This window comes from Ilumatobacter coccineus YM16-304 (genome assembly GCF_000348785.1).
Lineage (GTDB): Bacteria > Actinomycetota > Acidimicrobiia > Acidimicrobiales > Ilumatobacteraceae > Ilumatobacter_A > Ilumatobacter_A coccineus.
This window is the reverse complement of sequence record NC_020520.1, coordinates 3,508,863-3,620,992: the sequence shown is the minus strand read 5'-3', so window position 1 is coordinate 3,620,992 and position 112,130 is coordinate 3,508,863. Positions and strand designations below refer to the sequence as shown.

Genomic DNA, 112,130 nt, shown 5'->3' with positions numbered 1-112,130 from the left:
GCGGTGCAACGCTCGAATGGATGAACAGCGTGTACCCGATCGACGGGTGGCCGACGTTCGGTGCGTCGATGCAGAAGTACATCTCGGGCAACATCGACCGCGACGGCCTCGCCGGCGAGTTCCAGGACTACTGGACAACGGTCGAATGATCACGACGTTCACCTGACCTCGTCGGGTGAACGATCATGGGGCTCTCGGGCCGACCTCTCGCAGGTCGGCCCGAGCGCCCGAATGACAACTCGAGGACACGGAAGGGGAGTGTTGTGGCAGATCCGATCATCGCCGATGCGGTGGACGACGTCGCCGACGCGGGCGCTGCGAGCAAGAAGAGCAGCCGCAGTAAGTCGCCGACAGCGCACATCTACAGCAAGGAAGCCGGAGCGAGACCGCTCTCCGGGTTCCTCAAGTTCGCGGCGATCCCGACCTTCGCCTTCCTTGTCGTGGTCGTGCTGCCGTTTCTCGTCGGCGTGGTCCTGTCGTTCACGAACTGGAACGGCATCGACTCGGTGACGTCGGGGGACTACGAGTACACCGGTATCGAGAATTACAGCGATGCGCTCGGTGACGAAGCGTTCCGAGCCACGATGACTCGAACGTTCGTCTACGTCCTCGGCGTCGTCGTCTTCTCCAACCTGATCGCCTTCGGCCTCGCGCTGCTCGTCACGTCGAAGCTGAGAGCCCAGAACTTCTTCCGAGCGGTGTTCTTCACGCCGAATCTCATCGGCGGCGTCATCCTCGGGTTCATCTGGGTCTTCGTGTTCCGCCAGATGTTCACCTGGGTCGGTGAGTCGACCGGCATCGGCTTCCTCGAACAATCGTGGCTGGTCGACGAGAAGAAGGGGCTCGCCGCCCTCGTCATCGTGACGGTCTGGCAACTCTCCGGCTACCTCATGCTCATCTACATCGCCGGACTGGTGTCGATATCGAGCGACGTCATCGAAGCCTCGACGGTCGATGGTGCCAAGCCGTGGCAGCAACTCTTCTACGTGAAGCTGCCCCTCATCGTCCCCTCGATCACGGTCGGCGTGTTCCTGGCGTTGAGAAACGCCTTCCTCGCATTCGATGTCAACCTGACGCTGACCAACGGCGGACCGTTCCGGTCGACCGAGTTGCTGCCGCTCAACATCTTCCTCGAGGCGTTCCGCTTCCAGAACTTCGAGACCGGTCAAGCCAAGGCGGTCATCCTCTTCCTGATCATCGCCGTCATCGCGGTGATCCAAGTTGCCGTCTCTCGTAGATTCGAGCACAGCGAATGAAGCAGCGTTTCCTCTCCGTCCGATTCCTCCTCACCGCGGTGGTCGCACTCTTCTGGGTCTTCCCGTTCGTGCTGCTCGTCCTCAACTCGTTCAAGACGAAGTCCGAGATCGTCGGAAGTCCGTTGTCGCTCCCGGAGAGCTTCGGTACCGAGAACTTCGAGACGGCGTTCGACCGGATGAGTTTCGTGTCCGCGGTGACGAACTCGCTCGTCATCACCGTGGGCGCTGGCGTGTTGCTGGTGATCTTCCCGGCGATGTTCGGGTACTACCTCGCCCGGTTCGACTACCGCAGCAATCGCTTGCTGCTGGCGTTGATCATCGCGTCGATGATCATCCCGTTCCAGGCGCTGATGATCCCGTTCGTGAGCATCTACGGCCAGTTGGAACTGCTGAACAGCCGCGGATATCTCATCTTGTTCTACCTCGGCTTCGGTACGTCGCTGTCGACCTTCTTGTACCACGGCTACATCAAGAGTGTGCCGATCGCGATCGAAGAAGCAGCGATCATCGACGGCGCCACGAGGTTCCAGGTGTTCTGGAAGGTGGTGTTCCCGATGCTGAAGCCGATCACGGCCACGGTGATCGTGTTGAACGGCCTGTGGATCTGGAACGACTATCTGCTCCCGTCGCTCGTGCTGCAATCGGGATCGCGTACGCTGCCCTTGGAAACGGTGACGTTCTTCGGGCAGTTCACGACCGAGCTCGGACTGGCCATGGCCGGGGTCCTGCTGGCCACCCTTCCGATCCTGCTCTTCTATCTCGTCATGCAACGACACATCGTTTCGGGTATCTCCAGCGGCTCGGTGAAGTAGATGCAACGCACTCGTCCCGTCACGATGGAGGCTGTCGCTCGGCACGCGAACGTGTCGATCGCCACGGTGTCGCGTGCGCTCAAGCTCGACCCGTCGGTCGCCGAGGGGACGCGCAGCCGTGTGCTGGAGGCGGCGACCGAGTTGGGTTACGTCATGCAGCGCCAGGCGCGGGCGCTCCGTCTGCAGCGAACCGGGCTCGTCGCGGTGCACGTTCCCTTCGTCGACCCCGGGAGTACGAGCTCCCTGACGAATCCGTTTCTGCTGGAGTTCCTGGCGACGGTCGGAAGCGCGCTCGGGAACGCCGACCTCGACATGCTCGTCTCGCACTCGAAGTCGGTCGACCTGTCGCTGCATCGGTCTGGCCTCGTCGACGGTTACATCCAGCTCGGCTTCGGCCTCGACGACTCCGTGCTCGTCGAAGCGGCGGAGGCCGGAATTCCCCTCGCCGTGTGGATGCCGCCGGCCACCGACCGGGCGTACTGCGCCGTCGGGGTCGACAACGTGAAGCTGGCCCGCGAGGCCACAGCGCATCTCATCGCCGGAGGCCGCCGTCGGATCGCGTTGATCTCGGGCGATCTCGACGACCCTCGATCCGAGGGCTTCCAGCGGTATCAGGGCTACTGCGACGCACTGCGAGAGGCCGACATCGCCGTCGACGACTCCATCGTCGTGAGCGCCAGCGATGCGGTCCAGAACGTGTCTGCCGCTGCCGCCGTCGGAGAGATTCTCGACGCCGATCGGGCCATCGACGGTGTCTTCGTGGCGTACAGCGACGCAGTCGCGATGGCGGCACAGCACGAGTTCTTCAGGCAAGGTATCTCGGTGCCGGATGATGTCGCGATGGTCGGCTTCGACAACATCCAGATGGCGCAGTATGCGCGATCGCCGCTCACCACGATCGACCAGGGACTCGCCGACGGCATCGGCGTGCTGATCGACAAGCTCAACCGCCAGATCGCCGGCGAGACCGTCACGTCGCAACATGTCGACGGACGGATCGTGATCAGGGAATCGTGCGGTGCTCGGTCGACGGCGACTGCCGACGCCTGACGACTCGCCGCTCACCGCGTGTCTCACACACTCACTGGATGCGTCATCCGACGCCTGACCAAGAAGGAGCCATGACGATGGCAACCGTGCAACTCAATGGGATCGACAAGATCTACGAGAACGGCTATCACGCCATCCACGACCTCGACCTCGAGATCGCCGACAAGGAGTTCCTGGTGTTGGTGGGGCCGTCGGGTTGCGGTAAGTCGACGGCGTTGCGGATGATCGCGGGGCTCGAGTCGATCTCGGGTGGCGAGATGAAGATCGGCGACAAGGTCGTCAACGACGTGGAGCCGAAGGACCGCGACATCGCCATGGTGTTCCAGAACTATGCGCTCTATCCGCACATGACGGTGTACGACAACATCGGTTTTGCGTTGAAGTTGGCGAAGGTGCCCAAGGACGAGATCGATCGTCGTGTGCGGCATGCGTCGAAGATCCTCGAGCTCGACGCGAATCTCGATCGTAAGCCCGGCCAGTTGTCGGGCGGTCAGCGTCAGCGTGTGGCGATGGGTCGGGCGATCGTGCGTCAGCCGGCGGCGTTCTTGATGGATGAGCCGTTGTCGAACCTCGATGCGAAGTTGCGTGTGCAGATGCGTGCCGAGATCGCGGCGTTGCAGCGTGAGCTCGCGGTCACCACCGTGTACGTCACCCACGACCAGGTCGAAGCGATGACGATGGGCGACCGAGTGGCGGTGCTCAAGGACGGTTACCTCCAGCAGGTCGACACGCCGCAGAACCTCTACGACCGCCCCGACAACGTCTTCGTCGCTGCGTTCATCGGGTCGCCCTCGATGAACCTGTACGAAGCAACGATCGACATGGCCGACGACGGCAGCGGCGTGGTTCGCATCGGCAGCCAGAGCCTCACGATCGGCGACGAGGTGTTCGGCGCGCGGCCAGCGCTGAGAAACCACCTCGGCAACGTCATCATCGGTATCCGGCCCGAGGACTTCGAGGATGCATCGATGGTGTCGCACGACGTGACCGGCCGAACGCTCGAGTCGACGGTGTCGCTCACCGAGGCGCTCGGTTCGGAGATCATGGTGCACTTCAACATCGACGCCCGCACGGTCGACTCCGGCGACCCCGACGCCGTCGAAGAGTCCGACAGCGGATCGAACGCCGTCGGTCGCTTCAACCCGCGGTCTCGGGCCCGGATGCGTGACGAGGTGGCGGTCGCCGTGGCAACGGAGAACATGCACTTCTTCGATCCATCGACGCGCCTCTCCATCTGGTCCTGACGCCGTCGGATCGGTCGAAACGCCGCCCTCGATCGGGTGCTCCGACGGTGCCGCGAGTGCTCGTGCCACCGGCTCGACGGGTTTGATCGCGCCTCATCCGGGTACTGATCTGTCATGGACACACTTTCCGCCGACACACTCTCGAACAAGCTTGGCGGCGTTGCAGACGCTGTCAGATCAACCGTCGACACGATCGACGTGAGCAGCATTGACCTGTCGAACGTGATCGATTCGGTCGAGGGAGCTGGCTCGTCCGTCGTCGACGCCGCCACCGATCTCGCCGATGCCGCTGGCACCGCGACCGTCGTCAGTGGACGCTTCGTCGCTCGCACCGCTCGCCGAAGCGGTCGTTTCGTGGCCAGCCATCCCAAGGGAGCGCTCGTTTCGGTGCTCATGATCCTCGGACTCGCCGGTGCCCTCACGTGGTACCGCGGCCGCGACGCTGCGCCCAGTGCGCAGACCGACCTGAAGGTGGCGGCGTGAAGTTCTTGAAGGGTCTCGTGATGGGTGGCGTGCTCGGCTTTGCCGTGGGCGCCGGACTCAGCGAGAAGCAGCGGGCACAGATCACCTCGAGCGTGAAGAGCAAGACCAAACCGGTCGTCGACGAGGTGAAGAGCAACATCGGTCAGGTGGCCGACACCGCCGTGAGCGAAGTCACCGGCAAGATCGACGACGTCGGCGACGCAGCCGCCGATCGCATCAGCACCACCGGCTGAGCCACGACCGGACGAGCAGCCACGAACCGCCGACGCGGAGCCACCGTGAGTGCGAGACACCAGACGGGTCGCCATGAGTGACCTCGGCGTCTGGGAGATCGTGCTGCGGCTCGGCGTCGGCGCACTGCTCGGAGGAGCGGTGGGTCTCGAGCGCGAGTACGCCGGCCAGGACGCGGGCTTTCGCACGCACCTGCTGCTCAGCGTCGGCGCCGCCCTCTTCGGTGTCATCTCGGTCGGGGCGTTCGACGACTTCATCACCGACGGCGGCTCGAACAACGTCACCGTCGACGTGTCTCGCATCGCCTCGTATGTGGCGCCGGGCGTCGGGTTCATCGGTGGCGGAGCCATCCTCAAACACCGAGGCACGGTGCGCGGCATCACGACCGCGACGTCGCTCTGGACCGCTGCCGCCGTCGGACTGGCGAGCGGCGTCGGGTTCTGGATCGCCGCAGCCGTCGCGACGACCATCGCGCTCGTCGCCCTCGCCGTGCTCAAGCCGCTCTCGAACTGGGTCGATGCTCGACGCCACGCTCCGGCCACATTGGTCGTCGAGGTCAACCCGTCAGGTGACGGTGCGGCGGTGCTCTCCGAGATCCAGACGCTCGCGCTTCCGCCGATCAAGGTCACACGACTGACCCCCGACGAGGGCGGGTCGCTCACACTGGCGATCGAGTTCTGGACGCGCCCGGCGCAACCGGTGATCGATCAGCTCAACGCAATGCTCGCGACGGGGCGCGGCGACATCGCCGACGTCTCCTTCATCGCCTGAACGCAAGGAGCGAGGCCTCCGCAACGGAACCTGCGTCACGCATCAAATCACTGGAACCGGGTACCGCTTCGGAATCCGAGTTCAACATCGAACGCCGCAACTGCGGCCCAACAGATTGGAGTCGAAACAACATGAGCAACAACACCTCAGCTGAACCACTGAACGGCAAGACGATCGCGTTCGTCACTGCGAACGAGGGAGTCGAGCAGGTCGAGTTGACCAAGCCGTGGGATGCCATCGAGCAAGCGGGCGGGACGCCCGTGCTGGTGGCGATCGAGACGGGCGACGTACAGGGTTTCGATCACCTCGACAAAGCCGACGTGTTCCAAGCGACCGTCGCGACCAGCGACGCCGACGTGCGTGACTACGACGCGTTGGTGCTCCCCGGTGGGGTTGCGAACCCGGACGCGTTGCGGATGGACGAGGCGGCGCTTCGCTTCATCACGTCGTTCTTCGACGCCGGTAAACCGGTCGCTGCCATCTGCCACGCCCCGTGGACCCTGGTGGAGGCGGGCCTGGTCGACGGACGTCGTCTCACGAGTTGGTCCAGCTTGCGCACCGACATCGAGAACGCAGGCGGTGAGTGGGTCGACGAAGAGGTCGTCGTGTGTACGCACGGTTCGAACTCGCTGATCACGAGTCGAAACCCCGACGATCTGCCGGCGTTCAACACGAAGATCGTGTCGGTGTTCTCGTCCGCCGACTCCTGAACACTCGCTCGCAGGCGAGCCGGAGGTGCCGGATGGCGCCGACGGCGTCAGGCGTCGTCGGCACGCGGCGGTCGACCGTCGCCGCCGAGGAGATCGGGATCCATGACCTCGGCGTCGGGGCCGGCGGGACGGTCGGCCCCGTCGTAGAGCTCGTCCGACGTCGTGGTCGGCGGCGCATCGGAATGCCCAGCCGTGCGCTCCGGATGCCGCTTCGTCGCCATGAACCACACGATGGCCGCACCGGCGACGATCACCGTCAGCACGATGACGACAGCGCTCGCGCCGGTCACGACAGCTCGACGTGGCGGTCGATGGGTCGATGGCGATGTTGCATGTCACGCTCCTGTCTGGTCGGTCGGTGACCGGACGGTTTGTCTCTGAGACAAACCGTCCGGTGCGGATCACCTCGTGGACGTACCCGGAAGCTGTCGGTTTCATTCGATCGATCAAAACGTGCCGGGCGGGGTACTCACCGGTCATGCGTTTCCCCCCGCGCCGTCACCAACCCGCCCCGACGATGTCGCACATCGCCGTCGTGGTTCCCGCCAGAGATGAAGCAGCATCGATCGGCGACTGCCTCGACAGCATCAACATCGCCCGCTCACAGCTCCCCGCCGACGTGCGGTCGACCGTGGTCGTCGTCGCCGACCGATGCCGGGACGACACCGTGCGGCGAGCGCTCGATCGACTCGCCGGTCGCGCTGGCGATGTCGTCATCGAGACCGATCGCGGCAACGCCGGGGCGGCGCGTCAATTCGGTGCTCGCTGTGTGCTGTCCGATCTCGTCGACGATCCGAGTCGCGTGTGGATGGCCAACACCGACGCCGACACCACGGTCGACCCCGACTGGTTGACGAGGCAACTCGAACTCGCCGCCCGCGGTGTGGTCGCCGTCGCCGGCATCGTCCGACTGCGCTACGAATCGACCAGCCTCGCGCTGGTCGAGTCGTTCGAGCGTTCGTACGAACGAGGCGACGACGGCTCCCATCCTCACGTGCACGGCGCGAACCTCGGCTTCCGAGCCGACGCCTTCCTGGCGGTCGGAGAGTGGAACGCGCTGGCGACCGGGGAAGATCACGACCTGTGGAACCGCCTCCGGCTCTTCGGGCCGGTCGAGTCGACGACGTCGTTGTGCGTCACGACGAGCGCACGGATCCGAGGCCGAGCTCCGAACGGCTTTGCCGCCAACCTCGCTGCACTCGACGCGTCGATCGAGCCGGTTGCATGACGACGAGCTCGATGTCGACGCTGGCAGATCGTTGGTCGACCACGCTGGCCGCAGCGCGCCCGTGGACGCCACCCGCTCGCCGCACCGTCGTTGTCGCACCGCACCCCGACGACGAGTCACTCTCGTCGGGCGGGCTCATCGCAACGCAGCGCGCCCGCGGGCTCGACGTGATCGTGGTCGCGGTCACCGACGGCGACGCGGCGTACGACCCTGCAGGCGACCCCGCATTGGCAGCGACCCGACGATCGGAGCAACGTGCAGCGCTTCGCGAGTTGAACGTGGCGCCGTCGGCGACCCACCGACTCGGGTTGCCCGACGGCCGGGTGTCGGAACACGAGTCGGCGCTCGTCGACGCCCTACTCGACATCGTCCGACCCGACGATCTCGTCGTGACGACTTGGACGAACGACGGACACCCGGACCACGAGGCGTGTGGACGTGCAGCACTGGCGGTGGCGGACGCGCGGTCGGCAACGCTCGTGTTCTCGCTGTTCTGGACGTGGCACTGGCGTTCGAGCGACGTGTTCGACGGCTGCGAGCTCGTCGCGTTGGATCTCGGCCCCTCGGCGGCAGCGGCCAAACGCGACGCCATCCGCTGTCACGTCAGCCAGTTCCAGGCGGGTGACGGGGTCGCGCCGATTCTCGACGAATCCACGGTCGAGCCGGCCGAGTGGCTAGCGGAGTACTTCGTCTCGGCGAACGTCGAACGCAGCGACCGGCGCGAGGTGGGATCGTGACCGTGAACGGGAACAGCGTCGACACCGTGCGAGAACTGCTCGCCTCGGGACGACTCGACCTGCCACACCCCGGTTGCGGCGCCACCGCCGATCGCCATCGTGCGCTGAGCGGGATCGCTCGCACGATGCCCGTCGGTGTCGCCCGCTTGGCCGAGGCGCACTGCGACGCGATGTCGATCCTGCACGAGGCGGGCACCGCGCCGGTCGGCGGTGCGTTGTACGGCGTGTGGGCATCTGCCGGGACGGCGTCGCTGAGCGGCGACCGGGCGTCGCTCAGCGGAACGTCGCCCTTCTGCAGCGGCCTGGGCATCGTCGACCGAGCGCTCGTGTCGGTGTCGGACGCGACCGGACGTCCGCTGCTCATCGACATCGATCTCGAGATGCGTTCGAGTATCACGTTCGACACGAGCGGCTGGTCGACGGTTGCGCTCGCAGACACGGCGACCGGTGCCGTTCGGTTCGACGACGACCCGCTCGATGCCGATCGCATCGTGGGCTGCCCCGGCTGGTACCTCGACCGGGTGGGGTTCTGGCACGGTGCCTGCGGCCCGGCCGCGTGCTGGGCCGGTGGCACGCTGGGCGTGATCGATGTTGCGCACCGTCTCGGAGCATCCGATCCACACCGTCGTGCTCAGCTAGGCGCGCTGGAAGCGGCGAGCTGGACGCTCGACGCGCTGCTCGCCGCAGCCGGTAACGAGATCGACGCGTCACCGGACGACCGCGTGGCGGCGCAGCGACGCGCCCGATCGCTGCGCCACGCGGTCGAGCGCACGTGCTCCGACGTGCTCGATCGGTTCAGCCGAGCGTTCGGCCCTCGTCCGTTCGCCTCCGACGCAGCGCTCGCGACACGCTTCGCCGACGTCCACCTGTACCTCCGACAGCACCACGGCGAACGAGAACTCGGGGCGATCGTCGATGGCGTCGAGTGCACGAACCCGGACAGCGAGACACGATGAGCTCGACCGTCGAACCCGAGCCGACCAGCGACATGCCCGACGAGTACTTCACCTCGATGTACGCCGACGATCTCGACCCGTGGGGGTTCGACACGTCGTGGTACGAACAGCGCAAGTACGAGATCTCGCTCGCACTGCTGCCGCGTCAGCGCTACCGGAGCGCGATCGAACCGGGCTGCTCGAACGGTGCGTTGACCCGCCGCCTGGCCGATCGTTGTGACCGGCTGATCGCCTTCGATCTGCACGCCGGCGCGGTCGAGGAGGCTCGCCGGCGACTCGCCGGGCAACCTCACGTCGAGGTGCGACACGAACGGTTTCCCGACTACTGGCCCGACGGCACCGGCGACCTCGTCGTGTGGTCCGAGGTCGCCTACTACCTCGGCGACGACAACGGCCGTCGAGCGATCGACCGGCTCGACGACTGGCTCGAACTCGACGGACACCTGCTCTCGGTGCACTACACCGGCCCGACCAACTACCCGCGCGCCGGCGCCGACATCGCGCCGTGGCTCGATGAACTCGACTGGCTCGAACCGACGAGTCGATGCGTCGACGCAGCCTTCGAGGCCGTGGTCTGGACGCGCTGCCGATGAGCCGATGCGGGGATTACGGTGACGTCGTGTCTGATCTCCTGAGCGTCGTTGAAGCACGCGGATACGCCGACGTCGCGAACGCACTGCTCGGCATCTTCGGTGACGATGCGGCGCTGTTCGTGATCGATCACGCATTCGAGCAACTGGTCGAGGTCACGACCGGCACCAACGGAGGATCGGCGCGACTGCTCGACGACGAACTCCGTGTGTCGATGCTCGAGAACCGCCCGTACGTCGACGGCTCGATGCGATGGGTACCGATCTCCGACCGGGAGCAGCCGGTGCTCGTGGTCCGCGTGCCGGTTACGACCGACCTGCCGCCCGACGATGTCATGGCGCAACTCGGGCCGATCGCCAACGACCATCGCAATCGTTTCGAGGAGCTCGAACGCATTCGCCGGCGCTCGTCGATGAGCGTGGCGGCCGAGATGCAGTGGGCCTCGCTGCCGAACCGCGCCGATCGACTCGGCGACTACGCGATCGGCAGCGTGTTGGAACCCGCGTACGAGGTGGCCGGCGACGCGTTCGACTACGCGGCTGCCGACGGTGCCATCTGGGTGTACTCGCTCGACGGGATGGGCCACGGGCTCGCTGCCGCCACGGCGAGTGTCATGGCGCTCGCCGCGATCCGGAACGAACGTCGACGAGGGGGCGGGCTCGACGCGCAGATGGCCGCAGCCGATGCCGCGCTGTTCGACGAGTTCGGCGGCGATCGATTCGTGACCGGCCTCGCCTGTCGCATCGACGCCGACGGCGTCGAGTTCGTCAACGCCGGCCACGAGCCGGCGTGGAGGGTCACGGGCTCGCAGGCGTCGCGTCTCGAGCTCACCGCGGAGCTCCCGCTCGGCGTCGTGGGCTCGCACGAGTACCGACTGCAGCGCCAGGGGCCGCTCGACGGTGGCGACGGCATCGTGCTGTTCTCCGACGGTCCGACGAACTCGCACGCTCCCGATGGCACGGCGTACAGCGCCGACCGACTTCGCGAGCGGCTCGAAGCCCACTGGTGGAAGGCACCGCTGCGCACGGCGCACGAGGTGATCGCCGACGTCCTGGGATTCATCGGCAGCGGCAAGGTGACCGACGACATCACCGCGGTCGTCGTCCGACGAGAGACGAGCGCGGCGTGACCGCTGACGAACGCGACGCGCCCGGCGAACGCGACGCACCCGGCGAACACGTCGACGAGGTCCGCTGCGAGTTCAGCGACTGCGACGCATCGATGATCTTCCGCGTGCTGCTCGCCGTGGTCGACCAGGTGGGAACCGTTGCCGATGCGGACCTCGCGACCCTCGAGTCACTCGATCTTCCGCTCGAAGACACCATCGACGCGTTGCAGGAACGCCGGATCGAGTCGGCCAGCGTCCGGCTCGACGATCGTCGCCTCGTGCTCGCATTCGACGTGGAGTCCGCAGACGGCATCAGCGACTCAGCCCCGCTCGGCGACAAGCGTGAGCTCGTCGAGTCGTTCTTCGAGGTGGAGGTGTCCGAACATCCACCGCACGTGAGTCTGACCGCGGCGTTGGGATGAGCGGGATCGACACCGTCGTGATCGACGACAGCGACGCAGCGGAACCGGCGGGCTCCGACGCGGAGAACGAACTGTTCGAGCGGCACCTCGACCTCGCCGACCGCCTGGCCCGTCGGTTCAGTTTCGGCGCGGTCGTCGACGACGATCTGCGGCAGGTCGCACGACTCGGTCTGCTCTTCGCCTGCCGTCGATACGACCCGGAGCGGGGCGCGTTCATCCGCTTCGCGGTGGTCACGATCAACGGTGAGCTCAAGAAGCATCTGCGCACGCACGGGTGGGGTGTCAGGGTGCCGCGTTCGCTCCAAGAGGATTCGATCACGGTCGCCGCAGCCTCGGAACGGCTGACGTCGCGCAACGGACGGTCGCCGACGGTCGGCGATGTCGCCGACGAGACCGGTTTCGACCGCGAACGGGTCATGGAAGCGGTTCGTGCACGCGAAGCCCGTTTCCCGTCGTCGGTCGAGCACGCTTCGATCGACGTGTCGGATCCCGCCGATGCGATGGACGCGGCATTGCTGTCGCACTCGCTCTCGACCCTGAACGACGAGCAACGGGCGCTGATCGAGTATCGATACCGAGATGGTCTGACCCAGGCCGAGATCGGGCGCCTCATCGGGATCTCGCAACCCCAGGTGCATCGCCGCATCGCCGAGGCGCTCGAACGGCTACGCGGCGAACTGGAAGAACAGGAGGACGTGTCGTGACCGAGGCTGTGCGCGCTGTGCCCACCACCGGATGTTGTCGGATCCACATCCCACCGACGCTGGTGTCGATCGCCATCAGTCGCTCGGCCGTCCGCCGGGTCACCGTGTTTCGTGACGACGATGCCGAGAGCGCGTTCCTCGTCGCGCTCACCGAGATCGTCGCCAACGCGATCGACGAACACGTCCGCCTCGGGATGGACGAGTCGATCGCGCTCGAGATCGAGTTCGGGGCCAGTGACGTGGTGCGTGTGATCGACTCGGGCGCCGGACTCCAAGCTCGCAGCGGGTCGACCGGCAACGCACCGTCGGCCGACGGCCCACTCGAACGCGGGCGAGGACTCGAACTGGCTCGAGCGCTGGTTCCCGCGATCGAGTTCGACGTGACCGAACGAGGCACGACGGTCACGCTGCCACTCGCCGGATTCGGGATCGTCCGATGAGGGAACCGAGTGGTCAGCTCGACCTCGAGATCGTCGTGCGTGGCGAGATCGGTCACCCGCGTGCCGAACTGCGCGTCGCCGGAGAGTTCGATCGGTTGCAGGTCGGTCGCTTCGACAAGGCGGCCACGGCGCTGTCGGAGGCCATCGAGCAACTCACGGTCGACCTGAGCCGGACGACGATCATCGATTCGGCGGCGCTGGGCAGTCTCGTCCGCCTTCGTCATGCACTCGACCGGCGTGGCTGCACCCTCCGCGTGGTGGTGGCGACACCGTTCCAGGAGACGGTGTTGCGGGTGAGCGGGTTGTTCGACTTCCTCGGCGTCGAGGTCGGCGATCGGCCGTGACGCACGTGATCGACGGTCGCCTCTTCAGCGTTCGAGCAGTCGACACAGACCGGTCGAGACGAGACGACGGGCCAGCAGCACACGGCTGTCGTGGTCGAGGCCGGGCAACTCGTCGACTCGCGCGCCGTCGCCGGTGCGAACCAGCGCCAGCGCTCGCTCGCACGATCGCGGTGCCGTGAGCCTTCGGCCGTCGGCTTCGACCCGGATGGTCGAGTCGTCGGGGCGGGTCGTCGTCCACGGACTTCCGGCGCGCACCACCGTGGCGGCACCATCGAGATCCTGCAGCGCGATCGCGGCGGTGAGCGGCCGTCGAGCAGACGTGGTCGAAGTGCTGCGCCGCCGGCGTTCGGTGCGGGCGACCTCGCTCGGGACCACAGACTCGAGGTGTGTCCGGACGTCGGCGAGGGCCGCGTCGATGCTCGCGACGAGCGGATCGTCACTCTCGTCGGCGTAGCGGAGGGGGAGCGGGTCGTCGAGCGTGCTCGGCGCGGACCGCAGGACGCGTTCGATCACGGCTCGATGGGTCACGCGCAACAACCCGATGGTCAGGTGGAGCGACGATCGTTCGGTCGATGTCGCTGCGTGCTCGTGACCGGCGGGGACGTAGAGCACGTCTCCAGGTCGCAGCTCGAACTCACCGAGCCCGTCCACGGCCCACTGCTTGGAACCCTCCAGTTGCAGCACGATGACGTCGTGACGATCGGAGTGCGGTGCGAGGCCGGTCGAGTTCGGCGGGGTGAGGTAGGCGTTGGCCTGGAGGGGATGCGACACGTCGGCACGCAGATCGTCGACGAAGGAGCGAACGGTCGGATGGGTGCGGTGCAGCGACTGCGCGACCACGGTCGCTCCGGCTGCGAACTGTTCGGCGACGCGGTCGGGAGCGATGACGTCGCGAAGGTCCCAGCCGCCGAGCCGTGCCCGTTCGGTGTACTTCTCGGCGGCGATGGGCTGACCGTCTCGGACCACGCGGACGATCGGCCGGCGGATGCCGCTCGCGAGCAGGTCGTCGAGGTGGCTGCTCGAGAAGACGTCGCTGAACGCGTCGGCCGGGATGGAGCCCGCGCGACGGAGCAGGGGTTCGCGACCCCAGTAGCGGGTCTCGAACTCCTCGACGTCTCCGACGCAGCGCGCCAGCGCGCCGCCGACCGTGCGGGTCGACGGCGCGCTGAGCGGGGGTCGGGGTGAACGCGACAGGTCAGGCCTCGTCGCCGGTGTCTTGGGAGTGTTCGCCGGGGGCGTCGAGGTTCTCGTCGTCCTCCGTCGGTTCGTCGCCGGTGTCTTGCGAGTGTTCGCCGGGGGCGTCGAGGTTCTCGTCGTCCTCGGTGGGGCCGGACGTGATGTCGTTGTCGGTGATGGATGCGTTGTCGGTACTCATGCGGTCCGTGTACCCAGCGTCGCCGAACACGATTCATCGAGACCACACGCGGACGACACGGTGCCCGCGAGCACTGCAGCGAGCCCCTGCAAGAACCGCGCCGTTCGACGAATAGAGCGGTCTGCATCGGGTACTGATCCGGTGCGGGTTCACCGCCGCCGGGCGGTGAACCCGCAGGCGTGACCACACTCGACCGCAGGAGTATTCGTGGCATTCATTCTCTGGCTCATCGCCGTCATCCTCGTGATCGTCGGCATCGTGCAGATCATCCAAGGGCAGCTCCTCTTCGGGCTGCTCCTCATCGTCGTCGGCCTGCTCGTCGGGCCCGGTGGATACAGCATCTTCCAGCGACGTTGACGCCGATGATGGCGGGACGAATGCAACCACGGGCAGCGGGCTGACATCGGCGATGGTCGTCCGTGTTCCCGAAGAACTCATCGAACGCGACCCGGCGGTGCTCGCCCCTGCAGCCGGACTCGTCCACCTGTCCGATGCCGAGCCGGGCATCGGGCGGCGCCGCAGAGGGAGCGGTTTCAGCTACCACGACGCATTCGGTGCCGCGGTCGGCGACGACGTGCGCGCCCGCATCGAGGCACTGGCGATTCCGCCAGCGTGGAACGACGTGTGGATCTCACCCCACGAGCGTGGCTACCTGCAAGCGTCGGGCACCGACCAGGCCGGCCGCAAGCAGTACCGCTATCACGACGACTTCCGTGAGCACTGCGACGGACTCAAGTACGCCCGTCTGCCCTACTTCGGGCGCGCCGTGGTCCTCGTGCGGCGCGCGATCGAGCAGGCGCTGACGGAGCCGGTGGGCAGCCGCTCGCACGCCGTGGCGGCAGCCGTGGCTCTGATCGATCGGTGCCTGCTGCGCGTCGGCAATCACGGGTCGGCCGAGAAGGGCCACTACGGCGCCACGACGCTGACGGTCGAACACGTCATCGACGACGACGTGATGACGTTGGAGTACACGGCCAAGAGCGGCCAGGAACGGACCGTGGTGATCGACGACGAAGACCTCGTCGCGATTCTGACCGAACTCGCATCCGACGCCGACGACGAACTGTTCTGGTTCGACGGCGACGCGGCAGGCGAGCGGCGCCGGGCGACGGCGTCGGACGTGAACGATTTCATCGTCGAACACGCCGGGCCGGCATTCTCGGCGAAGGACTTCAGGACGTGGGGCGCGTCGAGCGTCGTGGTCGAGGCGCGCGCGGCCGGCTCGCGTCCGCTCGACGCCGTCGACGAAGCAGCCGACAGCCTCGGCAACACGCGCGCCGTCGCTCGCAACTCGTACGTCCATCCGGTCGCGCTGCAGGCCGACGACGAGCAGATCGACGACGCGTGGCGTTCGTCGCGTCGCTCGAAGTGGCTCGATCGATCCGAGAGCGCCCTCGCCAAACTCCTGTCGACATCCGCTTCGTCCACCGCATCGCCGGGGGAGTGAGCGGTGCTTGTCGTCGTGCCGGTCTCGTCAGCGCGCGCAGTCGGCGAGCACCCCAGGGTCGCCGCTGGTGCTCGCTGGAGCCCGGCGAGACGATCGCCGCAGACCGGGTTGCAGCGCGAGGCCACGGCCCTGCCAGTGCGACTCGAGCGGTTCGATCACCGCTGGCGGCTCCTCGTCGATCGCGACGTTCAGCAGGTCGAACACTCGGCGAACGATCCGGCTCGGTGCTCGCACGGTCAACCGACCCGGGACGGCGTCGGCGAGTCGCTCGATGAGCCGGGTGCCTGCACTGTCGATGAGCGTCACGGCCGACAGGTCGACGACCACGTCGAGCCGGCCGATGCTCGTCAGCCAGTCCCGGCACCGCTCGTCGGCTGCATCAGCCGCGTAGCTGTCGAGTTCACCGGCGATCACGAGCTCGGCCCGGCACGATCGCTCACGGTGCCGATGCCGGCACGAGCAGTCGTTTCTGGGTGTGCTCGCGTGGAAGGTCACCCGGTGTCGCGAGCTGCGGGCGGTGGCCGGAAGTGAGCAGAGCAGACGGAGGACTGCAGGCGAGGCCTGACAGGTGGGGTACATCTCGCACCTCGTTTCAGAGGATCGTGCACCGAAGTCTGGGGTGTCTGGCGGAACGTCACCGTGGTTCTGGGGCGACCCGTTCATTCTTACCAGACCAAAATCCGCGGTGCTACTCTCAACTGGCACAACGTCGCCGATTCCTGTCACCCCGACACGAGAGCTGACCCGATGACCGCCGACCAGAGCGCACTCTTCGACGTGCTTCGTCGCTTCGCCGCGACGCTCGCCGACCGTTTCGACGTCGCCGACGTGCTGTACAACCTCACCGACAGCACGGTGGCGACCCTCAACGCGACCGCAGCGGGCGTCGCGCTCGTGAACGAGGACGGGCGCCTCCAGTTCGTCTCCGCGAACACGGACGCCGCAGCGAGCCTCGAGCTCGTGCAGCAGAACACGCGTGAGGGCCCGTGCCATCAAGCCTTCACGTCCAGCCAGACCGTGTCGGTCGCCGACGTCTCGGCGCGTGACGAGTGGCCCGTGTATCGCCGCACCGCACTCGACGCGGGGTTCAGCGCCGTGCTCGGCATCCCGCTCGTCGCCGGTGGGAACGCGCTCGGAGCGCTCACGGTCTACAACGAGCAGCCTCGGCAGTGGAGCGACAACGTCATCGGCGCCGCGCACGTGCTCGCCGACATCGCGACCGGCTACATCCTCCACGCGTCACGCCTCGACGAAGCGCAGCGGCTCAACGAACAGTTGCAGCACGCGCTCGATTCGCGAATCGTGATCGAACAGGCGAAGGGCATCCTCGCGGGCGAACACGGCATCGCACTCGACGCGGCGTTCACCGCGTTGCGTCAGCACGCCCGCAGCAAGCAGGCGACGCTCCGAGCGGTCGCCGAAGCGGTGGTCGACCTCGGACTGCGCCCACCGCTTCCCGACACGTGAACGGACCGGACGGTTTGTCTCAGAGACAAACCGTCCGGTCCCGAGGCGTTGCGTCAGTTGCGTCGTTCGAGGACGGAGCAGTAGTTGGCGACGCCGGACCCGCCCATGTTGAAGACACAGCCGAGATCGGCGTCGGCCTTCTGGAGGTCACCGGCTTCGCCGACGAGCTGCATCGCCGACATCACGTGCATCGAGACGCCGGTCGCGCCGACCGGGTGGCCCTTGGCCTTGAGGCCGCCCGAGAGGTTGACCGGCAGGCTGCCGTCGGGAAGCACGATGCCGTCGTCGATCGCCGACTTGCCGGCGCCCTTCGGAGCGAGGCCCATCGCTTCGTACACGAGCAGTTCGGCGATGGTGAAGCAGTCGTGGATCTCGGCGAAGTCGAGGTCGTTCACCGAGATGCCCGCCTGGTCGAACGCGGCAGCAAACGCTCGTGCCGGGCCTTCGAAGTCGGTGAGCTTGCGACGCGACAGGGGGAGCACGTCCTGCACGTGCGCCGTCGAACGGAAGCGAACCGCACGGTCGTGGGCCTTGGCCACGTCGTCGGAGGCGATGACGATCGCCGCGGCGCCGTCGGAGATGAGCGAGCAGTCGGTGACGCGGAGCGGTTCGGCGACCATCGGGTTCTTCTCCGAGACCGTGTTGCAGAAGTCGAAGCTGACTTCCTTCTGCATGTGTGCGAGCGGGTTCTTCGCACCGTTGGCGTGGTTCTTGGCGGCGATCGCGGCGAGCGTGGAGGAGTGGTCACCGAACTCGTCGAAGTAGGCCTGCGCGAACCGAGCGAAGATCTGCGGGAACGAGACGCCGGCTTCTTCCTTCTGGTACGACGCTCCACCGAGGGCGGTCGTGACGTCCTTGGTGCTGTTGTTCGTCATCTTCTCGGCGCCGACGACGAGCGCGATGTCGGCCTCACCGGCCTTGATCGCGTTGATCGCGTTGTAGATGGCGGCCGACCCGGAGGCGCAGGCGTTCTCGACGCGTGTGACCGGCTTCCAGCGCAGTCCCTCATCGGCCTGGATGGTGAGCGACGCCGGGAAGCCGTCGGACACGAGCCCGCTGTTGAAGTGACCGAGCCAGGTCGCGTCGACGTCGCCGGCCGAGATGCCGGCATCGGCGATGGCGCCGCGCGACACCTTGATGATCATCTCTTCGAGGGTGTCGTCGAGGCGGCCGAACGGGAGGTGCGACCAGCCGATGATGCTCGGGTTCATGTGCGTCCTTTACTGAGGTGGATGTCTGCTGAGGTCCGAGCTCGCTTCGTCGTGCCACGAAACGGTTCGGGGTGTCGACTCGACCGTATCCGGCCGCCTGGCTGCGAGTTCAGTGGCACCACCCGAACCGGGCACATGTCACCTCGGCCACGACTCAGGCCGGCGGGGACGTGGCCGGATCGATCGGCTCGGCGTCCCACAGCTGCACTTCGGCAGGGTCGCCGTAGAGCAGTTCGGCGGGGCTCTTCTTCTCGATGTTGCCGGTGAGCCCGCGGTACATGCCGAGCCCGCACAGCTGGCGCAGTTGCGGACTGAACGTCGTCATCACCTCGGGCGGAATGCCGAGCTGCTGGTTCTCCTGCTGGCGGATGAACCCGGCGCAGTAGTTCATGGCCACGCCGACGCGCACCTCGTCGTCGGTCACGTTCGCGCCACCGCCGTGCCAGGTGCTGCCGTGCCACACCAGCACGCTGCCCTTCGGCATCTCGGCCGCGATCGTGTCGACCTCGGCATCGCCGGCGAAGTAGTCGGGGTTCTGCCACAGATGACTGCCGGGCACCACTCGCGTGGCGCCGTTGGCCTCGGTGAAGTCGGTGAGCGCCCACATCGAGTTGCAGACCGTGGCGACGTGCGGCTTGGCGAGCGGCTGCACCTGGTCGTCGGCGTGGATGACCTGCGCGGTCTCGCCCGGGCCGAGTGAGATCGAGGCGAGGCTCGACACCAGGCACTGCGGCCCGAGCACGCCCTCGATCAACTCCAGCACGACCGGGTGCGTCGGCACCTTCTGCCAGATCTCGCCGTGGGCCAGCAGGTTGTAGCTGCGGGTGGTGAGGTTTCCTTCGAAGCGGTTGTTCGCCGGTCGGCTGCCGAGTTCGGATTCGAGCCGGTGCACGTCGTCGAGCAGCGCGTCGACGAGATCGGGTTCGATCGCGTTCTCGACGATCGTGTAGCCGTCGTCCACGAGTTGCTGATGGTGCGGCGCGAGATCGATGGGCACACCGCGACCCTACTTTCGTGCGGTGCGACCGGTGAAGGGGATCGGCTGTGCCCGACCACGGCCGAACCGCGTACTGTGAGCCGATGGGAACCGACGCCGCCGACGTGACCGACACGACCGAGACCGTGACACACCGTCGCTCGTGCCCGCTGTGCGAAGCCTGTTGCGGGCTCGAGATCACCACGAAGGGCGATCAGGTGCTGCGCATCCGCGGCGACATGGACGACCCGTACTCGAAGGGGTTCATCTGCCCGAAGGGCTCGACGCTCAAACAGTTGCACGAGGATCCCGACCGGCTCACGTCGCCGCGCATCCGCACCGACGACGGCTGGAAGGAGGCGACGTGGGACGAAGCCTTCGCGGAGATCGAACGGCGGCTCGCACCCATCGTCGAGACGCACGGGCGTCAGGCGCTCGGCACCGTGCTCGGCAACCCCAACACCCACAACCTCGGCGGTCTGCTCTACGTCCGACCGGTCATGACCGCCGTCGGGAGCACCAACGCGTTCTCGGCGTCGACCGTCGACCAGATGCCGAAGCACGTGAGCGCCGGTCTGATGTGGGGGCGGCCCGACATGTTCCCGCTGCCCGATCTCGACCGCACCGACTACCTGCTGATGCTCGGTGCGAACCCGTACGTGTCGAACGGCAGCCTGCTCACCGCCCCCGACATGCCGCGACGTCTCGAAGCGATCCGTGAGCGCGGGCGGTTCGTCGTCGTCGACCCACGTCGGACGAAGACCGCCGAGCACGCGTCGGAGCACCTGTCGATCGTTCCGGGCACCGACTCGTTCTGGTTGATGGCCTTGATCAACACCCTCTTCGACGAAGGTCTCGTCGACATCGGACGCATGGCGCCCCACGTGAGCGGCGTCGACGAGGTCCGCGAGATGACCGCCCCGTACACCGCCGAGGCGGTTGCGGAGCGATGTGGAATCGCCGCCGACACCACGCGCCGCATCGCCCGCGAACTCGCAGCGGCACCGACCGCTGTGGTCTACGGGCGGATGGGAGCGCACACCGTCGAGTTCGGCACGGTCGCGAGCTGGGCCACCGACGTGCTCAACGTGCTCACCGGCAACCTCGACGAGCCGGGCGGCATCATGTTCAACTGCGCGCCCACGCAGAACCTGGCGCCGTCGAAGCCCGGTGGACGCGGCTTCAAGCTCGGCCGCTGGGAGGGCCGGGCATCGGGCCGGCCCGAGGTCAAGGGCGAGCTCCCGGCCGCGACGTTGGCGGAGGAGATCACCGACGGCGAGGGTGGCATCAAAGGGCTCTTCGTGCTGGCGTGCAACCCGGTCCGCTCGTTCCCCAACACCGATCGCATCGACGAGGCGCTCCAGCAACTCGACCTGCTCGTGGTCGTCGACCCGTACATCACGGCCACGGCACGCCACGCTCATGTGATCCTGCCGCCGACGTCGGCGCTCGAACGCAGCCACTACGACTTCGCGTTCGAAGCCAACATGATCCGCTCGTTCGCCAAGTACTCGCCCGCGGTCTTCCCGACCGATGCGCCGAGCGAGGAGCAGATCCTGAGCCGACTCTCACTCGTCATCCAGGGCAAGCCGATCGACACCGACCCGGTGGTGGTGCACGACCAGATGATGGACCAGATCGTCGAGGGCGAGATCGCGCGGACGTCGTCGCCGATCCACGGTCGCGACAAGGCGGAGATCCTCGACGCGCTCGCCGACTGGGAGTGGTCGGAGCAGATCATCGACTTCCGTCTGCGCGTCGGCCAGCACGGCGACGGTTTCGGCGCGAATCCCGACGGGCTCACGCTGCGCAAGCTGATCGACGAGCATCCGAGTGGAGCCGACTTCGGTCCGCTGGTGTCGCGTTTCCCCGATGCGATCAAGACCGTGTCGGGCACCGTCGAACTCGCGCCGCAACCGATCGTCGACGACATGGAGCGGTTCGCTGCTCACTTCGAGGCGCTCGGCCGGGCGAACGACCAACTGGTGCTGGTGGGACGGCGTCACCTCAAGACCGTCAACTCGTGGATGCACAACCTCAACGTGCTCATCAAGGGCAAGACCGATTGCACGTTGCAGGTGCACCCGGATGACGCCAGCCGTCTCGGCCTCACCGATGGCGGGTCGGCGAGTGTGCGGTCGCGGGTCGGCGAGGTGGTCGCCCCGGTCGAGGTCACCGACGAGGTGATGCCCGGTGTGGTGTGTCTCCCACACGGCTGGGGCTACGACGAAGACGGCATCGAGATGCACACCGCCAAGACCAAGCCAGGCGTGAACTCCAATGTGCTCACCGACGACGCGGCACTCGACGACCTGTCGGGCAACTGCACCCTCAACGGCATTCCGGTCGAGGTCGCGCTGGCCTGATCGCAGACCGGCGTCACGGCGCCACGACGTCGGCTCAGGCCGATGGCGGGACGTTGCGGACCAGCGACTCGGTGATCTGCGCCAGATGCTCGGCGCTCGGTGCCGGCCCGCCGATGAGCGCGTTGAAGTAGAGCCCGTCGCCAACGAGGCGGACGTGCTCGCGCAACACGGGAGGCAGCGCATCGAGCGGCGTCGAATAGCGGGCGAACAGGTCACCGAGGAGCGCGGCGACGTCGTCGTCGACGGCATCGGTGGCTGCGAACAGCGCGAGCCACACCGTGTTCTCCTCGGCGACGACTTCGGTGGCTTCGTCGATGTACCAGTGAACGAGCTCGACCAGGTCGGCGGGAGCTTTGGCGATCGCTGCGTCGATCGCCCCGGCCAGTCGTTCGACGAGCCCGGCGAAGAGGTCGGACTTCGACGGGAAGTGGTACAGCAGACCGCCCTTCGACACACCGGCACGCGCCGCGGTGGCCTCGAGCGTGACGTTGCCCGCGCCGACTTCGACGATCAGCTCCTGGAAGGCGTCGAGGACGACCTCGCGCTGCGTGGGACGTGCCATGTCAGTGAACTCGTTCGGCGTCGACGACTGCGGGGGCAACGGCCGCCGGACCGCGCCGCCGCGTGACGAGTGCCCAGCATGCCACGACGACCATCGCCGCCGACGCGGTCAGTGCTGCGGCGTGGAAGCCGTCGGTGAACGCCGAGTCGGCAGCGGCACGCAACGCGTCGGCCGAATCTCCGCCGAGTGAGTCGGCGATCGCGATCGCGGCGCCCAACGTCTCGCGAGACGCGTCGATGGCCTCGTCGGGGACTCCGTCGAGGTCGGCGAAACCGCCTCGATAGACGGCGGCGGCGATGCTACCGAGCACCGCCGTGCCGAGCGCGATGCCGATCTCGATCGCCGTTTCCGAGACCGAGGCACCTGCGCCGGCACGCTCGGGAGGGATCGCCGCGAGGATGCCGTCGACGGCGACGGTCATCGAGGCGCCGAGCCCGGCGTTGAGCACGATCACCGCTGCGGTGGTGAGCGCGAGCGACCCGTCGGCCGACACCTGGGTGAGCATCGCGAAGCCGATGCTGCCCATCGCGAGCCCGCCGGCGATGACGCTGAACGCGCCGAGCCGTCGAGCGACCACCGGAGCCAGGAGGGTGAACGTGATCGACGAGCCGGCTGCGGGCAGGAGTTGCAGCCCGGCTCGCAGCGGTGACATGCCGACGACGAGTTGAAGATACTGCGTGACGAAGAACAGCGACCCGGCGAACCCGAACGCGGCGATGAGGTTGCCGCTGACCGCCATGCGGAATCGGGGCACCGTGAACAGCGAGACGTCGATCATCGGATCGGTGATGCGCTGCTGGCGTCGGACGAACACGACGCCCGCCGAGACACCGACGATGGCCGCGCCGACCACCATCGGCCCGAGTCCGTGCTCGGTGAACATCTTGACGGCGTAGACGGTCGGGAGCATCGTGACGAGCGACAGCGCCGCGCTCGTCGCGTCGAACGGCGCCGGCGACGGATCGCTCGATTCGGGAACGAGTCGCGGTGCCACGACGAGCAGCGCCGTGGTGATCGGAACCCCGACGAGGAACACCGCGCCCCACCAGAAGTGTTCGAGCAGGAAGCCGCCGACGATGGGGCCGAGCGCCGAACCGAAGGCGAACGACGACGCCCAGATGGCGATGGCGGTCTGGCGTTCACGCTCGTCGGCGAACACGTTGCGGATGAGCGACAGCGTCGACGGCATGAGGGTCGCGCCGGCGACACCGAGCATGGCCCGAGCGGCGATCAGCATCTCGGGATTCGTGGAGAACGCAGCGAGCACCGACGCGACGCTGAAGCCGGCGGCGCCGATCATCAGCAGTCGTCGACGGCCGATGCGGTCGCCGAGCGCGCCCATCGTGACGAGCATCCCGGCGAGGACGAAGGAGTAGATGTCGACGATCCAGAGGAGTTCGGAGCTCGACGGTTCGAGCGTCTCGCTCAGCGACGGAACGGCGAATCCGAGGATCGTCGCGTCCATCGAGATGATCAGTACGGGCAGCGTGAGCACCATCAGTGCCCACCAGCGTCGCCGTGTTTCGGTCGCCGTGTTCATCCGTCAAACTGTACCGTCTGGACGGTTTGTTTCGATCAGTGGACGCGCCGACGAGCGCGGCGACCTGGCGGGGGAGCGGAGGAGCGGGGGAGTGGGGGAGCGGACGATCGTGATGTCGAACGCGCGTCAGGAGGAGACGCCGGTGAGGGCGGCGGCGATGGCGCGATGGCGATCGACGGTCCACTCGGCGAGCGCATCGGGATGCATCGACGGGGAGAACAGGTAGCCCTGGAGCATCTGACAGCCGATCAGTTGGAGGAGCGCTCGCTGAGCTTCGGTCTCGACGCCTTCGGCCACCGTGGGCACGCCGAGGTGACGCGCCAGGTCACAGACGATCTGGATGAGCCGGTGGTCGTCGGTCGCATCGGGCAGTCCCGACACGAAGCTGCGATCGATCTTGATCTCGTCGATCGGCAGCGACCGAAGATGCGCCAGGCTCGTGTAGCCGGTGCCGAAGTCGTCGACCGCGACGCGCACGCCGAGATCGCGGAGCGCGGCGAGCTGCGTCGCCGCTCGCGCCAGGTCGGCCACGAGCACGGTCTCGGTGACCTCGATGACCAGGCGGTCGGCTCGGCAGCCGCTCTGCTCGATGGCGCGCTCCACGGTCGAGACGAATCCGGAGTCGAGGATGTGCCGCCCCGACACGTTGATCGAGACGGAGACGTCGGCGAAGTCGGGAAGCGTCGACCACGCCGCGAGCTGTGCGGTCGCGGCGGTGAGCACCCAGCGGTCGATCTCGATGATCAGCTTCGAGGCTTCGGCGATCGGGATGAACGCGTCGGGACGGACTCGACCATGGCCGGGTCGTTCCCATCGGAGCAGTGCCTCGGCGCTGGCGAGGCGTCCGGTCGTGGCATCGACGATCGGTTGGTACTCGAGACGGAGCTGGTCGTCGGAACGCAAGGCGATCGACAGCGCGTCCTCGATCTCGGCTCGCTCGACCAACTCGAGTTGCAGGGCTTCGTCGTAGACGTCGATGCCTCCCGGCCCGCGTCGCTTCGCGGTGTACGCCGCGAGGTCGGCGTTGCGGAGCAACGTGAGTGGGTCGTCGCCGTCTTGCGCCAGCGCGATGCCCGCGCAGGCGCCGACGTGGAACTCGACTCCTTCGACGGTGATGGCTGCGTGCAGGGACTCGACGATTCGCTCGGCGAGCTTCGAGGCCTCGGTCAGGCTGTCGAGATCCTCCGCCACCAGCAGGAACTCGTCGCCGCCGATGCGGGCCAGCAGGTCGCCACCACGAGCGACGTCCGACATGCGCCGGGCGGTGGCGCGGAGCACCTCGTCACCGACGGCGTGACCGTAGGTGTCGTTGACGCGTTTGAAGTCGTCGAGGTCGATGAACACCACCGCGAGCAGGCTTCCGGTGCGGATGGAGCGAGCGCTCGCTCGTTCGAGGTGCTCGATCGCCGCGGCACGGTTGGGGATGCCGGTGAGCGCGTCGTGCGTGGCCTGGTGGGCGAGACGGGTCTGCAGTCGCTCGCGTTCGGCGATCGACCCCGACAGCACGTGGACCGATCGGTGGAGCGATTCGCCGAGCCGTCCGGCGAGGGGTTCGCTCAACACGGCGGCATCGAGATCGGCCGCCGCGAGCGCGTTGGCCTTTCGGTCCATGAGCTGGAGGTTCGTGACCAGGTCGTTGAAGGCCCCGGAGGCATCGGCCAACTCGGGCGGCCCGGTCAACGGCAGCGGGTCGATGTCGAGGTCGCCGGCGCCGATCTGGCGAGCGTGCTGCGTGATCCTGCGAACCGGTGACACGATCGTGCGCCCGAAACCGAGTGCCGCAGCGATCGAGACGAGCATGAAGGCCGCGGCCAGCACGGAGGCGGTGCGAGCGTCGTCGCGAGCCTCCTGGGCGAGTTCGTCGACGAGCGTGGTCACGGCGAGCGAACCCTGCGGCATCGTGTCGGCGAGTTCGCGGGACCGGGTGACGCCTTCGCCGAGGATGCGGAGGACGTCGGGGAGCGGATCGCCCGCGAAGATCGGACTGCCGGCGCCTCGCGTCGCGGCGCGAACGGCGTCGCGGAAGTCGGTGCCCGACCGTGCCGCGGCAGCGAGTTCGCGTGCGGCAGGAGCGTCGCGCATCTCCTCGAGCCGTTCGACCGCCACGGTGTACTGCTCGTTGGACTGCGCCAGTTCGGAGCGTGCGATGTCGATGTCGGCGGCGCCGGCGAACCAGTAGGCGGTGAGATCGACCACGAGCTCAGCCGCCCCTTCGTTCGCTTCCAACGCGTGCTCGACCACTTCGACGGACTCGACCAGTCGGCTGCTGCCGAGCTCGACGGCGCGTTCCTTCACGCTCGCCAGTCGCTCTCGCATGTCGTCGGTGAGAAAGTCTTGGAGACGCGCGAACTCGGTGTCGAGCTCGGGGGGTGTCCAGAGGTCGTCGTCGATCGCCTGGCGGATGCGGCCGAGGAGTGGGTCGGTCCAGGGACGATCGTCGGCGGCGAGCGCATCGACGGCAGCGTCGGTGCGGGAGCGCACCAGTTCGACGCTGCTCTCCTCGGGCGTGCGGTAGCTCAGCACGATCTCGGAGAACGCAGGGGCGTCCGCGGCGTGTGCGGTCGACTGCGCCTGCACGCGTTCGGAGAACAGGACGCGGTTGAGGTCGATCAGTTGATCGAGTACGACCACCTCGGCTTCGAGCAGGTCGGCGTCGGCCGCGGTGGATCGGTTCGCGAGCGCCCATTGCGCCGTCACGAGACCGAGGAGCACCAGCGGGACGAGGACCGCACCGAGAAGGCGGAACGCGACACTCCGTGATCGGCGCGACCAGCCGCCAGGGGTCGACCGGCTCATCGCCGCGCTCCCTCGCGTTCGTGCGGGTGCGCGCATGAGCCGCGGCCCGTCGCGTCGGACGGGCGTAACGTGGCGCGGATGGCAGTGCGGTGTGTCATCGATCGAGGGCGGAGTCATCGTTCGGTGAATGACCCGTGATCATCTATCGGCACACTGTTCGCCAACTTGAAGAAACGTTCACGTAGCGCGTCGCGTCCTCACTGCCCGTCGTTCGGCTCGGGGTCGCTGACCATCCACCAGGTGGCCTTCTGGCAGCTCGGTAGGTCAGGGTCGTGTCACGTCGGTCTGAGCCGTCACGCCCGACACCTCGATGAGGTTCCCCGCGCTTCGGCCGGGTTCGACGGTGACGGCGGTGACCATGCCGTCGTCGCTGACGACGTCGACCACGTACGACCCGTCGTCGAGGTGGCGGAACGCGTCGGCCGGCAGGGTGAGCACATCGGACGCCACCGTCTCGGTCCACGAGACGTCGACGGATCTCCCGGCGACGGACGCCGTCGCGGTCTGATCGGTGTCGTCGGTGGCACGGTCCGCGAACTCGATCTCGGCGATGCGCACCGACGAGTCGGAGCCGAGCGCGAGCGAACGCACGAGGCCGGAGAGCGTGGTGCGGTCGGGGAGCATCAGCTCGACGGCGTCGCCCGCACGGAGCGTGACCGCGTCGGCGACCGGAATCGAGGCGGTCACGATCTGCTCGACCGAGTCGAGTGAGAGCAGACTCTCACCGTCACCCACCCGAGCCCCGATCGTTGCTGTGACCGAGGCGACCACCATGCCTCGGTCGAGCACCACGACGTCGTAGCGGTCCACCGAGCCTGTGTCATCGGCACCGTACGACGTCTGCCAGTCGGCGACCATCGCTGCGGTCGCCGACGTGTACTGCTCGTCGACCGTGACCTCGCCATCGGGGTCGAACCCGAGGCCGACGAGGGCTTGCTCGAGTTGCTCGACGTCGGCGCCTTCGTCGCCGACGCCGAGCGAACGCCACATCGGGATCGTCCCACCGATGGCGGTGACGGGGTGGTCGTCGACGACGGCGAGCACGGTGCCCGGCTCGACCTTCGAGCCGGGATCGATCATCGCGACGACGGTGCCGTCGATCGGGCTCGGCACGGACTGCGTGGCAGCTGCAGCAACCCCACCGGTGGCCTCGTGCTCGATCGTGAGGTCGACCCGTTGCGGTTGCACGACCGTGAGGTCCGCCTCGGCCGTTGGCTCGTCGGTGTCGTTCGGGGTGTCCTGCGCGGTACCTGCGCTCGCGGCTCCCGTGTCGAGCACGAGCCACGAGCCGCCGATGGCAGCGCCGATGGTCAAGAGCACGACAGCAGCGATCGTCGCCGTGCGGGTGGTGGGTGATGGCATGTGGGATCTCGTCGCGTTGCTTCGGCTGGGTACGTTGGTCGCTGGTTCGGTCATGCGCGGAGCGCTTCGGTCGGGGCGAGTCGTGCGGCCCGGGCGGCTGGATAGAGGCCGGCGACGACGCCGATGGCGATCGCCGCGCCGAAGCCACCCACGATGGCGATGTTCGGTATGACGACGGTCCAGCCTTCGTAGTCGGCGTACACGTAGGTCACCGCGACGCCGAGTCCGACGCCGGCAGCACCACCGAGCGCGGAGAGCAACAGGGCCTCGGTGAGGAACTGGCGGCGGATGTGGGCCTGCGTCGCGCCGAGCGCTCGCCTGAGTCCGATCTCGTTCCTGCGTTCGATGACGGCGATCACCATCACGTTGGCGATGCCGATGCCACCGACGAGCAGCGCGACCGCTCCGAGCCCGAGGAACAGCGCGGTGAACGCGTTGTCGGCGGCCGATTGTGCTTCGAGCGCATCGGTCGGGCGAGAGATCGACACTTCGTCTGGGCTCTCGGGATCGACGGTCGATGACAACACACCGCGGACGGCGTCGATCTGATCAGGGTCGGTGCGGACGTAGATCGCGCTGGGATTCAGCTCGACGTCGAAGGTCGTGGCGGCGGCTTCCTTACCGATGAACACCGAACGGTCGAGATCCTCCGACAGCGGAAACTCGCCGAGGATGCCGATCACGGTGAACCACTCGTCGTCGATGCGCAGTTGTGTTCCGCTGGCGATGTCGGACACGCCGAAGCGTTCGGCGGCCACCGACCCCAGCACGACGTTCTGATAGGCGCCCGTGGCCTCGTCGAGCCAGACGCCGTCGGACACCGATCCCTTGAGGGTCTCGACGAGATCGACGTCGGCGGCGATGACGGTGATGCCCTTCGTCTCGTTGTCACTGACGAGGTCGTTGCGGCGCGGCGCCGCATCGAGCGACACCGTGTCGGCCACGAGGTCGACCGGGCCGATGCGCCCGACCTTGGCCACGGTCTCCTCGGGGAGTACGCCGTCTCCACCGCCGAACCCGTCGGAAGGTTCGATCGTGAGGAGATTCGTGCCGAGCGCGGCGATCTCGGCTTGGAGGTCGGCACGACTCGACTCCGAGAGGCCGAGGACGCCGACCATCGCGGCGATGCCGATCGTGATTCCGAGCGCCGACAGGGCGGTTCGCAGCTTCCGGCCGCGCAGACCGTCGGCGGCGACGCCGACGACGGCGGCTGGGCCGAGACGGCTTGGTCCGAGTTCTCGCCTGGTCGAGCGAGCCTGGTCGGGCGAGGTCGGGTCCGTGGCCGGGTTTCGCCGGCGCGACAGGAAGCTCATCGTGCACCTCCGGCGACGAGCGCTGGGCTGGGCGTGACGAGTCGGCCGTCGCTCACGGCGACTTGCCGGGGGAGCGCGGCGGCGAGATCCCGATCGTGGGTGATCACCACGATGGTGCGGCCCTCGTGGTGGAGGTCGTAGAGCAACTCCATGACCGACTCGCTCGACACCGAGTCGAGGTTGCCGGTCGGCTCGTCGGCGAGAACGATCGCCGGGTCGTGGACGAGTGCGCGGGCGATCGCAACGCGCTGACGCTCGCCGCCCGACAATTCGCTCGGCCGGTGGTGGAGCCGGTGAGAGAGCCCGACTCTCGACAGCGCTCGTGCTGCCTTCGGGAGCCGCTTCGACTTCGACTCGCCGGAGTACAGCAGACCGTTCGCCACGTTCTCGAGCGCGGTCATCGCTTCGAGCAGGAAGAACTGCTGGAAGACGAATCCGATCAGTCGAGCGCGCGCCGCAGCGAGTCGGCGATCGCTGAGTTTCGACAGTTCGATTCCGTCGATCTCGACGCGGCCCGAGGTCGGCCGATCGAGTGTGCCCATCACGTGGAGCATCGTCGACTTACCGGAGCCGGACGGTCCGACGATCGCCACGAGCTCGCCGCGATCGATCTGCAACGACACCGAGTCGAGAGCTCGAACCGGCGGGTGGCCGGGATACTCCTTGACGACGTCGACGAGGCGGAGCGCCGCCAGGTTGCTCACCGTGGAGCTGGTCGTGTCGCCCGTCGTGGCGGCTCGACCGGAGCGATCAGCCGTGCTCATGTCGGCACCACCACATCGTCGCCGGGAGCGACCTCGCCGGCCACGACTTCGACCACGCCATCGTCGAAGGCGCCGAGCTCGACACCCACGAGGCGGGTGGTGCCATCGTCGCTGCGGATCTCGACGGCGAAACCACCTTCTCGGAGGCTCACGAGGGCCCGAGTCGGCACCACCGTCGCTGCGGTGACGCGGCTGCTCTCGAAGCGGACGGTGACGGGCCCGACGACGACATCATCGGGCTCGGCGTCGAGCGTGAGACGCACGGCGATGGTCGGCGTCGTGCCGTCACCGGTGTCGTCGGCAGCATCGGCGATCGATTCGACTCGGGCGGTGAGCACCTCGTCATCGGCGAGGACCACGTCAGCGGGGTCACCGACGTCGATGTCGTCGATCTCGTCGACGACGATGTCGGTCGTGACCGAGATGGTCGAGCTGCCGAGCGACGCCGCGAGTGCTCCGTTGCCGATCGGGTCTCCGTCGGCGGAGATGACCTCGACCACCTCGAATCCGGAAGGAACGACGACGTAGTACTGGGCGCCGACGGCTCCGGTCGCCGGAATCCCCGCAGCTTCCTGCCACCGGACGATCCCAGCGACCGTTGCGAGATCGGCGTCGTCGTCGATCGTGATGGCTCCATCGGGGTCGAACCCGAAGAACACGAGCAGCCGTTCCAGCAGTTCGAGGTCGTCGTCGGCGAAGGCCTCGAGCAGTGCGGCGGTCACGTCGGACACGTCGGTGACCGCGACCACGGACTGCCCGTCGAGTGTGGCGAGGATCGTGCCGTGCACGACAGGTGTGCCGACCTCGACCAGGTCGGCGATGACGGCATCGTCGTCGAGTTTCCCAGCGTCGAGGGTCACGTCCCACCGGGCCTCGGTGGTCTCCGCGAGCAGGAGCTGCTGGCCGACGGTCGAACTCGAGCCCGGCGCTGCGATCTCGGCGACGAGTGATGGCCCGTCGACCACGATGACTCGACCGGCGTCGAAGTCTCCGGTTGCTTCGAGTCCGAGCGAGGTCTCCCACGCTTCGACGGCATCGGCGGTGCTGGTGTCGTAGACACCATCGACCGACAGGGTTGCGTCGTCGGTGAAACCGAGCGCCCAGAGGTTGGCTTCGAGCTGCTCGACGTCGGCTCCTTCGTCTCCCCAGTCGAGGCTTCGGTGGAATGGCAGCGATCCGTAGAACGTCACGACTGGCGAACCGTCGATCGAGACCACGTGCGCGCCGCGAACGAGCTCGCTGCCGACGGGAACGCTCTCGGTGATGGTGCCCGATGCAGTCGCCAGCACCGAGGTGGTCGCACCACGCGTGAGCTGGCCCTCGTAGTCGATGTAGTCGACGAGGTCTCGTGATGTCGCCTCGGCGGTCGCCAGTTCGACGACCTCCGTGGTCGCGATGGCGGCGTCGTCGGCACCATCCGACGTCAAGGATTGAACGGCGAAGGTCGCGGCCACGCCGAGACCCGCCCCGACGACGAGCCACGGCCAGCTGCGTCGAGACCGAACGCCGACGACCGCATGGTCGACCGACTCGACCGAGCGGTCGGCCGCAGGTGTTCGGCTCGGCGAGGCACCGTCGGCGTCCGTCTCGACCGAACGACCGCGTGCGTCCCCGTCGAGGTCGCGTCCGAGTGACGTCTCCTTGATGCTCATCCGTCGGCCTGCTGTCCAGGGCCGCCGAGACCGGCTTCGGTGAACGCTTCGTCGAGAATCGGCGTACAGGTCTCCATCGCCGCGATCACCTCGGGGTCGTCGGCGTCGAGGCCCATCTGACCGGCGAATCGCAGACCGATGTCGCCCTGACCGGGGCCGCCGCCCTGGCCCTGGCCTCGCTGCGCCGGGCCGCCGGAGCCGTCGGCATCAGCGCCGGCACCGTTGCCGGTTGCCTGCCCTGGTTGCCCGAACGTCACCTCGGTCGCCTCGGGGAATCCTGCGTCGCGCACGCATTCGGTGAGCTCGACGAGGGCGTCCTGGATCGCGGTGTTGTCGGCGAACCCGCCAGCGGCTCGCCCTCCACCGAAGTTCGCGTCTCCGAGGAGGTCGCCGCAGGCCTGGGTGGCCTCGCGGAAGTCGCCGCCTCCGGGCTCGATGCCTTCGAACGCGTCACGAAGGTCGATGTTCCCGTCGCCGTCGACACCGATGTCGGGAACGTCGAGCCCTTGTTCTCGGAGACACTCCGAGAACGCCAGTGCCGCTTCGTCGGCGTCGAGCGTCGATCCGGCATCGCTGGCGGTATCACCGCCGTCGGTCGGCGCGTCGAGGCTGGCGACCTCGTCGAGCGACGCGACGTCCGATGCCGCCTCGTCGGCGTCTGCCGCCGGCGAACCGCACGCGGAGATCGCGATGAGGGCGATGCCGGCGGATGCGACAGCGGTCTGGTGCCGGAACCGAGCAGCACGAGGTGGTGAGGACGGCGTGCGTCCGATCGATGGAAACAACATGATCGTCAGGCTCGTCCCGGACCGTCAGGGAACCGTCAGAATCAGTTGTGGAGATCGTCAGAGTTCAGGCGCCGGGTCGGTCGGTGTCGTGGCCGCTCGATGGGGGTCGAAGGAGAACCCGACTTCGACGCCGTCTGGAGTGTTCCGGGCGAATGGTGCACCGCCGTGTGCTTCAGCGACGGCGGCGACGATGGCGAGGCCGAGTCCCGACCCGGGGAGGGCCCGCGCGGTCGCCGCGCGGTAGAAGCGTTCGAACACGCGCTCGAGGTCGTCGTCAGGAATCGCGACGCTCCGGCTGCGAACGGTGACCGATGCCGCTCCGATGTCGACCGCGATCGCCTCGTCGCCGGTCGAGAACTTGAGTGCGTTGCCGAGCAGGTTGGTGATGGCCCGATCGAGCCCAGCGGCGTTGCCGAGCATGGGGTCGGTGGTCCCGCGGACGGTGATGGTTCGACCGGATCGAGCCTGCGCGCGTGACGCTGCGGCATGGGCGATCTCGACGAGGTCGACCGGGGCGAGTTCGGCTCGGACCGGCTGGTCGCTCGCCAACTCGACCAGTTCGGCGGTGAGTGTCGACAACTCCTCGACTTCGGCGAGGGCGAGCTGGAACGCTCGGTCGCGGTCGTCGTCGTGCAGCCGTCCGCTCGACAGGAGTTCGAGGTTGCCGCGCAGCGTTGTCAACGGTGTGTTCAGCTCGTGGCCTGCGTCGATCACCAGTTGCTTCTGTTGCGCTCGCGACCGTCCGAACGCGTCGAGCATTCCGGCGAAACTCGTCGCCACCTGGCCGACTTCGCCGGTTGCATCGGTGTCGATGGGTGTCGTCAGGTCGCCTGTGGCCGTGATGTGCTCGGCGGTCGCCGAGAGCCTGCGCAGCGGACGGGCGATGCGACTCGCCACGAGCCACGAGGCGATCACCGCGACGGCCGTGATCAGGATGGCCACGACGATGAGGCGGTTCCTGACGGCGGCGAGCGTGGCGTCGGTCTCGGCCAACGACCGCGCGGTCAACACCGTCGTTCCGTCCTCGAGTACCTCGCTGCGCAGGCGGTAGCGGACACCGTCGATGCTGACCGTCGACAGCGCATCGTCGACAGCGGTCGTCGACGGAACCGGCAACTCGACACCGGCGTCGGAGGTGAGCACGACCTCGCCGTCGGGGTCGATGATCGTGACGACCGAGTCGTCGCCCACGAACCGTCGGGCGGTCACGTCGCGATCGTCGTCGAGCTCCGCGACTCGTTCCTGTCCGCGCTCGATCAGCAGATCGAGTTCTTCGAGTGTCGGGCGCGTGGGGCCGTTCGGGCGTCCGACGCCCGGGCCGAACCGGTCTTCGAGAAATTCGTCGACGACCGCGATCGCCTCGTCTTTCGTCGCGGCGTACGACAGGAGACCGGATGCGGCGGTGGCGACGGCGACGAGTGCACCGAACAGCATCACGAGGCGGATCTGAAGCGGACGGCCTCTCATGTGGAGCGCTCCGCGGACTCGATCATGAAGCCGATGCCACGAACGGTCTGGATCATGCGGGGTTCGCCGTCTGCTTCGGTCTTCTGGCGGAGATAGCTGACGTACACGTCGAGCGAACGCGAGGTCGCCGAGAGGTCGCATCCCCAGATCCGGTCGTAGATCACCTCTCTCGTGAGCACCGCGCCCGGATGAGCCATGAGCATCGCGAGCAGCTCGTACTCGGTCTTGGTCAGCTCGATTCGTCGCTCACCACGTCGCGCCGATCGAGTCCGGGGATCGAGGACGAGGTCGCCGACGTCCGTCGGTTCGGGGGCGTCGGCATGATGCGACCGGCGGATCAGCGCCCTCACCCGGGCCAACAATTCGTCGAGCGAGAACGGCTTCACCAGATAATCGTCTGCTCCCGCGTCGAGACCTTCGACACGATCACCGATCGAGGAACGCGCGGTCAACACGAGAATCGGGACGCGATTGCGGCGCCGTCGCAACGCTCGACACATCGAGAGCCCATCGACGTGCGGCATCATCACGTCGACGATCACGGCGTCGGCTGTCTGCTCTGCCAGGTACTCGAGACCTTCTCCGCCGTTGCCGGCCAGTCGCACGTCGTATCCCTCGTACGACAGCGCCATCCGGAGTGTCTCTCTGACGCCCGGGTCGTCGTCGACGACGAGCACGGTGGGGGAGGGGGCGGCGGAGGCGTTCACGGCGGCAGCCTGTCAGCCGTGTGTGAGAAAATCGTCAGAACCGCTCGTTGCCGACATGGCACGAGATGGGTCGTTGTGCCCTGTTGGTCGGTGCGCTCCAGGTGTTCGATGGGAAGTGAGAGAGCAGCTCGAGGGCGAGCCGCTCGAAAGGAGAGTGTCATGACCGACGACAAGGCCACGATCGCCGCCTGCCTGCGAGTGCACGGACGGCTCAGCGCAGACGAGACCGAAGCCGTCTGGAAGCACTGGGGTGCGCTCGAGACCCGATTCCGGGGCTTCGACCGCGACGACGTCGCGCTCGACCTGTACATCAAGGATCGCGATCTTCCAGGGCAGCACCTCACGTTCGAGGCGAACGTCGCCGGCTGGCCGACGCTCGTGGTCACGACGTCCGAGCCCGACCTGACGCGAGCGCTCAACGTCGTGCGTGACGAGATGATCCGGCGGGTCAACGACGCCAAGGAGACGTTGCACGACCGCCGCACCGGTCGCGCCCACGGCACGGGCGGAACGATTCGCCGGTGACGTCGACCCCCACCGCTTCTCCGGCGCCGGCGTTGACCTTCGTCGGAGGAGCGGGCACGGTCACGGGCAGCAAGACGCTGCTCGACACCCCGTCGGGGCGCATCCTGATCGACTGTGGTCTGTTCCAGGGTCGCAAGGAGTTGCGCCTCCAGAACTGGGCCGACTTCCCCGTCGACCCGGCGTCGATCGACGCCGTGCTGCTCACCCACGCACACATCGACCACTGCGGCTACCTGCCGCGGCTGGTCGAGGCCGGTTTCAGTGGCCCGGTCCACTGCACGATCGGTACGAGCAGACTCGCGTCGATCGTGCTGCCCGACAGCGGACACCTGCACGAGGAGGAGGCCGCGTACGCCAATCGCAAGGGGTATTCGAAGCATCATCCGGCCGAACCGCTGTACACCGAGGCGGCGGCGCGTGCCAGTCTCGAACTGTTCCACCCGATCGACTTCGACGAGGAGGTGTCGGTGCTCGCCGACGTGTCGGCCACCTGGCGTCGCGCCGGGCACATCCTCGGGGCGGCGTGGATCGACCTGCACGTCGCCTCGGCCGGCGACGGTCGCGGCAAGCACGTCGTGTTCTCCGGCGACCTCGGACGCCAGACGCACCCACTGCTCGTCGCGCCGACGCCGCTGGACGCACCCGACGTGGTGATCACCGAGTCGACCTACGGCGACCGCGTGCACGAGCACGTCGACCCGGCCGACGTCATCGCCGACACGGTCAACGAAGCGGCGCGTCGTGGGGGCGTGGTGGTGATCCCGGCGTTCGCGGTCGATCGCACCGAGATCATCCTTCACCACCTCGATCGGCTCGTGGCGGCCGGCCGCATCCCGAACCTGCCCGTGTTCGTCGACAGCCCGATGGCGCTGAGCGCGCTCGAGGTGTATCGCGACGAGGCGCGTCGTGCGTCACCCGAGATCCGCCCGGAGTTCCACGGCGCCGAACTGTTCCCGTCGTTGCAACTCCACGAGGCGCGCAGCGTCGAGCGGTCGATGGAGATCAACGCCCGCCACGGTCCGATGATCATCATCTCGGCGTCGGGCATGGCGACCGGCGGACGGATTCTCCACCATCTGAGCCAGCGGATGTCCGACGACCGCAACGCGATCATGCTCGTCGGCTTCCAGGCGCCCGGCACTCGGGGCGACCTCTTGCGTCGGGGGGAGCGCAGTGTGAAATTGCTCGGCCGTCATCGCGCCGTGCGGGCACGCGTCGTGTCGGTCGAACTCTCTGCCCACGCAGACCAGCACGAGTTGGTCGACTGGGCTTCGACGGCCGCCACCCCTCCCGAGATCGTCTACGTCAATCACGGTGAACCCGATGCGTCGGCGGCGCTCGTCGGCCGCCTGGAGTCGGAGGCCGGGCTCATCGCGGTGGCTGCTCGGCCAGGCGAACGCGTGCTGGTCTGACGCGCGAGGCGCGTGTCACATCGTCGCCTCGGAGCGGCTCCGCCTATCATCTTTACGATACTGAACGGTTCAGTATTTGAAGAGATGCGCCGGGTGCCGCTCGGCGAGAGGTCTGGACGATGAGCAGCAACCACACCGCAACCGCCACCACCGATCCGTTCGACGAGTCGGGCGCGCCGACGATCCCCGCTGTCGACGACATCGACCCGCGCGTGCACGAACGTCGGTGGATGATCCTGGGCGTGCTCTGCCTGAGCCTGCTGATCATCGTGATGGACAACACGATCCTCAACGTGGCGATCCCGTCGCTGATCACCGACCTCGGTGCGAGCAACAGCGAGATCCAGTGGATCATCGATTCGTACGTGCTCGTCTTCGCCGGCCTGCTCCTGACCGCCGGCAGCCTGTCGGACCGATTCGGCCGCAAGGGCGCGTTGCAGTTCGGCATCGTGCTGTTCGGCCTCGGCTCGGCGGCGGCGGCGCTGTCGGATTCGGCGACCCAGCTCATCGCCACCCGTGCGTTCATGGGGATCGGTGGCGCGCTGATCATGCCGGCGACCCTGTCGATCCTGATGAACGTCTTCCGTGACCCGACTGAACGTGGGCGGGCGATCGCGGTCTGGGCCGGGTTCTCCGGCCTTGGTGTGGCCATCGGACCGATGACCGGCGGCTTCCTGCTCGAACACTTCTCGTGGCACTCGGTCTTCTGGGTCAACCTTCCGCTCGGCATCACCGCGCTGGTACTCGGTGCGTTCTTCGTCCCGACGTCGCGTGACCCGAATCAAGGCAAGCTCGACCCGGTCGGCGCCCTGCTGTCGATCGTCGGCCTCGCCGGCGTGCTGTTCGGGATCATCGAGGGGCCGGCCGACGGTTGGACCCACGGCACCGTGGTGGCCGGATTCGTCGTCGGTGGCGTGGCGCTCGCAGCGTTCGTCTACTGGGAGCTGCACACGGCCAATCCCATGCTCGACATGAGCGTGTTCCGCAACGCCCGCTTCAGTGCGGCGAGCGGAACGATCACCCTCGTCTTCTTCGCCATGTTCGGCTCGCTGTTCCTGATGACGCAGTACTGGCAGCTCGTGCACGGCTACACCCCGCTCGAGGCTGGCGTCCGCCTGCTGCCCCAGGCGGTGACGATGATGATCGTCGCCCCGGCGTCGGCTCGCCTCGTCGAGCGACTCGGCACGAAGCGGGTCGTCTCGTCCGGACTGGTGCTGATGATGATCGGCGTGGGTCTGCTCTCGTTCATCGCTCCCGAGACGCCCTACGTCGTCGTGATCTCGTTCCTGGTCGTCATGTCGATCGGCATGGGCATGACGATGGCACCGGCGACCGAGTCGGTGATGGGGTCGCTCCCGCGTGAGAAGGCCGGCGTCGGCTCCGCGATCAACGACACGACGAGACAGGTGGGCGGAGCGCTCGGCGTGGCGATCATCGGGTCGGCGGTGTCGAGCGTCTACCGCAATCGGGTGAGCGACTCGTCGGCGCAGTTCGGTCTCGACGCCGCCGACGATGCGCTGGCGCAGACGTCGCTCGGCGCAGGCCAGCGGGTTGCCGCCGAGCTCGGTGCTCGCTCCGGCGAGTTCCTCGACTCGGTCAACCAGTCGTTCGTCGACGCCATGTCTGTCGGACTCCGCGTGTCGGTCGTGGTGATCGGCCTCGCCGCCGTGATGGTCTGGAAGTTCCTGCCGGCGCAGGCCACCGATGCCTCCGGATCCGCCGGTCGCCCGGGTGCGGTGTCGGCTCCGGGTGGGGCACCGATGGTCGTCGGCACCACCACGCGGGCCGGAGCGGCATACACGACGTCGGGTGAGACGGCGCCGTGACACTCGGTGCACGCCCACCGGTGTGTGCATGATGGTGGCATGAACGCAGCGGTCAAGCGGGGGCGTCCTCGGTCCGAGGAGATCGACGAACGGGTGTTGGCCGCGGCCCTGGAGATCGCCGGGGCCGTCGGCATCGCCAAGATGTCGATGGACGAGCTCGCCCGACGTGCCGACGTGTCGAAGGCGACGATCTATCGCCGATGGGCCAGCAAGGAAGCGCTGATCCTCGACGCGCTGCGGTCGGGAATGAGCCCGATCGACGAGGACGACACGGGCACGTTGCGCGGTGATCTCGATCGCTACCTCGAGAAGCTGTTCGGACGGTTCGAGCAGAATCCGATGAACGACGTGCTCCCGCACCTCATCGAGGTCGCGTGCCACGATCCGTCGATCCAGGAGTCGCTCGACGACTGGGTGCGCTTCCGTCGGCTGCCGTTGCGTCGCATCTTCGAGCGCGCTTGCGAGCGCGGCGAACTCCGCTCCGATGCCGACATCGAGGTGTTGATCGACGCGACGATCGGCCCGGTCGTGTATCGGCGTCTGCTCACTCGCGATCCGATCGACGCCGACTTCGCGATGCGCCTCATCGCCGTGGTCGCTCCCGCGAGCCCGGCCGAGGGCTGATCTCGGCGTTCAGTCGTCGACGACCAGCGGGAGCAGCGAGCGAACGACGCTCGGGTCGCAGAGTCCGGTGCCGTCGGACATCACGGTCGCCGTTCCGGCAGCGATGCCGAGCCGAATCGCGTCGGTGAGTTCATCGCCGCGAGCGAGACCGGTGGCGATACCTGCGACGAGGGAGTCGCCGGCGCCGATCGTGCTGCGCACCCGAACCGTCGGCGCTCTGAACCGGCGCGGTGCGGCACCGGGGCGAGCGAGCACCGCGCCGCCGGCACCGATCGACACCAGCAGGGCCCCGACGTTCGAACGATCGACGATCTCCTGAGCGGCACTGGTGATGTCGTCTTCGGTGTCGAGCGACCGGCCGACGAGATCGGAGAGTTCGCGAGCGCTCGGTTTGATCAGCGCCGCGCCGCACTCGAATGCGGCGTGCAGCGCGTCTCCCGACGTGTCGACGAGTACCGGAGTGGGGGCGACGACCTCGACGATCGTGCGGAGCGCGTCGCTCACGTTCGGGATGTCGATGCTGCCCGACACCACGACGCAGCCTGCGTCGGCGCCGAGGTCGCAGGTCGCCGCGACACATCGGTCGGCGTCGTCGGCGCTGAGGCGGACCGGTGGCAGCACGAACCGGTACTGGAGCCCGGTCGACTCGTCGGTGACGGAGAAGCTCTGCCGGATGGTGCTGCCGACGGCGACCGACTCGACGGCCACACCTTCGGTCGCCAGTTCGTCGACGACCATCCGCCCGTGATCGCCGCCGAGCGGAGCGACGGCGACGGCCTCGATGTCGAGTCGACGAGCGACGCGCGCGACGTTGATGCCGCCACCGCCGGGTTCGTGTCGTGGATGGTCACAGCGAAGCTTGCGAGCCGGCGCCACCGCGTCGACGCTGGTCGACACGTCGAGCGCTGGGCTGAAGGTCAGCGTGACGATCTTCTCCGCGCTCATCGGTCGCCGCCCTCGAGGCGCGGTCCCGTTTCGTCGCAGTGTTCGGCGGTGCGTTCGGCTCGTTGTCGTGACATCTCGATCTCAGAATACGCCCGGCCGATGGCGCACTGACCAAAGGCCCTGTCGCCGGTTGCGGTCGTGTGCTCACAATGAGTGTGAGCCCGCCGATGGGTGCAGGCCCGAACAGGGTGAGGACCAGAACCATGAGAAACGTGATCGTCGGTGTCGACGGAACCGCAGCATCGCTCGGTGCACTTGCATGGGCAGCCGAGACCGTTGGCGAACGCGGCCGGATACACGCCGTCGTCGCCGTGAACCCGTGGACCGAATACGTCGTCGACGTGGTGACCGGTGATCCGGTGACCTACCGAGACGTCATCGAAACGGCGCTCGCCGAGCAGTGGACGCGCGATGCGGCGTCGGCGGTGGGTGAGCTCGCCACGACGGTGAGCATCGCACCGATGTCGACGGCGCTCGATCGCGCCGCCCGAGACGACGCGGCCGACGCGATCGTGATCGGTACGCATCACGGCATCGCCGCGCTCGGCAGCGTGGTGAAGCGCATCGGGCACTCGACCAACCAACTGTTGCGACGCACGGTCCACCCGGTCGTGGTCGTCCCCTCGGCACCGGCCTCGATCCGTCCGCTCGAGCACGGCAACGTGGTGGTCGGCATCGGACACGGCGACGCGACCCGGAGCGCGGTGCGATGGGCTGCACACCTCGCCCGCGATCGAGACATCACGATCGAACTCCTCCATTCGACGGGCGACGCGCCCGTGTTCCAAGCCGACGGCGTCCTCGACCTCGTCCGCTACGAGGCCGGTCGCGGCGACCAGGCGTCGTGGGAGGTCGGACACGTCGAGCACTTCGCCGAGCTGATGCAGACCCTGAGCGGCGACGAACTCGACATCGTGGTCTCCACCCCACCCGGGCTCGCAGCACTGCGACTCGACGAAGCCAGCGAGCGCTCCTCGCTGCTCGTGATCGGTCGTCATCGATCGCGACTCGACGGTGGTCGCCACACCGCGCAGCCGCTGCGGCACGCGCTCACGCACGCGAGTTGCCCGGTCGCAGTGATCGCCGACCACCCTGCCGACGATCCCGTGAGCGTGTGCTGATGGGACACGACCATCGGCGATGGTCTCCTGCGGCGATTCGCCGTTTCGTCTGGACGCTCGCGTCGATCTTCGTCGTCGAGAGCGTGATCCTCGGGCTGGCTGCGCTGCCGGCGGTTGCGTTCTTCCGGTGGCACACCACGTGGCCGATCGAGTCGTTCACCGTCAAGACGGTGGTGCTCGCGATGGTGATCGTGCCGTCGTACACCATCTTCGCCGTCCTGCTGATGGCGCTCTCGGCGGCGGCCATGCGGGTGCTCGGTTGGCGACCGACCGCTCCGAGCGAGATGCCCATCGCCGAACTCGGCTGGCCGCTCTGCAACTGGGCTCGCTATCAGATCTCGGCGCACGTGGTCGCCTTCTTCGCCGGTGGTCTCATGCGGGCCACACCGATCTGGTCGGCGTACATGCGCTGGAACGGCGCACGGTTCGGTCGCCGCGTGTGGGTCAACAGCCTCGGGGTCACCGATCACTGCCTGCTCGAGTTCGGCGACGATGTCGTCATCGGCTCCGGTGTCCACCTGTCGGGGCACACCGTCGAGCGTGGCGTGGTACGGACCGCTCCCGTCCGCATCGGGGCGGGATCGACCATCGGTGTCAACGCGCACGTCGAGATCGGCGTCGACATCGGTGCCGACTGTCAGATCGGTTCGCTCTCGATGGTTCCCAAGTTCACCGTCTTGGACGGCCCCGGCACGTACGTGGGCGTTCCCGCTCGACGGCTCGAACGCCGCGACCACGTCGAGCAGGTACAGGAGTGACGACGTCGGAGCGGCATCTGCGCGACCTGCGCGCCGGCGATGATCCACCGGTCGTGCTCGTTCCGGGCATCGACGGCACGGCGCTGCTGTTCTACCGGCAACAACCGCTGCTGTCGGAGCACTTCGACACCGTGGCGTTCCCGCTGCCCACCGGATCCGTGCCGTCGATGACCATGGCGACGCTCGTGAACGATCTCGCCGAGCTCGTCCGGGAGGTGGCGAACGACGGGGCGCTCCTGGTGGCCGAATCGTTCGGCGGGGCGCTGTCGATGTCGCTCGCGATCGAGCACCCCGAACTCGTTCGCGGGCTCGTCATCGTCAACTCGTTCCCGTATCTCGACATGCGGTTCAAACTGCGGACGGCGCCGTGGATTCTCCGGTCGATTCCGTGGGCGGCGATGCCGATCGTGCGCCGCTACACCTCCGACCATCTGCACAGTCCGCACACCGACGCGACCGACATCGCCGAGTTCCGCGAACGGGCGAAGGCGATCGATCGCGACAGCTACATCCGACGGCTCCAGATCCTCGCCGACTTCGACCTGCGGCCGCGGCTGCACGAGATCGAGGCGCCGACGTTGTTCCTCGCGGGGGATCGTGATCGTCTGCTGCCGTCGGTGCGGTGGGCGCGCTACATGCACGAACGGGTGCGTCGATCGTCGTTCGAAGTGCTCGCGGGGTACGGGCACGTGTGCCTGATCGACCACGACCTCGACCTGACCGAGACCGTCATGCCGTGGTGGCACGACGTCGGAGCCGAGCACTCGGGTCGATAGCTCAGCCTGGGTGCGGAGCGACCACCATCGGTCGTTCGACGTGGTGGAGCAGCCAGGTCGACACCGAGCCGAGCACAGCCGCTTGCAGCGCGCCGTGGCCGCGTGCCCCCATGACGAGGAGGTCGTGCGTGGCGGCGTGTTCGGCCAGCGTCGTGCGTGGCGTGCCGCTCACGAAGGTGTGGCGCACCTCGACGTCGTCACGCCCGATCCGGGCGATGGTGCGCTGAGCGAGGTGCTCGAAGCGCTCTTCCGCGAGATCGCACGCGTCGGGGAAGAAGAACTGGTCGGCGCCCGCCGCGAGCGGTGAGGTGTCCCACACCGACACGCAGTCGATCGTCGAGCCGGGTGCGGCGAAGTCGGCAGCCCACGTGAGCGCGGCGATCGAGTTGTCGGAACCATCGAACGCGACCAGGATCGACGACACGGGGTCGAGCGACGCGGCGGCCGGGATCACCGCCACCGGAACCGGCGAGTGCGTCGCACACTGCGTGCTCGTCGAGCCGAGAACGAGTCGAGCGAATCCGCCCCGCCCGCGTGAGCCGACGACGAGGAAGCCGCTGTCATCCGCTGCGTCGAGGAGCACCGGGGCCGGCCCACCGAGGCTGACCCGGCGGGTGACCGGGAGGTCGAGCATCGGCGCGAGCAGTTCGGCGGCCTGGTCGACGGCGGCGTGTGCCGACACTTCGAACGCGTCGAACGATGCTCCGGTCACCGCGGCACCCATCGGTGCCATCGACGCGGCGGGAGGGATGCTCCACGCCGCCGTCAACTGCAACTCGCTCGCTCGGTTCGGCGCGTGTGCGGCGGCCCATCGCGCTGCGTGTGTGCTGCTGTCGGACCCGTCGATGCCGACCACCCAGCGCCGGTCGTCCGGCTCGCGTGTGTCGTTGACGGCGTCGGTCGATTCCTCGCGCTCCATGCCTCCACTTGAGTCCCATCGGGCGGTGTGACGACAGGGCCGAAAGTCCCCGGCCGCCGGAAGATCGGAGTGCGGGGACCTTGTACCCTGTCGGACGTGCACAGCGGCAGCGACAGTGGCAGTCACGCCTGACACGCAGGTCACGGCGTCGTGAGCGGCCTGCCGCCCGTCCGATGTCCGTGGAGAGCGGCGAGAACAGACCCATGAGCACCAACTCGGCACCGGCCACGAGTCAACGGCGCGCCTCGAACACATGGTGGGCGATGGAACCCTCGGCGGTGGCGTCGGAGCTCGACGTCGACCTCGAAGTGGGCCTCGGCGACGGAGCCGCCGACGATCGACTCGCTCGCTTCGGGCCGAACGAACTCTCCCACGACGACGGCCCGTCGTTGCTGCGCCGCTTCTTCTCGCAGTTCACCGATCCGCTGGTCGGCCTGCTCATCGCGGCGATCGTCATCTCGCTCGCGGCATGGACGATCGAGGACAGCTCGTCGGTTCCGGTCGAGGCGATCGTGATCGCCCTCATCGTGGTGGCCAACGCGGTGATCGGGCTGTGGCAGGAGGGTCGGGCGACCCGAGCGGTCGACGCCCTCCGACGGTTGACCGCAGCTCACAGCACCGTGGTGCGCGACGGCGAGCGACGAAGCGTGTCGACGACCGAGCTCGTGCCCGGCGACGTGGTCGTGCTCGCCGAGGGCGACGTGGTCGGCTTCGACGGTCGGCTCGTCGAATCGGCCTCGCTCGAGGTGAACGAGGCTGCGCTCACCGGCGAGAGCATGGCGATCTCGAAGCACACCGAGCTCGTGCCGTCGGATGCTCCGGTGGCCGACCGGAGCAACATGGTGCTGAGCGGCACCTCGGTCGTCAAGGGTCGTGGCCGTGCGGTGGTCGTCGGTACGGGTCACGAGACCGAGGTCGGTCGGATCGCGACGCTGCTCGGCGACACCGACGTCGAACCCACCCCGCTGCAGCGCCAGGTCGCGCGGCTCGGTCGGACGCTGGGTATCGCCGTGGTCGTGCTCGCCGTGGTGGTGATCGCTGCGATCATGGCGACCTCCGACGTCGACACGGCAGAGGAAGCGCTCGACGCATTGCTCGTCGCGGTGTCGCTCGCCGTGGCCGCGGTGCCCGAAGGGCTCCCGGCGATCATGACCGTGGTGCTCGCACTCGGCGTGCAACGGATGAGCCGTCGCAACGCCATCGTCAAGCGGCTGTTGTCGGTCGAGACGCTCGGCTCGGCGTCGGTCATCTGCACCGACAAGACCGGCACGCTCACCCGCAACGAGATGACCGTGGTCCGAGTGGCCACCGCAACCGGAGAGGCGACGTTCACCGGTGTGGGGTACGACCCGGACGGCTCGGTCGAGATGGGAGACGATGCGGACCTCGACGATCTGATCGAGTTGGTTCGCGCGGCAGCGATCGCGTCCGACGCCACGCTCGAACGCGACGGCGAACGCTGGGTTCCCAACGGCGACCCGACCGAGGTCGCGCTGGTCGTGGCAGCGGCCAAGCTCCCCGACGACGATCGACGCTCGAACGACACACGGGTCGACGAGCTGCCGTTCGACTCCGACCGCAAGCTCATGTCGGTGCTCGTGGCCGACGGGGCGGTGCAGTACACCAAGGGCGCCCCCGATGTGCTGCTCGACCGGTGTGTGTCGGAGGCGCGGTGCGGAGCGACGATCGATCTGCACGACGACCGTGTCGCCGAGCTGCGCGGACAGGTCGAGCGGTTCGCCGATGCCGGGCTCCGAACCCTCGGTGTGGCGCGCCGTCGGCACGACGGACGACCGGATCCGTTCGACGAGGGTGCCGAACGCGAACTCGAATGGCTCGGGCTGGTCGGCTTGTCGGACCCGCCGCGTCTCGAAGCGGCCGAGGTCATCGATCGCGCTCGGTCCGCCGGCATCAGAACCGTGATGCTGACCGGCGATCACCCGCGTACGGCGGTGGCCATCGGGGCGTCCCTCGGGCTCGGCAACACCGACGACCCGATCACCGGAACACAGCTCGACCGGCTCGACTGGGACGATCGCTCCGAGGTGAGCGCCACGGTCGAGTCGACCGACGTGTTCGCCCGCGTCGCTCCCGAGCACAAGCTCCGGCTGGTGCGTGCGTTGCAGCACGACGGTCACATCGTCGCGATGACCGGTGATGGCGTCAACGATGCACCGGCCCTCCGACGGGCCGATATCGGCGTGTCGATGGGCGACGTCGGCACCGACGTCGCCCGCGAGGCCTCCGACATGGTGCTCGCCGACGACGACTTCGCCACGATCGTCACCGCCATCGAAGAGGGCCGAAACATCTTCGCCGACATCCGCAAGTTCCTGCGCTACCTGCTGGCGTCGAACGCGGGGGAGGTGTTGGTGATGGTGATCGGTGTGCTCGCCGCCGGACCGCTCGGCCTGCGGCTCGGTGACGGCCTCGCCGTGCCACTCCTCGCGACGCAGATCCTGTGGATCAACCTGCTCACCGACAGCGCACTCGCCCTGGCGCTCGGCGTCGACTCGAGCGTCGAGGACGTGATGAGCGAGCCACCCCGCCGACTCACCGACCCGATCATCGACCGTGCGATGTGGGTGACCATCGCCATCGTCGGCACCGTCACCGCGCTGGCCGGACTCGTCGCCCTCGACCTCGAACTCGCGGGCGGGATGCTCGGCGGCGACGGCGACCTCGAATCGGGGAGGACGATGGTGTTCACCACCATCGTCCTGGCGCAGGTGTTCAACGCGTTCAACTCCCGATCCGACCGGGTGAGCGCCTTCGTCAAGCTCTTCGACAACCGGTTGCTGTGGGCTGCGGTCGTCGCCACCGTCCTGCTCCAGGTCGCCGTGGTACACCTCGACGTGTTGAACCGTGCATTCGAGACCACGCCGCTGTCGATCTCGCAGTGGGCGACCTGCTGGGGCCTGGCGGCGACCGTGTTGCTCGCGAACGAGTTGCGCAAGCTGTTCGCTCGACGTCGCCACGACTCGGCGGGTTGATCAGGACCTTGGGCCCTGCCCACGGCGGTGCCCGGCGTGTTCTCATCGTGTGATGGAACCGACACAGCATGACGAGGCGTCCGGCACGCAGATCCTCACCGAGGACGAGTGCTGGGAGCGCCTGCGCCGCACTTCGATCGGCCGAATCGGCGTGCTGCACGACGAGCAGCCGGCCGTGTACCCGGTCAATTACCTCGTCGACGGTTCGTCGGTCGTGTTCCGCACCCGACCCGACAGCAAGATCTCACAGGCGCCGCTCCTCGAGCGGGTCGCGTTCGAGATCGATGGCTTCGAGCCGGCAGACGGTGACGCCTGGAGCGTGTTGATCAAGGGGTTCGGTCGGTTCCTCGACAGCGTCCCCGAGATCGCTCAGGTCGACCGCCTGCTGCTGTTTCCCTGGGTCGACGTCGACCGCTCGGCCTGGGTCCGGATCATCCCCGTCGAGGTCACCGGACGGAGCTTCCACCTCGTCGACGGTGCGGTCACCGACGCCTCGATCGGTTGGCCGGAGCAGGTCACCCGCACGGGCGACGACGACCTCGTCTGAGTCCGCCTCCGACACGCCGAGGCGGATCGGTGCGTCAGTCGTGCGGCAGTTCGTGGGGTTCGATGCCGGCCACGACGCTGGCGTGATCGGGGTGATCGTGGCGGACGTGGTCGACCACTTCGTTCTGGTACTTGAAGCGGAGGTCGCAGTACGGGCACGTGTGCGGCTGATGATCGGTCATGGTGAGCCTTCCTCTGGTTGGTGTGGATCAGGTGTACGGAATCCGCAGGATCGCTGCGATGCCGTCGTGGAGGTCGAAGCCGGTACCGGTGACGAGGTCGGCGCCGTGGGCGAGGGCCGCGCGGATCGTGGCATCGACGTGGGCTGAACGAGCGCCGACGTCGAGATCGACGAACAACGTCTTGACCCGATTGTCGGTGATCGCCTCGAGTACCTCGACCGACCCGGCGATCGCCTGATCGCGCTGCCCGAGTTCTTCGCGGAGATCGTCGAGAGAGCGTTCGACGAGGCGTCGGTGGCGCTCCGCACGGAAGTCGAGGGCAGCCGATCGCACACGGTCGGGTGTCGTCGGTTCGTGGCGGCCACCGGCACGGACGGGTCGGACGGGCCCGACTCTCGACTCGACGAGTTCGTCCCGGACGAGGTTCACCTCGCGCTCGTCGCCGGTCAGCACGACGCCGTTCGCTCCGGTCGAGGCGCATTCGTTCGTGATCGCTGCCGCGATGAGCTCGGCGTTGCGTTCCCAGATCACCTCGCTGTGTCGTTGGTGGCGCGGTTGCGACATGCCGCCACCCAGCGCCTTGTGGATCTGTTCGTCGTCACCGTCGACGGCGCGGAGCGTGTCGAGGTCGAGCGCTCCCACGACGTACAGGTCGGCGCCGGTTCGGTCGATCACGGCGGCGACGGTCGGGGCGGGTACCAGCGCGGCCTGGTGTGCTGCCGGCAGGAGTGCCGGGAGCGGACCGAGCGAGATCGACGGCTCGATGTCGAAGCCGAGCCAGCAGGTCGCGGCGTCGTGATCGTTGGCGGTGACGAGCAGGGGATGACCGCGTCGATGGGTCGCCCGGAGTGCATCGCCCATGTTCGCCACGGTGCGCTCCGATGCACCGAGCGAACGCAGTTCGGATTCGACGGCGCTCCATCTGACGTCGAGATCGTCGCCGACCGTGCCCGGCTTGGGCACGTCGACGACTGCGCTGGCGTGCGGACCCGGTTGTTCGTAGCGAGCCCTGATGGCGGCGATCGTGGTGAGCCCGGGACCCCTGGTGCCGGTGTTCGTGCCGGTGGTCGAATCGGTGGTCATACCTCGACACTGACGGGCGCCGAGCCGTTGCGGAAGAGGAGAAGGTCCCGTCGCCCGTTCAGCCGGTCGCGGCGATCAGCGCCACCGTGGCGACGCCGTACACGCCGACGAGGGCCACGGCGCTTCCTCGCCGGAGCGTCGGTCTCGTCGCGGCGATCGCCGTCGCGGCGATGATGCCGAGCCCGGCGACGATGCAGGTCGCCGTGGCAGCCGACGACACGACCGTGGGGGTGAGGGCCGGGCCGATGCCGACGGCGAACGTCGCGTCGAGGAACGACGAGCCGAACAGGTCGCCGAGCGCGAGGGCCCCTGCGCCGCGTCGCACCGCCGTCCAGTCGACGATCAGTTCGGGGAGCGACGTGCCGAGCGCGAGGACGACTGCGCCGGCCAGGATCTCCGGCACGCCGATCGACTCGGTGATCGCCACGAAGCTCTGGACCACCACGGTCGCGGCGACCGCCACCACGACCAGCCACACCGCCGTGAGCGCGATCGCCGGACCGATCCGGCTGCCCGGCTGCGCGGGCGGCGACGAGTCCGACACCAGGGAACGCATCGCGATCAGCGCGAGCACCCACGACGCGACCAACAGCAGGCCGTCGACTCGGTCGAAGACCCCGTCGCGGACGAGCAGACTGATGACCCCGAGTGCCGTGGCGGTGAGGATGCCGAGGGCGGCGACCGCTCGACGGTCGGAGACGACCTCGACGCCGAAGCACAGGATGCCGAGCACGAGTGTCACCTGGGTCATCGCCGAACCGGCGGAATCACCGACGTTGAGGTCGCCGTGGCCCGTGGCCGCCGAGATGATCGAGTTCGCGATCTCGGGGAGGTCGGTGCCGATGGCCAGCACCGTCATCCCGATGAACCCCGACGACACGCGACTGCCGTCGGCGACGGCCAACGCGTGCGTCACCGCTCGCCGGCTGGCCAGCGATGCGGTCACGAGTCCGCCGACGAACGCGACGATCCAGAGCGCGATCATGAGCGGATCGTCCGGTACCGATTCATCCGGTGCCGCGCGTCTTCGGTGCTGCGACGAGGACCATGTCGTCAGGATCCCACGGCCCGCGGCGGGGGCGACAGGGCCGAACTGCCCTACCCGTCGACGAAGATCACTGTCACAATGTCGACGTGAGCGATCTCGAGCAGCATGTTCCGAGCACGACCGGCCCCGTCATCGTGGGCGTCGACGGCTCTCCCGAAGCCGAGCGCGGCATGCGCTTCGCCGCCGATCTCGCCGAGCGGCTCGACGTCGAACTCGTCGTCATCCATGCGTACGGCCTGATCGGTTCGTTCGGCGACTGGCGCGACGGACCGGAGGAGCGAGAGCGTCAGGTGCGGGCGGCGATGGCCGACGACTGGTGCGCCCCGCTGTCACAGCGGACGGGGCTCACCTGGCGGTGGGAGTGCGTACAGGGCGCTGCGGTCGAAGGGCTCCTGCGCGCCGCCGACGACATCGACGCGGCGTTCATCGTGGTCGGCTCGCACGGTGCCGGGCACAGCGTGTCGCCGTTCCTGGGCAGCACCAGCCAAGACATCCTGCGCCACAGCCATCGGCCCGTCGTGGTGATTCCGCCCGCCGACGATCACGAGCATCGGCGTGGCGGGGCCGCCGCCATGCGCGACGTCGTGGCCGACGCGTGAGTTCGACGTCGAGGAACACGAGCGTGCACGACATCGTCCTGTTCTCCGCAAAGCCGTACGACCGCGCAGCGTTCGACGAGGCCAACCAGGCGCTCGACGCCCCGCTCGTACTCGAGTATCTCGACACCCGCCTCACCGAACAGACGGCGCCGCTCGCAGCGGGGGCGACGTCGGTGTGCGCGTTCGTCAACGACGACGTGTCGGAGGCGGTGCTCCGCACGCTCGCCGAGGCAGGTACCCGTCTGGTCGCCATGCGATGTGCCGGGTACAACAACGTCGATCTCGACGCCGCCGGGCGGCTCGGGGTCACGGTCGTGCGGGTGCCGTCGTACTCGCCCAACGCCGTGGCCGAGCACACGCTGGCGCTCATGCTCGCGCTCAACCGCAAGATCCACCGGGCGCACAACCGCGTCCGAGACGGCAACTTCTCGCTCGACGGCCTCGTCGGTTTCGACATGGCCGGCAAGACGGCCGCGGTGATCGGCACCGGCAAGATCGGCGTCATCGTCGCCCGACTCCTGTGGCACCTGCGCTGCGAGGTGGTGGCAGTCGACCCGTTCGAAGACGACCATCTCCGCGAACTCGGCGTGTCGTACGTGTCGCTCGACGAGGCATTCCAACGAGCCGACATCGTCACGCTCAACTGCCCGCTCACCGCCGACACCCATCATCTGATCGACGAGGCGGCGCTGGAGGCGATGAAGCCCGGTGCGATGCTCGTCAACACCGGCCGTGGTGCGCTCGTCGACACCAACGCCGTGCTCGCCTCGCTCAAGTCGGGTCGGCTCGGGTCGTTGGCGCTCGACGTCTACGAGGAGGAGGGCGACCTCTTCTTCGAGGACCGCAGTGACGAGATCATCGACGACGACGTCTTCGCCCGGCTGCTGACGTTCCCGAACGTGCTCATCACGGCGCACCAGGCCTTCCTGACGCGCGAAGCGCTCACGGCCATCGCCGAGACGACGCTCGGCAACGTGCGCACGGTCACCGCGGGTGGCACGTGCGACAACGTCGTCGACGCGAACTGAACTCTGCCCGAGGCAACTGCGCCGAGCGGGGTCGTCCCGTCGGCCACCGAGTGGTGACCGACGGGCGACGGTTCAGGCGTTCATGTCCTCGAGGATGCTCAAGAGGTCGTCGGCGTGTTCTTCCTCGACGCTCAGGATGTCTTCGAGCATCCGGCGGGTGGTGGAGTCCTTCGTTCCCAACCACTCGATGATCTCGCTGTAGCTCTCGATGGCGATGCGCTCGGCGATGAGGTCTTCGCGCACCATGTCGAGGAGCGCCGAGCTGTCGTCGTACTCGGCGTGCGAGCGCGTCGTGAGCCCTTCGGGGTCGAAGTTCGGTGAACCCTGCAGCTGCGTGATGCGCAGGGCGATCTGGTCGGCGTGGCCCTGTTCTTCGTTGGCGTGCTGCAAGAACTCCGCAGCGACGGGTGCCGCGTTGAGGCCGGTGGCCGTGAAGTAGTGGCGCTTGTAGCGCAGGACGCACACCAGCTCGGTGGCGAGCGCCTCGTTGAGCACCTCGATGACGCGTTCGCGGTCGGCGCCGTACGCATCGGTGATCGGGCCCTGCTCGATGTTGGCGCGGGCACGCGCACGAAGGGTTTCGATGTCGGTGAGGAATTCAGCCATCCCCACATGACAGCACACATCGCCGTCGACGTCCCCTCCGCGCCACCGATTTCATTAGTGACGCTTGCCTCCCGAAGCGCGATCGAACCGGCTCGGCACACTGGCCGGCGCATGATCGACGAGAAGCTGGAACCGATATTCGACGACGTCGTCCGACGCAACCCGGGGGAGGTCGAGTTCCATCAGGCGGTACGCGAAGTGCTCGATTCGCTCGGGCCGGTCATCGCCAAGAACCCCGACTACGCCGAGCAGAAGATCATCCAACGGATCTGTGAGCCCGAGCGCCAGATCATCTTCCGCGTGCCGTGGAGCGACGACAACGGCGAGGTGCACATCAACCGCGGGATGCGGGTCGAGTTCAACAGCGCGCTGGGCCCGTACAAGGGTGGGTTGCGGTTCCATCCCTCGGTCAATCTCGGGATCGTGAAGTTCCTCGGTTTCGAGCAGATCTTCAAGAACGCGCTCACGTCGCTGCCGATCGGTGGCGGCAAGGGCGGTGCCGACTTCGATCCGAAGGGACGCTCCGACGACGAGATCATGCGGTTCTGCCAGAGCTTCATGCTCGAGTTGCACCGCCACCTCGGCGAGCGGACCGATGTTCCGGCCGGTGACACCGGGGTCGGTGTGCGCGAGATCGGTTGGCTGTTCGGCCAGTACAAACGCATCACCAACCGGTACGAGTCGGGCGTGCTGACCGGCAAGGGTGTCGAATGGGGTGGCGCCCTGGTGCGCAACGAGGCGACGGGGTACGGCCTCGTCTTCTTCCTCGAGGAGATGCTGGCGTCGGCGGGCAAGACGCTCGACGGCCGGACCGTGGTCGTGTCGGGGTCGGGCAACGTCGCCGTCCACGCGATCGAGAAGGCGCAGCAGCACGGTGCGCTGGTCGTGGCCTGCTCCGACTCGTCGGGCTTCGTCCACGATCCGGCCGGGCTGCAACTCGACGTGCTCAAGGACGTCAAGTTGTCGCGCCGCAAGCGCATCAGCGTCTACGCGGACGAGGTCGGCTCGGCGACGTTCGTCGAGCGCGGCAACATCTGGACGCTGCTGTGCGACGTGGCGCTGCCGTGCGCGACGCAGAACGAATTGACCCGTCGTGACGCCGAACTCCTCGCACGCAACGGCTGCATCGCCGTGGCGGAAGGGGCGAACATGCCGTGCACCCCCGATGCGATCCAGATGTTCGAATCAGCGGGCGTGGCGTTCGGGCCGGGCAAGGCCGCCAACGCTGGTGGCGTGGCGACGTCGGCGCTCGAGATGCAGCAGAACGCCAGTCGTGACTCGTGGACCTTCGAGCACACCGAACGGCGTCTCGCCGAGATCATGGTGAGCATCCACCGCTTGTGCCACGAACGCTCGGAGCAGTACGGAACCCCCGGCAACCTGGTGCACGGAGCCAACATCGCCGGCTTCGAACGCGTCGCCCGGGCGATGAGCGCCCTCGGCCTGGTCTGACAACGTCGGTCAGGCGCAGTTGTTGCAGTGCTCCGATTCGGGGATCGCCGCGAGGCGTGCCTCGGCAATCGGTTCACGGCAGGTCGTGCAGAGCCCGTAGGTGCCGGCCTCGACGCGGGCGAGCGCACGCTGCGTGCGGTTGAGGTCGGCGCGGATGCTCTCGATCAGCCGGCGGGCACCGTCGCGGTCTTCTTGGATCGTGCCGTGGTCAGACAGGAGACCGACCAGGTCGGACTCGAGTTCGTGCAGCTGACGCTCGGAGCGTGCTGCGTGTTCTCGAAGCGTCTGTGCGGCTCGATCCGCGACGCTGCTCGCCACGGCGGTGGCGTCGGCGGCGTTGGCGGTGGTCGTCGAATCAGACATCGTTGGCTCCGTGGGGTCCGGGGGCGTCCTGCACGCAGGAGCGCCCAGTGATCGCGTGCGCAGCACGGTAGGGCTGCGCCCGTGGCCGTCGGCGGCGCGACAGCGATGCTGTCGTGCGCCGTGCCAGGCCCGCGGCCGACATCAGTCGCGGAGGATCCGGAAGAACCGAGCCGGTTCGCGGCGCAGGTTCCGCCAGGTGTTGACGATGCCATCGGCGACGACGATCGTGTCGCCGGCGCGGAGGACCGGACGGTCGTCGCCGAGGTCGATCTGCACCAGTCCGTTCATCATCGCGATCACCTCGACGCCGTGGTGCGGGTGGTCGGGGGCCGACGACGATCCGCCGGCGAGTTCGATCAGGAACACGCGGGCGCCGATCGACGTGTCGGGAACCAGCGCCACCGTGTCGCTCGTGAGGCGTCGGCTGCGATCGTGTCGAGCGAGGTGGTAGCGGGGCCGAGGCGTGGCGTTGACGAGCCGGTCGACCGGTACGTCGAGTTCGTCGGAGATCCGCAGCAGCGTGTCGACCGAGAGTCCTCGCGCCCCCGACTCCGCCTGCGAGATGGCGCTGGCGGTGACGCCGCCGATGGTCGCCAACTCCTGTTGCGTCAGGCGGAAGTCGCTGCGCAACGCGGCGAGCCCGCGCGCCAGCCGGCCACCGGTCGGTGCGGGGGTCGCGACGACGTCGTCACCCTCGATGTGCAGCCGATACGACACTCCCTGCTGACTGGCGGCGCGCCCTTCGGCCTTGATGACGCGCAGGCGTTCGTCGCGGACTTCGATGTAGCACTGGGTGATCTGACGGACGGCGTCGAGCGCGGTCCGACCGAAGTCGGAGCCGACGCACCAGTACGCGGTGACGCCGGCCTGGAGCATGGCGGGGCACGTGCGCGAGAAGAAGTCGAGCGCGACCGCCGGACCCCACCGGCGAATCGGACCCGCGAGGTCGTCGACGATGACGCAGTCGGGACGGTCGTCGCGGAACCGCCGGTCGAGTTCATCGCTGAGCAGGCGGGGTCGCGAGTGGACCGACCCCGGTCCGGCGTCGAGACGTTCGACGGTCGGTGCTCGAGGGCTCGGTGCCGCCGAGAACGCCACGTGCAGGACGCGCTGACCGTCGCGAGCTGCCGCCGCGGCGAAGCCGAGACGGAGCGCGTCGTACGCGACGAGATCGTCGCACTGCCAGACGACGTTGTCGCCGGTGATGAGGCCGCCGAGCGCATCGTCGACCGAGGCGAATCCGGTTCCGGTCGGTGTCGGCATGCCGAGACATTAGCCCTGCTGTATTCCACTCTCGTTCGGCACAGCAATCGTGCTCCATGTGGTGCCGAGATCGTTCCACGAGTCGTGGCGTGGGTTCGTAGGCTCGTCGGGATGGTGGAGGTTCCGGACGAGCAGCGGTTGGTGGAGTGGCTCGACGAGATCTGCCGTGACGTCTACCAGCGTGTGGAGTCCCTCGACGGCGGCGAGCTCGCCTCGTACATCCCCGAACTGGCCAACGTCGATCCCGACCGATTCGCGATCGCGACGGTCACAGTCAACGGTGAGTCGGCGCTGACGGGCGATCACGCGCAACTGTTCACGATCCAGTCGATCTCGAAGTTGTTGCTCTACGGCATGGCGCTGGAGACCCACGGTCGGGAGCGGGTGATGCGCCGCGCCGGCGTGGCCCCGACCGGTGATCCGTTCAACGCGATCGAACTCGACGAGAAGCTCCATCGTGCCCCGAACCCGATGGTGAACTCCGGTGCCATCGCGATCACCGACATGGTCGAGGGACGAGATCTCGCCGAGCGCACCGACAACGTGCTGTCGTTGTTCGAGCGGTATCTCGGTCGACGGCCCGACGTCGACCAGGCGGTGTGCGCCTCGGAGCATGCGAGCGGTCACCGCAACCGGGCCATCGGCTACCTGTTGCTCGACCAGGGCATCGTCGACGATCGGGTGGCGGAGACGCTCGACCTCTATTTCCTCCAGTGCTCGATCCTGGTCACGGCCGCCGACCTCGCGCTGATCGGCGCGACGATCGCGAACAACGGGGTGCACCCGATCACGGGTGATCAGATCGTCGGGCCGAAGGTGGCTCGCGACATGCTCACGGTCGCGCTCACGTGCGGCATGTACGACTATGCGGGGGAGTGGGCGTACACGGTCGGGATCCCGGCCAAGAGTGGCGTCGGCGGGGGTCTCGTCGGCATGCTCCCTGGCGTGGGCGGTCTGGCGGTGTACTCGCCGCGCCTCGACGAGCACGGCAACAGCGTGCGCGGGATCCGCGTGTTCGAGAAACTCTCACGCGACTTCGACCTCCACGTGTTCGACCCCGAGCGGCCCTGGAGCCCTGAAACGTGATGGAGCCCTGAAACGTGACGGAGCCCCGAGACATGACGAACGACAACGATCTGCTCGTACGCGATGTCCGGCTGGGTGGGTCGGATCGGTCGGAGGCGATCGTGATCGTCGGCGGTCGCGTGCAATCGGTCGGTGCTGCACCGAGCGACTGGATGGGCCCGACGGTCGACGGTGCCGGGATGCTCGCGTTGCCGGGCCTGGTCGACGGGCACGCGCACGTCGACAAGACCATGTGGGGTCTGCCGTGGCGCGGTCATTCGGCCGATCCCGAGCGAGGACTCGCCGGGTTGATCGACAACGAGCGCTCCGGTCGCCGTGAACTGCCGTCGGTCTACGAACGTGCCGGCGCCCTGCTCGACGCGTACATCGAGCGCGGCACGACGCTGATCCGCACGCACGTCGACGTCGATCTCGACAACGGGGTGTCGGCGGTCGAACAGGTGCGGCAGGCGGCCGATGACCGAGCCGGTGCGATCGACGTGCAGATCGTGGCGTTCCCGCAGAGCGGCATGCTGGTGGCGCCCGGCACCGTCGAACTGCTCGACGCGGCGATCTCGGCAGGCGCCGACCTGGTCGGCGGGATCGATCCGGCGGGCTTCGACGGCTCGCCGGTCGAGCATCTCGACGCGATCTTCGCGATCGCCGATCGGCACGGCTGTGGTCTCGACCTGCACCTGCACGATCGTGGGGCGCTCGGTCGGTGGGAGATGGGGCAGGTCGTCGACCGGACGCGTGCGCTCGGGTTGGACGGCAAGGTGACCGTGTCGCACGCCTTCGGTCTGTGCGACGGCGACCCGTCGATCCCCTCACTGGTCGAACGGTTGGGAGCACAGCGGATCTCGCTGGCGACGGTTGCTCCCGGAAACGTCGATCCGTTGCCGCTCGACCTGCTCGACCAGTACGGGGTCGCGGTGTGCCTGGGCCAGGACGGCATCCGCGATCTTTGGTCGCCGTGGGGCGACGCCGACATGCTCGCCCGTGCCGGGTTGATGGGATGGCGGGCCGGCTATCGGCGCGACGCAGACCTGGATCGTTGCGCCGACATCGCCACCACGCGCGGGGCCGCAGCCATCGGCGTGACCGATCATGCGCTCGTGCCGGGCGGTCGAGGCGACGTGGTGCTCGTCGACGCCGCGTGTGCTGCCGAAGCCGTGGTGACGAGTCCGCCCCGGCGCCTCGTGGTGGCTGCCGGTCGGGTCGTGGCCGGCGATCGAGCGCGCACCGCGACGGACGCCCGTAGGTTGTCGTGATGACCATCGACGCCCCGAACGATCACCATCGCGACCTGCCACGTGTCGCACCGGTCCGTCGCCTCGCCGCGCTCCGGATGGTGACGCTCGGTCTTGCTCTCACCGCGGTGCTGGCAACGTCGCTCTTCGGTGCCACGTCGGTGTCGGCGACCGCGCCCGACACGTCGGTCGACTCGGCTGCGGGCACGATGGTGTTCGTCCTCAGCATCGTCGCCGTGCTGTTCATCGCAGCGATCATCGTCTGGAAGGCGCAGAAGAACCGTCCGCGGTGACGCGGCGGCGGTCGCGTCAGCCGCAGGCGGCGCGTGCGTAGGGGTACGGGTTGACTGCCGCACCGCCGCCGGGATGCACCTGGAGGTGGAGGTGGTTGGCCGACGTGTTGCCGGTCATGCCGACGTAGCCGATCACCTCGCCCTTGGCGACCGTGCGGTTCGAGCCTTCCCACGCACTGAGGTGGGCGTAGTAGTACCGCGTGCCGCTGTTGCCGTAGAGCCGCAGCGTGTTGCCGCCGAGGGTGTTGGTGTTGAACTCGACGCGGCCCGCTTCCATCGCGACGAGCGGCGTGCCGCCCGGGGCCATGATGTCGACCCCTTCGTGACTCCGTCCGCCCGACCGTGGAGCGCCCCACGTGTCGGCGAACGAGCGTGGCCCGTCGACCGGGCACGCGAGTCCGCTCCCCACGTCGGGAACCTGGACGGGAACGGTCGGTGCGGGCTCGGACGAACTCGGCTCGGGCGCGGGTGCCGGCGCAGGCGCTGCCGTGGTGCTCGGGGCCTCCGGTGCCGAGGTGGTGGCCGGCTCGGGCGACGGGTCGGCCTCGACCGGTGCGGCCGTGGTCGCCGTGTCGGTGCCGTCGTCGCCGTCGTCGGTGCTTTCGCCGGCATCGATCGACGCGGTCGCGACGGGAACTGGTGTCGTTGCCGTTGCCGTTGTCGCCGGCGGTTCGGCGGCCGCCTGGCGTTGCAACTCGGCGAGGCGTTCTCGCTCGCGCAGCGCGTCGAGTTCGTGCTGCACCGCTTCGTCCTGCAGGCGTTGCGCCTCGATCTCGCCGAGGCGCACGATCTCGGCTTCGGCCGTGTCCCGGAGGGCGGCGTAGGTCCGCGTGGCATCGTCGGCCGCGGCGCGTTGCCGCTCCAACGAGGTGCGTTGCTGCTCGACCTCCTTCATCACCGCATCGAAGTCGTCGAGGTCGACGTTGATCGTCTCGGTGGCGACGGCGTTGTACATGCCGGCCGACAGCGAGTCGTTGGCGTGTTCCAGATCGATGAGCAACGGAAAGCTGGTCGGTCCGGCACCGACGAACTGGCGGACGGCCTGCTGCTCGAGCCCCCGGCGCATCTCGTCGGCCTCGTCTTCGATCCGTGCGAGTTCGACCTCGGCGTCGGCGATGGCGACGTCGAGTTGGTCGATCTCGGATTCCTTGTCGAAAAGCGCCTGCGCCGCTGCGTCGGCTCGATCGCGTGCCGCCTGGATCTCGGCAGCGGCCTGTTGGGCGGCCGAACCGCCGTGATCGGCCGTGGCGACGGTCGGGATGGCGAGCGCCAGCGACATGGACAGACCGATGGCCAGAGCCCGGGCCGGGAGGGACGTCATGAGCGAGCGTCTGGTGCGCGACCTCGGTCGGTGGCGGTGGAGCATGACGGGCGAACATATGACAATCGCGTTGCGGTCGCATGTCAGCGCCGCAATCTTTTCGGAATGGTGGCCCTGTCGCGAGACGGTGGCCGTGCCGCGGCACGGTGAGCTCGACCGTTCCAGATCGTTGTCGGACGATGCTCGGTCAGTGAGCGTCGGGTCGAACGTCGACTCGGCGCAGCAGTTGGGCGTTGGCCGCGACGACGATCGTGGAGAGGCTCATGAGCGCCGCGCCGATTGCGGGCGGGAGCACGAAGCCGATCGGAGCGAGGACGCCTGCCGCGAGCGGAATGGCCGCGATGTTGTACCCGGCTGCCCACGCGAGGTTCTGGATCATCTTTCGATAGCTCGCGTTCGACAGGACGATCACGCCGAGCACGGAGCGCGGGTCCGACGAGGCGAGCACGACACCCGCCGATTCGATCGCCACGTCGGTTCCCGCCCCGATGGCCAAGCCGACGTCGGCACGAGCGAGGGCCGGCGCGTCGTTGACGCCGTCGCCGACCATCGCGACGGTCAGGCCCCGATCCTGGAGGTCTCGGACGGCGGCGTCCTTCTCGTCGGGAAGCACCTCGGCGTACACCTCGTCGATGCCGAGTTCAGCAGCAACGCTGTCGGCAACGGCCTGAGAGTCGCCCGTCAGCATGACGACACGAATGCCGCGATCGTGGAGCGCATCGACGGCCAGGCGGGACTCGGACCGTACGCCGTCCTCGAGCGCAAGCGCTCCGACGATCGCGTCGTCGACGATGACGTGCAACACCGCCGCGCCACGATGCTCCCACTCGTCGATCTGCTCGCTCAGTTCTCGCGGCGTCGTCAGCTCGAGTTCGCGAAGCAGCGACGGGCCGCCGATCGACACCGACTTCCCGTCGACCGTCGCAGCCACGCCACGCCCCGTCATCGAGCGGAAGTCGATGGCGTCTGCTGCGTCGATGCCGGAACGTGCCGCCTTGCGGACGATGGCACGCGCGAGCGGGTGCTCGGAGTCGCCCTCGACCCCGGCGGCGATGGAGAGGATGCGGTCGGCGTCGCCATCGATCGCTGCGACGTCGGCGACCACGTGCTCGCCGGCCGTGAGCGTGCCCGTCTTGTCGAACAGGACGGTGTCGATCGTGTGCATGCGTTCCAAGGCGAGGCGATCCTTGACCAGGATGCCGTTCTCGGCGGCCTTGGCCGTCGACAGCGAGATCACGAGAGGAATGGCGAGGCCGAGGGCGTGTGGGCACGCGATGATCAGGACCGTGATCGTCCGGATCAGCGCGTCGTCGGTGCGGCCGAGCGCCAACCAGACGATCGCGGTGATGGTGGCCGCCCCGAGGGCGACGTAGAAGAGTACGGCGGCGGCGCGGTCGGCGAGTGCCTGCGCTCGTGACTTCGAACCTTGTGCCTCGGTGACGAGTCGTTGAATCCCGCCCAGAGCTGTGTCGTCCCCGATCGCCGTGACCTCGACGCGAATGGAGTTGTCGGTGGCAACAGATCCGGCGACCACCTGGTCGCCCTCGGACTTCGCCACCGGATTCGACTCGCCGGTCAACATCGACTCGTCGACTTCGACAGCGCCATCGACGATCAGGCCATCCGCGGGAATCCGACTTCCGGAACGAATCAGCAACCGATCGCCCACGACGAGGTCGCCGATCGCCACGCTCTCGATGTCGCCGTTCTCCGTCACCCGCTCGGCGTCGTCGGGCAGGAGTTCGGCGAGCGCGGCGAGGGCCCCCTGCGCTTGTCCGATCGCCTTCATCTCCTGCCAGTGGCCGAGCAGCATGATGACGATGAGCGAGGCGAGTTCCCACCAGAACTCGAGGTCGATCGCATCGGTGAGTGACGCGACCGACGAGGCGAACGCCACGGTGATCGCCAAGGCGATCAACAGCATCATCCCCGGCTGGCGAGACCTGGCCTCGTCGAGGCCGCCGGTGAGAAACGGACGGCCACCGTAGACGTAGATGATGGTGCCGAGTACGGGCGCGATCCAGTGCGAGCCGGAGAACGAGAGCTCGTAGCCGAACCAGTCCTGGATCTGCTCGGAGAAGATCAGGACCGGAATCGCGAGAGCGAGGTTGCGCCAGAACGCAACTCTGAACATCTCGGCATGATCGTCGTGGCTGGCGTGGTCGTCGTGGCTGCCGTGGCTGGCGTGGTCGATGTGTTCGCCGTCTGCATGGTGCTCGGCATGCCGGTGGTCGCGACCCCCGGGGGTATGTCGATCACTGGGGCGCATGGTCCGTTGATGCCTTTCGTCGGTCACGGCCACGACGCTAGACCTTCCAGTCGAGTGGAATGTCAAGTGACGTCGGTCTCGATACCTTGTTGGTATGCGAATCGGCGAGCTGGCGAACACGGCGGGGGTGACCGCGAAGACCATCCGGTACTACGAGTCGATCGGACTGCTCGACGAGCCCGAGCGGACCGAGTCCGGCTATCGCTCGTACGGCCCGCCCGCGATCGAGCGCCTCGATTTCGTGAAGCAGGCGCAGGCGTCCGGACTCTCGCTGGCCGAGATCAGATCGATCCTGCAGATCAAAGATGCCGGTGGGCAGACCTGCGCACACACGACCGAGTTGTTGCGCCACCACCTCGACGAACTCGACGCGCGGATCGTCGAACTCGAAGCGGCGCGTGCTGAGCTGCGGGCGATGTTCGAGCGGGCTGGAGCGCTCGATCCGGCCGACTGCACCGACGCCAACCGGTGCCAGATCATCACCGAGACGGCCGCGACCGGGTGACGTGCGCGGAGGTTGGTGACGCGTGTCACCGAGCGGACGTGTTGACCTTCCCCTCGACTGGAACCCGTACGGTGATGGCATGACGACACCGATGACCGACCATCGAGTGACGCTCGACCTCGACGTCGAGGGGATGACGTGCGGGTCGTGCGCGGCCCGAGTGCAGAAGACACTGGCCAAGCAACCGGGAATCGCCGACGCCGAGGTCAACTACGCCACCGGTCGGGCCCGAATCACCGCGGATGGCGAGATCGATCTCGACGCCTTGACGGCGGCCGTCGAACGCACCGGCTACACCCTGGTCGTGCCGCACGGCATCGACGCTCAGCCCGCCGAGTTCGATGTCGGCGGGATGACGTGTGGGTCGTGCGCGGCGCGTGTGCAGAAGGTCCTCCAGCGACAGCCGGGCGTCGCCGACGCCGAGGTCAACTACGCCACGGGTCGCGCCGTCGTCACCCCGGCGGCCGGTGATCCGCTCGATGCCGCTGGGCTCGCCGCGGCGGTCCGCAAGGCCGGCTACGACCTCGTCGCCGTCGACCGTTACGCCCCGTCGTCCGGACCGTCGGCGACGGAACGCGCCGACCAGGCCGACGACGACGAGGCCCGTGAGCGTCGGCTGTGGCTCCGGCGAGCGCTCATCGCCGCTCCCGTTGCGGCATTCATGGTCTCGACCATGCTCTACCACGACCTCGCGATGGAGAACACCTGGCTGCGCTGGCTGCAGTTTGCGCTGGCCGTGCCGGTGCAGTTCTACGTCGGCTGGCCGATCCTCGTCGGCGCAGCGCAACGGGCACGGCACCTCACCGCCAACATGGACACGCTCATCGCGATGGGCACGCTCTCGGCGTTCGTGTTCTCGACGTACCAGCTGCTGACCGACGGGATGGAGCTCTACTTCGAAGCGGCCGTCGTCATCCTGTTCTTCATCACGCTCGGCCGATACCTCGAGGCACGCGCCAAGAGCCGGGCAGGTAAAGCGCTTCGAGCGCTCGTCGAGCTCGGGGCGAAGGAAGCGCGTCTCGTCCGTGATGGTGTGGAGGAGATGGTGCCCGTCGACACGGTTCGCGTCGGCGACGTGGTCAAGGTGCGTCCGAGCGAGAAGGTCCCCGTCGACGGCGAGGTGGTCGACGGCGCGAGTGCGGTCGACGAGTCGATGCTCACCGGTGAGTCGCTTCCGGTCGACAAGCGGGTCGGCGACAAGGTGGCCGGCGCCACGGTCAACACATCTGGCGTGCTCACGATTCGCGCCACGGCGATCGGCGCCGAAACCGCGCTCGCGCAGATCGTCGAACTCGTCGAGAACGCCCAGACCGGCAAGTCGGCTGCGCAGCGTCTGGCCGATCGCATCTCCGCCGTGTTCGTTCCGGTGGTGATGTCGATCTCGCTGCTGACATTCCTCGGCTGGACCGTCATCGGGGGCAGCGTCAGCGGCGGGGTCTACGCCGCCGTCGCCGTGCTCATCATCGCCTGCCCGTGCGCGCTGGGGCTGGCGACGCCGATGGCGATCATGGTCGGCACCGGCCGTGGTGCCCAGCTCGGCATCTTGATCAAGTCGGTCGAGGTGTTGGAACGAACGCGCCGGATCACCACGGTGGTGTTCGACAAGACCGGCACCCTCACCGAGGGAGCGATGTCGGTGACCGACATCGTCACCGCCGACGACACGACCTCGGTCGAACTGCTGGCGAAGGCGGGAGCGGTCGAGGCCGACAGCGAGCATCCGATCGGCCAGGCGATCGCCGAGGCCGCTCGCGCCGAGCACGGCTCGCTCGACGCGGTGACCGCGTTCGAGACCATCGTCGGTCACGGCATCCGTGCCGACGTCGACGGCACCACGGTCTGGGTCGGGCGTCGCGAGCTGGCGTCGCAGGCATCGCTCGTACTCCCCGACGCGCTCGACGCCGACGCGGCGGAACTCGAAGCGCAGGGCCGAACGGCGGTGTTCGCCGGTTGGGACGGCCGGGTCCGAGGCGTGATCGCCGTCGCCGACACGCTCAAGTCCGCAGCCGTCGACACGGTGCAGCAGCTCCACGATCTCGGATTGACCGTCGCCATGATCACCGGCGACAACTCGCGCACTGCGCAGTCGATCGCGGACGCCGTCGGCATCGATCGGGTGATCGCCGAAGTGCTGCCCGAAGACAAGCATCGCGAAGTGCAGCGCCTGCAGGAGTCGGGGGAGGTCGTCGCCATGGTCGGTGACGGGGTCAACGATGCGCCGGCCCTGGTCCAGGCCGACCTCGGTATCGCCATCGGCACGGGCACCGATGTGGCGATCGAGTCCAGTGACCTCACGTTGCTCCGCGGCGACGTCGACGGCGTCGTCACCGCCATCGAGTTGTCGCGCCGCACCTACCGAACGATCGTCCAGAACCTCGGCTGGGCGTTCGGGTACAACACGATCGCCATTCCGCTCGCCGTGGCCGGTCTGCTCAGCCCGATGATCGCCGGTGCCGCCATGGCGTTCTCGTCGATCAGCGTGGTCGCCAACAGCATCCGCCTTCGCCGCTTCGGCCGCACAAGGCCCAGCACCGCAACGCCCACCGAATCCAGGAGCACCTCATGACCGAATCGACATCAACCCGTACCTACTCCGTGCCCGAGATCTCGTGCGGCCACTGCAAGCAGACCATCGAGTCGGCAGTGCAGGGGCTCGGTGGGGTCTCGTCCGTGGAGGTCGACATCGACGCCAAGACCGTCGCGGTCACCGGTGGCGACAGCGAGGCGATCGTCACCGCCATCGAAGACGTCGGTTTCGACGTCGCCCGCTGACCAGTCAGCCGAGCGCAGCCGGACGGTTTGTCTCAGAGACAAACCGTCCGGTCAGGGGCAGCTGCGGATGGCGTCACCGGTGAACTCGGGAACCGGGCGCTCCGCTGCTTCGGCAGCGGTCGTGGCCTTCCCGTTCTCGGCGATGTCGTCGATGAGCCAGTCCATCTCGTCGATCTCACGTTGCTGTGCCTCGATGATGCTCGTTGCCAGTTCGCACACGCGAACGTCGTCGATCTCGGCGCGCTCGCTCGTCAGGATCGCGATCGAGTGATGGGGAATCATCGCTCGCATCCACGAGGTGTCCTGCACGGTTGCCTGGCTTCTCACGAGGCCGAGTGATGCCGCGAACACCACGATCGAAGCGACGAAGATCGCGATGTTGATCTTCGTGCTCTTGTACATGCTGAGCATGAAGCCGAGCATGATGAACGCCATCACACTGCCCATCAGCAGTGCCATGTAGAACCGGGTCTCGCTCCACCTGACGTGGTCGAACGAGTAGGTGTTGAGGTACATCAGACCGAACATGACGATGGTGGAGGTGGCGATCATCGCCGCGAAACGTCCGTAGCTCATGTGCACGCCGTGACTCCCGGCGTCGTTTCCCTCTGCGTCATGATCGTGAGCGTCGGCGTGGTGCTCCGGTGTGACGTCGTGGTGCTGAGTGTCGTAGTGCTGATCGACGTCGTGTCGGTGGGTGGTGTCGGGTACTTCGTTCATCGAGACCTCCGGGGTTTCCAGTTGGCGGTGGGGCGAGTCGTGGCCCCTCATGGGGGCCGTTCCCGCTCGACTCGCACCTCAAACCGACAATGTGTAGTAGTTCGCGTGCGCCCTGCTTGCGTGCGTGGTGTCGCCCGTCGCCGGAGTGGGCGCCGTCAGGCCGGAAGCGTCGTTGTCGACGGCGGCGCCGCGGCGATGGTGGACGAACTGGTCGTCGACGAGGTTGAGGTGGTCGTCGTGGTCGTCGTGGAGGGGGCCGGCACGGTCGTCGTCGATGTCGTGGTCGTCGGGGGCGTGGTGGTCGGGGGCGTGGTGGTCGTCGGCGGAATCCAGTCGGGGTCTGGGTAGTCGAAGATCATGGGCGCGGCGCCGTAGGTTTCGGGCTCCTCCACGCCGTCGAACACGTAGATCATGTCGTTGATCTCGATCAGGTCGGGAAGGTACTCGGCGATGTGCATGGGGTGGCGGACGCATCCGCGTGATGCGGGGTAGTGGGGCACATTGCCCGAACCGTGGATCGCGATGCCGTAGTTGAAGTAGACCGGCTGGTAGAGCCTTCCGAGCTTGGCGTTGCGCCAGCCATCGACCTTTCGTTCGAAGTGATACACGCCTCCTGGAGTCTTGGAGATGCCGCAGATCCCCTTCTCCTCGGTGGTGCCGTCGTCGAGGTCGATCTTGACGACGTCGCACCATTCGATGTTCTCGCCGGACGAGACGTGGCTGATCACTCGGGCCTCGCCGTCGACGAAGAGGACCGACACCTGTTCGGGCAGGTACACCTCCATGTGGGTGCCGCCGGGTGTGCGGCGGGGTGCGATGCGCACGCCGCGATGGATCAGGTCCCACATCTCCGGTGTGACCGCGCCGCGCATCTCGGTCCGCGGGATGCCGAGCACGATTTTCTCGAATGCCCACACCGACCGGACCGTCGCTCCGCCGAAGACCCCGTCGACCGGGCCGGGGTCGAAGCTGAGGTCGACGAGTGCTGATTGCAGTGTTTCGACCTCGGGTCCGGTCATGCCCTGGGTGAGTTCGTGCGTCAACGTCGGGGTCGGCGCCGAGGCAGCGGTCGTCGGCGCCGCAGCAGCTGGTGCGGCAGCCGCAGGAATGGAGGTCGCCGTGGTCGTCGTGTCGCGCGTGGTGGTGTCGGCCGGGGTGGCGGCATCGTCGTCGTCGGTTGTGTCGTTCTGGCTGTTCGAGTACGACGCGTAGCCGACGGTCGCCGTGGCCGCGAGGCCGGCGAAGATCAGATGTCGTCGGGAGAAGCTCGCCGGAGGTGGAGAGCCGTCGTCGAAGTGTGATCGTGTCGCTGGGCGAGGGGTGTCCACTCCGGGAATACTACGATGTGTCGTAGATTCTGCCGACGTCGCCGGCGGCTGTTTTCACGAGGTTTCGTGAACGCGACTCGTCTCGGTGTCAGGCGGCATCGGCTGCGGAGATGTACTCGCCCTGAACATTCACGGTGACGTTCATCTCGTTCTTTCGCCAGGTCTCGCCGGTTGCGGTGTCGAGCCCGAGCCACGCGATGAGGGTCTCTTGGTCGGCGACGCTGAGCCGCGCGCAGCCTTTGCTCTGTGGCGTCGGCGGCACGTTGTTGGCGCCGTGGATCGCTTGACCGAGGTCGAAGTAGAGGGGCTTGTAGAGGTTGCCGTTCAGCGGGTTGTCGACGCCGACGGGGAACTCGCTGCTGTCGTGCCAACCGCCGTTGTCGAGTGCCGGATTGAATCGAAATGCCTCGGCTCGATCCTGGTCTCGGGTCTCGAAGCCTTCCGAGCCCGTCGATGTCGGGAACACGAAGACCGTGTCGGTCTGGCTTCCGATGAACATGATCTGGCACGTGCGGTCGATCAGGACCCAGCGCTCCGACTCCACGGCGGTCGACGTGGGCGTCGGCAGCGATTCGGCTGCAAACAGGGTCGCCTGCTCCGCCGACCCCGGGGTCATGTCGTCGATCGTCGGTTGGAACCCGAGCGCGAGACGTGCCGCACACAGTCGTTGGCCGGTTCGGGGTCCGGAGACTCCGTCGACGTCGAGGTCGGTGATTCCGTATCCGGCGAACAGCGCGTTCAATCGTGTCTGCTGGCGCTCGACGTTGGCGGACAGCGCCGCCTGGACGCCGGGCTCGTCGAGGAGCGGGCGGAGTCGACCGTCGACATCGTCGATCGAGTTCGCCGGGCAGATGTCCACCAGGTCGTCGCGGTACACCATGTCGGGCCGATCGTTCTCGAGCCACAGGTCGACGAAGTCGGGGATGGTGTGGAGTGCCGCCAGTTCTTGCAGCGACATGTCGCGCTCGGCTCGAACCACACAGTCCGGATCGAACACGTCGAGGGGTGCCGCGGTCGTGGTGGTCGTCGTCGTGGTGGTCGTCGACGTGGTGGTCGTGCTGGCTGGGCCGGTCGTGGTGGTCGGCATCGTGGTGGTCGTGCTGGCGGGGCTGGTCGTGGTTGATGAGATGGAGCCGGACGGAGCGCGGGGAGCGCTCGTGGCGGTCGCCGAGGAGTCGGCCGGCGGGGGAGCGGACGTCGCTTCCGAGCTACACGCTGCCAGGATCGACAGTCCGGCGATCGTGAGGATGAGCCCGCGCTGGGCTCGTCGAGCAGGTCACGTGCATCGGAGCCTCGTTGCGAGGCGCAATGCGGCGCGAGGCGAAATGTACGACACGATGTAGTACTTCACTACTCGGTCGGCGTGATCGTCGGTCGCGCCGGGTGGTTCGTGTCGTAGATCAGCGAACGAGGTGACCGGCGAACAGCACGCTGTGGTGGAGTTGGTACGCGGCGAGCACGAACGTCGCGAGCACGATGACCGAGGTCTGGAGCCGGACGGCCATCGCCGGTTGCTCGACCGGCTCGAGGAGTGCAGCGGCTCGAGCGGCAACGCCATGATCTGCGATGCCGAGCGCGGCGTGCGGACTCGGCATCGCCAGCGCGACCTTCGCGATCGTTCGAGCGGCGAGGCGACGTTCCACGCCCGTGTCGGCGAGCGCCTCCTCGTCGGCCCAGCGTTCGAGATGGAACTCGAGGCGAGTTCGCGCTGGCGTCAGAAACGGGATGAACGCAGTGGTCAGCAGTGCCAGCAGCTTGAATCGGTCGTGGCGATGGCGGGCGTGAGCCCGTTCGTGTGCGAGCACGACCGCGAACTCGTTGTCGTCGAGGGAGTCGCGAAGCCCGTGGGAGATGGCAATGGTGCGGGCGGGCCCGGGCAATGTGTAGGCATAGACCTCGTCGGTCTCGACGAACTCGACAGGCCGAGTGGTGGAGCAGCGCAAACGGCGGTGCCGAGTGAGTACACCCCCGGCTCGGACAGTGCCCATCAGGGCGGCCGCCAGTGACGCAATGCCCAGTACTGCGCCGAACGGCGCGTGATCGGGGAGCACGTGGCGAGACCAGTCGGTCACCGGGTTGTGGAGCCCCATGTGGGCGAGTCCGCTCAGGCCGATCAGCCACAGCGTCAGCGGCGCCGTGGTGAGCAGCGCGGCGAGCATGGCGGCGCCAGCGCGAGCGGCCCTCTCGGGGCGAAGCCGGTCGAGTCGGTGGTTGCCGGCGAGGGCGACGGCGAGTGTGACGACGAGTGGCAGTGCGACGAAATCGGTCATGTGGTGTCGTTGAGGAGTGCGATGAGTTGGGCTGCCTCCGCCGGGTCGAGCGCCTCGGCGAACCCGGCCAGGGCCGACTCGCGGTCGGATGCCGAGTCGAGCACGCTGCGGAGGCGCTTGGCGGTGAGGTCGGCCTCGGTGCTCGTGGCGACGTACTGGTATGCGCGCCCGGCGCGCTGGCGGGTTGCGAGTCCCTTGTCGCAGAGCCGGCCGAGAATCGTGGCGATGCTGGTGTAGGCGAGATCGGTGCCCATCTGTTCGATGACCTCGCTCGGCGACGCCGGGCGGCCGAGTTCCCACAGGGCTCGGAGGACATCGGTTTCGAGTTCGCCATCGGCTCGTCGTGTCATGGTGTGGTCGTTGTTTCTCGTGAAGTGGGAGCGGTGTGTTCGAGGGTAGCGACGTGGCGGACCCGTCGTAGCCGGAGGGCGGCGTACGCAGCTCCCGTGGCGATCATGATGGCGAGTCCGATCCGGGTCGCGCCGACGGATTCGGTCACGACGATGAACCGCGTCTGCAGGTTCGTGCCCGCGTCGACGAGGGCGTCTCTTGACTGGTTGCCGTCGTAGACGGAGAGTTCGAAGCGGCCGTACCAGATCGCGTACGAGCCCGAGAGGAGCAGGAGGACGCCGGCCAGACGCGACGCGTGCTTGGAGACGTTGCGGAGGGCGTCGACGAACGAGTCGTGGGCGAGTGCGGCCGACACGCTGAGGGCCAGGATCACGCTGCCCATTCCGGCGGCGTAGGTGACATAGGTGGCGATCCCGCCCACGAACGATCGTTGCATCGCGAATGTCGACACCGACAGGAAGGGGCCGAGCGTGCACGAAAGTGAGACGAGGGCGTACCCGAAACCAAACGTGGCCATGCCCAGTGCGTCGTTGCGCTGCGCCGACGCTCGCCGTTGAAACGGGAGTCGCGGCCTCCAGCCCGCCAACGCGGCGATGCCCATGGCGGCCATAGCGAGCCCAACGGCGATCGTCACCCAGGGCATCTGCTGACGAAGCTCGGTCGAGGCGCTGCTGAACACCACGCCCACGAGGATGAACATCGCAGCGAACCCGGCGGAGACAGCCGCCGAGACGCCGACGGCGCGCGCGATTCGGTGATCGGAGCGTGCGGTGGTGTCATCCCCTGCGACGAAAGCGCCGACGTATGCGGGGAGCAGGGCGAAACCGCAAGGGTTGATGGTGGCGATCATGCCCGCTGCAAATGCGAGTGCGATCGGCGCGTCGATCACGGGTCCCTCCTCGACGTGGGGGTGAGGTTGCAATTTCTACAATGTGTCGTAGTTTAGGGTCGGTGTTCGACGTCAACCACGCGACCGGTCCACATCGCCGAAACGAAGCCACTGTTGGCGAGCGAGTTCCGTTCTGGCGGCGCCATGCGACCATCGCCTCCTGTGTCACCGCGACCTTGGTCGTCGTTGCAGCATCGTGCGGTGGCGGGTCCGAGGAAGCGGACTCCAGAACCGGCGCCACGTCGGAAGGAGGGGTGACTGGCGAGTCGTTGTATCGGGCGAACTGTGCGTCGTGTCATGGCGTCGATCTCCGCGGAACCGACGTCGGGCCGTCGCACCTGTCGATCGTCTACGAGCCCGGTCACCACGGTGACGATGCGTTCCGTTCGGCGATCCTGAACGGAGCGCGACAGCATCACTGGAACTTCGGCGACATGGCGCCGGTGCCCGGCCTCGATGCAGAGGAGATCGACGACATCATCGCGTACGTTCGCTCCGAGCAGCAGCGTAGAGGATTCGAACGGTGACGCAGTCCGCGTCGTGTCGTGTGAGGATGCTGCGACCACGGGTCGCGCCGTGACGCTGACGTGTGAAGTGCCACAAGGCATCGTAGTGTCGGCTGGTATGCGCCTGGGCTCACATCGATCGGTTCAGGCCGTTGCGGTTGCTCGGTGGCGCGCCCTGCTCGTCGCAGTCGTGCTGGCGATCGTCGCGATGGTGGCAGGCGAGGGGACCGCGTACGCGCACACCGGGTTCGAATCGTCGACACCGGCCGAAGGTGCGACGGTCTCCGAGCCCGTCGACGTCGTCACCATCGTGTTCACGGGCGAGGCGACGCCGGTGGGCGACGAGTTCATCGCGCTGACTCCCGAAGGAGTGCTGCAGCCAGCGTCGAGTATCGAGACGACCGATGACATGGTCTTCACGGTCCGGTTCGACCCGCCGCTCACCGGTGGCCAGGTCGGCATCCGTTGGAACGTCCAAGCCGCCGACGCGCACCCGATCGAGGGTGCATTCGCCTTCACCGTGACCGCACCGGCACCCACGACCGCGCCACCGACGACCGCACCGCCGGAGACCGTCGCACCCACCACCGTTGCGCCCGGCACGTCGTTGCCGGCGACGACCGTCACGCCGGCACCCGATGCCGTCGACGACGTCGGTCCGCCGGGCGAGGACGCGCCGAGCGAGGCCGTGCTGTCGCTCGACGAGTTCCTCGCGGTCGACGACTCGCGGCCGGGAGAAACGACCGCCACGGTCGGTCGGCTCGTCGGCTTCCTCGGGGTGGCACTCGGAATCGGTGCGCTCGCGTTTCTGGCCACGGCGCTGCGGGGCCGGCGCGACGAGGTCGACATGGTGCGATCGGGCATCCGAGTGCTCGGCGTCGTCATCGCCATCGGTGCCGCCATCGAATACGTCGGCGTCGGTCGCATCGCGAACGAGTCGCTGGCGACCGGTTGGTCGTCGGCCCCGGGCTTCGCCGCGGCGTTGCGCATCGTCGGCGGCATCGGCCTCGCGGTCGGTCTCGCTGGGCTCCCCCCACGGACGAGCGCGACGCGACCGGCGGCGAGCAGGTCGCTGTCGTCTGCGGTGGCCGCGCCACGGGAGGCACGGTCGAGTGAGGGCGAACGCATCGTGCGGTGGGCACCCGATGCGCGGTCGTGGCCGGCATTCACCGGTATCGCTCTGGTCATCGTGTCGTTCTGGTTCGACGGCCACACGGTGAGCAAAGGGTTCCGCCCCCTCCACGCGTTGGTCAACAGTGTGCACGTCGTCGCCGGCGCGATCTGGGTCGGGGGAGTGGTCACGATGGCGGCCGTGCTCTGGTCGCGTCATCGAGCGGGTCGCCCGACACGCGGAGCCGAACTGGTCGTTCGCTTCTCCAAGATCGCGTCGCTGGCGCTCGCTGCAGTCGTCGTGGCGGGGCTGTTCATGGCGTTCTTCGTGCTCGACTCGTTCGGCGAACTCACCGGGACGCCCTGGGGCCAGATCCTGTTGCTGAAGACCGTTGCGGTCGGCCTCGCGGCCGCCGGTGGGGCGTACAACCACTTCCGTCTCTTGCCGGCGCTCGAAGACGACCCCGAGTCGCCCGACGTGCTCGCCGAGTTGCGCTCGACGGTCACCGCCGAGGCGATCATGTTGGTCTTCGTGGTCGCGGTGACGGCGTGGCTCGTCGCAGCAGCGACCGCCGCCTCGTAGGGCGAGACTGCCTCCCCGTCAGGGGAACCCGATCAGCATCGAGATGCCGAAGAGGGCGAAGAGAACCGCCGACGCCCACGAGAGCACCGACGACGAGATGCGGTCGCCGACCATCGATCCGGCGAGTGCGCCGACCATGCCGCTCGCGACCTCGCCGATCGTCGCTCCGACCCAGGTCCCGATCGGGTCGGAGCGTGCGGCGAGTGTGGCCGTGGCGATCTGCGTCTTGTCGCCCATCTCGGCGATGAGGATCGTGAGCCCGATCGACACGATCACCGACGACCTGGCGATCGAACGTCGCAGCGCGCCGGAGCCGGAGGCCGCATCGTCGTCGAGTTCGGCGCCGTCGCCGGCCTCGTCGTCGCCGTCGTCGCGCCGGATCGCGAGGATCGCGAAGGCGATGAACACCAACCCGCCGGCGATCTCGATCTGACGCTGCGGGAACGTTGCGCCCAGCACGCCGCCGACGGCGACAGCGAGCAGGCTGGCCGCGCCGTACCCGAGCGTGAGGCCGATGGCCACGCGTCGGAGCGAGTGGCGAGCACCGAACCCGAGAGCGAGGAGTTGTGTCTTGTCGCCGAGTTCAGCGACGAAGACCACGCCGAACGCGGCGATCGCTGCATTGACGAGGTCCACCACATCGTTCTATCCGCCCACCGGTCCGGAGCGAGACCCGCGACCGGCGCTCGGCACGACGCTCGTCACACGCGGGTGTTGACAAACGTCACAGACGCGACAAGAATGACGACTAATCACCCACTAGTGAATAGGTATGCATTGCCGGGATGAACTGGGATCTGACACAGGCCGCCGATTGGCGCACGGCTCGGGAGAGCATTCGAGACGGGGCGCCCAGCGATGTCGCTCGGCTGCTCGGCGCGCGGGCCACGGCGACCCGGCGGGCGATCGTGCAGCAGATCGATCTGGCACAGCAGGGGCACATCGGCGGCGACATGTCGGTCACCGACATCTTGACGACGTTGTTCAGCGCCGTCATGAACATCGAGCCGAGCGACCCGGAGTGGGCGGAACGCGATCGGTTCATCCTCAGCAAGGGGCACTGCGCCGCATCGCTGTACGCGACGCTTGCGCACTCCGGCTACTTCCCGGCCGATGAACTCTCCACGTTCATGCAGCCGCTCAGCGCGCTCAACGGCCACCCCAATCGCAACAAGGTGCCCGGCGTCGAAACCAACACCGGCCCGCTGGGTCACGGCCTTCCGGTCGGTGTCGGCCAGGCGCTCGCGGCCAGACTCCAAGGACGGAGCGGGCGCGTGTTCGTCGTCATGGGAGACGGCGAGATGCAGGAGGGCAGCAACTGGGAGGCCTTCATGGCAGCGGCGCATCACCGACTCGACAATCTGACGACGATCATCGACCGGAACCGGTTGCAGCAGGGGGCTCGCACCGAAGACACCAACGCACTCGAACCACTCGACCGCAAGCTCGCCGCCTTCGGTTGCGACGTGCGCATCGTCGACGGCCACGACTACGTCGAACTGATCCGAGCGCTACGCCCCGGATCCGACGGCCAGCCGGTCGCCGTCATCGCCAACACGATCAAAGGACGCGGCGTGTCGTTTGCCGAAGACCGCGTCGAATGGCACCACAAGGTGCCGTCCGCCGAGCAGGTCGCCACGGCATTGGAGGAACTCTCGTGACCACGATCTCATCGCCCGCACCGGCGCCGACCCACGACAACCGACTCGCGTTCTCCGACGAACTGCTCCGTCTGGCAGCCGACGACCCGCGCATCGTCGCAGTCTGCAACGACTCGGTCGGGTCCTCGAAACTCGAAGCGTTCCGTGACGCGTACCCCAATCGTCTCGTCAACGTCGGCATCGCCGAACAGAACATGGTCGGCATCGGTGCTGGTCTGGCGAGCGCCGGACTGATCCCCTTCGTCTGTGCCGCCGGCCCGTTCCTCACCGCCCGTGCGCTCGAGCAGATCAAAGCCGACGTGGCCTACAGCCAACTGCCGGTCATCTTGTGCGGAATGAGCCCGGGGGTCGCCTACGGCGAACTCGGACCCACCCATCACTCCATCGAGGACTACTCGTGGATGCGGGCGCTCCCGGGGGTCGACATCGTGGTGCCCGCCGATCGCGCACAGACGCGGGCGGCGGTGCGCGCACTGGTCGAGCACCCGCGCCCCACGTACATGCGGGTGGGTCGCTACAAGGTGCCCGATGTGAGCGGCACCGCCGTCGATGGATCGCCGGTGGCCATCGAACGCGGTCGCTTCCAGCAGGTGCGCGATGGCGACGACGTCACGCTGGTCGGCATCGGCACGACGGTGTCGCTCGCCGAGCAAGCGGCCGTGACGCTCGCCGATCGTGGGGTCGCCGCCCGCGTGTTGAACGCCACGCACCTCGCCCCGTTCGACCGAGATGCTGTCGAGCGGGCGGCTCGTGACACGCGAGCGATCGTCACGATCGAGGAGGCGAACGTCGCCGGCGGTCTCGGTGCCGCGGTGGCGATGGTCGTCGGTCAACTGCGACGCGAACAGCGGGTGCCGCTCCGCGTGCTCGGCTTCGATCGCTTCGCCGAGACCGGAAGCGCTGCGTTCCTGCTCCACCGAGCCGGCCTGACCGCCCCGTCGATCGTCGGGGTCGTCGAGGAGGTGCTGAGCGATGACGACCACTGACGGTGTGGTGCTCGCCGTCGACCAGGGCACCGGTTCGACGAAGGGAATCGCCGTCGACCACTCGGGAGCGATCGTGGCCACGGCCGACTGTGCGATCGGGCAGCGGTATCCCGCGCCCGGACACGTCGAGCAGGACGCCGCCGAGATCGCGGCGAGCGTCGACACGGTGCTCGGCGAGTTGCTCGATCGTCTCACCGCGACTGGGCTGGGTGATCGTCCGATCGTCGCCGTCGGCTTGAGCACACAGCGCGAGTCGGCTCTCGCCTGGGATCGCGCGACCGGCAAGCCGCTCGGACCGATGCTCGGCTGGCAAGATCGGCGGACGCGTGAGCGCGCCGAGGCGCTGCGGTCCGACGGGGTCGAGGACGAGGTGCGGCGAGTGACCGGCCTGCCGATCGACCCGATGTTCTCGGCGCTCAAGTTGTCTTGGCTGCTCGACGACATCGACCCCGATCGCCGGCGAGCGGATGCTGGCGAGATCGCCGTGGGCACCATCGACTCGTGGCTCGTCGCACATCTGTGCGGTCAGCACCGGATCGAGACGGGCAACGCCAGCCGCACGCAATTGCTGGGGCTCGACGCCGCTGACTGGGACGTCGACATGGCGGCGCTGTTCGGGGTGCCGCTCGCCGCGCTCCCGACCGTCACCGCATCGAACACGACGATCCCCATCACGCGTCACGACCGGCTGGCAGGGGTGCCGATCCGCGGCATCCTCGGAGACTCACACGCGGCGTTGTTCGGCCACGGGGTGAGAGCCCCCGGCACGCTGAAAGCAACGTACGGCACCGGGTCGTCGGTGATGGGCCTGATCGCAGCGTCGGGAGCGGACCCTGCGTCGACCCCCGTCGGCACGGTGCGGACGATCGCGTGGCAGCTCGACGACATCGACTACGCGGCTGAAGGAAACATCTTGTCGACCGGCGCCACCCTGGTGTGGGTCGCGGACCTCCTCGGGATCGACACCGACGAACTGATGGCACTCGCCGAACTCGGTCCGGACGATCACGGGGTCGACCTGGTGCCGGCGTTCGCCGGGCTCGGCGCGCCGTGGTGGGACGATCGCGCGGTCGCCGTGCTGTCGGGATTCGACCTCGGTACCAGCCGTGAGACCATTGCTCGGGCGGCCGCCGAATCGATCGTCCTGCAGGTCGACGACGTCGTCGCTGCCTTCGACACCGGCGACCGGCGTCGCACGGGGTTGATGGTCGACGGCGGCCCGACCCGAAACGACTGGTTGATGCAACTGCAGAGCGACCTGAGCAGCCGCACGGTCACGCGGCCACCCGTCGAAGGTCTCTCGGCGTTCGGCGCGGCCCATCTCGCAGGCGCAGCCGCGGGCATCTTCGACGTCGACGCTCGTCTCTGGGAGAGCGACGACCGCTCGTACTTCGAGGCGAAGCTGCCTCGACAGACCGCCGCCGCCCGCCGCGCCCGCTGGCACGATGCCGTGCGCCGGGCGCGGCACGAACCCGAGCCGACCTGCACCGATGGTGAGCGAGGAGTCCGATGAAGCTCACCAGGCCGAGCCGGGCCGTCACGATCCAGATCGCGATCGTCGTCGTGGTGCTCGTCGCCGCGGCGCTGTCGACCAAGCGGGTCGACATCGACGAAGCGAACGCAGCGGCGGGCGATGCGTTCGATCCCGCTGCGTACGCCGAGTCGAGATACGACAGCGTCATCGTTCCGGCCGTCACCGAGAACGCGATCGAGCTGTCGTCGCTGCTCGCCGACCTCGCCGACCTCGCCGACGGAGCCGACGAGGCGACGCTCGGCAACACCCCCGGCACCGCCAGTTCGTTCAGCTTCCCGGTCACGGCCACCGGCGTCGTCACCGAGGTCGACGGCAGCGTCGCGACGATCGCGGTCGAGGGCGTACCGAGCGACGTCACCGTGCTCGTCCAGATCGGCCCGGCGCTCAACGGCACCGCGCTGCGCGACGTCACCGGCACCATCTCCTTCGACGAGTTCACCAACCAGCTCGAGTATCAGCGGGTCGGCACCGCGATCAACGACATCGTGCGCACCGACGTGCTCTCGGCCGTCGACCCGACCCAACTCGACGGCGCGACCGTCGACGTCGTCGGCGCCTTCACCCGGGTCAACCCGCAGTTGGTGTCGATCGTCCCGATCTCGATGGAGGTCACGCCATGACGCTGACGACGCCGATTGATTCCCCACCCGACCAGGTCGAGGGTCAGGTGGTGATGCGAGCGCACGGCATCACCAAGGTCTACGGCGTCACCCACGCGCTCAAAGGCGTCGACTTCGAGGTCCGCGCCGGTGAGGTGACCGCGCTGTTCGGTGAGAACGGTGCCGGCAAGTCGACGTTGATGAAGATCCTGTCCGGGGTCGAGCAGCCGACCAGCGGCACGCTCGAACTCGACGGTAGCGAGGTGGTGTTCGCCGACACCGTCGATGCCGCGCGTCGCGGTATCGCCATCATCCACCAGGAGCTCAGCCTCTGCCCGAACCTGTCGGTGCGCGACAACATCTTCATCGGACGCGAAGTGAGGCGGCGCGGCGCGGTCGACTATCGCAGTGAGCACGAGATGGCGACGCGCCTGCTCGATCGGCTCGACGAGAGCTTCAGTCCGGCCACGCTCGTCGGCGATCTACGGCTCGGACAGCAGCAGATCGTCGAGATCGCCCGGGCTCTCGCCGGTGAGGCGCGCGTGCTCATCATGGACGAGCCCACCTCGGCGCTGTCGGTGTCGGAGGTCGAGGTGCTGTTTCGCGTGGTGCACGAGCTCAAGGCGGCGGGCGTCGCCATCGTGTACATCTCACACCACCTCGAAGAGGCGCTCGACATCGCTGATCACGGCGTCGTGTTCCGCGACGGCGCGCTGGTCGCGAGTGCCCCGGCGGCCGAGATGGATCTCGAATGGGTCGTGTCGCACATGGTCGGTCGGGCGTCGTCGTCGCTCGCGCTCGATCTGGGCGCCGAGTTCGGCGAACCGTTGCTGACGCTGCGCGACGTCGACGTGGTCGATCCGCACAACACGACACGGCTCGCGGTTCGCAACGTGTCGCTCGACGTGCGCGCCGGCGAGATCGTGTGCCTCTACGGGCTCATGGGTGCCGGCCGCACCGAACTGCTCGAAGCGCTCGCCGGTCGCATCCCGATCCAGCGCGGCACGGTCACGCTCGACGGGCGGGTGTTGGCCGACGAGTCGATCGGCGAACGCATCGACATGGGTCTGCCACTCGTTCCCGAAGACCGCCAGCGCGACGGGCTCGTGCAGACGATGTCGGTCGGCGAGAACATCTCGTTGGCGAGCATTCGGCGATTCCTGGCTCGCTTCGGGCTGTCGTCACGCTCGGAGTGCACCTCGGTCGACGGTGCGATCGCCGACATCCGCGTCAAGACCGCGAGCCGCGATGCGGCGATCAGTTCGCTGTCGGGTGGCAACCAGCAGAAGGTGGTCATCGGCAAGGTCTTGCTCACGCATCCGAAGCTGATGCTGCTCGACGAACCGAGTCGTGGCATCGACGTCGGAGCGAAGGCCGAGATCTTCTCGCTGATGGCCCGCGAGGCGCGACGAGGACTCGGTGTGTTGTTCGCCACGAGTGAGGTCGGTGAGGCGCTGACGTCGTCGCATCGAATCCTCGTCATGTCGAAGGGGAGTGTCGTGCGCGAGATCGACCCGCGCACGGCCACACGTGAACAAGTGATGGTGGCGTCGGGCGAGTCGGCAGCGCCGGGTCTCGCCGACGCCGCGTCGGAACCAGGGGGTGTCCATGACTGACCATGCGGTCTCCGTACCGGTGACGAATCGATCGCGGTTCCAACGCCTGACCGGCGGGCGCGACGTGACGTCGTTGCTGCTCGAAGGGCGGGCGTTCATCGCGCTGATCGTGCTGATCATCGTGTTCTCGTTCCTGTCCGACGTGTTCCTCGACCGGTCGAACCTCATCACGATGACCAAGCACGTCGCCTACAACGCGATCCTGGCGTTGGGCATGCTCTTCGTGGTGCTCAAGGGCGGTATCGACCTGTCGGTCGGCTCGATCGTCGGTCTGTCGGGGATCATCGCCGGCGTCCTCCTCGGCGGCGTGCAGGTCGACTCCCTCGGCGTCGTCTTGTATCCACCGGTGTGGGTGGTCGTGCTGGGCGCCGTCGCCGTCGGCACCTTCGTCGGCCTGGTCAACGGGCTGCTCGTGGCGAAGTTCAAGGTCGCACCGTTCATCGCCACGCTCGGCACGCTCTACATCGCCCGCGGTGCCGCGCTGCTCATCTCCGACGGCACCACCTACCCGAAGCTGGGCGGCTCGAAGGAGCTCGGCAACACCGGCTTCCTGTCGATCGGCGGCGGACGCATCCTCGGGATTCCCAACGCGATCTGGATCATGATCGTCCTGGCGATCTGCGCCGCGTTCATCACCCGTCGCACGGCGTTCGGTCGGTGGCTCTACGCGACCGGCGGCAACGAACGGGCGGCCGAGCTGGCCGGCGTCCCGATCAGCCGAGTGAAGATCCAGGTGTACATGATCTCGGGCTTCTGCGCCGCCATCGTCGGCCTGATCATCGCGTCCGAACTCACGAGTGCGGCGCCGCAGACCGGTGAGGCCTTCGAACTCAACGCCATTGCGGCGGTGGTCATCGGAGGCGCAGCGCTCAACGGTGGCCGAGGCAACGTGCAGGGCGTGCTCATCGGTGCGTTCGTCATCGGCTTTCTGTCCGACGGCCTCGTCCTCGTCGGCGTGTCGCCGTTCTGGCAGATCGTCATCAAGGGCGCCGTCATCGTGCTCGCCGTGATGCTCGACCAGGCCCAGCAGAGCATCCAACGCAACAAGAACGCGGCGCTCGCCGCGGTCGACAAGTTCGACGATCCAGACGCATCGGCACCCGATTCCGCCGTCGTCGTCTGACTCGACAGTGATCTCGACGGCGCCGCCGTCGTGAACCCAAAAGAGGAGAAAACCATGAGAAAGCAGTTTGTGAAGGCGGCAGCGTTGACGTTGTCGCTGGTCGCACTGGGGGCGTGCGGCAGCGATGGAGACACCGCCGAGTCGACCCCACCGGCCGAGGAGTCCACGTCCGAACCGGCGGCAGAGCCAGCCGCCGAAGCCGGTGGCCTCATCGCGATCATCACCCCGGCAGTGGAGAACCCGTTCTTCAAAGCCGAGGCCGATGCCGCGCAGGCCGAGGCGGAGCGACTCGGCTACGACACGTCGGTCACGTCGCACGACGACGACCCGAACAAGCAGAGCGAACTCATCGACGCTGCGATCAGCCAGCAGGCGAAGGCCATCGTGCTCGACAATGCGGGTGCCGACGCCTCGATCGGTCCGATCCAGAAGGCGGTCGATGCCGGCATCCCGGTGTTCCTCATCGACCGTGAGATCAACGCGTCGGGCATCGCCACCGCGCAGATCGTCGCCAACAACGCGCAGGGCGCGGCGCTCGTCGCCGAGGAGTTCGTCGCTGCGTTCGACGGACCGGCGACCTACATCGAGCTGACCGGCAAGGAGTCCGACACCAACGCCGGTGTTCGTTCCGAGGCATACGCCAGTGTCATCTCGCAGTTCCCCGACCTCGAACGAGTCGCGGTCGAGACGGCCAACTGGAGCCAGGACGAAGCGTTCACCAAGATGGAGACGCTGTTGCAGCGCTTCCCCGACGTCGACGGCGTGATCGCCGGCAACGACACGATGGCACTGGGTGCCGTCGCCGCCATCGAGGCCGCCGGCCTCACCGGTGAGGTCGTCGTCGCCGGGTTCGACGGAAGCCCCGACGCCGTGCAGGCGATCAAGGACGGGACGATGTTGGCCACCGGGCTCCAGCCCGCGGTGCTCATCTCCGAACTCGCCGTCCAGCAGGCCGACGAACTGATCCGCACCGGCACCACCACGCAGCCCGAGAAGCAGTCGATCGACTGCGTCCTCATCAACGCCGACAACGCCGACAGGTACACGCTGTTCGGCCTGAGCTGAACGATTCCCCAGTCCCGGTGGCCGTCCGATCTCCCCTCGTCGGACGGCCACCGAGATGGCCCTGACCCCGAGACTCGACAAAGGTATTCACATGGCAAGCACGCAACGCTTCGGCGCCGGCATCTGGCACTTCGCGACGTACGTCGATCGGTACGCGACCGACGGCTACGGCGAACCGCGCAGCGTCATCGACGCGATCGACCTCGCCGGACAGGTTCGAGACCTGTCGGTCGTCGACCTCAACTATCCGTTCTTCGGTGGCGACTTCACCAACGAACAGGTGAAGACCGCACTCGACCGCAACGGCCTCGGGGTCATCGGCATCACGCCCGAGATCTACACGCGAGTGTTCGCCAAGGGTGCGTTCACCAACCCCGACCACGGCGTTCGGCGGCTCGCGCACGACCTCGTCACCGAAGCGTGCGACGTGGTGCGCTCGTTCGGCGCCGACTACGTCAAGCTGTGGCCCGGCCAAGACGGCTGGGACTATCCCTTCCAGGTCGACTACGGCGAGCTGTGGCAGGCGAGCATGGACGGCGTCGGGCAACTCGCCGACGAGAACCCCGACCTCCGTTTCGTGGTCGAGTACAAGCCGCGTGAGCCGCGCGTGCACATGAGCTACAGCAGCGTCGCCCGCACGCTGCTCGGCATCGAGAAGATCGGGCTGCCCAACATCGGCATCCTGCTCGACTTCGGCCACGCACTGTTCGGCGGTGAAGCGCCGTCCGACTCCGCACAACTCGCCATCGACTACGGCCGCCTGTTCGGCATGGACGTCAACGACAACCTGCGCGGGTGGGACGACGACATGGTCGCCGGAACCGTCCATCCGATCGAGCTGCTCGAGTTCTTCTACACGCTGCGCAAGAACAACTGGGAAGGGGTCTGGCAGCTCGACCAGTTCCCGTTCCGTGAAGACTCCGTCGAGGCCGCCGATGCGGCGATCGACTTCCTCAAGGCGTGCGATCGGGCACTCGACAAGATGGACATGGATGCCATGCGTGAGGCGCAGGCACGCCACGATGCCATGGGCGCGCTGCGCATCGCCCAGCAGGCGCTCTTCTCGAGCTACTGATCGGCCCGCGAAAGCCGATGCCGTGAATCGTGGTCCGGGTACCGTGATGTCGATGAACAGAGTGGTCGCTTGAGCATCAGCCGCTTGCCGCGAGAACGGCTGTCGTTGCTGACCAAGGTCGCCACCATGTACCACGAGTTGGGCATGCGGCAACCGGAGATCGCCGACCGCCTGAAGATCTCGCAGTCGCGCGTCTCTCGGTTGCTCAAGGAAGCGGTGTCGCTCGGAATCGTCCGCACGGTCGTACTGCCTCCGCCCGGTGTGTTTCCCGAACTCGAACGGACGCTGTGCGAACGGTTCGGGCTGGCCGACGCCGTGGTGACCGAACCGATCTCCGACGACGAGAGCGTGCTGCTCAATGCGCTGGGCGGTGCGGCGGCGGCGTACCTCGAGACGACGATGTTGGGTGCCGAGGTCGTCGGGATCTCGTCGTGGTCGGCGACGCTGTTGGCCACGGTCGAGGCGATGCAACCAGGCACGTCATCGAAGACGAAGCAGGTCGTCCAGGTGCTCGGCGGAACGGGCAACACCGCAGCACAGTTGCGTGCGACGCGGCTCACCGAGCGGCTGGCGCACGTCACCGGCGGCGACCCCGTCTACCTCCCGGCTCCCGGCGTCGTGGCCACGTCCCAGGCCCGGGCGGCGTTGCTCGACGACACGCACATCGCCACGGTCGTCGAGCGGTGGGCCGACCTGTCGATGCTGTTGGTCGGCATCGGCAGCATGCAACCGTCGCCCCTGTTGCACGATTCGGGCAACAGCCTGTCGGTCGACGAACTCGCCTCGCTCGAAGCGCTGGGCGCCGTGGGCGACGTGTGCCTGCGCTTCTTCGACGCCAACGGCGAACCGGTGGGTTCCGACCTCGACGACCGAGTGGTCGGCATCGGCATCGACCAACTCCGCAGCGTGCCGCGCAAGGTCGGCGTCGCCGGGGGAGCGCGCAAGATCGAGTCGATCCGCGCAGCGGCGACCGGCGGATGGATCGACGTGTTGATCACCGATCGCGCCACCGCCGTCGCCCTCTCCGCCTGACCGCCGGCCTGCGCCGCCGTTCGCTCGCCGCGCCAACTCGGCTGCTCGCTGTCTCCGCTCGTTTTGGCCTGCCCGCCCGCTTGACAGCGGACCGTGGCTTAGTTACTTTACTGACCGAAGTAAGCAGCACGTCGGGAAGGGGGAGCGATGGTCGGTCAGTCGGGGTTCAAGAAGGCGCTCACGGTCAGCGTGTTCCTCGGACCGAGCCTCCTCGCGCTGCTCGCCTTCTCGATCGGCCCGATGCTCGGCACCGTGTGGGTGAGCTTCCAGGAGTGGAACCTCATCCGCGACGCCGAATTCATCGGGCTCGAGAACTACCGCGAACTCTGGGGTGACGACGACTTTCGGCGGGCACTCCTCAACACGCTCTACTACCTCGTCGGCTATCTCCCGCTCGTGATCATCGGCGGTCTCGGACTGGCGCTGCTCGTCAACAGCAAGTTCAAGGGCGTCGCCATGTTCCGGGCGATGTACTTCCTCCCGGTGGTGACCAGCTGGGTGGTCGTGGCGCTGCTGTGGAAATGGCTGCTCAACCCGAACGACGGTGTCGTCAACTGGGCGCTCGGTCTCGTCGGCATCGACGGACCGGGCTGGTGGACCGACCCCACGTGGGCCATGCCGTCGATCATCCTCGCGTCGGCGTGGAAGGACCTCGGCTTCGTGATGATCATCTTGCTGGCCGGTCTGCAATCGATCGATGAGAGCCTCTACGAAGCGGCCAAGATCGACGGTGCCGGCCCGTGGCGTCGCCTCCGCTCGATCACGGTGCCGATGCTCACGCCGTCGCTGTTCTTCGTCGTGGTCATCAGCCTCATCAACGGCTTCCAGGTCTTCGACCAGGTGTGGGTGATGACCAACGGTGGTCCGGTCGGCTCGTCGACCGTCGTGGTCGAGCAGATCGTCAAGAACACCTTCACGTTCGGGCGAGCGGGATACGCGTCGGCGATGAGCGTGGTGCTGTTCGTGATCATCTTGATCGTCACGGCGCTCCAGATGCGGATGCAGAAGCGGTGGGTCTTCTATGGCTGAACTCACCCTCGACCGGACGATCGTCACGCCGTCGACCATGCGCAAACTGCGAATCGTCGGTCGATACGTCGTCATGTCGCTCTGTGCGGCCGCCATGATCGGACCGTTCGTCTGGATGGTGTTGGCCGCGTTGAAGACCGACGCCGACATCCGCGCCGTACCGCCCACCATCCTGCCCGACCCGATCACCGGCGAGAACTTCTCTCGGGTCACCGACGCGTTCGACTTCTGGCGCTTCACGGCGAACAGCGTCGGCATCGCGATCGCCTCGACGATCCTGCAGTTGGTCACCGCCACGTCGGCCGCGTACGCGTTCGCTCGCATCGAGTTCCGCGGGCGCAACGCGCTCTTCGGGCTGTACCTCGCCACGATGATGATCCCGTTGCAGGTCGTGATCGTCCCGCTCTTCATCGAGATGCGCAATCTCGGTCTCGTCGACAGCTATGCCGGGTTGCTGCTTCCGACCATCGTGTCGAGCTTCGGCACCTTCCTGATGCGCCAGGCGTTTCTCGGACTCCCGACCGAGCTCGACGAGGCCGCCTTCATCGACGGTGCCAACCACTTCCAGGTGTTCACGAAGGTGCTGCTCCCGCTCGTCAAACCGGCGCTCGCCACGTTCGCGGTGTTCGCGTTCATGTCGACGTGGAACTCGTTCCTCTGGCCGCTCGTGATCACACAGGCCTCCGACCGACACGTGACGCTGCCCGTCGGTCTCTCGCGGCTGAACGGACGCTTCGGCACCGACTGGAACGTCGTGATGGCGGGGTCGGTCATCAGCATCGTGCCGATCGTCGCCTTCTATCTCGTCACCCAGCGCTGGGTGATCCGCAGCGTTGCCTTCACGGGGATGAAGTGACGCGTGCTCATCGGTCATCACTCGAACACACAACCAAGGGGAAACACATGACACTGTCAACATCACGCCGACGGGCCCGCACTGCGGTCGCCCTCACGGCTGGACTCGGACTGCTGGCTTCGGCCTGCGGGAGCGACTCGGCCTCCGATGCCGAGAACACCGACAGCGAGCCGGCGACGAGCGAAGCCTCCGAACCGGCCGAGGAGACATCCGACGAAGCGGTCACGATCGACTACTTCACGTTCTCGGCCGCTCCCGACCACGTCGAGGACCTCGATGCGATCATCGCCGCCTTCGAAGCGGAGAACCCGTCGATCGACATCAACGTGTCGACGGCTGCCTACGGCGACTACTTCACCAGCCTGCAGACACAACTCGCCGGAGGCACCGCGCCCGACACGTTCGAACTGAACTACGAGAACTTCGTCACCTACGCACGCAGTGGCGCCCTGCTCGACCTCGGAAGCTCCGGGATCAGCACCGACCGCTACTACCCGCTGGCCCTCGAAGGATTCCAGGACGACGGCACGCAGTACGGACTGCCCGCCACGTTCTCCGACGTCGTCCTCATCTACAACAAGACGCTCTTCGACGAGGCCGGGCTCGACTACCCGACCGCCGAGTGGACCTGGGAAGACGAGCAGGCCGCTGCCGAAGCGCTGACCGACGCCGACGCCGGTGTGTACGGCTCGTTCCAGCCGGTGAGCTTCTTCGAGTTCTACAAGGCTCTCGCACAGGCGGGCGGCCAGTTCTTCGATGCCGACGGCAACGCCACCTTCAACTCCGAGGCCGGCGTCGCCGCCGCCGAATGGTTGACGAGCAAGCCTGGCACGATCATGCCGACGCTGGCCGACATCGGGGGAACACCCGACTTCGACACCAACCTGTTCCAGAGCGGAAAGCTCGCCATGTGGCACAACGGCATCTGGCAGTTCAACGGCCTCAACGAATCCGGCGTCGACTACGACGTCGTCGTCGAGCCCGGCATGGCGCAGAAGGCCAACGCCGTGTTCATGAACGGCGTCGTCGCATCCAGCGGCACCGACCACCCCGAGGCTGCGGCCAAGTGGATCGAGTTCCTCACCTCGTCGCAGACGACGGTCGACACCCGACTCGCATCGAGCTGGGAACTGCCCGCCGTCAACGACGAAGCGGCGTTCGCCAGCTACCTCGAAGTGACGCCGCCGGCCAACCGCCAGGCCGTGCTCGACGCGCTCGACGACATCGCCCTTCCGCCGGTGATCGAACGGCAGGCCGAGATGCAGGACGTCGTGGGACAGGCACTCGAGAAGATCGTGCTCGACGGTGCCGACATCCAGGAAACGCTCGACGCAGCGGTCGCCGAAGTCGACGACCTGAGCTGAGCCGATGACAGCGATGACCTCCCCCCACTCGGCTCTGCGAGCCCTCGCTGCACGCAGTGTCGCGGTCATCGCCGAACACCAGGACGTCGGCGGGGCCTACCCGGCCTCGCCGACGTTCACGGTGTACCAGTTCTCGTGGTTCCGAGACGGCGCCTTCATCGCCGACGCGATGAGCCGGACCGGCGAACCGTCGAGCGCCGACGCCTTCTTCGACTGGTGTGCGCGGATCATCAACGAGCGACGCTCGCAGATCGAGACGTTGATCGAGCGGCATCGCGCCGGAGAGCCGGTCGGTCGAGACGACCACCTTCCCACTCGCTACACCCTCGACGGTGCGCCCACCGGAGAGGACTGGTGGGACTTCCAACTCGACGGGTACGGCACCTGGATGTTCATGGTCGTCGAACACCTCACACGGCATCAGCGCTCCGTCGAGTCGTGCTCGCCCGAGTTGCGCTCGGCGATCGACCTGTGCTCCGACTACCTGTGTGAGTTCTGGAGCGAGCCGTGTTTCGACTGGTGGGAGGAGGACGTCGACGGCGTCCACGTCTCGACCCTCGTGTCGATCGAAGCCGGGCTCCGCGCGGTCGCTGCCGGAGGACTCGTCGTCGCCGATCGGCGAGCCCGATGCCGGACCACGGCAGCGTCGATCGTGGAGCACGTCGTCGAGTTCGGCACGATCGACGGCCACCTGATCAAGACCGTGGGACGCGGCGACCGGGTCGACGCGTCACTGATCGCGGCATTCGTCCCGTTCGGCACGTTCGATCCCCGCGGAGAACTGGCCACGCGGACGTACGAGAAGATCGTCGGCGACATCGCTCCCGACGGCGTGCACCGCTACCTCGGCGACACATACTTCGGTGGCGGCCGGTGGGTCGTGCTCGCCGGGTTCGTCGGCGCCTTCGAAGCGGTGACGGGACGCACGAGCGAGGCGATCCGACGCCTGACCTGGATGTGCGACCAGCAGACCGGCGACGGATTGCTCCCCGAGCAGACGATCGACGACGTCCTCGACGACCGCTTCGTGGAGGAGTGGATTGAACGCTGGGGATTCGTCGCCACGCCGCTCTTGTGGTCTCATGCGATGTACCTGACCCTCGTCGACGAGATCGGACCCGACCTGCCATGACCGACCTGCCCGAGACGCCGTGCTCGATCGAACACCACCCGCTCGGAAGCGGTCACCCGTATCGCGTCGATCCCGATCAGCGACACCCGGTCGACCCGATCGCCGGCGAGCGCTTCGAGTTGCGGGTGGTGGCAGCACCGACCGTCACCGCCGTGTCGTGCGAACTGCGTCACGACGGCACGACCACGCGCCGGTTGATGAGCCTGGCCGAGGCCGACGAACTGTACGGCGACGCCGCGCACGGCGAGGGCCATCTCGCGGCTGCCAGTGGTGCACGCCCCGAACTCGGCGACCGACTCGTCTACCGACTCGAACTGACGGCGCCCGCCGGAGCCTTCGAGTACCGATTCGCCGACGATGCCGGGGCGACCACCGACTGGGTCGCGACCAGCGGGGCCCGATGGACGTCCGACGGCGGCCAGCTCGACGTCCATGGCACCGATCGCCACCTCGGCGACGTCGAGTGGCTGATGGCGTCGGAGGGGCCGGTGCGATGTCGGTTCTCGTTGTCGCTGCGCTCCGGCGATCACGTCGTCGGCTTCGGTGAGCGATTCGACGTCGTCGACCAGCGCGGCGAGGTGCTCGACGCTCGCGTCTTCGAGCAGTACAAGCAGCAGGGCAAGCGCACCTACCTCCCGTCGCCGTTCGCGACCGTGGTCGCCGAATCGGACGCCGATGACGGATGGGGATTTCACGTCGTCACCTCGAGGCCGACTGCGTTCGACGTCGGTGCCACTGAGGCCGATCGGCTGATCGTCGAGGTCGACGTCGACCCGACGGAGCCGATCGTTCGCCTCGACGTGTACGACGGCTCGCCCCGTGACGTGATCGCCGCGCACATCGAGGCGGTCGGGGCGCTGGTGCGCCCGCCCGACTGGATCTTCCGGCCGTGGATGTCGGGGAACGAGTGGAACACCCAGGAGCGGGTGCTGGCCGAAGTCGAACGCAGCGTCGATCTCGGGATTCCGGTGGGGGCCATCGTGATCGAGGCGTGGAGCGACGAAGCGACGTTCACCGCGTTCAACGACGCCGAGTACGACATCGTTTCCGATGGTGCCCCACGACGTCTCGACGACTTCACGTTCCCTTCCGATGGTCGCTGGCCCGATCCGAAGGCGATGGTCGACCGACTCCACGAACTCGGTGTGAAGGTCCTGCTCTGGCAGATCCCGATCTGTCCGATCGACCGTGACCGCGACGTGTCGCCCACCGCGGCTGCTCAGGTCAAGGCCGACGCGGCGACGATGATCGAGCGGGGCTACTGCGTGCGCGAAGCCGACGGAACGCCGTATCACAACCGCGGCTGGTGGTTCCCCGGTGGGCTGCTGCCCGACTGGACCAACGACGACGCCAGGGCCTGGTGGCTCGCGAAGCGTCGGTACCTGCTCGACGACCTCGGCATCGACGGATTCAAGACCGACGGTGGCGAGCACGCGTGGGGGAGCGAACTGCGCTACGCCGACGGCACCCGCGGTGATGTGAGCAACAACCGGTTCCCCAATCACTACGCCGCTGCGTATCAAGCGTTGCTGACCGACTGCGGGGTCGACGGCGTGACGTTCAGCCGAGCAGGGTTCACCGGCGCAGGCTCCGTGCCGTGCCACTGGGCGGGCGACGAGGACTCGACCTGGGAAGCGTTTCGTGCGTCGATCGTCGCCGGACTCACGGCCGGAGCAAGTGGTGTGCCGTTCTGGGGATGGGACATCGCCGGGTTCTCGGGCGAGATCCCGTCCGTCGAACTCTTCGTCCGAGCCACGGCGATGGCGGCCTTCTGCCCGATCATGCAGTACCACTCGGAGTACAACCACGGCCGTTCGCCGTCGAACGATCGGACGCCGTGGAACCTCGCCGAACGCCACGGTGACGAGCGGGCGATCACGATCTATCGAGGGTTCGCACGGCTGCGCGAGCGCCTGCTGCCGTACCTGTCGACCGAAGCCGACAAAACGGTGGCCACCGGCGTGCCACTGATGCGACCGATGTACTTCGATCATCTCGGCGCCGAGATCTGGAACCATCCGACGCAGTACCTGCTGGGCGACGACCTGCTCGTCGCTCCGGTCTGCTGGGAGGGCAGCGAGACGCTCGACGTCCACCTGCCCGCGGGTGAGTGGATCGACGTCTGGTCGGGCGCTGTGGTGACCGGCGACCGGTCGATCGCCGTGGAGACCCCCTGGTCTCGGATCCCGGTCTTCTGCGCAGCGCGCAACGCCGACCTCGCGAGTCGATTCAGCGGCACTGATAGTTTGTTCAGTGATTGAAGTCGTGGGAGCGCTATGCAGAGTGTGAAGGCGGGCAGCAAGCATCTGATCCGTGAGATCAACGAGGCGATCGTTCTCGATGCGGTTCGCACACACGGTTTCCGATCACGTTCCGAGATCGCCGCCGACACGGGGCTGAGCGCACCGACGGTGTCGGGCATCACCGCCGACCTCATCGAGCGAGACTTCCTGTACGAGCACTCGACCGGCCAGTCGGCGGGTGGGCGCCGCCCCGTGATGCTCGCGCTCAACGCGTCGGCGGGCTACGTCATCGGTGTCAAGGTCACCGAGAACGCCGTCATCGCGGTGTTGACCGACCTCGCCGCCACCGTCATCCACCGCCGCCACCGCAAACTGCAGGGGACCTCACTCGATCAGGTGGTCGCGTTGATCGCCAAGGTCACCGCCGACCTGCGAAGCCGTGTGGAAGGCGAGCGTGTCTACGGCCTCGGCGTCGGCACCGCCGGTGTGGTCGACAGCGCCAACGGCATCGTGCATCACGGCACGTACGCGCACTGGCGCGACGCTCCGTTCGGCGACATGCTGTACCAGCGAACGGGTCTCCCGACGATCATCGAGAACGACGTCAACGCGCTCGCCGTCAACGAGCACTGGTTCGGTATCGGGAAAGACATCCCGAACCTGCTCGTCGTCAGTCTCGGCCGAGGCATCGGTCTGGGGCTGATACTCGACGGTCGTCTCTATCGCGGTGCGTTCGGCGGCGCCGGCGAGTTCGGACATGTCAAGGTCCACGGCGATGCCACACCATGCGCCTGTGGGGCCGAGGGCTGTCTCGAAGCGCTGGTCGCCGACCCGGCCATCGAGCGAGCTGTGTCGGCGATCGCCGGGCGACCCACCACCACGGAGGAAGCCGCCGATCTCGCGCGCGGCGGTGACGACGCGATGCGACGCGTCTTCACCGATGCGGCTGCTCATCTCGGCCGTGCCATCGCCAACCTCGTCAACACCCTCAATCCGCAACTGATCGTCTTGTCGGGCGAGGGATCGCATGCGTCCGACCTCATGCTCGACACGCTTCACGAGTCGCTTCGCCACCACGTGTTCAGCGGTCTGAGCGATGGCCTCGAGGTCGTGGTCGAGCCGTGGGACGACGAGGCATGGGCGCAGGGTGCGGCGAGCCTCGTGCTCGCCGAGATGTTCCAACCGGCACTCCGGCCGGGCACCGACGTCGAACGTCCGAGCCTTTCGGCGTCGGCGGTCGGCTGACCGGCCCTTCCGCCCAGGGAGGGGCTCAGCCGGCGCTTGCGGGCGGTGTGGCGAGCGGGAGTCGGACGGTGAACGTGCTGCCCTGCCCGGGTTCGCTCACGACGTCGATGGAGCCGCCGATCGACTCGGCGATGCCGGCGACGATCGGGAGCCCGAGCCCGAAACTGTCGGAACTCGACGACCGGGTGGTGTCGGCGCGATAGAAGCGATCGAAGATCTTGTCGACCACCTCGGGCGCCATGCCCGGACCGTCGTCGCTCACGGTGATCACGACCACGTCGGTCCGATCGTCGTCAGCGGCCACATCGACCGTGACGGCGGCGCCGGGGGCGTGGCGCGCGGCGTTGCCGAGCAGGTTCGCCATCAGCTGCTGGATCGCGTCGGGGTCGGCGAGCACCTCGAGACGGTCACCGCCGGGGCCGTCGTCCGGGCCGGCCAACACCATGTCGGGATCGGCTGCGTGGTGGTCGGCGACGGCGGTGGACACCGCGGTGCGGACGTCGACTCGCTGCAGCTCGGGGCCTTCGTCGTGGTCGAGTCGGGTGAGGGTGAGGAGCGCCTGGACGAGACGACCCATCCTGCCCGCCTCGCTGTTGATCCGGGTCATCTGCTTGGTGACCGACTCGTCGTCGGTCGCGGCACCACTCAGGTAGAGCTCGGAGTAGCCGGCGATCGTGGTGATCGGCGTACGCAGTTCGTGCGACGCGTCGGCGGCGAACTGCTTGACGCGCTGCTCCGCAGCCTGGCGTTCTTCCAACGACACCTGCAGGCGGTCGAGCATCGTGTTGAGCGATCGCGTCAGGCGGGTGATCTCGACGTTCGACGTCGTGCGCTCCGCACGCCGGTCCATGTCGCCGGCAGCGATGCCTTCGGCGGTGTCGACCAGATCGTTGTAGGGCCGAAGGGTCGCGCGCAGCAACATCCAGAAGATCGCGCCGAGCACGGCCATCATCGCGAACAGTGTGATGAGGAGCGTGCGCGCCAATGCGCGCAGCGTCGTGCGCACGTCGTCGAGCGGTGCACCGAGCGCCAGGTACCGCCCGTCGTCGAGCTGTCCGACGGTCACACGAAAGTCGGGGCCGCCGTCGGTGCCGTCGACGGTGAAGGTCTGCCCGACGCGATCGATGATCCGGCTCGACGGGAGGTCGGGCCGCGGCAGCGGGTCGCGCACCGGCCCCGCCAGGCTCTCGAACTCGACCTGCCCGAGGTCGTCGATGATGATGGTCGTGAGCGCGTTCTGTGTGATGACGATCTCGTCGAGGAACTCGCGACTGAACGAGTCGTAGAACTGGAGGGCCAGGTCGAGCTCGCTGTGGAGGTCGTCGTCGATGCCGTCGATCAGTTGGTCGCGGGTGCCGGTGATCGTGACGATCGACCCGATCACGAACACGATCGCGAGCGCTCCGAAAATGAGCGCGAGAGCACGCCGACGAGTCATGGTCAGCCGTCGATGCGAATCGTGTAGCCGACGCCGCGAACGGTCTGGATGAGCTTCGGCTCGACGTGATCGACCTTCTTGCGGAGGTAGCTGATGTAGGTCTCGACCGAGCTGGCGTCGCCGCCGAAGTCGTACTGCCACACGTGATCGAGGATCTGCGTCTTCGAGAGCACACGCTCGGCGTTCATGAGGAGGTAGCGGAGGAGCTTCCACTCCGTGGGGGAGAGCTCGATCGGTTCACCCGATCGGGTCGCTCGGTGCGCGTCGTCGTCCATGACGAGGTCGGCGTACGAGTGGGTCGTGGCCGTCGCATCGGCTCCGCCGGTCCGGCGCAACACGGCGTTGATGCGAGCGACCACCTCTTCGAGGCTGAACGGCTTGGTGATGTAGTCGTCGCCGCCCTTGGTGAACCCCGAGAGCATGTCGTCTTTCGTGTCGCGCGCGGTGAGGAAGATGACCGGACGCAGGTCGCCGTCGGCGCGCATGCGGCGACACACTTCGAACCCGTCGATGTCGGGCATCATCACGTCCATCAGCACGAGGTCGGGGTCGAACGAGGCGACGCTCGTCAGCGCGTCGAAGCCGGCGCCGGCGGTTTCGACCTCGAATCCCTGGAACCGCAGCGACGTCGACAGCAGGTCGGTGATGTACTCCTCGTCGTCGACGACGAGCACGCGGCGCTTCGGGTCGGAGGTCTCCGGCATGGGTGCATCCAATCACACGAAGCTGAGAGTTTGCTGAGAACGATGCCGGACACGGGCGTCGGGCGATTCTTGGCTGATTCCGGGCTGCTTCTCAGCAAACGTTGAGGTTGAGACGGCTGACTGGAGTCTGCCCGTGCCGCCGCCCGGGCGTCACCCCACTCGCTCGCCCCCCCGAGCATCCCCGAGGAGTCCACTGATGTCCACCTTCTTCTACAAGCTCGGACGGTTCGCCGTCCGGCATCGCCGAGCGATGCTCGCTACGTGGGTCGGTCTGTTCCTGGCGATCGCCGTCGCGTCGCAGGTCGCCAACACCGAGACCAGCGATGCGTTCACGATCCCCGGTACCGAGTCGCAGGACGCGTTCGATCTCCTCGACGATCGGTTCCCCGCACAGTCGGGCACGTCGGCACAGATCGTGTTCGCCACCGACGACGGATCGCCGCTCATCGACTCGGCCGACGCGGTCAACGCGACGCTCGCCGAGGTCGCCGAACTCGATGGCGTGATCATGGTGTCGAACCCGTTCGACACCGGCACGATCAGCCAGACCGGCGACAATCCGGGCTCGATCGGCTACGCCGACGTCCGCTACGGCCTCGAGACCGCTGACGTCGGCATCGAGGGCAAGGAACTGCTCGAAGAGACCGGCGCCATCGCTCAGGCCTCCGGTGTGCAGGTCGAGTTCGGCGGCGAGGTCATCACGGGCAACCCCGAACAGCACCCGCCGACGTCCGAACTGATCGGCATGGGCGTGGCAGTCGTGGTCTTGCTCTTCGCCTTCGGCTCCGTGATCGCCATGGGCCTTCCCCTGTTCACCGCGGTGCTGGGGCTCGCCATCGGCTTGTCGAGCATCACGCTCGCCTCTGCGTTCATCGACCTCTCGTCGACCGCTCCGACGCTCGCGACGATGATCGGGCTCGCCGTGGGTATCGACTACGCGCTGTTCATCGTCACCCGCCACCGGTCGAACCTGGCCGAGGGCATGGACGTCGAAGAGTCCGTGGCTCGAGCCAACGCGACCGCCGGCTCGGCCGTCGTGTTCGCCGGTGGCACCGTGGTCATCGCCATCTCGGGCCTCGCCCTCGTCGGTATCCCGTTCCTCACCGCCATGGGACTGGCGACGGCCTTCACCGTGCTCATCGCCGTGCTGATCGCGGTCACCCTGTTGCCGGCGTTGCTCGGCATGATCGGCACCAACATCGACCGTTGGAAGGCTCCGTTCACCAAGACCCGGACCAGCGAGGTCGACAAGGAGACGATGGGTCACAAGTGGGCCGTCGCCGTCACCAAGCGCCCGGTCGTGGCGCTCGTCGGTGGACTGGCGCTCATGGGCGCTCTCGCCATTCCGATGCTCGACATGCGTCTCGGCATGACCGACGCGGGTACCGCACCGATCGAGAACACCGAGCGGCGTGCCTACGACCTGCTCGGTGAAGGCTTCGGCGACGGTTTCAACGGCCCGCTCACCGTCGTGGTCGACGCCGCCGGGTCGGACGATCCGGCGAGCGTCGTCGCCCAGTACAGCGAGGCGATCGCCGCCGATCCCGGCATCGTCGCGGTCACCCCGGCCAACTTCAACGAAGCCGGCGACACCGCCGTGCTGTCGGCGATCCCGACGTCCGGACCGGCCGAGGCCGCCACCGACGATCTCGTCCACCACCTGCGGTCCGACGTGTTCCCGACCATCGAGGACGCGACCGACACGAGCATCTCGCTCACCGGCGTCACCGCATCGAACATCGACGTCAGCGAGAAGCTGATGAGCGCACTGCCCGTGTTCATGGTCGTCGTGCTCGGCCTCACGTTCCTGTTGCTCATGGTGGCCTTCCGCTCGATCCTGGTGCCGCTCAAGGCGTCGCTGGCGATCCTGCTCAGCATCGTGTCGAGCTTCGGCGTGGTCGTCGCCGTGTTCCAGTGGGGTTGGCTCAAGGACGTGATCGGCCTCGAGACCACCGTGCCGATCATCAGCTTCATGCCGATCTTCCTCTTCGCGATCCTCTTCGGTCTGTCGATGGACTACGAGGTCTTCATCATGAGCCGCATCAAGGAGGAGTACTCGAAGTCGCTGCAACGGGGCGACGGCGAGCCGGTCGAGAGCGTCGTCTCCGGGCTGACGAGTTCAGCCCGAGTCATCACCGCTGCGGCGATGATCATGATCAGCGTGTTCGCTGCCTTCGTCCTGGGCGACGACCCGATCATCAAGATGTTCGGTGTCGGGCTCTCGGTGGCGGTGTTCCTCGATGCCACCGTGGTGCGCATGATCATCGTCCCGGCGGCGATGACGCTGCTCGACAAGGCCGCCTGGTGGTTCCCGAAGGCGCTCGCTCGGATCATCCCGAACGTCGACATCGAAGGCGAACAGCTCATGGCGGTGCTCGAAGCGCAGGACCACGCCCGCGACGATGGCGACATCGCCGACGAGCCCGACGCCGAGCAGGAGCTCGTCTCCGTCTGAACCTCGCCCGCTCGGCGGGCACCGCATCGGCGAACGGCCCGCGATCACCTCGGTGGTCGCGGGCCGTTCCGCGTCATTGGACGAGTTTGAGCAGGCGTTCCTTGAGGCCGGAGTACGGCGGGTACATCACCTTGAGGTCGGGCTTGGTGCGCTTGTCGAACACCGACTTGAGGTGACTGAACGTCTCGAAGCCGGCGATGCCGTGATAGGCGCCCATGCCGCTCGGGCCGACGCCGCCGAACGGCAGCTCGGGGGGTCCGATGTGGAGCAGCGTGCTGTTGACGCTGACGCCGCCCGACGAGGTGCGAGCGACCGTTCGCTCGGCCGTCGCCTCGTCGTCGGTGAAGACGTAGAGCGCGAGCGGCTTCTCTCGATCGTTGACGAAGTCGATCGCTTCGTCGATCGTGTCGACGGCGATCACGGGCAGTACCGGTCCGAAGATCTCCTCGCTCATGATGTCGGAGTTCACGTCGGGGTCGACGAGCACGGTCGGGGCGATGAATCGCTCGGACGCGTCGGTGGTTCCACCGAACGCGACGATGCCGCTGCCGTCGCCGTCGATCAAGCCGGCGATGCGCTGGAAGTGGCCGTCGCTGACGATGCGCCCGTAGTCGTCGCTGGCGCGTGGGTCGTCGCCGTAGAAGTCGGTCACCGATGCCTCGATCGCCGCAACGAGACGGTCGCGCAGCGGGCGGGCCACGAGCACGTAGTCGGGGGCGATGCAGGTCTGACCGGAGTTGACGAACTTGCCCCACGCGATGCGGCGGGCGGTGACCTCCACATCGGCATCGGCGGCGACGATGGCGGGACTCTTGCCACCGAGTTCGAGGGTGACCGGGGTGAGGTGCTCGGCCGCGGCCCGCATCACGATCTTGCCGACGCGGGTTCCGCCGGTGAAGAAGATGTGGTCGAAGCGTTCTTCGAGCAGCGCACTCGACTCGTCGGCGGCGCCCTCCACGACGGTGATGGTCGACGTGTCGAGGTACTTCGCGCACAGTTCGGTCAGAACGGCGGACGTCGCGGGTGCCAGCTCCGAGGGCTTGGCGACGATGGCGTTGCCGGCAGCGATGGCGGCAGCCATCGGCGAGAGCAGCAGCTGCAGCGGGTAGTTCCACGGGGCGATGATCAACACGACGCCCTTCGGTTCGGGCACGATGCGCGCGCTGGCGGGCTGGAACGCCAGCGGCACCTTCACCTTGCGCGGTTTGGCCCACTTCTCGAGATGCTTCTTCTGGTGCTCGATGTCGGACAGGGTGAATCCGATCTCGGTCACCCATGCCTCGGTCGCCGGCTTGTGGAGGTCGTGGGCGAGGGCTTCGATGAAGCGGTCGGAGTTGTCGCGCAGCATGTCGGCCATCGCCGAGAGCTGTTCTTGTCGCCAGGTCATCGAGCGGGTGAGGCCGCGTTCGAACCCGTAGCGAGCATGTCGGACGATGGCCGATGCGTCGAACGGGCGTGTGCCCGATGCCGCCGTGCCGTCGGTGGTCGTCGAGTTGGAAGCGTTCATGTGCTGATCCCTGTTGTTCGTCGAGCGCGAACGTGCCGTTGCGCGGTGGGTTGCTCGATGAGCCGAGTCTGCCACCGTCGGACGCGGAAGTCGGATCGTGATCGTGGACGAGGTCGAACACGTCGCGCTTGACACCGGCAGCGAACGCCACTATTTTCCGAACTGGTTAATTAACCATGAGGGAAAGCAATGTGATGGACGAACGCTGGCGAGTGACGGTGTCGACATGAAGGGTTCGAGATGACGATGAGCGCAGTGATGGAAGAAGATCGTCTCGACGAGACGTTCGCGGCACTGGCGAACTCGACGCGTCGGGCCATCCTCGCTCGCCTCGCCGAAGGGGAGGCCAGTGTCAACGATCTCGCCGAGCCCTTCGATCTGTCGCTCCCTGCGATCTCGAAACACATCAAGGTGTTGGAGCACGCCGGCCTCGTCACCCGCGGACGTCGCGCACAGTTTCGGCCATGCACGATCGACGCCACGCCTCTGGCCGGCATCGCCGACTGGGCCGAGCAGTACCGGCACATCTGGGACGACCGATTCGATCGCATGGACGCCTACGTCCAGCGACTCCAGACCAACGAACACACCCACGACCCGAAAGACGGTACGACCAATGACTGACACCAACGACGTGCGAATCGAGCGAACCTTCGATGCTCCCATCGACCTGATCTGGGCGATGTGGACCGAGGCCGATCACTTCGCGAACTGGTATGGCCCGATGGGTGCCTCGATCCCGACCGCCGAGATGGACGTCAGCGTCGGCGGTCGCCGTCACATCGGCATGGAGGTCGAGACGCCCAACGGCGCGATGCGGATGTTCTTCGTGGGCGAGTATCTCGAGATCGAGCCGAAGACCCGCCTGGTCTACACCGAGTCGATGGCCGACGCCGACGGGAACGAGATGACCGCCGAACAGATGGGGATGCCGTCGGGCACGCCGATGGAGACGTCCGTCGTGGTCGAACTCGAAGAGCTCGGCGCGCAGACCCGCATGGTCATGACGCACCGGGGTGTGCCGGCGGATTCGCCTGGCGGTCAGGGTTGGGCGATGGCGATCGACAAGATGGAAGCCCGCCTCGCCGACCTCGGCAGCTGAGCCGCGCGATCGTCGTCAGCGACCGAGGGCTCGTTCGAGACCGTCGAGGACGAGGTCGAGTCCGAAGTCGAACTCCTGGGTGAAGTCGTAGCCGGGTTGGAGCACGTGCCCGGTGGTGAACTCGACGAGATGCGGGTAGGTGCCCTCGGGGAACGGGGCGACCACCAGCTCGGCGAGGTCGGCCATCTCCTCTCCACCGGTCGCCGGCAGCGTCGACTCCTGGAGCGCGAAGCCGTACACGAACGCATCGAGCAAGGCGTAGGCGTGGGCGGTCATGTCGAGGCCCATCGCTCCCCGGAGGCAGCCGAGTACTGCGTCGTGGTGGGCGAGCGTCGCCGGCCCCGGGTTGGTACGCGACTCCATGTAGGGCGCCGCCCACGGGTGGCGGGCGAGCGCTTCGCGAGCCGAGACGCATCGCGCTCGCATGGCGGGCTTCCAGTCGAGCGACGGGTCGGGGAGCTCGATCTCGGCGAAGACGAGGTCGACCATGCCATCGATGATCGCCTCCTTGTTGGGCACGTGGTGATAGATCGTCATCGGCTTCACGTCGAGCGCCTCGGCGAGGCGGCGGATCGTGAGATCGTCGATGCCGATCGTGTCGGCGAGTTCGAGCGCCGCCGACAACACCCGGTCGGCGGTGAGTCGGATGCGTTTCCCGGTTGTCTTCGGCGCGGTCACGCCTCTCCTCGGAGTCGGATAAGTGGTGCGTCCGTAATCGTACTATGTACGAAAGCGTTTCGCGGTGGGTAGCCGATCTGGTGTGGGATCGGGAACAATGAAGGCATGGCACGCCGCATCGACCTGAACGCCGACCTCGGCGAAGGCACCGAAGCAGCGCATCACGCCTCCGACGACGCCATGCTCGATCTCGTGTCGAGCGCGAACGTCGCATGCGGTGGGCACGCCGGCGATCCCGACATCATGTTCCGCACGCTGTCGAACGCTGCGCGCAACGGCATCGCCGTGGGCGCTCACCCCGGATACGCCGACCGAGTGGGATTCGGCCGCCGTGTCATTCCGATGGAGCTCGACGAGATCGGGCGCATGGTGGCGGCGCAGATCGGAGCGCTGCAGGCCGTCGCCGCGCTCGTGCCGGTGAAGATCGCCTACGTGAAGACGCACGGTGCGCTCGCGAACCTGGCTGCTCGCGACGCCGATGTCGCACACGCGATCGTCGACACGGTGCAGCGGATCGATCCGCGACTGGCCGTGTTGGCCATCTCGGGCACCGAAGTCGAGCGCATCGCCCGGGCCGAGGGCGTGCCCGTGTTCTCCGAGATCTTCGCCGACCGCGGGTACCAGCCGAACGGACAGCTCGTGCCGCGAGGCGAGCCCGGGGCGATGATCCACGACGCCGCCGAGGCGACCGAGCGGCTGCTCGCGTTCGTCGAGACCGGACTCATGCCGGTCGTCGGTGGAATGCCGATCCCGCTCGAGGCCGACTCGATCTGCATTCACGGCGACAGCCCGTCGGCGGTGGCGATGGCGCGATCGGTACGTGCGGGCTTGACCGACGCCGGTGTCGAGCTGGCGAGTTTCGTGCCGGCCGCACCGTGACCGACGCCCGTTCGCCGATCTATCCGGGCGATGTGCCGCGATTCGTACCGGTCGCCGACCACGGACTGCTCGTCGAGTTCGTCGGGGACGACGCGCACCACGATCGAGACGAGGCCGCCGAAGGCCGGGCCAACGATGCCGTGGTCGCGCTCGATCAGGCGATCGCTGCCGCAGCCATACCGGGCGTGGTCGACGTGGTGCCGGCACTCGTCAATCTGCTCGTCGCCTTCGACCCGCTGGTCACCGACCACGTCACGGTCGAGGCCGGGGTGCGCTCCGTGCTCGACGGGCTCGTCTCGGTTCGGCGCACGCCTGCCGTCCATCGCGTGCCCGTCTGTTACGACGAGGCGGTCGCTCCCGACCTCGGCGCGGTGGCCGACGCGTGTGGCCTGAGCACCGAGGCGGTGATCGACGCGCATCTCGCCGGCGACTACCGCGTCGTGATGTACGGATTCGCGCCGGGGTACGCCTATCTCGGTGGGGTTCGTCCCGAGATCCAGGTGCCGCGCAAGACGTCACCGGTTCGCGGGGTCGCCGCGGGGAGCGTGATCATCGCCGGTCCGCAGTGCCTCATCACGACGTTGACGATGCCGACCGGTTGGTCGGTCATCGGTGCCTCGCCGACGCGGATCATCCCTGCCGATCCCGACGAGCCGTTTCTCTTCGAACCGGGCGACCGGGTCGCGTTCGAACGAATCAGCCTCGACGAACTCCCTGACCCCGGCGGGGTCGAGGCATGAGCACCGCCCACGCTTCGTTGCGGGTGGTGCACGCCGGTCCGCTCGTGACGATGCAAGACGCAGGGCGGTTCGGTCGGCTGCGCTTCGGGATCGCCGGGTCGGGACCGATGGACCGGCTCGCGCACGCCGCGGCCAACGCCGCGGTCGGCAACGATCGACGGGCCACCGCGATCGAGGTGTCACGCGCCGGGGCGACGTTCGAGTGCGGTGCTCGGCCGGTCACGGTGAGCGTGTGCGGCGGCGGAGCGGTCGTCGAATGCGCCGGTGATCGACTCGACAGCTGGTCGGTCGTGACGATGACGCCCGGCGACCGCCTCTCGATCACGGCGGGAGCGTGGGGGAGCTGGACGTACCTCGCGATCGCCGGAACTCTGGATGCGGCTCGATGGCTCGGCTCTGCCTCGACGCACTCGATCGCCGGTCTCGGCGGTGGCGCGCTGCGAAGCGGTCAGGTGGTGCCGATCATCGAGCCGCGCGTCGACGCCGATCGTGACGGCTCGCTCGCCTCGGCGCTCGACGTCGTGTCCGGTTCGGCGCTCCGGTCGGCGCCGATACGCGTGGTGCTCGGACCCCAGGAGCATCGCTTCGTCGCCGAGGCCGGCGAGGCGTTGCTCGCGTCTCGCTACACCCTCACCGATGCCTACGACCGGATGGGAATGCGCCTCGATGGGGCCGCGCTGCTGCACCGCGATGCGTTGTCGATCCCGTCCGAACCCATCGTGCGCGGCTCGATCCAGGTGGCCGGCGACGGCATCCCGACCGTGCTGCTGGCCGACCACCAGACGACCGGCGGCTACCCGAAGATCGCCACGGTCGTGTCGAGCGATCTCGATCGGCTGGTGCAGCATCGGCCGAGCGACACGATCCGCTTCGAGGCGATCACACCGGCCGATGCGATCGACGCAGCGCGCCGCTACGCCCACGTCGTCGACGCGACGTTGGAGGAGGTGGGGCGCTCCGGTCGCAACTTCGCCGCACGACTCCTACGCGAAGACCTGATCGGCGACACCGCAGCGTCGGTCGCCGACGACGAGGGCTGACCGGTACCGGGCCTCGCGGCTACTTGTTGGCGGCTTCGGGGGAGCGAGCCCACATGAGGGCGCTGTCGAAACCGAGCTTGTAGTCGGGGCGCAGCTCGATGATCACACGGTCGGGGGAATCGAGGAACTTCTGGAACGTCGACGCCGCGAGCTCGTCGTCGGGGCGGATGCGCTTCGCGAAGCGCGGGTAGAACCAGTCCTTGATCTCCCGTGACGAATGGACCGTGCAGTCACCCTTGTAGGTGATGGTCTTGCCGGTGCCCATCTCGGTGCCGACGCTGGTGATGCACAGCGACGCTCGCGGGAAGCGACGAATCGCGGAGATGCGAGCGCGCCGCTCGGCTGCCGTGAGCCAGAAGACGCCGTCGTGCTCCATGTACGACATGATCACGCCGAACGCCTCGCCCTGCTTGTTGGTCCACATGAAGGTGCACTCTCGTTGGAGTTCGAGCAGTTCCTGCTCGAACTCGGGGCTCAGGCCGCAGTCGGTGAGATCCTCGTAGTTGTCGTGCGCGCTGTTGCTCATGTCGGTGTCTCCTTCTTCGAGATCGGTCGCCGGCGCCGGTCGTCGGGGCCGATCGTCGAACTGGTCGGTCACTCCCGACAATTGCAGAACGGCCGCCATCTCGACGGACGGGCCGGTGGGTTAGCTTCGGCGACATGAGCTCCGAGACGACGAATTCACTGCACGACCTGATCGACCTGACCGGCCGTCGAGCGCTGGTGACCGGCGGCGGCAAGGGCATCGGTGCGGCGATCGCGACTCGGCTCGCCGAGGCCGGTGCCCTCGTGACGATCGCCGATCTCGACCCCGATGCCGCCCGCTTCGCCGAGCAACTCGGTGCGTCGTTCGCGGTGTGCGACATCGCTGAGGCCGACCAGCTCGCTGCGGCATTCGACGCCGCGTCGGGGGACGACGGGCTCGACATCCTCGTCAACAACGCCGGGATCTTCCCGACGACCGGACCGATCGCCGACGTGTCGGACGAGTTCGTCCACCGGATGCTCGACATCAACGTCCGGGCGCAGTTCAGCGCGACACGTGAGGCCGCGGCCCGGATGACCGGCGGGGGAGCGATCGTCAACCTCGCGTCGATCGCCGCGCTCGGTGGAGGCGCGAACATCTCTGCCTACTCGGCGTCGAAGGCCGGCGTCATCGCCCTGACGCGGGCCTCGGCGCACGAGCTGGGTCGTCAGGGCATCCGCGTCAATGCGATCGCTCCGGGCATCATCGACACGCCAGGCGTGCAAGACCAGATGGCCCCGCTCAAGGCCGGTGGCCTCGACATCGACGCGCGGATCGCGGCCAACCCGGTCGGGTTGCGCGGCCTGCCCGACCACATCGCCCGCGGCGCGCTGTTCCTGGCCTCCGATCTGGCCGAGTTCGTGTCGGGACAGGTGCTCGTCATCGACGGCGGCTCCACCGCCTGAACGACCCGGCGCGGACTCCTCGGATCAGAACAGCAGGACGGGTTTGATGACGGAGCCGTCCGCGCTGGCGGCTTCGGCGTCGTTGATCTGGTCGAGCGGAAAGGTCGTGATGAGTTCGTCGAACGGGAACTCCCCGTCGGCGTTCAGCTTCGCCAACCGCGGAATGAACTCGTCGGGTGTCGAGTCGCCTTCCATCACGCCGGTGATGGTGCGTCCACCGATGAGCGAGATGAAGTCGAACGTCGCGTCGCCGAACCCGACGCCGGCGAGGCCGATCGTGCCGAGGTTGTTGAGCCCTTCGAACGAGGCCCGCACGACGGCGGCGTTGCCGGTCGTGTCGAAGGCGTAGTCGGCACCGCCGCCGGTTGCTTCGTGGATGCCGGCGGTGATCTCGGCAGGTGCGCCGCTGATCGTGTGTGTCGCCCCGTACTTCGATGCGAGCTCCAACCGGTTGGCGTGTCGGTCGACGGCGATGATGATCTCGGCACCGGCGACCTTGGCTGCCATGACGGCGCTGAGGCCGAGCGCTCCGGCACCGGTGATGACGACCGACGATCCGGCCTGCACGTCGAGCGTGTTGAGGATCGCTCCGGCGCCGGTCTGGATGCCGCAGCCGAGCGGCCCCATCCGTGCGAGGTCGTACGAGGGGTCGATCTTGACGACCGACGTCTCGGCGACGACGGAGTGCGAGGCGAACGACGACTGGCCGAAGAAGTGCGAGCCGACGGCGTCGCCGCTGTCGTCGACGAAGGCCTTCGAGCCATCGGGCCGACCGCCGCTCATGTTGAATTCTCCGAAGCGAAGGCAGTACGGAAGCTTGCCCTGGTCGCACGCCTTGCACGAGCCGCAGTGGTTGAACGAGAGCACCACGTGATCGCCGGGTGCGACCTTCGTGACGCTGTCGCCGACGGCCTCGACGACGCCCGAGCCCTCGTGCCCGTACACCTGCGGTCCGCCGAAGAACTCCGGCGGGAGCTCGCGTGACAACAGGTCGGTGTGGCACATGCCGGTCGCCACCATCCGCACCAGCACCTCGTCGCCGCGAGGCTCCTCGAGCTCGAGTTGTTCGAGTGTGAACGGGCCGTCGCCTGCTCGCATCACCGCTGCTCGTACCTGCATGTTTCGTCTCCTTCGTCGTCTCGGACCAGCACGAGTGTCGCGCAACTCAGGCCGTTGCGTCCCGTTCTGGATCGTCGGCATCGGCGTCGGTGGGGGCCGTGCCGGAGGCGACCACCGCGGCGGCGAGCGCCGTGCTGATCGGCACCGACGCGACGAGGCCGATCGACCCGACCAGCGCCCGGACGATCTCGACGGCCACGATCTCGCGGGTGGCGACCGACGAGATCGATTGTCCGGCCTCGCTGAACAGCAGGAGCAGCGGCAGCGACGCGCCCGCGTAGGCGAGGAACAGCGTGTTGACGGTGGACGAGATGTGATCTCGGCCGATGCGAACGGCCCGTCCGTACAGTTCGGTGAACTCGGCCTCGGGTCGAGCATGCTTGAGTTCCCACACCGCCGACACCTGCGTGACCGTGACGTCGTCGAGCACGCCGAGTGAGCCGATCACGATGCCGGCGAGCAGGAGACCACGCGGGTCGATGTCGCCGCCGAGCGCTCCCAGGAACCCGATGCTCTCGTCGGCGAGGCCGGTGAGCTTGCACGCCACGACGAACACCCAGGCCAACAACGCGGTGATCGCGAGGCTGGCGATCGAGCTGAGCAGCGCTGCGGCGGTGGCGAGGTTGATGCCGTGCGCGAGGAACAGCGCGATGAACGCGATCGCGCCGGCCGCCACGACCGCGACGGCGACGGCGTTGGTGCCCTCCAGGAGCGCGGGGAGGACGAACGCGAGGATCACGACGAGGCTGGCGGCGAGCCCGGCCAGGGCCCCGACACCGCGCCAGCGACCGAGCACGACGATGGCGGCGACGAATACGAGGAGCAGGAGCAACATCGACGTCGACCGCTCGAAGTCGTAGAAGTAGACCTGCACCGTCCCGTCGGGATTGACGAAGATGTCGACGAGGATGGAGTCGCCGTCGCGGATCGGGCTGTCGATGGCCTGTTCGAACTCGAGGCGCTGGTCGGCGAACTCGCCCGATCGTGGAATCACCTCGATGTTGCGGCAGCCGAGGAGCGGGTCGTAGCTGCACGGCTCGACGTCGGCGGAGTTGACCTTGGCGGCGACCGGCTCACCGGCCAGGCCGAGCGGGTCGTCGCCACCGTCGGTCGAACCCGGCCACAAGGCGACGAGGCCGATCACGACCAACACCAGACAGGCGATGACGGCGGTCCACATGCGCCGGTGCACGGTCGGGTCGATCGAGAGTTCGGCGTCGAGATCGCCGTGTGCGTGTGAGTGGCCCATGAGTCGGTGAGATCGCGGTCAGGCGACGAGAGGTTCGCAGCCGGTTCCGTCGAGCACCGCGGCCACTCGCTCCCGGTCGGCGGCGCCGAGCGCCGCATGGGCTTCGCGGAGCCACCTCAGACACTTGCCCTGGTAGCCGAACGCGCGCTGGCGGTACTCGCGCCCGCCGGCTTCGCACACCACCTCGTCGGCTCCCGACATCAGCGCGTCGGCGTTGGCGATCATGAAGGGAGCGTAGGTCCGACCGATCTCGTGGAGCAGGTCAGTCGTGGAAGTCGGCAGATCGTCGATCGTCGCCCAGCCATGGTCTCCGTCGACGGGCAACCACGCGAGATCGTCCATGCGGTGCATCCAGTGCACGACCTTCGGCGCCCGGTCGACGGCGACGGCCGACGACGTGGGCTCCCAGCCGACGAGTTGCGTCAGTTGGCCGTAGAGCCCGAAGTCGCCGCGCCCTGGGCGGTCACCCAGGACGAAGTCGCCGTGCTGGAACCGTGCCGTCATGATGTCGAGGAGGCGCTCGTACGAGCCTTCGATGATCGGTGCGTTCCACTCGGTCGACCCGACCAGGCCTCGGCGTTCGATCTGACGCTGTGTGATGAACTCGTAGCTCTCGCGGAGTTCGTCGGACCCCATCTGCAGATCGCGCGAGATCGGGAGCAGCTTGCCCGCCTTGTCGATGTCGGGAGCGTAGGCCCAGCGGTAGTGGTACATCATCTTGGTGACCCACTCGTCGGCGTAGTCCTCGATCAGCATGTCGATGAACGCGAGCGCCGGGTCGGTCGGCACGATGCTGCGGTCGGCGTACTCGCGCTCGAGACGCATGATCTGCGGCGACGAGTCGACGGTGACATCGCCGTAGCCGCCATCGGCGGTGCGATAGGCGATGACCGGGATGATCGGGACCGGGGGAGCCGGCAGGTCGTCCCACTTGGAGTTGCGCAGCATCCACTGGAACGGGATGCGTCGGTAGCGCAGCACGCCGCGCATCTTGAGGGTGTACGGCGATCCGTACTGGCCAGCGAGAACGAGCGGAGGTGTCATGACACGCCGATTGTTCCATTCCGACCGACGGTCGCCGAACTCTCGACGAGTCAGCGAGTGCGGAGTTCGTTGAAATCGATGCGATGGATCGTCCACTCGTGGGTCGGTGGCACGGGTCGGCCGGTGAGCTCGGAGAGGGTGAGCGGACGACCGAAGCGGGCGAATGGGTCGCTCGGCGCGTGAGGGTGCGGTTCGGCCCAGTCGGGTTCGGTCTCGCCGACGGGTTTGATGGTGCTGCCGTCGGGTCTGATGAGATAGATGCGTCCGTTGGCGGCGCGTCGAGTGCGGATGTGATTGGTGTGTTTCCAGCGGTCGTGAGCGCCGCAGAGCGGCATCGCGTTGCGTTGGTCGGTGGGACCGCCGTCGCTGGCCCATTCAGCGCGGTGGTCGATGTCGCACAGTTTGGCGGGGATGTCGCAGCCGCGGTGGGTGCACGTGGTGGCGAGGAGTTGTGCGGCGTCGCGGGCTTTGCCGGTGAAGAGTCGTTGGCTGCGGCCGAGGTCGATCGTGACGCGGTCGGCGTCGACGATCGCTCGGCGGACGCGCCCGGTGATCATGGCGGTGAGTGCATCGTCGGGGTGGATCGGGGTGTCGCCGATGGTGCAGTGTCGGTCGAGCAGGTTCTCGTGTGCTTCGTCGAATGTCGTGTCGTCGAGGCCGAGCAGGTTCGGTGTGTCGGTGAGACCGTGCGCTGCGAGTACTCGACCGGCGGTGACGTGGTCGATGACGATGTTGACGAGCGGCTCGGGAGCCTTTCCGTCGACGGGCGCGGTGACCGAGGCGAGAAAGATGTTGTGGAGGGCGTCGAACTTGCGCTGCTGCAGTGTGCGCGGCAACGGCATGGCGTGCGCGTTGTCGCCGTGTTCGGCGCGCCGGGCGGCGCAGTCGGCATGGAACTCGGCCTCCACCGCGGCATCGAAGATCGCTTTCATCTCGGCAGCGGCGAGTGGGGAGCCGCCGGAGGCGTGGACGTCGACGGATCCGTTGATGTCGGCCACCCAGGCGGTGCGTTCGTCTTCGTGGAAGCGTTGGGAGTCGAACGATCCGTCGGGGTCGGCCTGGGTGATGAAGTGGCCGATGACGGTGTCGAAGTCTCGGTACTCGAGGTGCTCGGCGTGATCGAGCAACTGCGGTTCGAATTCGGCGAAACGATCGCCAGCGACGGGGTGGGAGGCCGCCTTGGCGAGGAGGTCGACCTGCTCGCTCCCGACGCGACCGGCGAGGAGCGCCTCGCCGACGGTGGGGTGGAGGTTCATGGCATCGGCGCGCCTGCGGATCTTGTTGGCGGCCGACCCGGAGCAGTTGAGCTGACCCTTGAGGTAGGTGCGCATCGAGCGGTAGCCGTGGTCGCGGTAGCCGCCCCGAGCGGAGATGAGGGCGGTGACGGCAGAGATGCGGGCTTCGGCGCGCCGGCGATCGAGTTCGGCCTCGGCGAGTGCGGCATCGAGTTGCCGTGGCGAACACTCGGCCAGCTCCTCGATCAACAACTAGAACATGTGTACGATTCTACACCAACTCACCTGGCGGGCAACCGGTGTCATGCGGTGCGTGCCAGCGACTTCGACGGGTGCCGGTGGGCTGGTGCGAGCCGGCACTGGGGTGGCCTGGGCGTGGCGTTCGCGCGAGCTGGTCGGGGGCGGGGGAGCGGCGAGCGTTTGCTCGACGAAGCGCGCTCTGGGCCCGTCTTCGGGCTCCTGAGCGGCACGAAATTCTCGGAAGAATCTTCGGTCAGCGAGTCGTGTCGATCCAGTAGCGGCGTACGCCGCCGGTCTCCTCGGCTCCGGGTTCGAGCACGCCGCCGCTGGCTTCGATCGTCCTCGCCGACGCCAGGTTGTCGCGCTCGCACACGACCAGCACGCGTTCGAGGCCGATCGCCCTCGCCTCGTCGACCATCTCGCCGAGCGCCCACGTGGCGACCCCGCGTCCGCGGGCGGACGGCCGGATGCCGTATCCGATGTTGCCGCTGCGGTCGAGCATCTCGCCGACCCCGTAGCGCAGCATGATCCCGCCGAGCACGCGATCGTCCTCGACGATCCATCGGTACCGGCAGCGGATTCCTGGCGACGATGCTGCGTCGGTGGGTTCCGGGTCGTCGCTCAGTCGCTCGACCAGCGCTGCGAAGCCTGCCGGCGACTCGACGTCGTCGGTGGGTTGGAGTCCGAATCCGTCTTCGTGGAAGCCGGGCCCCCATTCTCGTCGCGCATCGAGCCACGCTGCGTGCAGCCGCGTGGTGGGTCGCACGAGGTCGAACGGGATGTGTCGGTCGATCTCCATGCGGTCGTTGCGCGTCAGGCCGGGGTGGTGCTGCGCGCAGCGATGGTGGGGAGGAGTTGACGCTTGATCAACGCCAGGTTCGGGCCTGCGGTCGATGCGAGGCTGCTCGCGAGTGCCGACGCGGTCGACGTCAGCTCGTCGAGCGGGGCCGTCGAGTCGACGATGCCGGCGGCGACGGCGTCGGCTCCGCCGTATCGATGGCCGGTCGAGAGGGCCTGACGAAGTGTGCGTGGCGCGAGTGCTGCGCTCGCCACGTCGAGCAGCGATTCGGTGAACGGCATGCCGAGGTGGACTTCGGGGAAGCAGACGAAGCCGCGGTCGGCGCGCATGACGGCGTGGTCGTGCGCGATGACGAGGAACGCTCCCATACCGAAGGCGTGGCCGTTGACCGCGGCCGCGGTCGGGACGCCGAGGAGCATGATCCGGCGCGGAATCTCGAGGACTCGCTCGACGTAGTCGGCGACATCGCCGGGGCTGAGCGTGGCCATGTACGGCACGTCGAGTCCGTTGGAGTAGTGCTTCGCCGACCCGGTGGTGACGAGGGCTCGCGGCCCTTCGGCAGCCGCGACCTGATCGAGGAGTTCGTGGATCGAGGCGACCCAGGCCTCACTGGTGACGTTCTCATCGTCGCCGAAGTCGAGCACGAACACATCGTCGTTGCGGGAGAGCGTGGGCGTCGTCATGCCGCGACAGTACGTGAGCCACCCGATCAGACCGAAAGCGTCAGCCGGTTCTGCCGTCCGGGCGGTCAGGTGGTTTGGTCGAGGAGGGCGCGGAGGTCGTCGGGGACCGGGGCGACCTGGGTGAGGGGAACGTCGGATCGGCCGGTGTTGCCCGACGGGTAGCGGCCGGCGAGTGAACCCGGGCCGGCGACGACGATGCGGACGACCTGGCCGACGGCCTCACGTCGGTCGCGTTGGCGGATCGCCGTGGCGAACATGGCGGCATGCACCCTCGTGTGCGGCCACGCCCACGGCTGTGATGCGATGTGCGCTCGCTCGAGATGCGGCCACGGATCGTCGGCCTCTCGTGCGGCGTCGAGTTCGGCGGCGATGACGTCGCGAACGAGTTGCGGCGTCGTGAGTCGGCGGAGGTCAGGCATGAACGGCTCGCTTGTCGCCGGCGGCGTGGTCGGCTGGTGTCGGCGTGAGAGCATGCCCGGCGGAGTGGCCGACGGCGATGCTCCCTCGTGCTCGGAGGGCGTTGAGGATCACGACGATCTCGGCGATCTCGTGCGTGGCGACCACCGCGCCGAGCCCGAGAAGACCGGTCGCCGCCACCGGGATCAAGACGGCGATGATCAGCCCCGACATCGCCAGGTTCTGCAACATGATCGAACGTGTCCGCCGAGCGTGCCGAAGCAGGTCGGGGAGGTGGGTGAGGCGATCGCCCATGATGGCGATGTCGGCCGCCTCGACCGCCACGTCGGTGCCTCCGACGCCCATCGCGATGCCGGCATCGGCGGTCGCGAGCCCCGGAGCGTCGTTGATGCCGTCGCCGACCATGGCGACCGTGCCCGTCGTCTGGAGTGCGACCACCGCCGCGGTCTTGTCGGCAGGGAGGAGGCCACCGCGAACGTCGTCGATGCCGGCGTCGCGACCGATCGCGGCCGCCGTCGCCGTGTTGTCGCCGCTGAGCATCACGACCCGCACGTCGAGGTCCGACCGCAACTGCTGCACGACGGCGGCAGCCTCGGGGCGGAGCTCGTCGCGGATCGCGATCGCGCCGATCGTGTGGCCGTCGCGCTCGACCACGACGACCGTCGCTCCGTCGCGCTGGAGTCGTTCGACGGCGTCGCCGAGGTGGTCGGTGTCGACGAAGCCCGGCTTGCCGACTCGAACGAGTGAGCCCTCGACGACGCCAGTGATGCCGTGACCGGCGATCGTCTGGACGTCGGCAGCGGACGGGATCGAGCCGCCGGCCGCAGCGACGATCGCCGCGGCCAGCGGGTGATCGCTGTTCGACTCGACAGCCGCTGCGAGCGTGCGCACGTCACGCTCGTCGGCGCCCGGCGCGGCGATCGTGTCGATCACGGTCGGCTGGTTGCGGGTGAGCGTGCCTGTCTTGTCGAGGGCCACGGTGTCGACCAGCGCGAGTGCCTCGAGCGCGGCGCCGCCCTTGACGACGAGTCCGGCCCGGGTGGCCGCACCGATCGAAGCGAAGACGGTGACGGGAACGGCGATGGCGAACGCACACGGCGACGCCGCGACCAGAACGACCAGTGCTCGCTGCACCCAGAGCCCGGGGTCGCCGAGCAGTGAGCCGATGATGGCGATCGCTGCGGCGACCACGAGGATGCCGGGCACGAGCGGCTTGGCGATCCGGTCGGCGAGTCGCTGCGAGCGCCCCTTGCGATCCTGTGCCTCCTCGACCGCGCGGACGATGCGGGCCAGAGTGCTGTCGGACGACGGGGCCGTGACCTCCACGTCGACGAGGCCGCCGCCGTTGACGCTGCCGGCCAACACCGCATCGCCCGGCTCGGCATCGACCGGGATCGACTCGCCGGTCACCGCCGACACGTCGAGTGTCGTGCGACCGGATCGGATCGTCCCGTCGGTGGCGATGCGCTCGCCGGCGCGCACCACCAGCACGTCGCCGATCCCGACCTCGTCGGTCGGCACCTCGATCTGGTCGTCGCCCCGGCGGATCGTGGCGGTGTCGGGTACGAGTTGCAGCACCGCTCGCAGACCGCGACGCGACTTGGTGATCGCCCACTCCTCGAGCGCCTCGGACACCGAGAACAGGAACGCGAGCGCCGCCGCTTCGCCGAGTTGACCGAGCAGGATCGCTCCGACACCAGCGATCGTCATGAGCAGCGCGACGCCCAAGCGCCCGCGCAGCAGGCCCGTCACGGCCCCCGGCGCAAACGTCGACCCGCCGGCGACGACCGCGACGACGAACGCCACGTCGGCGACCGCCGACCCGTCGCCGAACGCGCCACCGTGTTCGGCGAACATGCCGACCACCCAGGCCACCGCGGCAACGGCCGCGGCGATCATCTTCCAGCGGTCGGCGAGTCCCGCCACCTCGTCGTCGATGGAGGCCGGCTCGCCGCCGCAGCACGCATCGGCCATCAGCGATCGGCTCCCCGCGCTGGGGTCATGAGTGGGTTGTCGCAGAACTCGACGTCGGTTCCGGTGGCGACGAGCAGTGCCTCGGCGGCGGCGAGCAGCGAGCGGACCTCGGGGCGAGCGATCGAATAGAACACCTGTCGGCGGTCACCGGGGCGGTCGGTGACCAGGCCGCACCCACGTAGGCATGCCAGGTGGTTCGACACGTTCGACTGAGACGTGCCGACCGCGGCGACGATGTCGGTGACCCGAAGCTCTCCGTCGAGCAGCGCCGAGAGGATCGACAGGCGGGTGCGGTCGCTCAGCCCGTGGAACAGCCGGGCGGCCACGTCGAGATCCATCACGTCCAGATCCGTGTCGGGAGCCGTGCGGTGCAGCGTTGCGTCCATACTCGAACGATATCAGCGAACGCTGATGACATCATCGAACGGAGATCAGCAGTCTGTATCAGTAGTCAGCGGCTTGTCGCGCCGGCCTCGCCCCACCGACTATTGCGAATTCGACTCGCAATTTCGAGTGGATCGATCTATGGTGGCGACATGCCGCACGATCCAGCGACGCCCGTCGACGGCCGGCGAGCGCGCCGCGAACGCAGTCGCGCAGCGGTGATCGACGCGGTGTTCGCGCTGATCGATGACGGCAAGGTGCCTCCTGCGGT

General features: G+C 67.6%; 112 protein-coding genes (2 of these 112 cut by a window edge). 65 read left to right on the top strand and 47 right to left on the bottom strand.

Features of this window, described 5'->3' with window-relative positions; genetic code table 11:
• The 9 genes from YM304_RS16310 to YM304_RS16270 form a co-directional block, all read left to right on the top strand.
• A protein-coding gene (locus YM304_RS16310) for an ABC transporter substrate-binding protein (RefSeq protein ID WP_015442813.1) crosses the window boundary here: on the top strand, positions 1 to 149 show its final stretch. It extends 1,210 nt beyond the left edge of the window; only the last 149 of its 1,359 coding nucleotides appear in the window; its start codon lies off the left edge, out of view; it ends in the stop codon at positions 147 to 149.
• Between the two features lie 114 nt (positions 150 to 263).
• Entirely contained in the window at positions 264 to 1,256 is a 993-nt protein-coding gene (locus YM304_RS16305; protein ID WP_197536895.1) for a carbohydrate ABC transporter permease, read from the top strand.
• Positions 1,253 to 2,068, top strand: a complete 816-nt coding sequence (locus YM304_RS16300; RefSeq protein ID WP_015442811.1) for a carbohydrate ABC transporter permease — start codon at positions 1,253 to 1,255, stop codon at positions 2,066 to 2,068. The genes YM304_RS16305 and YM304_RS16300 overlap by 4 nt, the downstream gene beginning before the upstream one ends.
• On the top strand, positions 2,069 to 3,118 hold the full coding sequence (locus tag YM304_RS16295) for a LacI family DNA-binding transcriptional regulator (protein ID WP_015442810.1): 1,050 nt from the start codon (positions 2,069 to 2,071) through the stop codon (positions 3,116 to 3,118).
• 77 nt (positions 3,119 to 3,195) lie between these two features.
• Positions 3,196 to 4,362 (top strand): ABC transporter ATP-binding protein, encoded by a 1,167-nt coding sequence (locus YM304_RS16290; protein ID WP_015442809.1) that lies wholly within the window; start codon positions 3,196 to 3,198, stop codon positions 4,360 to 4,362.
• Positions 4,363 to 4,560: 198 nt separating this feature from the next.
• Complete coding sequence (locus YM304_RS16285) at positions 4,561 to 4,845, top strand: hypothetical protein (RefSeq protein ID WP_154723501.1); 285 nt, start codon at positions 4,561 to 4,563, stop codon at positions 4,843 to 4,845.
• Positions 4,842 to 5,078, top strand: coding sequence for a hypothetical protein (locus YM304_RS16280; protein ID WP_015442807.1), 237 nt, complete (start codon positions 4,842 to 4,844; stop codon positions 5,076 to 5,078). Before YM304_RS16285 ends, YM304_RS16280 begins: the two co-directional genes overlap by 4 nt.
• 73 nt (positions 5,079 to 5,151) lie before the next feature.
• Complete coding sequence (locus YM304_RS22855) at positions 5,152 to 5,847, top strand: MgtC/SapB family protein (RefSeq protein WP_051071468.1); 696 nt, start codon at positions 5,152 to 5,154, stop codon at positions 5,845 to 5,847.
• Positions 5,848 to 5,978: 131 nt separating this feature from the next.
• On the top strand, positions 5,979 to 6,557 hold the full coding sequence (locus YM304_RS16270) for a type 1 glutamine amidotransferase domain-containing protein (RefSeq protein WP_015442805.1): 579 nt from the start codon (positions 5,979 to 5,981) through the stop codon (positions 6,555 to 6,557).
• Between the two features lie 47 nt (positions 6,558 to 6,604).
• Here YM304_RS16270 and YM304_RS16265 read toward each other — a convergent pair whose 3' ends face one another.
• A complete protein-coding gene (locus YM304_RS16265; protein ID WP_015442804.1) occupies positions 6,605 to 6,847 on the bottom strand; it encodes a hypothetical protein in 243 nt (80 codons plus the stop codon).
• Between the two features lie 188 nt (positions 6,848 to 7,035).
• On the opposite strand from YM304_RS16265, the gene YM304_RS16260 reads away from it, so the two are divergent.
• Genes YM304_RS16260 through YM304_RS16220 form a run of 9 tightly spaced genes read left to right on the top strand, consistent with a single transcriptional unit; the run spans position 7,036 to position 13,087 of the window.
• Positions 7,036 to 7,785, top strand: coding sequence for a glycosyltransferase (locus tag YM304_RS16260; protein ID WP_015442803.1), 750 nt, complete (start codon positions 7,036 to 7,038; stop codon positions 7,783 to 7,785).
• An 11-nt stretch (positions 7,786 to 7,796) separates the two neighbouring features.
• Positions 7,797 to 8,522, top strand: a complete 726-nt coding sequence (locus YM304_RS16255) for a PIG-L deacetylase family protein (protein ID WP_162142092.1) — start codon at positions 7,797 to 7,799, stop codon at positions 8,520 to 8,522.
• A 2-nt stretch (positions 8,523 to 8,524) separates the two neighbouring features.
• Positions 8,525 to 9,478, top strand: coding sequence for a hypothetical protein (locus YM304_RS16250; RefSeq protein WP_041300311.1), 954 nt, complete (start codon positions 8,525 to 8,527; stop codon positions 9,476 to 9,478).
• Entirely contained in the window at positions 9,475 to 10,071 is a 597-nt protein-coding gene (locus YM304_RS16245) for an SAM-dependent methyltransferase (RefSeq protein WP_015442800.1), read from the top strand. The genes YM304_RS16250 and YM304_RS16245 overlap by 4 nt, the downstream gene beginning before the upstream one ends.
• Positions 10,072 to 10,097: 26 nt before the next feature.
• Positions 10,098 to 11,198 carry a PP2C family protein-serine/threonine phosphatase gene (locus YM304_RS16240; protein ID WP_162142091.1) on the top strand — a complete coding sequence of 367 codons (1,101 nt, stop codon included), beginning with the start codon at positions 10,098 to 10,100 and terminating at the stop codon, positions 11,196 to 11,198.
• Positions 11,195 to 11,599, top strand: coding sequence for a hypothetical protein (locus YM304_RS16235; RefSeq protein WP_015442798.1), 405 nt, complete (start codon positions 11,195 to 11,197; stop codon positions 11,597 to 11,599). Before YM304_RS16240 ends, YM304_RS16235 begins: the two co-directional genes overlap by 4 nt.
• Positions 11,596 to 12,303, top strand: a complete 708-nt coding sequence (locus tag YM304_RS16230; RefSeq protein WP_015442797.1) for a sigma-70 family RNA polymerase sigma factor — start codon at positions 11,596 to 11,598, stop codon at positions 12,301 to 12,303. The genes YM304_RS16235 and YM304_RS16230 overlap by 4 nt, the downstream gene beginning before the upstream one ends.
• The gene (locus tag YM304_RS16225; RefSeq protein WP_041298374.1) at positions 12,300 to 12,743 is read left to right on the top strand and encodes an ATP-binding protein; all 444 of its coding nucleotides are present in this window, start codon (positions 12,300 to 12,302) and stop codon (positions 12,741 to 12,743) included. The genes YM304_RS16230 and YM304_RS16225 overlap by 4 nt, the downstream gene beginning before the upstream one ends.
• Positions 12,740 to 13,087, top strand: coding sequence for an STAS domain-containing protein (locus YM304_RS16220; protein WP_015442795.1), 348 nt, complete (start codon positions 12,740 to 12,742; stop codon positions 13,085 to 13,087). The genes YM304_RS16225 and YM304_RS16220 overlap by 4 nt, the downstream gene beginning before the upstream one ends.
• Before the next feature lie 24 nt (positions 13,088 to 13,111).
• On the opposite strand, the gene YM304_RS16215 is transcribed toward YM304_RS16220, so the two are convergent.
• Positions 13,112 to 14,053, bottom strand: coding sequence for a JmjC domain-containing protein (locus YM304_RS16215; RefSeq protein WP_015442794.1), 942 nt, complete (start codon positions 14,051 to 14,053; stop codon positions 13,112 to 13,114).
• 229 nt (positions 14,054 to 14,282) lie between these two features.
• Positions 14,283 to 14,462, bottom strand: coding sequence for a hypothetical protein (locus YM304_RS16210; RefSeq protein ID WP_154723499.1), 180 nt, complete (start codon positions 14,460 to 14,462; stop codon positions 14,283 to 14,285).
• 207 nt (positions 14,463 to 14,669) lie between these two features.
• On the opposite strand from YM304_RS16210, the gene YM304_RS25230 reads away from it, so the two are divergent.
• Both YM304_RS25230 and YM304_RS16205 read left to right on the top strand, forming a co-directional pair.
• Positions 14,670 to 14,819: a GPGG-motif small membrane protein gene (locus tag YM304_RS25230; protein WP_015442792.1), complete on the top strand. Its 150-nt coding sequence runs from the start codon at positions 14,670 to 14,672 to the stop codon at positions 14,817 to 14,819.
• Positions 14,820 to 14,871: 52 nt separating this feature from the next.
• Positions 14,872 to 15,909 (top strand): DNA topoisomerase IB, encoded by a 1,038-nt coding sequence (locus tag YM304_RS16205; protein ID WP_015442791.1) that lies wholly within the window; start codon positions 14,872 to 14,874, stop codon positions 15,907 to 15,909.
• A 27-nt stretch (positions 15,910 to 15,936) separates the two neighbouring features.
• Here the strand turns inward: YM304_RS16205 and YM304_RS25095 are convergent, their stop codons facing one another.
• Complete coding sequence (locus YM304_RS25095) at positions 15,937 to 16,323, bottom strand: STAS domain-containing protein (RefSeq protein ID WP_041298373.1); 387 nt, start codon at positions 16,321 to 16,323, stop codon at positions 15,937 to 15,939.
• A 333-nt stretch (positions 16,324 to 16,656) separates the two neighbouring features.
• Between YM304_RS25095 and YM304_RS16195 the strand changes: the two genes are divergently transcribed.
• Complete coding sequence (locus tag YM304_RS16195; protein WP_015442789.1) at positions 16,657 to 17,376, top strand: GAF and ANTAR domain-containing protein; 720 nt, start codon at positions 16,657 to 16,659, stop codon at positions 17,374 to 17,376.
• Positions 17,377 to 17,429: 53 nt separating this feature from the next.
• Here YM304_RS16195 and YM304_RS16190 read toward each other — a convergent pair whose 3' ends face one another.
• Entirely contained in the window at positions 17,430 to 18,587 is a 1,158-nt protein-coding gene (locus YM304_RS16190) for an acetyl-CoA acetyltransferase (protein WP_015442788.1), read from the bottom strand.
• A 154-nt stretch (positions 18,588 to 18,741) separates the two neighbouring features.
• The gene (locus YM304_RS16185; protein ID WP_015442787.1) at positions 18,742 to 19,584 is read right to left on the bottom strand and encodes a phytanoyl-CoA dioxygenase family protein; all 843 of its coding nucleotides are present in this window, start codon (positions 19,582 to 19,584) and stop codon (positions 18,742 to 18,744) included.
• Between the two features lie 83 nt (positions 19,585 to 19,667).
• Here YM304_RS16185 and YM304_RS16180 point away from each other — a divergent pair, with 83 nt between their 5' ends.
• Positions 19,668 to 21,929: a molybdopterin-dependent oxidoreductase gene (locus YM304_RS16180; protein WP_015442786.1), complete on the top strand. Its 2,262-nt coding sequence runs from the start codon at positions 19,668 to 19,670 to the stop codon at positions 21,927 to 21,929.
• Positions 21,930 to 21,963: 34 nt separating this feature from the next.
• Here YM304_RS16180 and YM304_RS16175 read toward each other — a convergent pair whose 3' ends face one another.
• The 10 genes from YM304_RS16175 to YM304_RS16130 form a co-directional block, all read right to left on the bottom strand.
• Entirely contained in the window at positions 21,964 to 22,491 is a 528-nt protein-coding gene (locus YM304_RS16175; RefSeq protein ID WP_015442785.1) for a TetR/AcrR family transcriptional regulator, read from the bottom strand.
• Between the two features lies 1 nt (position 22,492).
• Complete coding sequence (locus YM304_RS16170) at positions 22,493 to 24,031, bottom strand: MFS transporter (protein WP_015442784.1); 1,539 nt, start codon at positions 24,029 to 24,031, stop codon at positions 22,493 to 22,495.
• Between the two features lie 126 nt (positions 24,032 to 24,157).
• Positions 24,158 to 26,827, bottom strand: a complete 2,670-nt coding sequence (locus tag YM304_RS22850; RefSeq protein WP_051071466.1) for a putative bifunctional diguanylate cyclase/phosphodiesterase — start codon at positions 26,825 to 26,827, stop codon at positions 24,158 to 24,160.
• A gap of 264 nt (positions 26,828 to 27,091) precedes the next feature.
• Positions 27,092 to 28,189, bottom strand: a complete 1,098-nt coding sequence (locus YM304_RS16160) for a peptidoglycan-binding protein (protein ID WP_015442782.1) — start codon at positions 28,187 to 28,189, stop codon at positions 27,092 to 27,094.
• A gap of 50 nt (positions 28,190 to 28,239) precedes the next feature.
• Positions 28,240 to 29,502 (bottom strand): ABC transporter permease, encoded by a 1,263-nt coding sequence (locus YM304_RS16155; RefSeq protein ID WP_015442781.1) that lies wholly within the window; start codon positions 29,500 to 29,502, stop codon positions 28,240 to 28,242.
• A complete protein-coding gene (locus YM304_RS16150; protein WP_015442780.1) occupies positions 29,499 to 30,266 on the bottom strand; it encodes an ABC transporter ATP-binding protein in 768 nt (255 codons plus the stop codon). The genes YM304_RS16155 and YM304_RS16150 overlap by 4 nt, the downstream gene beginning before the upstream one ends.
• Complete coding sequence (locus tag YM304_RS22845; RefSeq protein ID WP_015442779.1) at positions 30,263 to 31,918, bottom strand: peptidoglycan-binding domain-containing protein; 1,656 nt, start codon at positions 31,916 to 31,918, stop codon at positions 30,263 to 30,265. The genes YM304_RS16150 and YM304_RS22845 overlap by 4 nt, the downstream gene beginning before the upstream one ends.
• Positions 31,915 to 32,706 carry a hypothetical protein gene (locus YM304_RS22840; RefSeq protein ID WP_015442778.1) on the bottom strand — a complete coding sequence of 264 codons (792 nt, stop codon included), beginning with the start codon at positions 32,704 to 32,706 and terminating at the stop codon, positions 31,915 to 31,917. The genes YM304_RS22845 and YM304_RS22840 overlap by 4 nt, the downstream gene beginning before the upstream one ends.
• A gap of 57 nt (positions 32,707 to 32,763) precedes the next feature.
• Complete coding sequence (locus tag YM304_RS16135) at positions 32,764 to 34,173, bottom strand: ATP-binding protein (RefSeq protein WP_015442777.1); 1,410 nt, start codon at positions 34,171 to 34,173, stop codon at positions 32,764 to 32,766.
• Positions 34,170 to 34,880 (bottom strand): response regulator transcription factor, encoded by a 711-nt coding sequence (locus YM304_RS16130; RefSeq protein WP_015442776.1) that lies wholly within the window; start codon positions 34,878 to 34,880, stop codon positions 34,170 to 34,172. The genes YM304_RS16135 and YM304_RS16130 overlap by 4 nt, the downstream gene beginning before the upstream one ends.
• A gap of 159 nt (positions 34,881 to 35,039) precedes the next feature.
• Here YM304_RS16130 and YM304_RS16125 point away from each other — a divergent pair, with 159 nt between their 5' ends.
• The 4 genes from YM304_RS16125 to YM304_RS16110 all read left to right on the top strand — a co-directional run bounded on the left by YM304_RS16125 (position 35,040) and on the right by YM304_RS16110 (position 39,267).
• Complete coding sequence (locus YM304_RS16125; RefSeq protein ID WP_015442775.1) at positions 35,040 to 35,405, top strand: hypothetical protein; 366 nt, start codon at positions 35,040 to 35,042, stop codon at positions 35,403 to 35,405.
• On the top strand, positions 35,402 to 36,817 hold the full coding sequence (locus YM304_RS16120; protein ID WP_015442774.1) for an MBL fold metallo-hydrolase RNA specificity domain-containing protein: 1,416 nt from the start codon (positions 35,402 to 35,404) through the stop codon (positions 36,815 to 36,817). Before YM304_RS16125 ends, YM304_RS16120 begins: the two co-directional genes overlap by 4 nt.
• A gap of 119 nt (positions 36,818 to 36,936) precedes the next feature.
• Positions 36,937 to 38,643 carry an MFS transporter gene (locus YM304_RS16115; RefSeq protein WP_015442773.1) on the top strand — a complete coding sequence of 569 codons (1,707 nt, stop codon included), beginning with the start codon at positions 36,937 to 36,939 and terminating at the stop codon, positions 38,641 to 38,643.
• A gap of 39 nt (positions 38,644 to 38,682) precedes the next feature.
• Positions 38,683 to 39,267: a TetR/AcrR family transcriptional regulator gene (locus YM304_RS16110; RefSeq protein WP_015442772.1), complete on the top strand. Its 585-nt coding sequence runs from the start codon at positions 38,683 to 38,685 to the stop codon at positions 39,265 to 39,267.
• A 9-nt stretch (positions 39,268 to 39,276) separates the two neighbouring features.
• Here the strand turns inward: YM304_RS16110 and YM304_RS16105 are convergent, their stop codons facing one another.
• Positions 39,277 to 40,212, bottom strand: a complete 936-nt coding sequence (locus YM304_RS16105; RefSeq protein WP_015442771.1) for a 1-phosphofructokinase family hexose kinase — start codon at positions 40,210 to 40,212, stop codon at positions 39,277 to 39,279.
• Positions 40,213 to 40,415: 203 nt separating this feature from the next.
• On the opposite strand from YM304_RS16105, the gene YM304_RS16100 reads away from it, so the two are divergent.
• The 3 genes from YM304_RS16100 to YM304_RS24110 are packed head-to-tail and all read left to right on the top strand — an operon-like array spanning position 40,416 to position 42,867.
• Positions 40,416 to 41,333: a universal stress protein gene (locus tag YM304_RS16100; protein WP_162142090.1), complete on the top strand. Its 918-nt coding sequence runs from the start codon at positions 40,416 to 40,418 to the stop codon at positions 41,331 to 41,333.
• On the top strand, positions 41,333 to 42,091 hold the full coding sequence (locus YM304_RS24835) for a DapH/DapD/GlmU-related protein (protein WP_041298371.1): 759 nt from the start codon (positions 41,333 to 41,335) through the stop codon (positions 42,089 to 42,091). Before YM304_RS16100 ends, YM304_RS24835 begins: the two co-directional genes overlap by 1 nt.
• Positions 42,088 to 42,867, top strand: a complete 780-nt coding sequence (locus YM304_RS24110; protein ID WP_015442768.1) for an alpha/beta fold hydrolase — start codon at positions 42,088 to 42,090, stop codon at positions 42,865 to 42,867. The genes YM304_RS24835 and YM304_RS24110 overlap by 4 nt, the downstream gene beginning before the upstream one ends.
• Position 42,868: 1 nt before the next feature.
• Here the strand turns inward: YM304_RS24110 and YM304_RS16085 are convergent, their stop codons facing one another.
• The gene (locus YM304_RS16085; protein WP_015442767.1) at positions 42,869 to 43,786 is read right to left on the bottom strand and encodes a universal stress protein; all 918 of its coding nucleotides are present in this window, start codon (positions 43,784 to 43,786) and stop codon (positions 42,869 to 42,871) included.
• 203 nt (positions 43,787 to 43,989) lie between these two features.
• Here YM304_RS16085 and YM304_RS16080 point away from each other — a divergent pair, with 203 nt between their 5' ends.
• Positions 43,990 to 46,779, top strand: coding sequence for a cation-translocating P-type ATPase (locus YM304_RS16080; protein WP_162142089.1), 2,790 nt, complete (start codon positions 43,990 to 43,992; stop codon positions 46,777 to 46,779).
• A 52-nt stretch (positions 46,780 to 46,831) separates the two neighbouring features.
• Positions 46,832 to 47,326 carry a pyridoxamine 5'-phosphate oxidase family protein gene (locus YM304_RS16075; RefSeq protein WP_015442765.1) on the top strand — a complete coding sequence of 165 codons (495 nt, stop codon included), beginning with the start codon at positions 46,832 to 46,834 and terminating at the stop codon, positions 47,324 to 47,326.
• A 34-nt stretch (positions 47,327 to 47,360) separates the two neighbouring features.
• Here the strand turns inward: YM304_RS16075 and YM304_RS24830 are convergent, their stop codons facing one another.
• From YM304_RS24830 to YM304_RS16065, 3 genes are read right to left on the bottom strand one after another with little or no spacing between them, the layout of a single operon-like run.
• Entirely contained in the window at positions 47,361 to 47,507 is a 147-nt protein-coding gene (locus YM304_RS24830; RefSeq protein ID WP_154723495.1) for a zinc-finger domain-containing protein, read from the bottom strand.
• A 27-nt stretch (positions 47,508 to 47,534) separates the two neighbouring features.
• Positions 47,535 to 48,590: a baeRF2 domain-containing protein gene (locus tag YM304_RS16070; protein ID WP_015442764.1), complete on the bottom strand. Its 1,056-nt coding sequence runs from the start codon at positions 48,588 to 48,590 to the stop codon at positions 47,535 to 47,537.
• A 58-nt stretch (positions 48,591 to 48,648) separates the two neighbouring features.
• Positions 48,649 to 49,575, bottom strand: a complete 927-nt coding sequence (locus YM304_RS16065) for a sodium:calcium antiporter (RefSeq protein WP_015442763.1) — start codon at positions 49,573 to 49,575, stop codon at positions 48,649 to 48,651.
• A gap of 149 nt (positions 49,576 to 49,724) precedes the next feature.
• Between YM304_RS16065 and YM304_RS16060 the strand changes: the two genes are divergently transcribed.
• Together YM304_RS16060 and YM304_RS16055 are read left to right on the top strand one after the other, a co-directional pair.
• Complete coding sequence (locus YM304_RS16060) at positions 49,725 to 50,237, top strand: universal stress protein (protein ID WP_015442762.1); 513 nt, start codon at positions 49,725 to 49,727, stop codon at positions 50,235 to 50,237.
• A gap of 23 nt (positions 50,238 to 50,260) precedes the next feature.
• Positions 50,261 to 51,265, top strand: coding sequence for a 2-hydroxyacid dehydrogenase (locus tag YM304_RS16055; RefSeq protein ID WP_041298370.1), 1,005 nt, complete (start codon positions 50,261 to 50,263; stop codon positions 51,263 to 51,265).
• 72 nt (positions 51,266 to 51,337) lie between these two features.
• Here the strand turns inward: YM304_RS16055 and YM304_RS16050 are convergent, their stop codons facing one another.
• Entirely contained in the window at positions 51,338 to 51,871 is a 534-nt protein-coding gene (locus tag YM304_RS16050) for a ferritin-like domain-containing protein (RefSeq protein ID WP_041298369.1), read from the bottom strand.
• Positions 51,872 to 51,982: 111 nt separating this feature from the next.
• Between YM304_RS16050 and gdhA the strand changes: the two genes are divergently transcribed.
• On the top strand, positions 51,983 to 53,323 hold the full coding sequence (gdhA, locus tag YM304_RS16045) for an NADP-specific glutamate dehydrogenase (protein WP_015442759.1): 1,341 nt from the start codon (positions 51,983 to 51,985) through the stop codon (positions 53,321 to 53,323).
• A gap of 9 nt (positions 53,324 to 53,332) precedes the next feature.
• Here the strand turns inward: gdhA and YM304_RS16040 are convergent, their stop codons facing one another.
• Together YM304_RS16040 and YM304_RS16035 are read right to left on the bottom strand one after the other, a co-directional pair.
• Entirely contained in the window at positions 53,333 to 53,686 is a 354-nt protein-coding gene (locus YM304_RS16040; protein ID WP_015442758.1) for a TraR/DksA family transcriptional regulator, read from the bottom strand.
• A 141-nt stretch (positions 53,687 to 53,827) separates the two neighbouring features.
• Complete coding sequence (locus YM304_RS16035) at positions 53,828 to 54,949, bottom strand: XRE family transcriptional regulator (protein ID WP_015442757.1); 1,122 nt, start codon at positions 54,947 to 54,949, stop codon at positions 53,828 to 53,830.
• A 111-nt stretch (positions 54,950 to 55,060) separates the two neighbouring features.
• Between YM304_RS16035 and glsA the strand changes: the two genes are divergently transcribed.
• The 3 genes from glsA to YM304_RS16020 are packed head-to-tail and all read left to right on the top strand — an operon-like array spanning position 55,061 to position 57,557.
• Positions 55,061 to 56,035 (top strand): glutaminase A, encoded by a 975-nt coding sequence (gene glsA, locus YM304_RS16030; protein ID WP_015442756.1) that lies wholly within the window; start codon positions 55,061 to 55,063, stop codon positions 56,033 to 56,035.
• 32 nt (positions 56,036 to 56,067) lie between these two features.
• Positions 56,068 to 57,285 carry an amidohydrolase gene (locus YM304_RS16025; protein WP_015442755.1) on the top strand — a complete coding sequence of 406 codons (1,218 nt, stop codon included), beginning with the start codon at positions 56,068 to 56,070 and terminating at the stop codon, positions 57,283 to 57,285.
• Complete coding sequence (locus tag YM304_RS16020; RefSeq protein ID WP_041298368.1) at positions 57,285 to 57,557, top strand: hypothetical protein; 273 nt, start codon at positions 57,285 to 57,287, stop codon at positions 57,555 to 57,557. Before YM304_RS16025 ends, YM304_RS16020 begins: the two co-directional genes overlap by 1 nt.
• A 16-nt stretch (positions 57,558 to 57,573) precedes the next feature.
• Here the strand turns inward: YM304_RS16020 and YM304_RS22835 are convergent, their stop codons facing one another.
• Together YM304_RS22835 and YM304_RS16010 are read right to left on the bottom strand one after the other, a co-directional pair.
• Positions 57,574 to 58,878: a M23 family metallopeptidase gene (locus YM304_RS22835; protein WP_051071465.1), complete on the bottom strand. Its 1,305-nt coding sequence runs from the start codon at positions 58,876 to 58,878 to the stop codon at positions 57,574 to 57,576.
• Positions 58,879 to 59,065: 187 nt separating this feature from the next.
• Positions 59,066 to 61,147, bottom strand: coding sequence for a copper-translocating P-type ATPase (locus tag YM304_RS16010; protein WP_154723681.1), 2,082 nt, complete (start codon positions 61,145 to 61,147; stop codon positions 59,066 to 59,068).
• A gap of 94 nt (positions 61,148 to 61,241) precedes the next feature.
• On the opposite strand from YM304_RS16010, the gene YM304_RS16005 reads away from it, so the two are divergent.
• From YM304_RS16005 to YM304_RS15995, 3 genes are all read left to right on the top strand, one after another.
• Positions 61,242 to 61,652, top strand: a complete 411-nt coding sequence (locus YM304_RS16005; RefSeq protein WP_015442751.1) for a heavy metal-responsive transcriptional regulator — start codon at positions 61,242 to 61,244, stop codon at positions 61,650 to 61,652.
• A 79-nt stretch (positions 61,653 to 61,731) separates the two neighbouring features.
• Complete coding sequence (locus YM304_RS16000) at positions 61,732 to 64,218, top strand: heavy metal translocating P-type ATPase (RefSeq protein ID WP_083908413.1); 2,487 nt, start codon at positions 61,732 to 61,734, stop codon at positions 64,216 to 64,218.
• On the top strand, positions 64,215 to 64,424 hold the full coding sequence (locus tag YM304_RS15995; RefSeq protein ID WP_015442749.1) for a cation transporter: 210 nt from the start codon (positions 64,215 to 64,217) through the stop codon (positions 64,422 to 64,424). Before YM304_RS16000 ends, YM304_RS15995 begins: the two co-directional genes overlap by 4 nt.
• A gap of 51 nt (positions 64,425 to 64,475) precedes the next feature.
• Here YM304_RS15995 and YM304_RS15990 read toward each other — a convergent pair whose 3' ends face one another.
• The 6 genes from YM304_RS15990 to YM304_RS15960 form a co-directional block, all read right to left on the bottom strand.
• On the bottom strand, positions 64,476 to 65,000 hold the full coding sequence (locus tag YM304_RS15990; protein ID WP_041300249.1) for a DUF305 domain-containing protein: 525 nt from the start codon (positions 64,998 to 65,000) through the stop codon (positions 64,476 to 64,478).
• Between the two features lie 299 nt (positions 65,001 to 65,299).
• Positions 65,300 to 66,472, bottom strand: coding sequence for a L,D-transpeptidase family protein (locus YM304_RS22830; RefSeq protein WP_015442747.1), 1,173 nt, complete (start codon positions 66,470 to 66,472; stop codon positions 65,300 to 65,302).
• 88 nt (positions 66,473 to 66,560) lie between these two features.
• A complete protein-coding gene (locus YM304_RS22825) occupies positions 66,561 to 67,559 on the bottom strand; it encodes a L,D-transpeptidase (RefSeq protein ID WP_051071464.1) in 999 nt (332 codons plus the stop codon).
• Positions 67,560 to 67,872: 313 nt separating this feature from the next.
• A complete protein-coding gene (locus YM304_RS22820) occupies positions 67,873 to 68,742 on the bottom strand; it encodes a M56 family metallopeptidase (RefSeq protein ID WP_015442744.1) in 870 nt (289 codons plus the stop codon).
• Positions 68,739 to 69,092, bottom strand: a complete 354-nt coding sequence (locus tag YM304_RS15965; RefSeq protein WP_015442743.1) for a BlaI/MecI/CopY family transcriptional regulator — start codon at positions 69,090 to 69,092, stop codon at positions 68,739 to 68,741. Before YM304_RS15965 ends, YM304_RS22820 begins: the two co-directional genes overlap by 4 nt.
• Positions 69,089 to 69,982, bottom strand: a complete 894-nt coding sequence (locus YM304_RS15960) for a cytochrome c biogenesis CcdA family protein (RefSeq protein ID WP_015442742.1) — start codon at positions 69,980 to 69,982, stop codon at positions 69,089 to 69,091. Before YM304_RS15960 ends, YM304_RS15965 begins: the two co-directional genes overlap by 4 nt.
• Positions 69,983 to 70,236: 254 nt before the next feature.
• Between YM304_RS15960 and YM304_RS25090 the strand changes: the two genes are divergently transcribed.
• Complete coding sequence (locus tag YM304_RS25090) at positions 70,237 to 70,509, top strand: c-type cytochrome (protein ID WP_162142088.1); 273 nt, start codon at positions 70,237 to 70,239, stop codon at positions 70,507 to 70,509.
• Between the two features lie 97 nt (positions 70,510 to 70,606).
• A complete protein-coding gene (locus YM304_RS15950; protein ID WP_015442740.1) occupies positions 70,607 to 72,181 on the top strand; it encodes a copper resistance CopC/CopD family protein in 1,575 nt (524 codons plus the stop codon).
• Between the two features lie 18 nt (positions 72,182 to 72,199).
• On the opposite strand, the gene YM304_RS15945 is transcribed toward YM304_RS15950, so the two are convergent.
• The gene (locus YM304_RS15945) at positions 72,200 to 72,817 is read right to left on the bottom strand and encodes a TMEM165/GDT1 family protein (protein ID WP_015442739.1); all 618 of its coding nucleotides are present in this window, start codon (positions 72,815 to 72,817) and stop codon (positions 72,200 to 72,202) included.
• Positions 72,818 to 72,966: 149 nt separating this feature from the next.
• On the opposite strand from YM304_RS15945, the gene YM304_RS15940 reads away from it, so the two are divergent.
• The 15 genes from YM304_RS15940 to YM304_RS15870 all read left to right on the top strand — a co-directional run bounded on the left by YM304_RS15940 (position 72,967) and on the right by YM304_RS15870 (position 90,741).
• Complete coding sequence (locus YM304_RS15940; protein WP_015442738.1) at positions 72,967 to 73,842, top strand: transketolase; 876 nt, start codon at positions 72,967 to 72,969, stop codon at positions 73,840 to 73,842.
• A complete protein-coding gene (locus YM304_RS15935) occupies positions 73,839 to 74,828 on the top strand; it encodes a transketolase family protein (RefSeq protein ID WP_015442737.1) in 990 nt (329 codons plus the stop codon). Before YM304_RS15940 ends, YM304_RS15935 begins: the two co-directional genes overlap by 4 nt.
• Positions 74,815 to 76,341: an FGGY family carbohydrate kinase gene (locus tag YM304_RS15930; protein WP_015442736.1), complete on the top strand. Its 1,527-nt coding sequence runs from the start codon at positions 74,815 to 74,817 to the stop codon at positions 76,339 to 76,341. The genes YM304_RS15935 and YM304_RS15930 overlap by 14 nt, the downstream gene beginning before the upstream one ends.
• Complete coding sequence (locus tag YM304_RS15925) at positions 76,338 to 76,982, top strand: DUF2291 family protein (RefSeq protein WP_015442735.1); 645 nt, start codon at positions 76,338 to 76,340, stop codon at positions 76,980 to 76,982. The genes YM304_RS15930 and YM304_RS15925 overlap by 4 nt, the downstream gene beginning before the upstream one ends.
• Positions 76,979 to 78,577 (top strand): sugar ABC transporter ATP-binding protein, encoded by a 1,599-nt coding sequence (locus YM304_RS15920; RefSeq protein WP_015442734.1) that lies wholly within the window; start codon positions 76,979 to 76,981, stop codon positions 78,575 to 78,577. Before YM304_RS15925 ends, YM304_RS15920 begins: the two co-directional genes overlap by 4 nt.
• Positions 78,570 to 79,700 (top strand): ABC transporter permease, encoded by a 1,131-nt coding sequence (locus YM304_RS15915; protein WP_041298366.1) that lies wholly within the window; start codon positions 78,570 to 78,572, stop codon positions 79,698 to 79,700. Before YM304_RS15920 ends, YM304_RS15915 begins: the two co-directional genes overlap by 8 nt.
• Positions 79,701 to 79,754: 54 nt before the next feature.
• Entirely contained in the window at positions 79,755 to 80,765 is a 1,011-nt protein-coding gene (locus YM304_RS15910; protein ID WP_051071462.1) for a D-ribose ABC transporter substrate-binding protein, read from the top strand.
• A 91-nt stretch (positions 80,766 to 80,856) separates the two neighbouring features.
• On the top strand, positions 80,857 to 81,840 hold the full coding sequence (locus YM304_RS15905) for a sugar phosphate isomerase/epimerase family protein (protein WP_015442731.1): 984 nt from the start codon (positions 80,857 to 80,859) through the stop codon (positions 81,838 to 81,840).
• A gap of 69 nt (positions 81,841 to 81,909) precedes the next feature.
• A complete protein-coding gene (locus YM304_RS15900) occupies positions 81,910 to 82,872 on the top strand; it encodes a sugar-binding transcriptional regulator (protein ID WP_197536893.1) in 963 nt (320 codons plus the stop codon).
• 147 nt (positions 82,873 to 83,019) lie between these two features.
• A complete protein-coding gene (locus tag YM304_RS15895; protein WP_015442729.1) occupies positions 83,020 to 83,901 on the top strand; it encodes a carbohydrate ABC transporter permease in 882 nt (293 codons plus the stop codon).
• A 37-nt stretch (positions 83,902 to 83,938) separates the two neighbouring features.
• Positions 83,939 to 84,757 (top strand): carbohydrate ABC transporter permease, encoded by an 819-nt coding sequence (locus YM304_RS15890; RefSeq protein WP_041300223.1) that lies wholly within the window; start codon positions 83,939 to 83,941, stop codon positions 84,755 to 84,757.
• Between the two features lie 47 nt (positions 84,758 to 84,804).
• Positions 84,805 to 86,121, top strand: coding sequence for an ABC transporter substrate-binding protein (locus YM304_RS15885; RefSeq protein ID WP_015442727.1), 1,317 nt, complete (start codon positions 84,805 to 84,807; stop codon positions 86,119 to 86,121).
• A gap of 13 nt (positions 86,122 to 86,134) precedes the next feature.
• Positions 86,135 to 87,253, top strand: coding sequence for a glycoside hydrolase family 15 protein (locus tag YM304_RS15880; protein WP_015442726.1), 1,119 nt, complete (start codon positions 86,135 to 86,137; stop codon positions 87,251 to 87,253).
• Positions 87,250 to 89,514, top strand: a complete 2,265-nt coding sequence (locus YM304_RS15875; RefSeq protein WP_015442725.1) for a glycoside hydrolase family 31 protein — start codon at positions 87,250 to 87,252, stop codon at positions 89,512 to 89,514. The genes YM304_RS15880 and YM304_RS15875 overlap by 4 nt, the downstream gene beginning before the upstream one ends.
• Positions 89,515 to 89,529: 15 nt before the next feature.
• Positions 89,530 to 90,741: an ROK family protein gene (locus tag YM304_RS15870; RefSeq protein WP_015442724.1), complete on the top strand. Its 1,212-nt coding sequence runs from the start codon at positions 89,530 to 89,532 to the stop codon at positions 90,739 to 90,741.
• A 25-nt stretch (positions 90,742 to 90,766) separates the two neighbouring features.
• On the opposite strand, the gene YM304_RS15865 is transcribed toward YM304_RS15870, so the two are convergent.
• Both YM304_RS15865 and YM304_RS15860 read right to left on the bottom strand, forming a co-directional pair.
• On the bottom strand, positions 90,767 to 92,179 hold the full coding sequence (locus tag YM304_RS15865; protein WP_015442723.1) for a sensor histidine kinase: 1,413 nt from the start codon (positions 92,177 to 92,179) through the stop codon (positions 90,767 to 90,769).
• A gap of 2 nt (positions 92,180 to 92,181) precedes the next feature.
• On the bottom strand, positions 92,182 to 92,883 hold the full coding sequence (locus YM304_RS15860; RefSeq protein WP_015442722.1) for a response regulator transcription factor: 702 nt from the start codon (positions 92,881 to 92,883) through the stop codon (positions 92,182 to 92,184).
• Between the two features lie 196 nt (positions 92,884 to 93,079).
• On the opposite strand from YM304_RS15860, the gene YM304_RS15855 reads away from it, so the two are divergent.
• Positions 93,080 to 95,338 (top strand): MMPL family transporter, encoded by a 2,259-nt coding sequence (locus tag YM304_RS15855; protein ID WP_015442721.1) that lies wholly within the window; start codon positions 93,080 to 93,082, stop codon positions 95,336 to 95,338.
• A 73-nt stretch (positions 95,339 to 95,411) separates the two neighbouring features.
• On the opposite strand, the gene YM304_RS15850 is transcribed toward YM304_RS15855, so the two are convergent.
• Positions 95,412 to 96,845, bottom strand: a complete 1,434-nt coding sequence (locus tag YM304_RS15850) for an aldehyde dehydrogenase family protein (protein WP_015442720.1) — start codon at positions 96,843 to 96,845, stop codon at positions 95,412 to 95,414.
• A 240-nt stretch (positions 96,846 to 97,085) separates the two neighbouring features.
• Here YM304_RS15850 and YM304_RS15845 point away from each other — a divergent pair, with 240 nt between their 5' ends.
• Complete coding sequence (locus tag YM304_RS15845; RefSeq protein ID WP_015442719.1) at positions 97,086 to 97,469, top strand: ArsR/SmtB family transcription factor; 384 nt, start codon at positions 97,086 to 97,088, stop codon at positions 97,467 to 97,469.
• A complete protein-coding gene (locus YM304_RS15840; protein WP_015442718.1) occupies positions 97,462 to 97,947 on the top strand; it encodes an SRPBCC family protein in 486 nt (161 codons plus the stop codon). The genes YM304_RS15845 and YM304_RS15840 overlap by 8 nt, the downstream gene beginning before the upstream one ends.
• A gap of 15 nt (positions 97,948 to 97,962) precedes the next feature.
• On the opposite strand, the gene YM304_RS15835 is transcribed toward YM304_RS15840, so the two are convergent.
• A complete protein-coding gene (locus YM304_RS15835; protein WP_015442717.1) occupies positions 97,963 to 98,625 on the bottom strand; it encodes a TetR/AcrR family transcriptional regulator in 663 nt (220 codons plus the stop codon).
• A gap of 105 nt (positions 98,626 to 98,730) precedes the next feature.
• On the opposite strand from YM304_RS15835, the gene YM304_RS15830 reads away from it, so the two are divergent.
• The 3 genes from YM304_RS15830 to YM304_RS15820 are packed head-to-tail and all read left to right on the top strand — an operon-like array spanning position 98,731 to position 101,284.
• Positions 98,731 to 99,504 (top strand): LamB/YcsF family protein, encoded by a 774-nt coding sequence (locus YM304_RS15830; protein ID WP_015442716.1) that lies wholly within the window; start codon positions 98,731 to 98,733, stop codon positions 99,502 to 99,504.
• A 32-nt stretch (positions 99,505 to 99,536) separates the two neighbouring features.
• A complete protein-coding gene (locus YM304_RS15825; protein ID WP_015442715.1) occupies positions 99,537 to 100,244 on the top strand; it encodes a 5-oxoprolinase subunit B family protein in 708 nt (235 codons plus the stop codon).
• Positions 100,241 to 101,284, top strand: coding sequence for a 5-oxoprolinase subunit C family protein (locus YM304_RS15820; protein ID WP_015442714.1), 1,044 nt, complete (start codon positions 100,241 to 100,243; stop codon positions 101,282 to 101,284). The genes YM304_RS15825 and YM304_RS15820 overlap by 4 nt, the downstream gene beginning before the upstream one ends.
• 19 nt (positions 101,285 to 101,303) lie before the next feature.
• Here YM304_RS15820 and YM304_RS15815 read toward each other — a convergent pair whose 3' ends face one another.
• Positions 101,304 to 101,882: a pyridoxamine 5'-phosphate oxidase family protein gene (locus YM304_RS15815; RefSeq protein ID WP_197536892.1), complete on the bottom strand. Its 579-nt coding sequence runs from the start codon at positions 101,880 to 101,882 to the stop codon at positions 101,304 to 101,306.
• A 62-nt stretch (positions 101,883 to 101,944) separates the two neighbouring features.
• Here YM304_RS15815 and YM304_RS15810 point away from each other — a divergent pair, with 62 nt between their 5' ends.
• Entirely contained in the window at positions 101,945 to 102,715 is a 771-nt protein-coding gene (locus YM304_RS15810; RefSeq protein ID WP_015442712.1) for an SDR family NAD(P)-dependent oxidoreductase, read from the top strand.
• Between the two features lie 24 nt (positions 102,716 to 102,739).
• Here YM304_RS15810 and YM304_RS15805 read toward each other — a convergent pair whose 3' ends face one another.
• The 9 genes from YM304_RS15805 to YM304_RS15765 form a co-directional block, all read right to left on the bottom strand.
• Positions 102,740 to 103,834: an NAD(P)-dependent alcohol dehydrogenase gene (locus YM304_RS15805; RefSeq protein WP_015442711.1), complete on the bottom strand. Its 1,095-nt coding sequence runs from the start codon at positions 103,832 to 103,834 to the stop codon at positions 102,740 to 102,742.
• 46 nt (positions 103,835 to 103,880) lie between these two features.
• The gene (locus YM304_RS15800; protein WP_015442710.1) at positions 103,881 to 105,083 is read right to left on the bottom strand and encodes a YibE/F family protein; all 1,203 of its coding nucleotides are present in this window, start codon (positions 105,081 to 105,083) and stop codon (positions 103,881 to 103,883) included.
• An 18-nt stretch (positions 105,084 to 105,101) separates the two neighbouring features.
• On the bottom strand, positions 105,102 to 106,127 hold the full coding sequence (locus YM304_RS15795; RefSeq protein ID WP_015442709.1) for a hypothetical protein: 1,026 nt from the start codon (positions 106,125 to 106,127) through the stop codon (positions 105,102 to 105,104).
• Positions 106,128 to 106,177: 50 nt separating this feature from the next.
• Positions 106,178 to 107,614, bottom strand: a complete 1,437-nt coding sequence (locus YM304_RS15790; protein WP_015442708.1) for a DUF222 domain-containing protein — start codon at positions 107,612 to 107,614, stop codon at positions 106,178 to 106,180.
• A 241-nt stretch (positions 107,615 to 107,855) separates the two neighbouring features.
• Positions 107,856 to 108,401: a GNAT family N-acetyltransferase gene (locus tag YM304_RS15785; RefSeq protein ID WP_015442707.1), complete on the bottom strand. Its 546-nt coding sequence runs from the start codon at positions 108,399 to 108,401 to the stop codon at positions 107,856 to 107,858.
• A 14-nt stretch (positions 108,402 to 108,415) separates the two neighbouring features.
• On the bottom strand, positions 108,416 to 109,084 hold the full coding sequence (locus tag YM304_RS15780) for an enoyl-CoA hydratase/isomerase family protein (protein ID WP_015442706.1): 669 nt from the start codon (positions 109,082 to 109,084) through the stop codon (positions 108,416 to 108,418).
• A gap of 65 nt (positions 109,085 to 109,149) precedes the next feature.
• Positions 109,150 to 109,503, bottom strand: a complete 354-nt coding sequence (locus YM304_RS15775) for a DUF3703 domain-containing protein (RefSeq protein WP_015442705.1) — start codon at positions 109,501 to 109,503, stop codon at positions 109,150 to 109,152.
• Positions 109,496 to 111,475 carry a heavy metal translocating P-type ATPase gene (locus YM304_RS15770; RefSeq protein ID WP_015442704.1) on the bottom strand — a complete coding sequence of 660 codons (1,980 nt, stop codon included), beginning with the start codon at positions 111,473 to 111,475 and terminating at the stop codon, positions 109,496 to 109,498. The genes YM304_RS15775 and YM304_RS15770 overlap by 8 nt, the downstream gene beginning before the upstream one ends.
• Positions 111,475 to 111,861 carry an ArsR/SmtB family transcription factor gene (locus YM304_RS15765; protein ID WP_015442703.1) on the bottom strand — a complete coding sequence of 129 codons (387 nt, stop codon included), beginning with the start codon at positions 111,859 to 111,861 and terminating at the stop codon, positions 111,475 to 111,477. The genes YM304_RS15770 and YM304_RS15765 overlap by 1 nt, the downstream gene beginning before the upstream one ends.
• A gap of 150 nt (positions 111,862 to 112,011) precedes the next feature.
• Here YM304_RS15765 and YM304_RS22810 point away from each other — a divergent pair, with 150 nt between their 5' ends.
• Positions 112,012 to 112,130 carry the start of a hypothetical protein gene (locus tag YM304_RS22810; RefSeq protein ID WP_015442702.1) on the top strand. 514 nt of this gene lie beyond the right edge of the window, so only the first 119 of its 633 coding nucleotides appear in the window; the start codon lies at positions 112,012 to 112,014; the stop codon falls past the right edge of the window.

What these genes read in the sequence shown, in the direction of transcription:
- YM304_RS15830 (WP_015442716.1), top strand. Translation starts at nt 98,731, where the DNA reads ATGGCACGCCGCATCGACCTGAACGCCGACCTCGGCGAAGGCACCGAA.
- YM304_RS15930 (WP_015442736.1), top strand. Translation starts at nt 74,815, where the DNA reads ATGACGACCACTGACGGTGTGGTGCTCGCCGTCGACCAGGGCACCGGT.
- YM304_RS15810 (WP_015442712.1), top strand. Translation starts at nt 101,945, where the DNA reads ATGAGCTCCGAGACGACGAATTCACTGCACGACCTGATCGACCTGACC.
- YM304_RS15845 (WP_015442719.1), top strand. Translation starts at nt 97,086, where the DNA reads ATGACGATGAGCGCAGTGATGGAAGAAGATCGTCTCGACGAGACGTTC.
- gdhA (WP_015442759.1), top strand. Translation starts at nt 51,983, where the DNA reads ATGATCGACGAGAAGCTGGAACCGATATTCGACGACGTCGTCCGACGC.
- YM304_RS16180 (WP_015442786.1), top strand. Translation starts at nt 19,668, where the DNA reads ATGGGAACCGACGCCGCCGACGTGACCGACACGACCGAGACCGTGACA.
- YM304_RS16110 (WP_015442772.1), top strand. Translation starts at nt 38,683, where the DNA reads ATGAACGCAGCGGTCAAGCGGGGGCGTCCTCGGTCCGAGGAGATCGAC.
- YM304_RS15890 (WP_041300223.1), top strand. Translation starts at nt 83,939, where the DNA reads ATGCGCAAACTGCGAATCGTCGGTCGATACGTCGTCATGTCGCTCTGT.
- YM304_RS16150 (WP_015442780.1), bottom strand. Translation starts at nt 30,266, where the DNA reads ATGAGCACGGCTGATCGCTCCGGTCGAGCCGCCACGACGGGCGACACG.
- YM304_RS16260 (WP_015442803.1), top strand. Translation starts at nt 7,036, where the DNA reads ATGCGTTTCCCCCCGCGCCGTCACCAACCCGCCCCGACGATGTCGCAC.
- YM304_RS16065 (WP_015442763.1), bottom strand. Translation starts at nt 49,575, where the DNA reads ATGATCGCGCTCTGGATCGTCGCGTTCGTCGGCGGACTCGTGACCGCA.
- YM304_RS15940 (WP_015442738.1), top strand. Translation starts at nt 72,967, where the DNA reads ATGAACTGGGATCTGACACAGGCCGCCGATTGGCGCACGGCTCGGGAG.
- YM304_RS24835 (WP_041298371.1), top strand. Translation starts at nt 41,333, where the DNA reads ATGGGACACGACCATCGGCGATGGTCTCCTGCGGCGATTCGCCGTTTC.
- YM304_RS15885 (WP_015442727.1), top strand. Translation starts at nt 84,805, where the DNA reads ATGACACTGTCAACATCACGCCGACGGGCCCGCACTGCGGTCGCCCTC.
- YM304_RS16005 (WP_015442751.1), top strand. Translation starts at nt 61,242, where the DNA reads ATGCGAATCGGCGAGCTGGCGAACACGGCGGGGGTGACCGCGAAGACC.
- YM304_RS16245 (WP_015442800.1), top strand. Translation starts at nt 9,475, where the DNA reads ATGAGCTCGACCGTCGAACCCGAGCCGACCAGCGACATGCCCGACGAG.
- YM304_RS15800 (WP_015442710.1), bottom strand. Translation starts at nt 105,083, where the DNA reads ATGGGCCACTCACACGCACACGGCGATCTCGACGCCGAACTCTCGATC.
- YM304_RS15895 (WP_015442729.1), top strand. Translation starts at nt 83,020, where the DNA reads ATGGTCGGTCAGTCGGGGTTCAAGAAGGCGCTCACGGTCAGCGTGTTC.
- YM304_RS15880 (WP_015442726.1), top strand. Translation starts at nt 86,135, where the DNA reads ATGACCTCCCCCCACTCGGCTCTGCGAGCCCTCGCTGCACGCAGTGTC.
- YM304_RS22855 (WP_051071468.1), top strand. Translation starts at nt 5,152, where the DNA reads ATGAGTGACCTCGGCGTCTGGGAGATCGTGCTGCGGCTCGGCGTCGGC.
- YM304_RS16085 (WP_015442767.1), bottom strand. Translation starts at nt 43,786, where the DNA reads ATGGAGCGCGAGGAATCGACCGACGCCGTCAACGACACACGCGAGCCG.
- YM304_RS16155 (WP_015442781.1), bottom strand. Translation starts at nt 29,502, where the DNA reads ATGAGCTTCCTGTCGCGCCGGCGAAACCCGGCCACGGACCCGACCTCG.
- YM304_RS22820 (WP_015442744.1), bottom strand. Translation starts at nt 68,742, where the DNA reads ATGACCGATTTCGTCGCACTGCCACTCGTCGTCACACTCGCCGTCGCC.
- YM304_RS16160 (WP_015442782.1), bottom strand. Translation starts at nt 28,189, where the DNA reads ATGCCATCACCCACCACCCGCACGGCGACGATCGCTGCTGTCGTGCTC.
- YM304_RS16195 (WP_015442789.1), top strand. Translation starts at nt 16,657, where the DNA reads ATGACCGCCGACCAGAGCGCACTCTTCGACGTGCTTCGTCGCTTCGCC.
- YM304_RS22840 (WP_015442778.1), bottom strand. Translation starts at nt 32,706, where the DNA reads ATGTTGTTTCCATCGATCGGACGCACGCCGTCCTCACCACCTCGTGCT.
- YM304_RS16035 (WP_015442757.1), bottom strand. Translation starts at nt 54,949, where the DNA reads ATGCCGACACCGACCGGAACCGGATTCGCCTCGGTCGACGATGCGCTC.
- YM304_RS16270 (WP_015442805.1), top strand. Translation starts at nt 5,979, where the DNA reads ATGAGCAACAACACCTCAGCTGAACCACTGAACGGCAAGACGATCGCG.
- YM304_RS16040 (WP_015442758.1), bottom strand. Translation starts at nt 53,686, where the DNA reads ATGTCTGATTCGACGACCACCGCCAACGCCGCCGACGCCACCGCCGTG.
- YM304_RS16010 (WP_154723681.1), bottom strand. Translation starts at nt 61,147, where the DNA reads ATGCGCCCCAGTGATCGACATACCCCCGGGGGTCGCGACCACCGGCAT.
- YM304_RS16205 (WP_015442791.1), top strand. Translation starts at nt 14,872, where the DNA reads ATGGTCGTCCGTGTTCCCGAAGAACTCATCGAACGCGACCCGGCGGTG.
- YM304_RS15925 (WP_015442735.1), top strand. Translation starts at nt 76,338, where the DNA reads ATGAAGCTCACCAGGCCGAGCCGGGCCGTCACGATCCAGATCGCGATC.
- YM304_RS16050 (WP_041298369.1), bottom strand. Translation starts at nt 51,871, where the DNA reads ATGGCTGAATTCCTCACCGACATCGAAACCCTTCGTGCGCGTGCCCGC.
- YM304_RS15765 (WP_015442703.1), bottom strand. Translation starts at nt 111,861, where the DNA reads ATGGACGCAACGCTGCACCGCACGGCTCCCGACACGGATCTGGACGTG.
- YM304_RS16075 (WP_015442765.1), top strand. Translation starts at nt 46,832, where the DNA reads ATGGAACCGACACAGCATGACGAGGCGTCCGGCACGCAGATCCTCACC.
- YM304_RS16300 (WP_015442811.1), top strand. Translation starts at nt 1,253, where the DNA reads ATGAAGCAGCGTTTCCTCTCCGTCCGATTCCTCCTCACCGCGGTGGTC.
- YM304_RS16000 (WP_083908413.1), top strand. Translation starts at nt 61,732, where the DNA reads ATGACGACACCGATGACCGACCATCGAGTGACGCTCGACCTCGACGTC.
- YM304_RS15910 (WP_051071462.1), top strand. Translation starts at nt 79,755, where the DNA reads ATGAGAAAGCAGTTTGTGAAGGCGGCAGCGTTGACGTTGTCGCTGGTC.
- YM304_RS16105 (WP_015442771.1), bottom strand. Translation starts at nt 40,212, where the DNA reads ATGAGCGCGGAGAAGATCGTCACGCTGACCTTCAGCCCAGCGCTCGAC.
- YM304_RS15905 (WP_015442731.1), top strand. Translation starts at nt 80,857, where the DNA reads ATGGCAAGCACGCAACGCTTCGGCGCCGGCATCTGGCACTTCGCGACG.
- YM304_RS16220 (WP_015442795.1), top strand. Translation starts at nt 12,740, where the DNA reads ATGAGGGAACCGAGTGGTCAGCTCGACCTCGAGATCGTCGTGCGTGGC.
- YM304_RS15995 (WP_015442749.1), top strand. Translation starts at nt 64,215, where the DNA reads ATGACCGAATCGACATCAACCCGTACCTACTCCGTGCCCGAGATCTCG.
- YM304_RS16080 (WP_162142089.1), top strand. Translation starts at nt 43,990, where the DNA reads ATGAGCACCAACTCGGCACCGGCCACGAGTCAACGGCGCGCCTCGAAC.
- YM304_RS16070 (WP_015442764.1), bottom strand. Translation starts at nt 48,590, where the DNA reads ATGACCACCGATTCGACCACCGGCACGAACACCGGCACCAGGGGTCCC.
- glsA (WP_015442756.1), top strand. Translation starts at nt 55,061, where the DNA reads ATGGTGGAGGTTCCGGACGAGCAGCGGTTGGTGGAGTGGCTCGACGAG.
- YM304_RS16230 (WP_015442797.1), top strand. Translation starts at nt 11,596, where the DNA reads ATGAGCGGGATCGACACCGTCGTGATCGACGACAGCGACGCAGCGGAA.
- YM304_RS15795 (WP_015442709.1), bottom strand. Translation starts at nt 106,127, where the DNA reads ATGACACCTCCGCTCGTTCTCGCTGGCCAGTACGGATCGCCGTACACC.
- YM304_RS22850 (WP_051071466.1), bottom strand. Translation starts at nt 26,827, where the DNA reads ATGAGCCGGTCGACCCCTGGCGGCTGGTCGCGCCGATCACGGAGTGTC.
- YM304_RS16115 (WP_015442773.1), top strand. Translation starts at nt 36,937, where the DNA reads ATGAGCAGCAACCACACCGCAACCGCCACCACCGATCCGTTCGACGAG.
- YM304_RS15920 (WP_015442734.1), top strand. Translation starts at nt 76,979, where the DNA reads ATGACGCTGACGACGCCGATTGATTCCCCACCCGACCAGGTCGAGGGT.
- YM304_RS16290 (WP_015442809.1), top strand. Translation starts at nt 3,196, where the DNA reads ATGGCAACCGTGCAACTCAATGGGATCGACAAGATCTACGAGAACGGC.
- YM304_RS16175 (WP_015442785.1), bottom strand. Translation starts at nt 22,491, where the DNA reads ATGGCACGTCCCACGCAGCGCGAGGTCGTCCTCGACGCCTTCCAGGAG.
- YM304_RS16125 (WP_015442775.1), top strand. Translation starts at nt 35,040, where the DNA reads ATGACCGACGACAAGGCCACGATCGCCGCCTGCCTGCGAGTGCACGGA.
- YM304_RS22825 (WP_051071464.1), bottom strand. Translation starts at nt 67,559, where the DNA reads ATGCCGACCACCACGACCGGCCCAGCCAGCACGACCACCACGTCGACG.
- YM304_RS22845 (WP_015442779.1), bottom strand. Translation starts at nt 31,918, where the DNA reads ATGAGCATCAAGGAGACGTCACTCGGACGCGACCTCGACGGGGACGCA.
- YM304_RS16295 (WP_015442810.1), top strand. Translation starts at nt 2,069, where the DNA reads ATGCAACGCACTCGTCCCGTCACGATGGAGGCTGTCGCTCGGCACGCG.
- YM304_RS16100 (WP_162142090.1), top strand. Translation starts at nt 40,416, where the DNA reads ATGAGAAACGTGATCGTCGGTGTCGACGGAACCGCAGCATCGCTCGGT.
- YM304_RS16135 (WP_015442777.1), bottom strand. Translation starts at nt 34,173, where the DNA reads ATGAGAGGCCGTCCGCTTCAGATCCGCCTCGTGATGCTGTTCGGTGCA.
- YM304_RS15775 (WP_015442705.1), bottom strand. Translation starts at nt 109,503, where the DNA reads ATGCCTGACCTCCGCCGACTCACGACGCCGCAACTCGTTCGCGACGTC.
- YM304_RS15805 (WP_015442711.1), bottom strand. Translation starts at nt 103,834, where the DNA reads ATGCAGGTACGAGCAGCGGTGATGCGAGCAGGCGACGGCCCGTTCACA.
- YM304_RS24830 (WP_154723495.1), bottom strand. Translation starts at nt 47,507, where the DNA reads ATGACCGATCATCAGCCGCACACGTGCCCGTACTGCGACCTCCGCTTC.
- YM304_RS16170 (WP_015442784.1), bottom strand. Translation starts at nt 24,031, where the DNA reads ATGAACACGGCGACCGAAACACGGCGACGCTGGTGGGCACTGATGGTG.
- YM304_RS15785 (WP_015442707.1), bottom strand. Translation starts at nt 108,401, where the DNA reads ATGGAGATCGACCGACACATCCCGTTCGACCTCGTGCGACCCACCACG.
- YM304_RS16025 (WP_015442755.1), top strand. Translation starts at nt 56,068, where the DNA reads ATGACGAACGACAACGATCTGCTCGTACGCGATGTCCGGCTGGGTGGG.
- YM304_RS15965 (WP_015442743.1), bottom strand. Translation starts at nt 69,092, where the DNA reads ATGACACGACGAGCCGATGGCGAACTCGAAACCGATGTCCTCCGAGCC.
- YM304_RS16190 (WP_015442788.1), bottom strand. Translation starts at nt 18,587, where the DNA reads ATGAACCCGAGCATCATCGGCTGGTCGCACCTCCCGTTCGGCCGCCTC.
- YM304_RS15950 (WP_015442740.1), top strand. Translation starts at nt 70,607, where the DNA reads ATGCGCCTGGGCTCACATCGATCGGTTCAGGCCGTTGCGGTTGCTCGG.
- YM304_RS15780 (WP_015442706.1), bottom strand. Translation starts at nt 109,084, where the DNA reads ATGACGACGCCCACGCTCTCCCGCAACGACGATGTGTTCGTGCTCGAC.
- YM304_RS15870 (WP_015442724.1), top strand. Translation starts at nt 89,530, where the DNA reads ATGCAGAGTGTGAAGGCGGGCAGCAAGCATCTGATCCGTGAGATCAAC.
- YM304_RS15860 (WP_015442722.1), bottom strand. Translation starts at nt 92,883, where the DNA reads ATGCCGGAGACCTCCGACCCGAAGCGCCGCGTGCTCGTCGTCGACGAC.
- YM304_RS15875 (WP_015442725.1), top strand. Translation starts at nt 87,250, where the DNA reads ATGACCGACCTGCCCGAGACGCCGTGCTCGATCGAACACCACCCGCTC.
- YM304_RS15840 (WP_015442718.1), top strand. Translation starts at nt 97,462, where the DNA reads ATGACTGACACCAACGACGTGCGAATCGAGCGAACCTTCGATGCTCCC.
- YM304_RS15820 (WP_015442714.1), top strand. Translation starts at nt 100,241, where the DNA reads ATGAGCACCGCCCACGCTTCGTTGCGGGTGGTGCACGCCGGTCCGCTC.
- YM304_RS22835 (WP_051071465.1), bottom strand. Translation starts at nt 58,878, where the DNA reads ATGACGTCCCTCCCGGCCCGGGCTCTGGCCATCGGTCTGTCCATGTCG.
- YM304_RS15850 (WP_015442720.1), bottom strand. Translation starts at nt 96,845, where the DNA reads ATGAACGCTTCCAACTCGACGACCACCGACGGCACGGCGGCATCGGGC.
- YM304_RS15855 (WP_015442721.1), top strand. Translation starts at nt 93,080, where the DNA reads ATGTCCACCTTCTTCTACAAGCTCGGACGGTTCGCCGTCCGGCATCGC.
- YM304_RS16255 (WP_162142092.1), top strand. Translation starts at nt 7,797, where the DNA reads ATGTCGACGCTGGCAGATCGTTGGTCGACCACGCTGGCCGCAGCGCGC.
- YM304_RS16210 (WP_154723499.1), bottom strand. Translation starts at nt 14,462, where the DNA reads ATGAGTACCGACAACGCATCCATCACCGACAACGACATCACGTCCGGC.
- YM304_RS15915 (WP_041298366.1), top strand. Translation starts at nt 78,570, where the DNA reads ATGACTGACCATGCGGTCTCCGTACCGGTGACGAATCGATCGCGGTTC.
- YM304_RS15990 (WP_041300249.1), bottom strand. Translation starts at nt 65,000, where the DNA reads ATGAGCTACGGACGTTTCGCGGCGATGATCGCCACCTCCACCATCGTC.
- YM304_RS16020 (WP_041298368.1), top strand. Translation starts at nt 57,285, where the DNA reads ATGACCATCGACGCCCCGAACGATCACCATCGCGACCTGCCACGTGTC.
- YM304_RS15770 (WP_015442704.1), bottom strand. Translation starts at nt 111,475, where the DNA reads ATGGCCGATGCGTGCTGCGGCGGCGAGCCGGCCTCCATCGACGACGAG.
- YM304_RS15865 (WP_015442723.1), bottom strand. Translation starts at nt 92,179, where the DNA reads ATGACTCGTCGGCGTGCTCTCGCGCTCATTTTCGGAGCGCTCGCGATC.